Origin of the sequence: Sulfitobacter sp. F26169L, from assembly GCF_026410285.1 — a bacterium.
Classification (GTDB): Bacteria; Pseudomonadota; Alphaproteobacteria; order Rhodobacterales; family Rhodobacteraceae; genus Sulfitobacter.
Genome location: NZ_JAPMLP010000002.1, coordinates 7,501 through 122,843, shown reverse-complemented (window position 1 = coordinate 122,843; position 115,343 = coordinate 7,501). Strand labels below are relative to the sequence as shown.

Sequence of the window (115,343 nt, the reverse complement as noted above, 5' to 3'; positions counted from 1 at the left end):
CATACGGGGCCTTACGCACACCGCGCTGGGTATGATTTTATTATTCAGGGCATTTCCGGTTTGATGTCGATCACCGGTGAACCTGACAGGCAGCCCCAGAAACACGGGATGGCAATTACCGATATCATCACCGGGATTTACTCCACCACCGCAATTCTGGCGGCTGTCCATCAGCGCAACAGCACCGGAAAGGGCCAGCATATTGATATGTCCCTGCTGGATTGCGCAGTGTCGATTACCGGCAATCAGGCGATGAACTATCTGACCACGGGGATCGCACCGACGCGGATGGGCAATGCGCACCCGAACCTTACTCCCTATGAAGTCTTTGAAGCATCTGACGGCCATTTGATCATCGCCACGGGCAATGACGGGCAATACCAACGCCTGTGCAAGCTGTTGGGGCTGGATGATATGGCCGCTGATCCCGACTACATCAAAAACGCCAACCGCGTGGCAAACCGCCCTGCGATGATTGCGCGGCTGAATGGCGCAACGCGGCAGCGCAGCCGCGATGACCTGTTGCAAGCTTGTGAAGACAACAACGTGCCCGCCGGTCCAATCAATACGATGGAAGACACGTTCAATGACCCGCAGGTGAAAGCACGCGGTATGCAGATCGAACTTGATGGTGTGCCGGGTATAAGATCACCGTTCAGGTTTTCAGAGGCAGAGCTGTCACTGGGCCGCCCCTCGCCGAAACTGGGCGAGGATAACTGAGTCGATACCAGCAACGGGCCCCTATTTTTCTGCGTCCGCAATTCGCTTCAGCGCGTCCCAGAGGGCATTATTCTGCGCAAGCGCCAGCCGGACGGGCAATGTGATTACCTTGCTGCGGTACGAGAGCGGCAGGCGGACCGCATCCTTTTCGGTTGTGACCAGCTGCGCGCCTTTGGCCCGCGCATCAGCTTCCAGCCGTCCCAGCAGCGCGGCGGTCAATGGCTGGTGATCGCTCAGCGGTTCGGCATGCACCAGCGTTGCGCCAAGACCGCGCAATGTGGAAAAGAACTTCTCGGGGTGGGCGATGCCCGCGAAGGCCAGAAGCGGGGTATCGGTCCAATCCATCCCTGTTTGCAGCGGGGTCAGCGCGGCGCACACGTGCGGCAGATGCTCGGGCAATGCGGTCTGCGCAAATTGCTTTTGCGCGGCGTCATTCCCGATTGAAAGAAGTATATCAGCCCGTGCAAGGCCCGTCGCGACAGGCTCTCTCAGCGGTCCCGCGGGGAGACACAGGCCATTGCCAAATCCCTTGCTTGCATCGACGACAACAATGCTCAGATCATAGGCGAGTGCAGGGTTCTGGAAACCGTCATCCAGTACGATGGTTTTTGCACCGGCGGCCTGGGCCGCTTGCGCACCTTCGGCGCGATTCTGCGCAACCCAGACTTCGGCAAAGGCGGCCAGCAGAAGCGGTTCATCCCCCACTTGCGCCGCTGTATGGCGGGAGGGATCAACCCGTATCGGTCCTTTCAATGTACCGCCGTAACCGCGCGAGACGACATGCGGTTCAAGATACAGATCACGCAAGCGTTCCACCACGGCTATGACTGTCGGGGTCTTGCCGGTGCCGCCTGCGTTGATGTTGCCGACACAAATCACCGGCACGTCCATCTTTATCCGCGCACCCTGTGACAGGCGGCGCGCCGTAGCGCGCGCGTACAATGCGCCCAGCGGTTGCAACAAACGGGCGCGGAAGCCGGGGCGGGGGCGATGCCAGAAATCAGGCGCACGCATTATTTCGGCCCCTTTCGGCCATCCAGCGTATCCTGCACCAGATCGGTAATCCGGTCCATCAGCGCAGCGCCCTCGCTGACCACATCCCAGCCTGCATGTGCCATGATCGCGGCCTGATCCGGTGCGACCAGCCGGTTAACAGCCATGCCCAACGCGGCGCTGTCATTGATAATGCGCGCAGCCCCTGCGGTGGCCAGACGGGAATAGCTTTGCAAATGCCGCCCCACACGGGGGCCGTACAATACGGCAGACCCCAGCGCGGCTGCCTCCAGTGGATCAATACCACCCCGCCCCGCGACAAGCGATCCGCCCAGAAATGAAACCGGTGCCACACGATAGAACAACCCGATGTCGCGGGGGTCTTCACTGATCAGGATCTGTGTTGTTTCATCGGGATAGTCACCGTTATCCCAGTTTGACACCCGAAACTCTTGGGCGCGGGCCTCGGCGAAGGCATCGGCCGGATCAAGAGTGCCTGCTGGACGCAATATCAATAGCAACCTGTGCGACAGACGCAGGGCCTGCCGGTGCGCCGCCAGCACGGTCTGCAGCTCTTCCTGCTGCACGCCGTTTGCAAACCAGATAGCGCGGCCCACACAAGCGGCGGCAAGATCAGCGAGGTCGGTTTCATTGCATGGTAACGCCTGCCCCCCAGCGAGCAGAGCGCTAGTGACTTCAACGAGTTCCTTATCAAGACCCAACTGGGTCAGCCGTCTTGCGGCGGCGGGTGTTCGTGCCATGGCTTCGGAAAACAGCGGCAGAATGTTGCGCGCGACATCAGGCAGCCAACGATCGCGCCGACCGTCAAAACCCGAGGTGTCAGCGTTGATCAGAAACATCGGTATGTGTCGCGCATCGGCTTCGATAATCAGGTTGGGCCGCAAGCCGCCCCACGTCCATACGCAACAATCGGGTGACCAGTAATCGAGAAAGGCAGTTACGCTCGCCGGATGGTCATCACGGATTTCGCCCAGATAGATTCCGTCAGGCTGTATTGTATCCATCGCGCTGCTGGCACGGGGAAATGCGGTCATGGTGATCAAGACGCTCAGGCTAGGGCGACTGGCAATCTGGCGCAATGCCAGATCCTGAACCGCCAGAAACCCGTCGATTTCGGCGCAGTGTATCCACAATAATTCTCCTGTGGGACGCGCGACATCAAAGGTCGGCAGCCGCGCTTCGCCGCGCCGTGCCAGCGCACGGTAGGCAGTCAGGCCCAGTGAGCGGGCCATCCCGCGATCAGCCCAGCTCTTCGGTTGACGAAGCTGCCGCTTCTTCATCGCGCAGGCGGTGCAGATGGGCGATGAAATACCGCATGTGTGCGTTGTCTACTGTTCGCTGTGCTTCGTTCTTCCACGCGTCATAGGCGGCGTCATAGTTGGGGAAAATCCCGACGATATGAAGGTCGTCGACGTTTTTGAAGATGTTTTCACTGGGGGTTACCAGCTCACCACCGAAAACAAGGTGCAGGCGTTGGGTCATCGTGTTTGATCCTTCAAGGTTGCTTGTGGATGTGTTTGCACGGCGCAGGCCTGTGCCGTCAAGCACGCAGGGGTGTTAGGCCAGCGCATCAATCACCGCAGCATGAATGGCGCGGCCACCGGCAACCACCCCGTCAAGACGCGGGTCGGCAGAGTTGAACCGCAACGGTGCGCCGCGCTGGTTGGTGATTGCACCGCCTGCTTCCGATACAATCAGCGCGCCTGCGGCGATGTCCCACTCCCAACTGGGGCGCAACGTCAGCATGGCGTCAAACCGTGATTGCGCAACCAGCCCCAGACGATACGCCAGCGACGGGCGATAGGCGGGTTTGAACGGGGGGCAGATACCATCGCGCCACAGCGGCCCCGCCATGGCGGGGCGAGCCGCGAGAATGGTTGAAAGGGAAAAGTCCGCTTGCCCCGACGCGTTGATCCGCGCCCCGTTCAGATAGGCACCCGCACCGCGCGCCGCCGTGTAAAGAAGGTTGCGCAGCGGCAGATAGATAACAGCGGCAGTGACCTCACCATGCTCTGCAACGGCGAGAGCGTGAGCCCAGGTGGTGGCCCCTTCGGTAAAACTGCGGGTGCCGTCGATTGGATCGACAATAAAAACACGGTCATGGCCAAGGCGGATGATACCGTCTTCCGTCTCCTCCGACAGCCAGCCGTAATCGGGCCGCGCCAGTAGCAGCGTTTGCTGCAACATATCGTTCACGGCCAGATCGGCCTCGGTCACGGGGCCAGCGCCATCCGGCTTGTCCCAACGTTTTGTCGAAGTTCCGACAAAGCTGGTGGCAATACGGCCCGCCATGCGCGCCGCGTCTATCAACAGGGGTAAATCAGCTGCCGGCAATGGTCATCCCCGTCACCAGCAAGGACGGAACAACGCGGCTGAGATGGGAGCGCGCATCATTAGCCGGTACTATGGCGCGCAGCATATCGCGCAGATTCCCCGCAATAGTACATTCGTTGACCGCATAGGTAATCTCGCCGTTTTCGACCCATAGGCCAGCAGCACCGCGAGAATAATCGCCTGTGTTGGGGTTGATCGTAGACCCGATCATGGAGGTGACCAGCAGACCCGTTCCCATGTCACGGATCAGATTCTCGCGGCTGGCGCTGCCTTGGGTCAGGGCGATGTTCCATGAACTGGGCGAAGGGCCGGAGCCTGTGCCGCGCGCCGCGTTGGCGGTGGAGGGCAGGCCCAGCTGACGACCTGTCGCCAGATCAAGCGTCCAGCCTTGCAGCACACCGTCCTTGACTACTGCGCGCTTCTCGGTGGCCAAAAACTCCGCATCGAAAGGGCGGCTTCCGGTGATGCGGGGGCGGTGGGGGTCTTCAATCAGCGATATCCCTTCGGGCAGCACTTGGGTGCCCATCGCATCGCGCAGGAACGATGCGCCACGCGTGATTGCGCTGCCGTTGATCGCACCCAGCAAATGCCCGATCAGCGAACTTGCAATGCGTTCGTCAAACAACACTGGAAAAGCGCCCGTGGGGGGCTTGCGTGCATCCATCCGTTGCAGTGCGCGCTCTGCCGCGGTGCGGCCGATTTCGCTTGCGCCGCGCAGGTCGGATTGGAAAATCCGGCTGTCGCCATCATAATCACGCTCCATTCCTGCGCCTGTGCCCGCAATGGCCACACAGCTCAGGCCGCGATCTGTCCGGCGGTAACCGCCGGAAAAGCCGTTGCTGCCTGCAAGGCGAATTTCACGCGCACCATACCCTGCACTGGCCGACTGCACCTGACTGATGCCTTCTACTTCAAGCGCGGCGGCTTCCGCCTGCGCTGCATCTTCTTGCAACGCTGCAGGCGCAGGCTCGGGGGTGGGGTCATAAAGCTCCAACGCGTCGGCGTCCCAGTTTGTGACAAGCTGGCTGGCATCCGCCAAGCCCGCACAGGGGTTTTCAGGGGCTTCGCGCGCCATGGCCACAGCCCGCTCCGCCATTTCGGCCAGCGTCCGCGAGGAAGTGTCCGAGGCTGACACAATGGCGCTGCGATGGCCGACGAACACCCGCAGCCCGATTTCCGTGCCTTCTTCGCGCTGCGCTTCTTCCAGCGCACCTGCGCGCACATCAACTGAAACAGACGTGCCGCGAAGGGCCATTGCATCCGCATCATCCGCGCCTGCTGCTTTTGCTGCATCCAGCATTTGCGCCGTCAGCGCATCAAGTGCTTGGGTCATCATACTCTCCTGATCAGGGGATAGAGGTAGCGGCGGGGGCCATTCCCCGCAAGAGCGGGCGCCGAAAGAAAAAAGCGGCCCGTGGGGGCCGCCTTGCGGTCTGGTCAGGAACGTCCACCTATTTTATGCGCTGCCCGTTGGCGAGGATCTGACCCTCTTCGTTAAACTCAATTGTTGATTTCAACGTATCCGGTGCATCGCCGGGAACAGCGAAAAGACCCATCATCATACGCACACCCATGATCTGCTCCGCGGGCACAACGCCCATTGCAACAAGCTTGTCGAGCAAAGCATTTGTGCCAGCTAGATCAACGTTGATTGCGCCGACAGGCTTGGGAACGCCGGGCAGGGTGGTTTTATCGGTGTTGTCAAAGGTCAGGTCGCCAGTTGCCTGAGCTTTGGCACCAACGGCATCTATCGTCAGATTGTTAATCTTGAGCGCTTCAATCTCACCGGCGCTTTTCCCGCTCTCGGCAAGACCTTGCACTGTTTCGGCGTTGAATGCATCGACCAGTATCTTGGCTTTACCGCTCAGGTCCAGTTGTACGGTGGCAGGATCGCGGGGCAACTGCGCGGACGGATCGAACAACGCCCAGATAATATCAGACATCGTCAGGCCGGACACATTGAAGGCCAGCCCGAAATCCTGAGCTTCGTCAGACTTCAGCATCGGCGCGCGCAGTTTGAAGCCGGTGTTTTCCATCTCGACAAACAACGGGAAGGGGAGGCCAGCCAACTGCGCACCTACCTGCACCTGTTTGGAGTTTACGTCATAGTTAAGACCATCCTCACCCATGGCGAAAGACAGCGTTGACCCGCCTGCGCCTGTCTTGATCTTCGATGCGCCTTCGTCAGACACGATTTCCATCTGCGTTTCAGTGGAATTCGTGGTGAATTTACCGTCAAAAGCAAAGCCAGCGGCCAGAAGGGGTGCCATTTCCTGCGTTTGGGCAATATCTGCCAGTGGCAGCGCGCTGGTGCCTGTGAATGCCGGATTGTTGATGGAGCTGTTTACGCTTACCGCTTCGACACTATCGGGGGACTTGAAGAATAAATCGTAGGCAACGCTGCCCCATTTGATGCTCTGGTCGTATTCGCGCAGGTCGCCGGTGTTCACGGTGGTCAGCGATTCTACCGCTTCTCCGGTCAGCGAAAAACGCGCGGCGTTCTGGTCAAAATCATCGCCGTCAACCCGCAGGGAGGCCAGTTCCAGCGCGAAATTGTCTGCACTGTAGTCATAGCGCATCGCCGACGAATCTCCGCTGGCGACCATGCTTTGGCCGATTTGCGAATAAACCATTTCAATACGTGTCGGACGTTCCGTGCTGTTGGGGGTAATCTCCAGCACGATAGGCATAGAGGGGGGCGTGACCACATCCACACTGCCGTTGTCGTTTTGTTCGAACTGGATCGGGCCCATTTGCATGGTCATCGATTTTATGTCGGGTCCACCGTTGATCTGGACAGCGATATCGCTGACAGCCAGGGTCTCCCCCGTGACCGTTTCGGTGGCTGTTACAGTGTATCCCATGCCTTCAAAATATCCCCGCCAGTCCTGCCATACCTCGGCAGACGTGAGATCGGCCGCGGCATTTGATGACACAAAAGACAGGCAAATGGCGGTGGATGCCATGTAGGTGCGGGCAATCGACATAGTTAAGTTCCTCGTCATTCAAAAGTTGTCATAAGGGTCTGGCAAACCATCCTGAGGGTCAAGAGGGCATGCGCGGGCCATCTATAGGCTGGTCGTTGCGCCGCGGGAGCGCTACCTAATGGTGGCGAGAATGCGAAAACCTGCCATGAATGGGAGAATTCAGATGGATATGACCTCAAAAACCGTAATGATCACCGGTGCCAGCCGCGGGATCGGGGCCGAAGCTGCGCGGGTTTTTGCCAATGCGGGAGCCAATGTGGTGCTGCTGGCGCGATCGCAAGACGATATTGCGGCGCTGGCAGGCGAAATCGGTGAAAAAGCTATCGCAATACCCTGTAACGTGGCGCGCTACAGCGAGATGTATTCGGCGGTGGCCACTACAGTGAAAGTGTTCGGCGGCATTGATGTTTTAATCAACAATGCGGGCGTGGTTGATCCGATCAGTCAAATGAGCGCGGCTGACCCCGATGAGTGGGGCCAGTTGATTGATATCAACGTAAAAGGTGTTTTCAACGGCATTCATGCGGCATTACCGGTGATCAAGTCGGGCGGCGGTGGATCTGTGCTGACGATCAGTTCGGGTGCCGCCCACAACGCGATTGAGGGGTGGAGCGCATATTGTGCCTCCAAAGCTGCCGTAAATATGCTTGGCCGCTCGCTGCATCTGGAAGAATCGGCAAATGGTATTCGTGCGATTGGCCTTTCCCCCGGAACGGTGGCAACGCAGATGCAACGCAAGATCAAGGATTCCGGCATCAATCCGGTGAGCCAGCTTGACTGGGATGTTCACGTTCCAGCCGACTGGCCTGCGCGCTGCCTGCTGTGGATGTGCAGCCCCGAGGCTGATAAATACTGCGGTGAGGAAATTTCGCTGCGCGAAGACGAGATCCGCCGTGCGGTCGGTCTGATATGATTGAACTTGCGAAAGATAGCGGCGTTTGGACGGTTACAATTAACCGGCCCGACAAGGCCAATGCCTTGACCGAGGACATGCTGCGCACCCTGTGCGAGATTATGGAAAGCGCAGATGAAGCGCGCGCTGTGATTCTTACTGGGCGCGGAAAGGTTTTCAGCGCGGGTGCCGATCTGGATGCAGCCCGCACAGGGTTGGCAGTTTCCGGTTTGTGGGAGCGGCTGTCGGGTGCAATTGCACGCTTGCCCGGTCTGACGATCGCAGCGCTGAACGGAACGCTTGCAGGGGGCGCCACGGGTATGGCGCTTGCCTGTGATATCCGCATCGTAGTGCCGGATGCCAAATTTTTCTATCCGGTGATGAAGCTGGGCTATTTGCCACAACCCAGCGACCCTGCGCGCATGACGGCGCTGATCGGCCCTGCGCGCACCAAGTTGATCCTTATGGGCGGTCAGAAAATCCGCGCTGACGAAGCCTTGGCATTCGGTCTGGTGGACCGTGTGGTGGCGCCTGACACCCTGATGGAAACGGCACATTCAATCTGCGCAGATACCATCGCCGCACCGATAGAAATTGCCCGTGGTATCAAGGAAATGTGCGGCTAGCAGCGGCTCAGATTAGAGGCACAAACGGAACATCACAGGCGGCGAGAATCAGAAGGGATGTGAGAACAAGTGCGATACGCATAGGGTTTTCCTGTAATTTCTGCTTTTTGGGCGTTTTTCGGGTTATTATCACAGCAGGGGCGCTGTCGGATAGTGCTTGTCATAAACAGGTGTGCGTTCAAGGTGGGTATTTGCCATCGCGGCTGTGCAACTAACCGGCAAAATCAACATTCCTGACGGCGCAGGGACGCGCGCGCCACTTGATCCTGATGATGCACTGCGCCAAGAGAGTGCATGGCCGACCGGAATTAGAAGGCGCTGAAATGAACTTCGACCTTACAGAATATCCCCCTATTGTTCAGCAGATCGCCGGATATGCCGAGCAAGGGTACGAATTGGCCCTTGGATGGTTGTTGAGCCCTGCGGCTTGGTCGCAGTTTGCTATTCTGGTGGGTGCCTATCTGCTGGCACTGTTGATCACACGCCGCCTGCGACCCGCGCTACACAATCTGATTGATCCGGCAGACAAGCAGAACATGTTTACGGCGATACGTCTGTTTGTACTGCAATTCCTGCCCCTGATATTACCGCTGTTGGCTTATGCTTTGACCGGTATAGGAGAGCAGGTTGTCCGATCGGTTTTTGACAGTGGTGCGGTGATCGCCTTTGGCAAGCGGGTATTCATGTTTCTCGCTGTGCGGATATTCGTGCGCGACATTCTTGCTGATCCGTTTCTCAAGCTGCTGGGCCGCTTTATGCTTTTGCCGATTGCGGCGCTGTACGCGGTAGGTCTGCTTGATGTGGTAACGCTACAGCTTACCGAAACGGTGGTTGGCGTCGGCAACATCCGCTTTTCACTGATCGCGATCGTGCGGGGTTTGATTGCGGGGTCGCTGCTGTTCTGGCTTGGCCAATGGTCCAACAACCAGACATCGGCGTTGATTGAAAAACAGGAAATGCGCCCCTCTATCCGCCAACTGCTGATCAAAACGGTTGAGTTTATGATCTTTGGCATTGCGTTTTTGGTGCTGATGAACGTGATGGGCATCAATCTGGGCGCGCTTGCCGTGCTGGGCGGTGCGATTGGTGTGGGCCTCGGGTTTGGCCTGCAAAAGATCGCGTCGAACTTTATTTCCGGTGTCATCCTGTTGATCGAAGGACAGGCAACTGTTGGCGATTATGTCGAACTGGACGGGGGAGAAACGGGCAAGATCGTTAAAATGACAGCCCGCGCCGCCATTCTGGAAACGTTTGACGGCCGCTGGATCGTTGTTCCGAACGAAGATTTCATCACAACGCGCGTGGTGAATTATTCCGATCAAGGGTCGGCAAACCGCTACGAGGCCCCTTTCTCTGTCAGCTATGACACCGACATCAATCTGGTGCCGCCAATCATCGAAGCTGCGGTATCGACCCACCCCGAGATTCTGGACCTGCCATACCCGCCTGATTGCGAACTGCGCGGATTTGGCGACAGTGGCATCGATTTTGCGGTCGAGTTCTGGGTCAACGGGATTGATGATGGCCCCAATAAATACACATCTGACGTGCTGTTCCTGATCTGGAACGCGCTTAAGGAAAACGGCATCGAAATCCCCTATCCCCAGCGCGTGGTCGAGATTAAAGGCGGCCTGCCTGCTGCTGTGCCGGAATGAAAACGGCAGTCGTCATCGGGGCGGGGCCTGCGGGATTGATGGCGGCGCAGGTCTTGGCGCAAGCCGGTGTTGCGGTAACCATCTGCGATGCAAAACCATCGGTCGGGCGCAAATTTCTGATGGCGGGAAAATCCGGCCTAAACATCACCAAAGCCGAAGATGCCGAGAAATTTCGCGACGCTTTTGCCGAGGCTACGCCATGGCTCGCGCCCATGTTGAACGCATTTGGCCCCGACGAAGTGCAGGAATGGGCGCGTGATCTGGGGGAAGAATTGTTCACCGGCTCCACGGGGCGCGTGTTTCCCAAGGCGATGAAAGCATCACCGCTGCTGCGCGCATGGCTGGCCCGTCTGCGCAGGCTGGGCGTGACGGTCAACACCCGCTGGCGCTGGACAGGATTTTCGGCGCAGGCACTGCACTTTGATACCCCTTCCGGGGACCAGACGCTGACCCCCGACGCGACGATTCTTGCGCTGGGCGGAGCCAGCTGGGCGCGCCTTGGCTCGGACGGGGCGTGGGCTGCGATCCTGTCGGAACATGGTGTGACTGTTACACCGTTTGCGCCTGCAAACACTGGGTTGGCCGTAGATTGGACGCCCTACATGGAAAAACATCTTGGCGCGGCGATCAAGGGTGTCGCGCTGCACGCCGGGCCTTATCTCTCACGCGGTGAAGCTGTACTGTCGCGCGAAGGGCTGGAAGGGGGCGGTGTCTATACTGTCTCGCGCGGCGTGCGTGAAGGCCATGATCTGACACTTGATCTGATGCCTGATCTGGATGTCGCGGCGATTGCACAGAAGTTACGTAAACCGCAAGGCAAGGCCACGCAGACAAGTCATATTCGTAAAACGCTGGGGCTGGATGCAGCGAAAATTGCACTGTTGCAGGAAATGGCAATGCCGCTGCCCAAAGAACCCGATGCGCTGGCGTCCGTTATAAAATCGCTGCCAGTGAAACACACAGGTTTGCGCCCGCTAGACGAAGCGATCTCGACCGCCGGAGGAATCGCACATGCGGGACTGGACGAGGCCCTGATGTTACGCGCACTGTCAAACGTCTATGCCGTTGGCGAAATGCTGGACTGGGAGGCACCGACGGGCGGCTATCTGATCACGGGCTGTCTGGCGACAGGTGCGTGGGCGGGCCACCATGCAGCGGCCCGCCTGGCCTCTGGCTAGGCGGGATCACGCGCTTGCACGGCCTTGAACGCATCGCGTTTGCGCAGGTCAGCGGCCCATGTGCCAAGACGGTCATCGACCCTTGGGAAACCGGCACCAATTGACCAGTTGATGCAATGCACGGCCAGCAGATCCGGCACGGTAATTTCATCGCCCATCAAAAACGGCCCTTCCAGACGCTCGGCCAGTGTGGTGGCGCTGCGGGTGAATTCAGCTTTCAGGCTGTCCTTGATTTCCGGCATGCGCATTTCTTTTGGCCAGACAAAGCTGTGCTTGGCCGCAGCCCAAAGAATCGCGTCAAATTCATCAATTAGCCAGAACAGCATAGCGTCCTGCCGTGCGCGGGCAGGGGTGCCGGCAGGGGCCGTCAGCGCGCCGTGTTTGTCTGCAAGGTATTGCATGATGGCAACCGAATCCGTCAGCACATCATCGCCGTCCAGAAGCGCGGGGATTTTGCCCGACGGATTGTATTTGCGCGCCTCATCCGAGCGCGGCGCGGCGGCGATCAGGTCATAGCTTTGGCCCAATTCCTCCAGCATCCAAGCGACGCGAAATGCGCGCGATTTTATGCTTCCGATTACTGTGTACATTGTCGTTCCTCCCCAAAGGTTAGCTGGCGCCAAACATTGCCAGCCTGATGAATGTCCGTTCGATGATTGCCATCGCTGGCGCCGTTTGGCCCGCCGAGCGCAGTTGCAAATCAGTGTCTGTCAGGATGCCAAGGGCCGTATCAAGCTTGGCCGCGCCCCAATCACGCGACTGTCGCACGACGCGGTCGCGATCACGCACCCCCCAAACCGGCGCGCCGGGGTTGCAGGCTGTACGATGCAAGGTGCGGAAATGGCGCATCGCCATAATGCTGAGGGTCACGGCATTCACGCCCTGACTTTGCAGGCGGCGCATCAGCGGCCCGATCAGCGCGGACTGCTTTTCTGCAACGATATTCAGGATGTCATCCACAGCAGCCTCGATCGATGCAGGCGCACAGGCGGCGATATCGTCAAGCGAAACAGGCGTATAGGGCGCACTCAGCATATAGAGCGACAGTTTTTCCAGTGTCTGACGGAAATCACCGGGATCAAGGCTGCGCGCAAGATCCTCAAGCGCTGCCATAGCGGGACCATCCGCGCGTAATTTCGCATCCCGAAGCAAGCGCTCTATCTCGGCGCGATCGGACGGATCATCATAGATTCCCCAAGCATAGGCGTCACGGTGCCCTTCGAATGCCTTCAGCAGCTTTGACGTTTTTTTCAGATCACCCGCACTGACAACAATCTGGGCATCGCCTGGCTGCCAATCGCCCATGGTCTGGACAATGGTCTGTGCCACAACTTCTGATGCGCCTTCGACAAAGGCAGCGCGGGGGCCGGGAAAGAAACCGACAGCCTTGATCGCATCCATCAACAGCGCGGGTTCGCGCCGCAGATCGCCGGCAGCAATACGGGTCAGGCGCATTTCCTCTTCGGCAGCGGGGCCCAGAAGCGCCTTTAGGTATTCCTGCCGCTTTAACGCCACCCGCATGGCATCGCCGCCATATAGCAGCATCCCGAGCTTGTCCCGAGGGGGTTTTGCAACAATGCCTGCCCCATCGCGCCGCCCCAGTTTCATGCCGGAATGTCCGCCGCATAAAGCCGTGCGGTGATCTGATCTGCGAGAATGATCATCAACCGCTCGACCGCATCACGCTCTGCGGCGAGGGTGGCAACAGTTGTGCCTGTCGCGGAATAGGCAGTGAAGTTGCGCACTTTGCCAGAGGTAACAACGCTGCCTGCGACCGTGTCGCGCAAGGCGAAATCCACAATCCCCGTAAGGTTGAAACGGATAATGTCACCTGCCGCGTTGATGGCAAGCCCGTCTTCCTCAAGCGTGATTGTGATATCGAGTGCATAGCGCGCAGCACTACCGCTGCGGCCAAGCCGCGTTTCCAGACGCTGCGTCAGCAGATACCCCGCCTGACTTGAGGGTTCCTGCACCAACACCTGACCGCGCAATTGCGAACCTGATCCATCCGGCCCGTACACCGGCGTAAAACCGCACGCGGCCAGGACCAGAGGCAGGGCAATTAGGGTCCGGCGGTTATACAACGACATTTACAATCCGTCCCGGGACAACGATCACCTTCTTGGGTGTTCCGCCGTCAAGGATACGGATCACAGCTTCGTGGGCAAGAGCCAGCTTTTCCACCTCGTCTTTGGGCATGTCCGCTGGCACATCAATTTCGCCGCGCCGCTTGCCGTTGACCTGAATGGGCAGCGTGACCGTATCGTCTTTCATCATTGCTTCATCTGCCACAGGCCACGGGGCCGTTGCGATCAGGCCCTCACCGCCCTGCATGGCCCAAATATCCTCTGCCAGATGCGGGGTCATCGGGGACATCAGCTGCGCCAAGGTCATCACGGCCTTCCGCTGCGCGGCTTTTGACGCTTTGGATTTTTGCAAAATCGCAGTGAAAGCATAGAGCTTTGCGATGGCCGCGTTAAAGCCGAACGATTCGATTGCCATTGTGACATCGTGAATAGCTTTGTGCATCTGGCGCAGCAGGTCGTCATCACCAGTTCCTGCGGCATTTTCATCCATCGCAGCAATTCTGTCGCTGATGTTCCATACCCGCCCAAGGTGTTTGTAGCCCGCCTCGGCACCGGATGCTGTCCACTCAACATCCCGCTCGGGGGGGGAATCGCTCAGCACAAACCAGCGCGCAGTATCCGCGCCGAAATCGGAAATGATGTTCAGCGGATCAACAACGTTATTCTTGGATTTGGACATCTTGGCTGACGGGATGATTTCAACTTCTTCGCCGCCTTCCTTCAGGAACGCCTTGTCACCTTTGAGGATTACTTCTTCAGGGTAATGGAAGATTGGTCGATTTGTCATTTCGAACGTGACGTCGGTGTTACCAAAAGTTAACTCTGTATCGCCCATCGTTACAGGTTTTGTAGATTTGTAGATCGCGTGCGTCACCATTCCTTGCGTAAACAATGCGTCAAACGGCTCAATTGCTGATTCTGGCAAGTGGCCTGTGATGTGCATCGCACGGGCAAAGAAGCGCGCGTAAAGGAGGTGGAGAATCGCGTGTTCGACGCCGCCGATGTATTGATCGACGTTCATCCAGTATTCCGCGTCTTCCATCACTGTGGGCGTATCGGCATGCGGCGCGGTAAAGCGCGCATAATACCATGACGAATCGACAAACGTGTCCATCGTGTCTGTTTCACGCAATGCGGATTTCCCACAAGACGGGCAAGGCGTGGTGCGCCATTCGGTGTGGCGGTCCAGCGGATTTCCCGGAATGTCGAATGTCACGTCCTCCGGCAGTTTGACGGGCAGGTTCTCTTTCTTTTCAGGCACCACGCCGCAGTCATCGCAATGCACCACGGGAATCGGGCAGCCCCAGTAGCGTTGCCGCGACAGGCCCCAGTCGCGCAGGCGGAACTTTGTCACCCCTTGGCCAACGCCTTGCGCCTCGCAAAACTCGATTGCTGTATCGATTCCTTCCAGCCCTGTCTGCCACTGTTCTCCGGCAAAACCGCGGTTGTAGAAAACTTTTTCGGTTTTTGGCGGCACATAGGCCTCGGTCAGCTCGTCCGATGCATCCTCGGATGGCAGATAGGTGGCGATGATGGGCAGGCCGTATTTGGTAGCAAATTCAAAATCGCGTTGATCATGGGCAGGGCAACCGAAGATTGCGCCGGTGCCGTAATCCATCAGAATAAAGTTGGCGATATAGACTGGCAATTCCTGTGAGGTATCAAACGGATGGCGCACGCGGATGCCCGTATCGAATCCCAGCTTTTCCGCAGTTTCAATCGCTTCTTCGGTTGTGCCGCCTTTGCGACATTCAGCCGTAAACGCGGCAATCTCGGCGTTGTCGCGTTCCAGCAGTTTGGCAATCGGGTGGTCTGGTGAAATGCCAACAAAGCTGGCCCCCAGCAGGGTATCGGGGCGTGTAGTGTAAACTTCGATCCGGTCATGGCCATCGGGTGCATTGACGGTCGAGAATGCAAATTGCAAACCGCGTGACTTGCCGATCCAGTTTTCCTGCATCAGCCGCACCTTGGCTGGCCAGTTTTCCAAAGTATCCAGCGCGCTCAGCAGTTCATCGGAGTAATCCGAGATTTTGAAGAACCACTGCGTCAGTTCACGCCGTTCTACCAGCGCGCCGGAGCGCCAGCCGCGCCCTTGCTCGACCTGTTCGTTCGCCAGAACGGTCATGTCCACAGGATCCCAGTTTACAATAGCGTTCTTACGGTAAATCAGCCCCGCTTCGATCATATCGATGAACATGGCCTGTTGGTGCTGGTAGTAATCGGGATGGCAAGTGGCAATTTCGCGCGACCAATCCAGCGAGAACCCCAGCGGCTTCATCTGGGCTTTCATGTCTTCGATGTTCTGGTAGGTCCACTCGCCGGGATGGATACCTTTTTGCATGGCAGCGTTTTCAGCGGCCAAACCAAACGAATCCCACCCCATCGGGTGCAAAACATTAAAACCCTTTGCCAGCTTATAGCGCGCAATCACGTCACCCATCGTGTAGTTGCGAACGTGACCCATATGAATGCGGCCCGACGGATAGGGAAACATCTCCAGCACGTAGTACTTCGGTTTGGACGCAGAGCGGACAGCTTTGAAAATCTGTGACTGCTCCCACGCAGTTTGCCAGCGGGCTTCGATCTCGGAGGGGGTGTAGCGGGTCATGTGCAGGCCTTTTTACGCAGCAACGCCGGACGTGTGGTAATCACAAAGCCCGGCGCTGCACTATATTGATAACGAATGAGGGGCGTTCAGAGTTTGTTGTCGGTGATCCGTAGCTCGCGGGCGCGCGATAGAATCGCGTCTTCTACCGCACGGCTGGTGGCCTTGCTTACGGCGGCGCCGCCGCGTGATTGTAGCGCTACGTTAAGTGAGCGTGCATCAAGGGCCGGATCATCAATAAGAACAGTTGCACGGTACGCACGGCCACCACCGGGAGGCGTGCCGTATCCGGTGACGATAACACCTGTGAACGGATCAACCGATTGGATCGGCAGGAAATTCAAAACTTCCAGTGACGCGCTCCAAAGGTATTTGTTCACCAGAACGGTGCTCTCGGAGCTTTTTTTGTTGAAGATGGACCAGATCGTGTTGCTCGCATCGGTCTCTACGTTCGAGGGAACGTTGGGATTCGAGTAGTAGTCGGGACGATCGGTGGCTGCTGAACCCAGGCGCCCAGCAGAACCACAGGCTGTCAGAGCTCCCAGCGCAATCGCCAGTATAACTATATTCCGAGTCCTCATACGCCCCACCTTCACCACGCTATATGCTATTTTGATATGCAATACCCAAGCCGCGCCTTCTGGGCAAGGTGAATGTAGAGAGGCGTGATGCAGCCAAGTGCGCTATTTCGGGGGCTCTGGCAGAGGAGTGCGGCCAAACTGTGGTAAAGCTGCATCATCGCTGGGTCCTTTGCTTTCTAGCCTGCCGGTTTGCTTGCCAAAAGCCGGATAGCAGCGCAAAAGATCCTCATACCCAGATCGGAATTCCCCGTTCGGGTCCTATGAATTTCAAATCGAGGGAAAACTCATGAAAAAAGTTCTCTTCGCTACAACAGCTTTGGTTGCCACAGCCGGCGTTGCAGCAGCAGACGTAACATTCTCTGGCTACGGTCGTTTTGGTGTTCGCTACGTTGACAACGGCGTAACAGACTCCACAGACGTAACAAGCCGCTTCCGCCTGCAGATCGACGCGACAGCAGAGTCCGACGCTGGCGTAACAATCGGTGCACGTGTTCGCCTCGAAGGCGAAGAGCGTGACGCAGCAGTAGGCTCGCGCCCACAGTTCAACGGCGTACGTTACTTCGCACGTTCCGGTGGTCTTGAAGTTGGTGTTGGTAACATCTTCGGCGCGCTTGAGTTCATGCCTGGCATGTACCCGATCGACCTGGGTCTGACCGGTCACTCATATGACTACACAGCCTACAACTTCCGCGGCGACGCGTACCAGTCCGGTTCCTTGGGTTCCGCAGGCGCAAACGGTGTTGAAGTTCTTTACTCCGCAGGCGACTTCTCCGCACACTTGTCCGCTTCCGAGCGCGGCGGTGTTGACCGTATCGCAGCACACGTTGCATACTCATGGAACGGCTGGACATTCGCTCTGGCGGGTCAGGACTCCGATGTTGCATCTGACACCGAGTTCGCAGCATCTGTTGGCGGTTCCTTCGGTATCGCAGACGTTACATTGGCGTATGCTGATAACGGCACCGCCGGTGACCACGTTGTTCTGACAGGCCGCTTTGACGTTGGCGCAGCCACAGATATCGAAGTGTATGTTGCTGATGCGGACTACTGGGAAGACACAGGCTTCGGTATCGACTTCAACCACGACATGGGTGGCGGCACGTCACTTCGTGGTGGTATCTCCACCGGTGGTTCCATGAGCTCCGTTGCAGACAGCGGTACTCAGGTTGACCTGGGTGTTCGCTTCAACTTCTAAGTTGAACGAAGATACTTTACTGATTTGGGGCAGACTTCGGTCTGCCCCTTTTCTTTTGTGCGCAGCTGTTATCTTTAGGCGCCAAAACAGGAGCCTTTCTATGACATTGCGCGACATCACAGACAGAATTTCAAAAGCCGCACCTGCGGCAAACAGTGCCGCAGGTGCGGTATCCCTGATCGCGGTCAGCAAAACCCAACCGAACGAGCGTGTTCAGGGGGTGCTGGAAGAGGGTCATCGTATCTTTGGTGAAAACAAGGTGCAGGAAGCAGCAGGAAAATGGCCAGCTTTTCGGGAACAATTCGACGGGGTAAAGCTGCATCTGATCGGCCCGCTGCAAACAAACAAGGCACGTCAGGCGATGGAGCTAGCAGATGCCATTCATACGCTGGACCGCCCCAAGCTGGCCAATACGCTGGCGCGCCTCGCCCAGGAGCTGGGCCGCTGCCCTGATCTGTTTGTTCAGGTGAATACCGGTGAAGAGGATCAGAAGGCAGGTGTCATGCCCGACAAAGCCGACGCGTTTATTGCAGAGTGTCTCGCGCTCGATCTGCCGGTCAAAGGTTTGATGTGTATTCCGCCCGTAAACGAAGAAGCCTCGTTGCACTTTGCGCTGCTGGCCAAAATAGCCGCGCGCAACGGGCTAAGGGATTTATCAATGGGGATGAGCAGCGATTTCGAAAAAGCCATTGCATTGGGAGCGACCCATGTGCGCGTCGGCTCGGCTATTTTCGGAGAACGTGACGCGGTCTAGGGCACAATCAGCCGTGTGTGTCGCGCGATGCGCTGCGCGATTTCATGCAGGTGCGGACGTGAGAACGCAACACAGCCTTCGGTAGGATAGCCCGCCCGTCTGAATTGATGGATGAATATCGCCGATCCGCGTCCCGCCTCAGCATCAGGCCAGTTCCAGTTAGTAAGAATCACCAGATCATACAGAGGATCGGCGCGGCGCAGTTTTTCATGGCTGTGCGCGTAAGGTGCGCGCACAAGTGTGTTATATTGACTGTCATGCACTTCGTCCGACCACAGGTCGCGCGGTCCGATGGGGGACGCCCAGCTTGTCGGCCTTGCAATCCGGTCAGGGCGGTAAAGCATGCCAACGATCCGGTGAACTCCACGTGGCGTCGCACCATCCCCTTCTCGCTTCCTGCCACTGATACCGCCTTTACCGATTGTGCAGGGCCACATCCGCCCCTGAAACCTGACGCCCATCGGCGTCAGCACCATATCATCCGGTGTCACAACAGGTGCCCCGATTTGGCAGCCTTCGTGGCCAGATAGTCCGTGTTGTGACGGTTTTCGCCTACAGCCAGCGGGACACGCTCGGTAACATGCACATCACATTGCTCCATCATCTCAACCTTGCGGGGATTGTTGGTTAGCAAACGCACGGCGGAAAACCCCATGGTTTTCAAGATATCTGCGCCCAGCCGGAAATCACGCTCGTCATCTTCAAACCCGAGGCGGTGATTCGCTTCGACGGTATCAAATCCCTGATCCTGCAAGGAATAGGCGCGCATCTTGTTAGCCAGCCCGATACCGCGCCCCTCCTGATTGAGATAAAGCAGAACGCCGTGTCCCTCTTGCCCCATTCGCGCAAGTGCGGCGCGCAGTTGCGGCCCGCAGTCGCATTTCAGACTGCCCATCAAATCGCCCGTGAAACAGGCAGAGTGCAGACGGCACAGCACCGGTGCACTGCGGTCAGGGCGCCCGATTTCGATGGCGTAATGTTCCTCGCCCCCGTCTTCCGGGCGGAACACATGCAGGCGGCCAGCCTCTGACACTTCCATCGGAAGACGTGCGTGGATTACAGAATGCAGGGGGCTGCGCACCAAAAGATGGGCTGCTGCCTCTGCTCCGTCGATATGTGTCAGGGTGTGCGTGTTTGCAAAACCGGCGCCATCGTCCAGCAACACAATTACCGCAGCGGGAAGCAGCCGTGCAGACTTTACCAAATTAAGAGCAGTACTATGAAGCGTGGCATCGCCGGTGCGTTGCGCCGAAAGCGGCCCTTTTAGAGGCGCGCGAAGATCATCGGCGGGGTCGGCAATGCTCTGCACCCACGCAATCGTTGCATCCAGCGGCAAAATTATGCGCGCTAGATCACCGTCATAAGCGCGCGCCTTCAGGGTCTGTGCGCGCCGGGCAGTGATGGCAAGAACCGCTTCGCCATCCAGCGCCAACGCTTCGGCCAGCCGTGCAGGCGTCAGAGTCTCTGCTGCAAGCACCAGAATGTTACCAATAACAACAGGCACGCCCATGCGCAGATCGCTGCGCGCACGCGCAAGAGTTTCGGTCACGTCGGGGGTAAATGGCATGGTGATTGTTACAACTCGTCAGGTCTGTTGAAGGATATCTAGGCCATGATACTAAGAATTGAAACAATTGACCGCAATGCGACACGCCGACGTGATGGAACCTGCGGCCCCCTTGTTGATCGGCGCGTGGACCGTATCCTTGGGTCTAATAAAGAGGAGACACACAATGGCTCAACTGAAAAAAATCCTGTTGGTAGACGATGATGACGATCTGCGTGATGCTCTGAGCGAGCAGTTGATCATGACCGAGGACTTTGATGTTTTCGAAGCGGCCAACGGCGCAGAAGCGATGAGCCGCGCCAAGGAAATGATCTACGATCTGTTGATCCTTGATGTGGGTCTGCCGGACACCGACGGGCGTGAGTTATGCCGCCTCTTGCGCAAGCAAGGGATCAAAAGCCCGATTATGATGCTGACAGGCCATGACGGTGATGCAGACACCATTCTGGGGTTGGACGCCGGTGCAAATGACTATGTGTCGAAACCGTTCAAATTTCCCGTTCTGCTGGCGCGCATTCGCAGCCAGCTGCGCACCCATGAGCAATCGGAAGACGCCATTTTTCAACTGGGGCCGTACACGTTTAAACCGTCGATGAAGATGCTGATCACCGAAGACGACAAAAAAGTGCGCTTGACGGAAAAGGAAACCAATATTCTTAAATTCCTGCATCGCTCTTCCGATGGTGTTGTGGCGCGTGACGTGCTGCTGCACGAGGTCTGGGGGTATAATGCAGGTGTAACGACCCACACTCTTGAAACGCATATCTATCGCCTGCGTCAAAAGATCGAGCCAGACCCATCAAATGCACGCCTGCTGGTTACGGAATCGGGTGGCTACCGTCTTATGATCTAAGTGCGGGAACTTTGTTAAGGTTCCGGTGTTATTCTCATGAACGACAGGGTGTTTCATGAGTTCCTGTCGGTTTGACACTGTCTTCGTGTGGCGAACTTTTCCGCCACCGAGATTCCCTCAAAGACTTGGCCGGGCCGTGTGCCCGGTCTTTTTTTGTTCTGTTTGTGGTGGTTGCTATCGGTTACCCGCGTTAGAGTGTGGCGACCTAATTCAGGAGCCGTGCGATGTCATTCACCCTTGCCACTTGGAACATAAACTCAGTCCGGTTGCGCGAACCGATTGTGTGCAAACTGTTGGCAGAAGAAGCGCCCGATGTGTTGTGCCTGCAAGAGTGTAAAAGCCCTGTGGACAAAATTCCGCTGGAAGCGTTTGCGGCTCTTGGTTACCGGCACATCGTTGCGGAGGGTCAGAAGGGATATAACGGCGTTGCGATCCTGTCCAAGCTGCCGCTGGAGCCAGCGGGTACACAGGATTTTGCGCAATTGGGCCACGCGCGCCACGTCGCCGCAAGGCTGTCGAACGGTGTACTTGTCCACAATTTTTACGTCCCTGCGGGGGGCGATGTTGCCGACCGCGAAGTGAACGTGAAGTTTGGCCAGAAGCTTGATTATCTGACTGAAATGCGGGACTTTTTCCACGCAGAATCGCCGCAGAAATCTATACTTGTAGGCGATTTGAATATTGCACCACGCGAAGACGATGTTTGGGACCACAAAAAGCTGTTGAAAGTTGTTAGCCACACCCCCGTAGAAGTGGAGGCGTTGGCCCAAACCCAAGACGCCGGAAAATGGGTAGATATCACCCGTCAGGACATCCCCGACGGGCAGTTGTTCAGCTGGTGGAGCTATCGCGCAAGGGAATGGGACACCGCCGATAAAGGCCGCAGGCTGGATCACGTCTGGGCCACGCCCGACATTTCATCTGCCGCTCACGGCAGTCGCGTGTTGCGTGCTGCGCGAGGATGGGAAAAGCCTTCTGACCATGCGCCCGTTTTTGCAACTTTTGATCTTTGACGCTATGCCTCTTTGAATTCACGGGCTGAGGGCACATATACACCTCAACCTTTAGAAAAAGCACATTAGGACCGATGATATGATGGATCTCAACCTTACCGCCAGCGCACCAGCCGCCGATCTGATCAAAGACACGACCGAAGGCACTTTTATGGCTGACGTCGTCGAGGCGTCGCAGAGTACTCCGGTTATCGTAGATTTTTGGGCGCCGTGGTGTGGGCCATGTAAAACACTGGGACCGCAGCTGGAAGCGGCGGTAACCGCAGCCAAAGGTGCGGTGAAGATGGTGAAGATTAACGTTGACGAAGCGCAAAGCATTGCGGGTCAGTTGCAAATCCAGTCGATCCCTACGGTCTATGCATTCTGGCAGGGCCAGCCGATTGACGGATTTCAGGGCGCTGTACCCCAATCCGAAATTACCGCATTTGTTGACCGCGTTATAAAAGCTGCCGGTGGTGAATCGCCCACAGACTCGCTGAACGATGCTGTCGAGGCCGCCGAAGAAATGTTGAGCGATGGACAGGCCGAAGATGCCGCGCAGACATTTGCTGCCATTCTGGGCGAAGACCCGCTGCACGCCGGCGCATATGGCGGCATGGTACGTGCGCACATTGCTATCGGTGATCTGGATCAGGCCGAAGGCCTGCTGAACGGTGCACCGATCGAGATATCCAAGGCTCCCGAATTGGAGGCAGCGCATGCCCAGTTGGAGCTTGCCCGACAGGCCGCAGATGCGGGGCCCGTAACGGAGCTAACTGCCGCAGTAGAGGCAAATCCGGATGATCATCAGGCCCGTTTTGATCTTGCCCAGGCGCTTTACGCAAACGGAGATTCAGAGGGTGCGGTTGATCAGTTGCTGGAGCTTTTCAAGCGTGACCGCGAGTGGAATGATGGTGCGGCAAAAACGCAGATGTTTACTATTTTCGACGCACTCAAGCCCAATGATCCGGTGGTGCTGAACGGTCGCCGTAAATTGAGCTCGATGATATTTGCCTGAAGCACTGTGCGCCCTATCTTAAGAGCATGATAAAACAAGTAGACCTGCCAGACACGATCCCGATTTTTCCGCTGGGCGGGGCGCTACTGCTTCCGCGCTCGCGGTTGCCGCTGCACATATTCGAACCGCGGTTTTTGCAGATGATCGAAGATGCGTTGAAAACGTCGAACCGCTTGATCGGGATGATCCAGCCGAACATCGTACCGGGGCGGGAGGGGACGGGGTTGCATACAATCGGGTGTGCAGGCCGGATCAGCCAGTTTTCCGAAACCGAAGACGGGCGGTATATGATCACCCTGGCCGGTGTCTCACGGTATCGCATCGTGAACGAGGTCGAAGGGTTTACGCCCTATCGCCGCTGCAAAGTGTCGTGGGAAGGGTTTGAACAGGATTTGCGGAGCGAGGAAACCGATCTGGGATTCAAGCGCAAAGCGTTTCTGGATGCTTTGGGCCGCTATTTCGATGTGCGGGGCCTTTCGGCAGACTGGGAAACCCTGAAGGAAGCGGATGACGAGCTGTTGATCAATTCGCTGTCGATGATGCTGGATTTCGATGCCGAGGATAAACAGGCACTGCTAGAGGCGCCGTCTCTCAGCACGCGCCGCGAGACACTGGTAACGCTGATCGAATACGCCCTTCGTGGCGGCAACGAAGGGGAGATGATGCAGTGAGTGATACAGTTGTGACATTTGATCGCCGGATGCTGGAAGCGCTGATTTGTCCGCGTAGCCAGCAAACCCTCAGCTATGATGCGGAGCGTCAGGAACTGGTGTCGAAATCGGCGGGCCTTGCATACCCCATCCGCAACGGCATCCCCGTCATGTTGGTTGATGAGGCAAGAACGCTGTAAACGCTACAGCGGCAGGCCGCGCATCAGCCTTGGCAGATCACCGTTCAGGCCTGCAGCTTCGCGGATGAAGGTTCTGCGCAAACCGGGCAGGGCGCTGATAACACCCATGCCGATATCCCGCGCAATTCTGATCAGAGGGTTATCGTTTGAAAACATGCGGTTAAATGTGTCGGTCGCCAAGGCGAGTGACGCGTTGTCAAACCTGCGCCACTCCTGATAGCGCGCCAGCGCGACACCTGCGCCAAAATCTTCGCCCCGCCGCTGTGCATCTATGATTACCTCACACAATGCGGCAATATCACGAAAACCCGCGTTCAGGCCTTGTCCTGCGATCGGGTGCAGCCCGTGCGCGCTGTCGCCCACCAACGCCACCCGTTCGGCAATCATATCATGTGCAAGCGACAGCCCGAGCGGATAGGTAAATCGCGCACCGGCAAGAGAAATCCCGCCCAGAAAATCGCCAAAGCGGGGCCGCAATACATCCAGATATGCATCATCCGGCAATGCGTTGATGCGCGCAGCATCCGCAGTGGTTTCCGACCAGACGATAGAGCTTCGGTTGCCCGTCAGTGGCAGGATAGCAAGCGGCCCGGGGGGCATGAAAAACTGGTGCGCGATCCCGTTGTGAGGCAGTTCATGCTCCAGTGCGCAGACCAGCGCAGTCTGGCCATATGACCATGCTGTCCGTTTGATCCCTGCACGGGTTGCGGTGCCGGATGCACGCCCGTCCGCCCCCACACACAACCGCGCGCGCAGCTTTTTGCCTGATGCCAAATTCAGTGTGATGCCCGTGTTATCTGTGGTCTGTGCGATTACTTTTTCACCGTTCATCACCGCGATATTCATGTGGGCGTCAATCGCCTCCATCAGGGCGCGGCGCAGATGGCGGTCTTCAATCATGTGACCCATCGGGCCTTCTTCGATTTCGGCGTGATCGAAGTGCATAAAAAACGGCGAAGGGCCTTCGCCCGCGCGTCCGTCTGTTACTTTGATTTCCAACATGGGTTGGGCATGCTCTGCTACCGCTTCCCACAGCCCGATCCCCTGTAAAAAGCGTACGGATGTCAGGGCTAAAGCATAGGCGCGCCCGTCAAAATCATCCTGTTTGCGCGGCGCTGCGGGCATGGCATCAATCACCGTGACCCTCAGGCCACCAGCAGCAAGCCCGAGGGCAAGGGCGGGGCCATTCAACCCTCCGCCGACGATCACGATATCTGTATCAAAACTCATACCGCTCAATATGGCGGGTAGCGGGGGATTGTCCATGCGCCCAAGCGCCGCTACCGTCAGAAGAAATCAGAAAGTGGGGGCAGTAAAATGCAGGAGTGGCTTGGCATGAGCGCAGCGGATCTAGGCCGCGCGATCGCAGCGGGGGATATTGATGCGGTCTCGCTGTGCGAGACCTATCTGAAGGCGATTGACGGGCATCCGCTAAGAGATCGCATCTATGCCCGCGTCACAGCACCCCGCGCCCGTGCCGAAGCGAAAGCGGCGGCGGTGCGCGCGCAATCAGGACAGCGTCTATCGTTGCTGGATGGTGTGCCGATCAGCTGGAAAGATCTGTTTGATTCCGCCGGAACAGGGACGGAAGCAGGCTCTAAACTGCTGGAGGGGCGTGTACCGGACCACGATGCGGTTGTTTTGCAAAACGCCACTGCTGCCGGTCTGGTCTGTCTTGGAAAAGTCCACATGAGCGAGCTTGCGTTTTCCGGTCTGGGGTACAACCCGTCAACGGCGACGCCACCGTGTGTTAATGATGCAGATGCCGTGCCGGGGGGGTCGTCGTCCGGCTCTGCGGCGTCGGTTGCGTTCGGGCTTGCGGCGGCCAGTATCGGCTCTGACACAGGGGGGTCGGTGCGTGTTCCCGCTGCGTGGAATGATCTGGTGGGGCTGAAAACCACACATGGGCGGTTAAGTCTTGAAGGGGCTGTGCCACTCGCGCTCAAGTTCGACACAGTCGGGCCATTGTGCCGCACGGTTGAGGATGCCGCCCTGCTGACCGCAGCGCTGGAGGGGAGCAAGGCACCGGATTTGAAGGGTGCATCGCTGAAAGGCCGCCGGTTTGCGATTTTGAACACCGTGATGATGGACAATCTGCGTGAGGTACCAAAAGCAGCATTTACCCGCGCCGTGGCGCTGATGGAGGCAGCGGGGGCGATTGTCGAGATAATAGATGTCCCAGCCGCACAGAACGCGCTGGATGTTTCGGGCCAGCTGATGACGGCAGAGGCGTATGGCCTGTGGCGTGATGTCATCGAGGCCGCGCCAGAAAAGATGTATTCGGAAATTCTGCGGCGGTTTCGTTTGGGTATTGAATGTTCCGGCCCTGATTATATCGCGGCATGTGCAAAACTGGACGGTGCGCGCATGGCTTACGATCAGGCGACAGCGGGATATGATGCAATACTGGCCCCCACGGCCGCCATCATGCCGCCCGATCTGGCGCGACTGGTTTCCGACCCCGGGTATTACGTTACGGAGAACCTGATGGCGCTGCGCAATACGCGGCTTGGCAATCTGTTGGGGCTGTGCAGCCTGACCTTGCCGACAGGTGTGCCAAGTTGTGGTTTGATGCTGCTCGCAGCACCTGATCAGGACAGCGCCTTGTTGCGTCTGGGTGCCGCAGCAGAAGCGGCGCTGGCATAAGGGGCGAAAATACCACAAGCGCCACATATCCATCGGGTTTTTCCTAGACGACAGGCGGCGGTTTGAGCTACCTTGGAAAAAACGGGGCGATAACGATCCCGATCCGAGGCAGTTTTGATGAATATTCCTGAGCGGTTTTCGAACCTTCCAGCTCATGCGTGGCCCCGTCTGCGTGCGCTTCTTGATGTGCACGAGGGAGGCGGCCCGCTGATCCAGATGACCATAGGCGAGCCGAAACACGCGTTTCCGGCGTGGATCACCGATGTGATCACGGAAAATGCCGCAGGTTTTAACAGCTACCCGCCGAACGATGGTGCGCCAGCACTGCGCGGCGCAATCGCAAGCTGGATTGATCGCCGCTACGGTGTGCCGGTGGATGCCGATACCCAAGTGATGGCGTTAAACGGCACCCGCGAGGGGCTTTACAACGCGGTGATCGCGCTGTGCCCTGAAACCAAGAACGGGCAGAAGCCCGCAATCCTGATGCCGAACCCGTTTTATCAGGTTTATATGATCGGCGCGATTTCGGGTGCTTGCGATCCGGTGATGGTGAATGCAACCGAAGCGACAGGGCATCTGCCGGATTTTCGCGCGGTCGATCAGGCAACGCTGGAGCGCACGGTCGCCGTCTATATCTGCTCACCCGCGAACCCGCAGGGTGCCGTGGCGTCGCGGGAATACTGGCAAGACCTGATCCGCCTTGCGCAAAAACATGATTTCCTGATCTTTGCAGACGAGTGTTACTCGGAGATCTACCGCGACACGCCGCCTGTGGGTGCACTACAGGTTGCGCATGAGATGGGCGCCGATCTGAACCGTGTGGTGATTTTCCACTCGCTTAGCAAACGTTCAAACCTGCCGGGATTACGCTCCGGCTTTTGCGCATCGGGTGCGGATACCATGCGCGAGATCAAGCAATTGCGAAACTATGCAGGCGCACCGCTGCCCCTGCCGCTGCAAATCGCAGCGGCAGCCGCATGGGAGGACGAATCGCATGTCATCGAGAACCGCGGGCTTTATGCGGAAAAGTTCGAGATCGCCGATCGCATTTTCGGCAATGTCGCGGGATATAAAAGCCCCGACGCCGGATTTTTTCTGTGGCTTCCCGTCGAGGATGACGAAGAAGCGGCGGTTAAGCTTTGGCGGGAAACAGGTGTAAAGGTTTTGCCCGGTGGCTATCTGGCGCAGGATGTGTCCGGCGCTGAAAATCCAGGTAAAAAATATATAAGAGTGGCCCTTGTGGCTCCGAAAGACGAGACAGAGCGCGGCCTTCAGGCCATCCGTGACTGTCTCTATCCGGTATAAGAGGGACGGGTTATGGCATATCAGACGCGGCAGCGCGAACCACTTCTAGACAGCAACATGACAGAGGCGCTGGAAAAGCGGGGCAAGGAATTGCTGGGCGTTGTGCTGATTGTGCTGGGCGTGATGGCTGCGCTGATGATCGGCAGCTATACGCCTGATGATCCCAACTGGATGCTGGCCACCGAGGCGCCTGCGCAAAACATGCTGGGCCGGATGGGGGCGTCCCTCGCGGCACCGCTGTTTATGATTGTTGGCTGGGGCGCATGGGGTCTGGCGATTGTGCTGCTTGTCTGGGGGGGGCGTTTTGCGCTGCACCGTGGACAGGAGCGCGCGATGGGCCGTCTGATTTTTGCACCGATTGCGATGGCGCTTGGCGCAATTTATGCCGCAACCCTGACGCCTGATGCGCAGTGGCTGGAAACGCACAGCTTTGGCTTGGGTGGTTTGTTCGGGGATACAGTGATGGGGTTGATCCTGACAATTCTGCCGATCGGGTCGACCTTTGCTGTGAAACTAATGTCGCTGTTGATGGGGCTGGGTATTCTTGCGCTTGGCGCTTTTGTACTGGGCTGCACATACGACGAGCTTTCCCGCTTTGGCCGCTTTTTGCTGGTTGGAACCATCATGGCCTATGCCACACTGATGAATTTGTTGGGTCGTGGCGCGTCGGGCGCAGTTGGTGCAGCCCAAGGACTGCAAGCCAAACAGGCAGAGCGCCGCGAACAACGCCGCGCCGAGGCTGCCGAAGCGGCGGCCTATGTGGCCGAGCAAGCGCGCGCCGAAGCACAGGTTGCACCCGCGGCGGCCCGTGCCCCCAGAATTATCGCCAGCCGCGCGGCCCCCGCACCTGCGCCGGAAACCGTGCAGGATTACGCACCCGAACCGGAACAGACCGCCGAAGCAAAAGCAGGGCTGCTTGCGCGGATGCCAGGGCTGATCAAACGCCCTGATGTCATGCCGGAACCGGAACTGGTTGATCAGTATCAGGATGTTGTGCTGGAGGATGCGCCTGATGCCGACAGGATCAAAACGAAAATCTCGGACGTGATCAAAAACCGTGTGCGGAGCGCCAACGCAATCCACGTTCCCGCAACAGCGCCGCTGACGCGTGGACGCGGGCGCGGGCCTGATCCGCTGCTGCTGAACACAACCCGCGCGGAGCCGCCCCTGACCGCAAAGGCAAAAAGCCAGAGCCTGCCGCCGGAACCGCCGCTCAGCGCACCGGCGCGCGCAATTCCGACAGCGCCCCCCGCGCCAGAGTTTGCGCAGCCTGCACCGATGGAAAGTTATGATGCGCTGACAGAGCCTTACGCGCCCGACGAAGTGAATATCTTTGTCGAGCCGGAAGTTGTTGAGGAAGCCTTGCCAGAACCACCAGCGCCAAAACCCGTGGCCGCTGCTGCACCGCAAATTCCGGTGGCCGAGCCAAAGCGCGTTGTGATGCCGATGATGCGCAAGCCCGTACCGCAAAGCAAACAGGCCCAAGCCGAGGCACAGCCGGTTTTGTCATTCGAAGACAGCCACCCGGGGTTCGAGCTTCCGCCGCTGAGCTTGCTGGAATCTGCGGATGATGTGCCGCGCCTGCATCTGAGCGATGAAGCGCTGGAAGAAAATGCACGGATGCTTGAGACAGTTCTGGATGACTACGGCGTCAAGGGCGAGATCGTCGCCGTGCGCCCCGGTCCAGTTGTGACCATGTACGAGCTTGAGCCTGCTCCCGGTTTGAAAGCCAGCCGTGTGATCGGTTTGGCCGATGATATCGCGCGCTCTATGGCGGCTTTGTCTGCCCGTGTTTCCACAGTACCTGGCCGAAGCGTGATCGGGATCGAACTGCCCAATGAAAACCGCGAAAAGGTTGTCTTGCGCGAAATCCTCAGCAGTCGCGATTTCGGCGATGGCAACCAGAACCTGCCGCTTGCACTGGGTAAGGATATCGGCGGCGAACCTGTGGTCGCCAACCTTGCCAAGATGCCCCACCTTTTGATTGCGGGTACAACCGGCTCGGGTAAATCTGTGGCGATCAACACGATGATCCTGTCGCTCTTGTACAAGCTGTCACCGGAAGAATGCCGGATGATCATGATTGACCCCAAGATGCTGGAGCTCAGCGTCTATGACGGCATCCCGCACCTGCTTTCGCCTGTTGTGACCGACCCGAAGAAGGCGCTTGTCGCGCTCAAATGGACCGTGGGCGAGATGGAAGACCGTTATCGCAAGATGTCCAAGATGGGTGTGCGCAACATCGAAGGCTATAACGGCCGCGTTCGTGAAGCGCTGGAAAAAGGCGAGATGTTCAGCCGGACTGTACAGACCGGCTTTGATGACGATACCGGCGAACCGATCTTCGAGACGGAAGAAAACACACCTGAAAAGCTGCCCTACATCGTCGTGATTGTAGACGAGATGGCTGATCTGATGATGGTTGCCGGCAAGGAAATCGAAGCCTGCATCCAGCGTCTGGCGCAGATGGCACGCGCATCGGGAATTCACCTGATTATGGCGACACAGCGCCCCTCGGTGGATGTTATCACTGGTACGATCAAGGCCAACTTCCCAACGCGGATATCCTTTCAGGTAACCAGCAAGATCGACAGCCGCACTATTCTTGGCGAGATGGGCGCCGAGCAGTTGCTGGGCATGGGCGACATGTTGTATATGGCGGGCGGTTCCAAAATTGTCCGCTGTCACGGCCCGTTCGTCAGCGACGAGGAGGTCGAAGAGATTGTTAACCACCTCAAGCAATTCGGCGAGCCTGACTATGTCTCCGGCGTGGTCGAAGGGCCGCCAGAGGGCAAGGAAGCCGATATTGACACGGTGCTGGGTCTGAATACGGGCGGCAACACAGACGGCGAGGACGCCCTGTATGACACGGCCGTGGCGATTGTGACGAAAGATCGCAAATGCTCCACCTCTTATATCCAGCGCAAACTGGCGATCGGCTATAACAAAGCTGCCCGTCTGGTTGAGCAAATGGAGGATGAAGGCCTTGTTTCTCCGGCCAACCATGTTGGTAAACGCGAAATACTTGTGCCGGAACAGGGTTAACCTCACCTCTTCCCGCACCCTCGTGAAGCGGTTCTCCTTCTCAGAGGGGAGCCGTTTTTTATTGGAAAAGCCGGCATTTTATCGCTGGTCGGCGGGGAATTTTGCGAACATCCCGCCAATGCGCGCAGTTGATATCGCATATCAACACAGGCAAGCCTATGTTGAGAGCAATGCAGTATCTAAGAATACAGGAACAACATATGCGAATTCTGAAAATCATCACGCTTGGCGTTGCCTTTGCTGTTGCCGCGACCGTTGCAAGCGCAGAGAAACTGCCACTGGGTAGCATCAGCAATTATCTGAACGGGATGACGACCGCAAAAGGGGAGTTCACCCAAATCAACAGCGATGGAACAATTTCTACTGGAACGATTTACATAAAACGCCCGGGTCGTGTGCGGTTTGAATACAATGCGCCGGATACGGGGCTGGTAGTGGCGGGATCAAATACAGTTGTTATTTATGATACCAAATCAAATCAGCCACCGGAAACCTATCCTCTGTCGCGAACCCCTCTTTCGATCATTCTGGCGCGTAACGTGAACCTTAATCAGGCAAAGATGGTGACGGGCCATTCCTATGACGGCACGGCAACCACGGTTACGGCCCAAGATCCCGAAAACCCGCAATACGGCAATATCCAGATGAAATTTACAGGCCCCAGCCCCGAATTGCGCCAGTGGATCATCAATGATGGCAATGGCAGTCAGACCACCGTGGTTTTGGGGGAATTGAAGAAAGGCGGAAGCCTTCCGAACAGGCTTTTCGACGTGGGCAGTCCCGGGTCGATGAACCGCTAAACGTTATTCGATGTGGGTGAGTATATTCAAAACTTTTCCTTCAGGATCGACGACATAAAACCGTCGCACCCCCCACGGCTCGTCCGTGAGGGGATATTCGATTTTCAGGCCTAGATCTTGGGCGCGCTGATGAGTTGCATTTACATCGTCCACCTCAATTGACAGATCAGGCACAGGCGTACCGGACCCGCCTTCGCTGGCAATGCTGATTTGCGTGGCGGATTCGCCTTGTGATGCCAGTGTAGCGATCCAGCCGAGATCCATCACCACATCCAAATTTAGCAGATCGCGATAAAACGTGACGACCTCGGGCAGCGACTGGGTTGCAACGTTGAAAACGATTCGCCTGACTGTCACCGCAGCCGGCAGCCGGCAATCTGGTCGCGATACATGGCCGAGCGCGCGTCAACTTTGCTTGCCACACCCACTAGCCATGGTTTGCTGTTATAGCTGGCACGGCGGAACCCTGTGTGCCCTTCGTGATAGGCCAGATACTGGTTGCGCGCATCTGTCAGCGCAATGCCGTTACGGTCGCGGCTGATGTTCATGTACCAACCCATGAAATCGGTCGCATCCTTGATCTTGTTGCGCTTGGCGCCGCTGCGTCGTTCGGCCGCGCGGTATTCATCCCATGTGGCATCCAGCGCCTGACTGTAGCCATACGCGCTGGACTGACGGCCCATGGGGATCACACCCAGAACGTAGCGGAAGGGCGTACGCGCATCCGATACAAATTTGCTTTCTTGATGTATCGTGGCCATTTGTACGTGAATGGGAATTCCCCATTTCCGCTCTACAGCTTTGAACGCTTTATGATAATCGGGGCGCTGCTGAAGAATTGTACAAGCGTTATCCAGATCACGCGGAGGTGTACTGGAGGAGCCGCCACAGCTTGCCAGCAAAAGCGCGGCGATCAATGCGCGAAGGGGTGTTTTCATCTGATCTGCTCAATTTTGGTATTTTATATTTTCGTAAACCATACCTCAGGAAGCGGAGCTTTTACAGTAAAAACCTACAGCAACACTGCCAAAAGTAGCGGCAATGCGCCGATTGATATCAGCGTTGAAACCACAACCAGCCCTGCAACCGCTTGGGCATCCGCGCCATATTTTTCAGCCAGCAAATACGAGGTGACGGCAACAGGGGTGGCAATCTGCAACACCAGAACGCCGGACGCGATCCGGTCCAGATCAAAGGCAAGCGCGGCAAGCCATGCGATGGCGGTACATAACACCAGTTTGACCACCGACAGAATCACCGCACGCCCGATGCCGCGTGGCGTCAGCCGTGCCACGGCAACGCCCAGCGTGATCAACATCAGCGGAATGGCCATCTGTCCGACCAACTCCAGCGTATTGGTCAGGAATGTCGGGGTTTGCCAATCCCGCCAGAGAAAAACACCCCCCAAAAGCGTGGCCCAGACCAGCGGTTCACGCAGCACCTTGCCAAAACTTCCCGCGCCGGCAACCAGCCAAATGCCAAAGGTAAAAGTCCAGATTGCCATGATGGCAAAAACCACTACCGCATAGCTCAGCCCTTCCTGACCAAAGGCGAAAAGCGCCAGCGGCAGACCCAGATTGCCTGTGTTGCCAAAAATCATCGGCGCCAGATATGTCCGGCGGTGAAGGCCCATGACGTAAACCAGAACAGCAGCGGCCACAGTAACCCCGAGATAGGCCGCTACCGACGCCAGCGACAATGCAGTAAGGGCGGTAGGGTCGATCTGCGTCTGCATTAGCGCGGTAAAGATCAGACAGGGCACTGCCAGCGTGGTTGCCAGTTGCGTCACAAAGTTGATGCGGTATTCAAAACCCAGCTTTACCCATGCAAAGCCTAAGGAAGCCAGCAGAAACACCGGGGCGACAATTTCCAGAACCGTTAGTGTCAAGTTCACAAACTGTTTCCTCTAAATTAGCGGCATTGATTCGACAAAATGCCCTTGTTTCGGGTAGTAACCAAGAGTAGGGAGCGCATTGCTATGATACGAACACGCGCAAAATATCATTTGGGGCAGGTTGTCCGTCACAAGAAACATCCGTTTCGTGGTGTCATTTTTGATGTCGATCCCGAATTTGCCAACACTGAAGAGTGGTACGAGTCGATTCCCGAGGAAAGCCGCCCGATCAAAGGACAGCCATTCTATCATTTGCTGGCCGAAAACGATCAGAGCTATTACGTTGCCTATGTTTCGGAGCAAAACCTTGTCGCGGACTATTCAGGTGAACCGGTGGACCATCCCGACATTCCCGATCTGTTCGGTCCGTTTGAGAACGGTACCTATCCGCTTCACTTCCAATTGAACTAAGCGGGGGATGCGGCAAGCACCCCCCGTCTCGATCTATTAGCACCCTAGCGCGCAGCCGTCTTTGCGTGGGTCCGATGCACCTTCCAGAACGCCGTGCTCATGAATTTTGATGGTTTGCGCCCCACCGATTGGCGTATCAGGCACAGAAACTGCATGACCCATATCTGACAATTGTGCGCGAACCGCATCGCTGTATCCACGTTCGACCTTCAGTGTGCCACTGTCTGAAAACGCGCGGGGCGCATCAATTGCCCTTTGCGGGTCCATCCCGAAATCACGCAGGTTCGAAACAAAACGGGCATGACCGCAAGATTGATATGCGCCACCCATTACCCCGAACGGCATGACAATGCGCCCACCCTTGCGGATCATTCCGGGAATGATTGTGTGCATGGGCCGTTTACCACCCTTCAATTCGTTCGGGTGACCTTCTTTGAGGGTGAAACCTGCGCCACGGTTTTGCAAAAGCAGGCCAAATTTTTCAGACGCGATGCCAGAGCCGAAGCCGTGGAAGATCGAATAGATCAATGAAACAGACATCCCGTCGCCGTCGACCACGGTGATATAGATCGTGTCTTTGTGAACGGCCTCTGAAAGGGCCGCGGGGCTTTGCATTGCTTTGGCCGGATCAATCAGAGCGGCAAGCCGTTTTGCGGTATCCATTTCCAGCATGTAATCAGCTCGGGTCGCGTAATCTGCATCGGCAAGGAAGCGGTTGCGCGCGTCATAGGCCAGTTTGGTCGCTTCCGCCTCAATATGCACGCGCTGCGCGCCCAGTGGGTCCATGCCCGCGATGTCGAACTGGGATAGGATATTCAATATCAAAAGCGCGGTTGCGCCTTGGCCGTTTGGCGGGTGTTCGACAACTTCGATATCCTTGTAGGCGCCGGCAATCGGCGTGGTTGGCGTGCAGGCAACATTGGCAAAATCATCCGCTGTATGTGTGCCACCCGCCGCTTGAAGTGCGGCCAGCATATCGTCTGCCACTTCGCCGGTGTAAAATGCATCCCGTCCGTCTTTTGCAATGCGCCGCAGGACCTCTGCCTGTCCAGGGGCGCGGAAAATATCACCGACTCTGGGCGCTTTACCACCCATCAAGTAGTGATCACGCGCGGCCCCTTGGAGTGTCGGCGCGTCAAGTTTCCAATCGAATGCAACCCGTGGCGCAACTGGCACGCCTGTCTCCGCGTAGCGGATCGCGGGGGCCAAAATGGCATCAAGACCCAGCTTGCCCGCGGATTCTGACAGATGGCAGAACGCGTCAATCGCGCAGGGAATTGTTACAGCATGTGCTGACGTCAAAGGGACGGTCTTTTCACCCGCGTCGCGAAGCTGCGCCGCATCCAGTGCAGCAGGCGCGCGACCTGATCCGTTAAGGGCCTTAACCTCACCGCTGCCGCCCTCAGACCAGAGAACAAAGCAGTCACCGCCGATTCCCGTCATTTGTGGCTCACAAATGCCCAGCAACACAGCGCCTGCAATTGCGGCATCCATCGCATTGCCGCCGCGTGCCAGAATGTCGATTGCAGCTTTGGCCCCCAGCGGATGTGATGTGGCGCACATCCCGCCAGTTGCCAACACGGCAGATCGACCGGGGAAATGAAAATCGCGCATGATAAACCTCACTCAATCATATGTTCGGGCGAAGCCTAGAGCGTTGGCCAGCCGATGCCAACGTAATTGAAGCGGAAATATCGGGGAGAGTTAGTGCTCCGGTGTCGCGTACTGGGTGGGGGCAATTAAACGCAACACCGGAGGGAGCTATATGCAGCTACAGGTAACTGTATGCTCCCTAAGGATGGCAACAATGTGGGCAGGATCGGGCATGTGTAAGGTAATCGCGCGGCCTAACGGTGCTGGCAAACGGCAATTTATGAATCAAGCGCAAGCAGCAGGCTCAGGCGGTTTTGACCATCGGCGCGGACATAACTTATGTCTTGCGCCAACGTGTGTATCATAAACCAACCAAACCCGCCTTCGGGCATATCAAGCACAGCAACGTCAACATCCGGCGGAAGGGCCGCTGGCATCCTTCCCGCTGGCATCGAGGCACCGTGATCCAGAACGGTTAGATGCAACCCCCTGTCGCTGTAGTGGCCTTGAATTTCAATATCGCTCCGCTTGTGTGTTTTTGTAAGCGCATGCTCGACGATATTGTTCAAAATTTCAGCCAGTACCAATTCGATCGCACTGATCCGCTCCGAAGACAAGTTTAGGTTCCGGATATGGCCGAGAACCTGCAACAGTCCGTCCCTGACTGCGCATTCGCTGCCAGAGATTCTCACGGTAAAGGGAGGCGCTCGATCATCATCTGCCATAGGGCATTCCCCACAGTGAGATGCTCATCTCTGTAGCTCTGCCAGTGCGTCCTCGACTGTCGAAAAGACCCCAAAGACCGAATCCATCCGCGTGAGACGAAACACTTTATCTACTGCAGGTGTTAATCCGGCCAGTACCAGCCGCCGGTCGGGGCTGAGGTTTTTCATTGCGGCGACGATTGCGCCCAGCCCGCTGGAATCGATGAACTGCACATGGTTCAGGTTCAGCAATACCGTATCTATGCCACCTTCAGTCACATCACGCATCCGGTCTTTGAACAACAGCGCAACGGATGCATCAATCCGTTGATCCTGCACTGTAACGATCTGTAGCGCCGGTTCTTTAGAGCTGGTAAGGTCCATGATACATTCCTGCAAAGATTGCGTGCGACCCCTTGCTAAAGCCAAATGGCTAAGAAGTTGTAAGCACCCGAAACAAGGAGAATAAAAAAATGCACAAAGTAGTAATCGCAGGCGCCTCAAGAACCCCGATGGGCGGTTTTCAGGGGGCTTTCTCCGATATGACAGCTGCGCAACTGGGCGGCGCCGCAATCCGCGCAGCCCTGGATGGCATCAATCCGGCACTGGTTCAGGAAGTGCTGATGGGGTGTGTTTTGCCTGCGGGCCAAGGGCAGGCACCTGCACGGCAGGCAGGCTTTGCCGCCGGGCTGGATGACAGCGTACCGGCAACAACCCTGAACAAGATGTGCGGGTCTGGTATGAAAACCGCGATGGTCGGGTTTGACCAGATCGCCCTCGGCCAGACGGACGTAATGGTCGCTGGCGGCATGGAAAGCATGACCAACGCCCCGTATGTGCTGCCAAAAATGCGCGGTGGCGCGCGGTTGGGCCACGCGGCGGTAGTAGATCATATGTTTCTGGACGGTCTGGAAGACGCCTATGACAAAGGCCGTCTGATGGGCACATTCGCGGAAGATTGCGCCGAAACATTCCAGTTCACCCGTGAACGGCAGGACGAATATGCGCTTGCCTCGCTCAGTCGCGCGCTGGAGGCCCAGAAAAACGGTGCGTTTGCAGATGAGATTGCACCCGTAGATGTTAAATCCCGCAAAGGATCAGTTTCCGTTGCAGCAGATGAACAACCGGCAACCGCCCGTCCAGAAAAAATCCCCCAGCTAAAGCCTGCTTTCCGTGATGGCGGTACTGTCACGGCTGCAAACTCCTCTTCAATCTCCGATGGCGCGGCTGCATTGGTGCTGGCCTCGCAAGAGGCTGCCGAGGCGAATGGCATGACTATCCGCGCGCACATCATGGGCCATGCCAGCCATGCCCAGGCACCGGGGTTGTTCACAACCGCCCCTGTCCCTGCGGCCCGGAAACTACTGGACCGTTTGGGGTGGAGCAAAGAAGATGTCGATCTGTGGGAGGTGAACGAGGCATTTGCCGTTGTTCCGCTGGCTTTCATGCACGAAATGGGCCTGTCCCATGACATCGTGAATGTTAATGGCGGGGCGTGCGCATTGGGTCACCCCATCGGCGCATCCGGTACGCGGATCATGGTAACTTTGCTTAACGCGCTGGAAAAGCGCGGCCTCAAGCGTGGCATTGCCGCGATCTGTATCGGGGGTGGTGAAGGCACTGCAATCGCAATCGAGCGGGTTTAATACACGCGCAGCGCCGGACCTCATTTTTTCTATAAACTCCTCGTGGCCCTTCGGGGCCACTTTCCACATCAGCAAAGAACGCCATGCCTGTCGATTATCCCACCCTCTCGAAAACAATTGCATCCCTGACAGAAGGGGAAGACGATGTTATCTCTCTCATGGCAACCATCGCGTGCGAAGTACATCACAGTGATGAACGCTTTGACTGGACCGGCTTCTACCGTGTCACCGCGCCCGAAGTGTTAAAGATCGGCCCCTATCAAGGGGGGCACGGTTGCCTTGTGATTCCCTTCACGAGGGGTGTTTGTGGTGCCGCGGCACGCACGGGGAAGGCGCAACTGGTTGCCGATGTCGATGCGTTTCCCGGTCATATCGCCTGCGCCAGTTCAACCCGATCCGAGCTGGTGATCCCGGTCTATGGTGCGGGGCAAAGGCTGCTTGGTGTGTTTGATATCGACAGCGACCAGCCAGATGCATTCACAGCCGCAGATGCAGACGCATTATCCGGAATATTGGAAAGAACTTTCAGTACCGTGAAATAATACTGGATTTTTTCACGAACCTCTGCCACCAATTTTGCAGCACTTCCCAAAATCGCAGGTTTTGCGGCTGTCGGGTGGGCCAGGATACAGGGGTTTTATGCGTCACGATCTGCCTCAAACATCTCATACGCTGGGCGTAGATTTGCGCGCCCTGCGGCGGGCGCGGGGATTGACGCTTGCGCAAACAGCGCAGGCTTTGGGGCGCTCGGTCGGGTGGCTTAGTCAGGTAGAGCGCGATAAATCCGATCCTTCCATCACCGATCTGCGCCAGATCGCGGCGTATTTCGATGTGCCTGTCTCGATTCTCTTCCGGCACGAGGCCGCACCGGCAACAGAGGCGGGATATATCGTACGGGCCAGCGCACGCCGCGCGATCGGCTCTTCGGTGGCGGGGCTGGTCGAAGAGCTTCTCTCCCCGGATCTGAGTGACGATTTCGAGATGGTCCACTCTACCTTCTTGCCGCACAGCCGGATCAAGGACGCAGTCAAACGGCCCACCCAGGAGGTCGGCTATGTCATCACCGGCACCTTAGAGATCGAAATCGAAGGAGAGGTGTACGAGCTTAACGCGGGCGACAGTTTTCGCATTCGCGGCGAAGCGTTCCGTTGGGCCAACCGGACACCCGAACCTGCGGTTGCGATCTGGGTCATCGCCCCGCCGGTGTATTGAGGTGGGTTTTACATGGGAGGTCAAAAACATGATGTCGTACAGTTTCCCCATATTTTGCAGGATAACGTTATGCTGAAAGGATCATGTCTTTGCGGTGCCATTACATTTACGGCCGATGGCACGGCGCGTGACCCTGTCGCGTGTCACTGTACACAGTGCCGCAAGCAATCGGGTCATTATTGGGCGGCGGTTCAGGTCATGGACCATGCGCTAAACGTCACCGGCGCCCCGACTTGGTACGCCGCAAGTGACAAAGCAAAGCGCGGCTTTTGCCCCGCCTGCGGGTCGTTCCTGTTTTGGAAAGGCGTCGGCGACCCAAGCACCGGCATAGCACTCGGCGCACTCGATGGCCCTACGGGCTTGCATCTGGAGCGCCATATCTTCACCGCCGACAAAGGCGACTATTACGACATCACAGACACCGTCCCCCAACAGGAGCAACAAACATGAGTGATTTTCCAACAACTGCCCGTGTGGTCATTATCGGCGGTGGTGTCGTGGGGACATCCACACTCTACCATCTTGCAAAAGGCGGCTGGGAAGACTGTGTTTTGCTGGAAAAGAACGAACTGACAGCAGGCTCCACATGGCACGCCGCTGGCAACTGCCCGAACTTCTCCAACTCTTGGGCGGTGATGAACATGCAGCGTTTCGGGCTGGAGATGTATCGCACATTGGGGACCGATGTCGATTACCCGATGAACTATCACGTCACCGGTTCGCTGCGCCTTGCCCACAGCAAGGAGCGGATGCAGGAATTCGAGCGTGTAGCATCCATGGGGGCGTATCAGGGCCTGGAAATGGGCATGCTGACCCCTGCCGAACTAAAAGAATACCACCCCTTTCTGGAACTGCACGACCTGAAAGGTGGCATGTGGGATCCGCTGGATGGTGACATCGATCCCGCCCAGTTAACGCAAGCGCTGGCCAAAGGCGCGCGTGATGCGGGCGGGCGGATCGAACGCTTTTGTCCGATGATCGGGCTGGACCGTGACGGCGACGAATGGATTGTGAAAACCGACAAGGGCGATATCCGCGCGCAGTATGTGGTGAACTGTGCAGGCTATTACGCGCAGAGGGTGGGCGAGATGTTCAAGCCCTTCGGTGGGCGTACCGTGCCGATGGTTGTCATGTCTCACCAGTATTTCCTGACAGAACCGATTGCAGAGCTAGAAGCATGGACAAAAGAGGTGGGTCACAAAGTACCATTGGTGCGGGATGTTGATATTTCGTACTACCTGCGGCAGGATAAAAACGGCCTGAACCTTGGCCCGTACGAGCGGAACTGTAAGGCTCATTGGGTCACGCCGGATGATCCTATGCCGGAGGATTTCAGCTTCCAGCTTTACCCAGATGATCTTGAGCGTTTGGAGTTTTACATCGAAGATGCCATGGCACGGGTGCCGATCCTTGGATCTGCTGGCGTGGGGCGCAATATCAACGGGCCGATACCCTATGCGCCAGATGGTCTGCCCATGATCGGGCCAATGCCCGGCGTGAAAAACGCGTTTGAAGGCCACAGCTTTACGTTCGGAATTGCGCAGGGCGGTGGTGCAGGCAAGGTGCTGTCCGAATGGATCATGCACGGCGAAACCGAACTGGATATGTGGGCCGTCGATCCGCGCCGCTATACCGGATACGCCGATCACGATTACACACTGGCCAAGGCGCTTGAGACTTATGGCCACGAATATGCCATGCATTTCCCACACCACGAATGGCCTGCAGGGCGTGACAAAAAACTGTCGCCAGTAGATGCAAAGGTGCGCGCGCTGGGCGGGCAGATGGGCGCCTACAACGGATGGGAGCGGGCGAACTGGTTTGCAAAAGACGGCGATGACACATCAGAGGAAGCAACCCAGACCTGGGACCGCGCCGGCCCGTGGGCCGCGCGCATCGGCGAAGAGGTTGAGGCCGTGCGCGACAATGTCGGTGTGCTGGACCTGCCCGGATTTTCGCGCTTCAACCTTTCGGGACAAGGCGCTGCGGAATATCTGCGGGGTCTGATCGCAGGTGGCTTGCCAAAGGTGGGCCGCATGAACCTTGCCTATTTTGCGGACAGTCGCGGCCGTATCCTCACCGAGATGTCGATCATGCGCCATGACGAAGATTTCTTTACCCTCATCACCGCCGCATCGGCGCAATGGCATGATTTCGACGTTCTGAACAATGACCTGCCAGAGGGGCTGACCCTCACGGATCATACCGACAAATATTCGACCCTGATTGTGACAGGCCCGAAATCCCGCGCCCTGTTTGAGACGTTGGAAACGCAGGCCGATCTGTCTGCTTCATGGCTGTCCATCCAGCCCGCAACTGTGGCGGGGATCAACTGTGCGCTGGCACGGGTATCGTTTGCAGGCGAACTGGGCTGGGAAATTCATGCCGATATGAACGATATTCCGGCGCTGTATGATGCCGTGCTCGGCGCGGGCGCAACCCCCTTCGGGATGTACGCGCTGAACTCCATGCGGATGGAAAAAGGGTATCGCGCGTGGAAGGGCGATTTGTCGACGGATTATTCCTTGCTTGAGGCAGGGCTTGATCGCTGGGTCAAGCTGGACAAACCGCAGGACTTCAGAGGCAAGGCCGCGCTTGCAGCGCAGCAGGCTGAAGGCATCAAGAAACGCTTTGTCACGATGATTGTGGACGCAGGCGATCAGGATGCGCCCTATATGTCGACGGTTTATCACGGCGATGAGGTGGTTGGGGAAACCACCAGCGGTGACTGGGGCTACCGGATCGACAAGTCCATCGCGCTGGGTACCATCCGCGCCGATTTGGCCGTGGCGGGAACCGAGCTGCAGATCAACATTTTCGGCCGCATGTGCAAAGCAGTGGTTCAGCCGGACGAGCCGCTTTGGGATCCAAAGAACGAAAGACTTCGCGCATGAGCCGTATCACACTTCTGGACGGTTCTATCGGACAGGAACTGGTCAAGAGGAGTAACACTCCCGCGACCAATCTGTGGTCCACAAAAGCGATGATGGACGATTATCCAAGTTTGGGTGCACTGCATCACGATTACTTCGGTGCAGGAGCAAGTGTCGCCACGACAAATACCTATGCCATGCACCGCAGCCGCCTTGAGCGTGCTGGGCTGGGTGACCAGATACAGGAGTTGGTAGAGTTGGCCGTCGAAGTGGCAGGCGCTGCGTGCGACAGGCGTGATGACGGGCTGGTCGCAGGCTCGCTCGGCCCATTTCTGGCATCGTTCCGGCCTGACCTTGCGCCCGATGTCGGCGAAGCCGCCCGGGGGTTTGCGGAGCTTATCCGGTTTATGGGGGAGCGCGTGGATGTCCTGCTGGCCGAGACAGTTTCTTCGTTGCAGGAGGCAGAGGGCGTCTTCCAAGGCTACGCCGCCTCTGGCACGGAAAAGCCGCTTTGGATCGCGTTCTCGGTCGACGATACCGACGGGACCAAGCTGCGCTCGGGAGAGCCGCTGTTTATCGTGACGCAAATGATGGATCATTACAAACCGGCCGCAGTGCTTCTCAACTGCTCCACCCCGGAGGCGATCGCCCAAGGATTGCCGATTCTGACAGATTGCGGCTTGCCGTTCGGGGCCTACGCCAATGGGTTCACCATGATCACCGAGGGCTTCAAGCAAGACGCACCAACCGTCGACGCGTTGAGCGCGCGCACAGACCTGACGCCGCAAGTCTACGCCGACCACGTAATGAACTGGGTCAGCGCCGGTGCCACGATTGTGGGCGGCTGTTGCGAAGTGGGTCCGGCCCATATTTCCGAAATCGCCCGCCGTCTGCATGACGCGGGCCATGAGATTGTCTAGAAAGGCAAAGCCATGGCTGATGTTCCCTCCCACGCGCGCGTTGTCATCATCGGTGGCGGCGTTATCGGTTGCTCTGTGGCTTATCACCTGACCAAATTGGGTTGGAAAGACGTGGTGCTTCTGGAGCGTAAGCAGCTCACCTCCGGTACCACATGGCACGCGGCTGGCCTGATTGCGCAACTGCGTGCAACCAAGAACATGACCAAGCTCGCGAAGTATTCCCAAGAACTTTATGGCAATCTGGAAGCGGAAACAGGTGTTGCAACTGGTTTCAAACGCTGTGGTTCAATTACTGTCGCACTAACGGATGAACGGCGCGAAGAGATCTTCCGCCAAGCTGCCATGGCACGTGCTTTCGGTGTCGATGTCGAGGAAATATCACCTACCGAGGTGCTGAGACGGTATGAGCATCTGAACATCGAAGGTGTGACAGGCGCCGTCTATCTGGACAAGGACGGGCAGGGCGACCCCGCAAATATTGCGTTGGCGTTGGCCAAAGGCGCGCGGCAACGCGGCGCAAAAGTGATCGAGCGTACGGCGGTGACCGCCATCGCAAAAGAAGGCCGCCGCGTGACGGGTGTTGAGTGGCAACAGGGCGAGGTCACAGGCCAGATCAAGGCTGACATGATTGTAAACTGCGCGGGCATGTGGGGGCACGAAGTGGGGCGCATGGCTGGCACAAATGTTCCGCTGCATGCCTGTGAACACTTCTACATCGTGACCGAAGCAATCCCTGGTTTGACGCAATTGCCTGTGCTGCGGGTGCCTGATGAATGTGCGTACTACAAAGAAGACGCTGGCAAGATGTTGCTTGGTGCGTTTGAACCGAACGCAAAACCGTGGGCGATGGATGGCATCCCCGCAGATTTTGAATTTGACCAACTTCCCGAAGACTTTGATCATTTCGAACCGATCCTGGAAGCCGCAGTTACGCGTCTGCCGATGTTGGCCGATGCCGGTATTCATACGTTCTTTAACGGTCCTGAATCGTTCACGCCCGATGATGCTTACCACCTAGGTCTGGCTCCCGAGATGGACAATGTATGGGTTGCGGCGGGGTTCAACTCTATCGGAATCCAGTCTGCTGGCGGCGCTGGTATGGCGCTGGCACAGTGGATGGACGAGGGGCAAAAGCCGTTTGACTTGGGTGACGTGGACATTAGCCGTATGCAGCCGTTCCAAGGCAATAAAACCTACCTGTTCGAGCGGTCCAAAGAAACGCTGGGCCTGCTCTATGCGGATCACTATCCGTTCCGCCAGAAGGCAACCGCACGTGGAATACGCCGAACACCTTTCCATCACCATTTGCAAGAGCGTGGTGCAGTGATGGGAGAGCTTGCCGGCTGGGAGCGGGCAAACTGGTTTGCCCGTGAGGGGCAAGAGCGTGAATACCGCTATAGCTGGCAGCGGCAGAATTTTTTCGGCAACGTCGCTGAAGAGCATCTGGCCGTTCGAACAAACGTGGGGATGTACGATATGTCCTCATTCGGTAAAATTCGCGTAGAGGGCCGCGATGCCGAAGCGTATCTGAACTACCTTGGCAGCGGAGATTATTCGGTTCCAGTAGGAAAAATCGTTTATACCCAGTTCCTGAACCATCGCGGCGGGATAGAGGCGGATGTGACGGTGACCCGCCTGTCGGAGACCGCCTATCTGGTGGTTACCCCTGCCGCGACCCGCCTGGCAGATGAAACATGGATGCGCCGCAATCAGGGTGATTTCAATGTGGTCATCACCGATGTAACAGCAGGCGAAGGTGTGTTGGCCGTCATGGGCCCGCGTGCGCGCGATCTGTTGCAGGCGGTGTCACCCAACGATTTCACCAATGCAGTAAACCCGTTTGGTACAGCGCAGCTAATCGACATCGGCATGGGGCAGGCCCGTGTTCATCGCGTTACCTACGTGGGTGAACTGGGTTGGGAAGTTTACGTCGGTGCCGATCAGGCAGCGCATGTGTTCGAGACGCTGGCAGAAGCAGGACAGGATTTTGACCTGAAATTATGTGGTATGCACATGATGGACAGTTGCCGGATCGAAAAAGGGTTCCGCCACTTTGGCCATGATATCACCTCCGAAGATCATGTGCTGGAGGCGGGGCTGGGCTTTGCCGTGAAAACATCCAAACCAGCGTTCATCGGGCGCGACGCGGTGCTGGACAAGAAAGAGGCAGGGCTGGACATGCGGATGGTTCAATTCAAGCTCACCGACCCCGAGCCGTTGCTATACCATAATGAGCCCGTGTTGCGGGATGGCGAGATTGTGGGTTTCCTCACCTCCGGGGCATACGGCCACCATCTGGGGGCGGCCATGGGCATGGGATATGTACCTTGCGCGGGTGAAAAGCCTGCGGAGGTGCTGGCCTCCACCTACGAGATTGATGTGATGGGGGCACGGGTAAAGGCCGAAGCCTCGCTTAAGCCGATGTATGATCCGGCGTCAGAGCGAGTGAAGGTGTAACGGGTACAATCTTAGCTCTTTAAGGAGCGTGCAACTTGTCCTACCCCTGCGCGGGTAGGAGAATTTTCATGCGAAATCCGGACGCTGGCACACCAACAACAAATCAGGACACCCCGCAGGGCTTGTTTTTTGCAGGCAGCGCATATTTTCTGTGGGGCTTCCTGCCACTTTACATGAAAATGCTCAGCCATATGCCAACGGCAGAGGTTATTGCACATCGCGTCATCTGGTCAGTTCCGGTCGCGGCCGTGGTGCTGATCTGGCTCGGTCGTACAGCAACCCTGCGCGAGGCATTTCGCAATCCGCGTATGCTGGCCATGGGCTGCGTAACGGCTACGCTGATCTCGCTGAACTGGGGAATATACGTGTATGCAATCACCTCGGGCCACGCTTTGGATGCCGCTATCGGATACTACATCAACCCGCTGTTCAGCATTTTTCTCGCCGCTTTGTTGCTGGGCGAAAGGCTGAACCGCGCGCAATGGGTTGCGGTCGCCGTGGCTGGTGTGGCGGTGCTGGTGCTGGTGCTGGATGCCGAGCGTACACCGTGGCTGGCCTTCGGCATGATGCTGACATGGGGCTTTTACGCGCTCGCGAAAAAGAGCCTGCCCATCGGTCCCAATCAGGGCTTTCTGATGGAGGTGCTGATCCTGCTGCCTCCTGCGTTGGCCTATGCAGTTTACATGGGCAATATAGGCGGGGCGCATTTCATGGCGGGTAATGCGCGTGATACTTGGTTACTTCTGGGGTGCGGCGTTGCGACTGCCGTGCCGCTGTTGTTTTACGCAAACGGTGCAAAGCTGTTGCGCCTGTCCACGATTGGTATCATGCAATACATCGCCCCAACGATGATACTGCTGAATGCCGTGTTCATTTTTGGAGAGCCTTTCGGTCGCGCGCGCGCGATTGCATTGCCACTGATCTGGTTGGCCCTGATAATTTATACCGTCTCAATGGTGCGCCAGATGCGGACAAAACGAGTGTTAGCTTAGCGCGGATTTGTGCTTTAGAAACGCTGGATCCTTTGAAACACGCTCGTTCATAGCGGCGCGCAAAGCGCCAATCGTTTTATACGGGCGCATCACGACCTCGAAATTTTGCATCAACCCGTCGTCGTTAAGGGTGATCAGATCAACGCCGACACAATCAAGACCGTCAACCTTGCATTGAAACTCCAATGCCCAGTCGCTGTCCGAGCCCATCACGCGACGGTACTCAAAATCGGTAAACACTTCGTTCACGTGCGCTAGAACGGCAGCAACAGCATCGCGGCCATTCCATGTCGCCCAATATGTGGGTGGCCGGAATTTGACGTCATCGGCCATAAGCGCAGGTACGCCGCTGTGATCATTGGCTAGAACGAGGTCGTGAAATTTTTGAATTGTAGGATGCATTTTGGTTCTCCGTTTGTGAAAGCTTGCCACGGCATGGGTTGAAAACCCACCCCACACATGGGACTGAAGCGTTTATGGACGCAACGTATTCTCCACCGACAGACCCGTTGAAGGTGCTGCACCTCGATCACGAAGTGATCTTGGTAGATAAACCCGCAGGCTTGCTCTCAGTGCCCGGGAAAGGGTCAGAACTGGGCGATTGTCTTCTGGCCCGCGTGCAGGCTGCTTTTCCCGATGCTCTGCTGGTTCATCGTCTGGACCGCGACACATCAGGTGTGATGATCTTTGCGATGACACGTCACGCACAAAGACATCTGGGCCTGCAATTCGAAAAACGCATGACAAAGAAAACATATGTGGCCCGTGTTTGGGGTATCCCAGCGCAGAAGACAGGAACGGTAGATCTGCCGCTGATCGTGGATTGGCCAAACCGTCCGCGTCAGATGGTGTGTCTTGAAACCGGCAAGCCCGCTCAAACAGATTGGCGTGTCATCAAAGCCGAAGTAAACACAGCCCGCGTGAGGTTAACGCCACACACTGGGAGAAGCCATCAGCTACGCGTTCACATGCTCAGCCTAGGCCACCCAATTCTTGGGGACCCGTTTTATGCCCATGAACTTGCACGTGATTACCCACGCATGATGCTACATTCCGAAGAACTCCGCTTCAAACATCCCGACGGGGGCCAGTCCACCAAGATCCGCAGCAAAGCGCCATTTTGATACGTCAGGCGCGCTGCGGTGACAGTGGTAAAGCGTTTCTGGGAAATAGCGAAAACCCAGAATATTACGACCACTTAGCTCTCATCGCTCAATTGACGAGATGTGGAAAATTGGTGAGCGGCCCCATGAAATATAAGAAGACTCCGCCCCGCGCGACGGTTGAATTCTTCCGCAAATCAAATTTCTGAGATCACCCATCCCTTTTTGTCAAAATCACCATGCAGCGTGTTTTCACACTGCAGGATCTCGGCGACGGTGTAACGGCCGCAATCGCCGAGGATCACTCTGAGAATGTGTGTTCATTCTAGTTGGTTGCCTACAACTTTCTTTGGGTGGCGGTGAAACAGTAACATTTGATCCTTCGAATGTAGCGGCTAGGATGGTGTGTCATTGCGCCGCGATACCTGAGAGATGGTATGGAATTCAGGGCGCGAATAGTTAAGTAGGTCTTGGCAAACATAACAATGGAGTAAATAAAATGAGCTTGCGCATCAATGAAACGATCCCAGATCTGAAGGTCGAAACCGATCAGGGAACATTCACTCTTCATGAATTTGTTGGCGACAGCTGGGCTATCCTGTTTTCCCACCCCAAAGATTTTACCCCTGTTTGCACAACAGAGTTTGGCGCAGTCGCTCAACTGGCTGAAGAATGGGAAAAACGTGGCACCAAGGTGATTGGCGTGTCTGTCGATGGTGTTGAAGACCATAAAAAGTGGAAAGGCGATATTGAAGCGGTTGCGGAGGCGAAGGCCGGATTCCCGATCATCGCGGATGAAGATCTCGAGCTGTCCAAAGCGTTCAATATGCTGCCAGCAGAAGCTTATCTGCCCGACGGCCGCACGCCAGCGGATAGCGCGACGGTGCGCTCCGTATTTATTATCGGGCCGGACAAGCAGCTTAAACTGTCAATGACTTACCCAATGACCGTCGGGCGTAACTTTGCCGAGGTGCTGCGTGCGCTGGACGGATTGCAGACGTCAACCAAGCAGGGGGTAGCAACGCCGGCAAACTGGAATGTTGGCGATGATGTCATCATCCCGACCAGCGTATCCGATGAGGATGCCACAGCGAAATTCGGCGAGTTCAAGACTGTTCTTCCATACCTGCGGACAACCAAGCTTCCTGCTTAAGTTATCGCTCCCCTTAAAAGCAAAATGCCCCGCTGTTATGGCGGGGCATTTTTTACATAAGTACCGGGACTTAGTGCAAAACCACGCGGGTACCATTTGGTACGCGGTCATACAAATCAATCACATGCGCGTTGATCATGCGCACGCAACCGTTGGACACGCGGGCTGCTACTGTCTGCGGTTTAGGCGTGCCGTGGATACGCAGATAGGTGTCGCGATCGCCGCGATAGAGATACAGCGCTCTGGCACCCAGAGGGTTCATGCCGCCGCCTTTCATGCCAGAAGCATGTTTGGCGTAGATATGAGGCTCCCGCCGTATCATCGCCTTAGTTGGTGTCCAACTTGGCCATTCAGCTTTGCGGCGAATACGGAATGTTCCGGACTTATAGCGTCCGGCAGTACCAATGCCGACGGAATAGCGGATCGCTTTTCCATCAGGCAGGGTCCAGTACAAAGCAAATTGTCCTGGATCTACGTGGATCTCATTCGGGCGAAACCGATCGCGGATGTCGACAATCCGCGGCTGCAGGTGGTTTGGAACCTGATAGGTACTTGTTGCTGAAAATGCAGGGCCAGCCATGGTTGCGGCGGCACCAGTCAGTAAAAGGGTCCGGCGATCTATTAGTGACATGGCAGTGTCTCCAATTAAATGTGATTCTACAAAACAATGTTTATGGTAATGGAAAGGTTCCGAAATAGTGAGTCCGGTTAACCTTACCCGACTGTTTATTCCGTAGCGCTCTAGTAGGTTCAGGTCGGCAATAAATTGAAGGGTGATTGCAAAATTACAAGAAGCTTCAAAAGCTTCGTACCCCTACAGTGGGGGCGTTACAGCCGATTTTTCTGACCTATTATCAGAAAACGAAAAAAGGGCCCCTATGTTTCCATAGGAGCCCCGCAGTGTTCAGATATTAAACAGAGTTATTCTTCTGCTTTTTCTTCCTTAATTTCTTCACCAGTTTCCTGATCGACCACTTTCATGGACAGACGGACCTTGCCGCGATCGTCAAAGCCCAAAAGCTTCACTTTCACTTCCTGACCTTCTTTCAGAACATCGGAAGGATGGTTCAGGCGGCGGTTTTCGATCTGGGATACATGCACCAGACCGTCGCGCTTGCCAAAGAAGTTCACGAAGGCACCGAAGTCGACGATTTTGACAACCGTTCCGGTGTAAACCATGCCTTCTTCCGGCTCGGCTACGATGGAGTGGATCATGTCGTAGGCTTTTTTGATCGAGTCGCCGTTGGGCGATGCGATCTTGATGATGCCTTCGTCGTTGATATCTACCTTAGCGCCGGATACTTCGACGATTTCGCGGATGACCTTACCACCGGAACCGATGACTTCGCGGATCTTATCCGTTGGGATCTGCATGGTTTCGATGCGTGGCGCGTGAACAGAGAACTCCTGCGCGCCGGTGATGGCCTTCGCCATTTCGCCCAAAATATGCAAACGGCCAGCCTTGGCCTGAGCCAGTGCTTTTTCCATGATTTCGGGCGTGATGCCAGCGACTTTGATGTCCATCTGCAAGGAGGTGATACCCGCTTCGGTACCCGCAACCTTGAAGTCCATATCGCCGAGGTGATCTTCGTCACCCAGAATATCGGACAGGATCGCGTAGGAGCCGTCCTCTTCGAGGATCAGACCCATGGCAACACCTGCAACGGCGGATTTAAGCGGTACGCCCGCATCCATCATCGACAGGGAGCCACCACAAACGGACGCCATGGAGGAGGAGCCGTTGGATTCAGTGATCTCCGACACCAGACGAATGGTGTAAGGGAAGTCTGTCGCGGCAGGCAGAACGGCCTGAAGGGCGCGCCATGCAAGTTTGCCGTGACCGATTTCGCGGCGACCTGGAGGGCCCACACGACCGACTTCACCAACCGAGTAGGGGGGGAAGTTGTAGTGCAGCAGGAAGTTCGATTTGAAGTTTCCGTGCAGCGCGTCGATGAACTGCTCGTCGTCGCCGGTGCCCAGCGTGGTCACAACCAGACCTTGCGTTTCGCCGCGTGTGAACAGGGCAGAGCCGTGCGTGCGGGGCAGGATGCCGGTTTCGGACACGATGTCGCGAATTTCGTCGGTTTTGCGACCATCGATACGCTTGCCGGTCTTCACCACGTCACCGCGCAGGATCGACGCTTCAAGGCCTTTGATCGCGGAGCCGAGGTTTGCATCTTCTAGCTGTTCTTCGTTCAGCGCTGCCATGATGGTTTCACGGGCGGCAGCCACAGCGGCGGTACGCTCTTGCTTGTCACCGATGGCAAATGCCTTGCGCATTTCTTCTTCGCCCGCTTTCTTTACGGCGGCGGACAATTCGGAATAATCGACTGGCTGGAAATCAAACGGCTCTTTCGCGGCGGTTTCTGCAAGATCGATGATCAGGTCGATGACCGGCTGGATCTGCTCATGCGCAAATTTCACCGCACCCAGCATTTCTTCTTCCGAAAGTTCGTATGCTTCGGATTCAACCATCATCACGGCATCTTTTGTACCGGCAACAACCAGATCAAGACGCTGATCGGGGTTCAGGCGCAGGTCCTGCATATCGTCGATTTCGGGGTTCAGGATGTATTCGCCACCCTCAAAGCCCACGCGGCAGGCGGCAATCGGGCCCATAAACGGCGCGCCGGAAATGGTCAGCGCAGCAGAGGCAGCGATCATCGCAACCATGTCGGGATCGTTCACCAGATCGTGGCTCAGAACAGTACACATCACCAGAACTTCGTTCTTGAAGCCGGGAACGAACAGCGGACGGATCGGACGGTCAATCAGACGGCTTGTCAGTGTTTCTTTTTCGGTGGGGCGTGCTTCGCGCTTGAAAAAACCACCGGGGATTTTACCCGCAGCGTAATATTTCTCGTTGTAGTGGACAGTCAGCGGGAAAAAGTCCTGACCGGGCTTTTGCTTGCGTGCGAACGTTACGTTCGCCATCACGGATGTCTCGCCGTATGTGGCGATGACGGAACCGTCGGCTTGGCGCGCAACTTTCCCTGTTTCCAGTGTCAGCGTTTCTTCGCCCCACTGCATGGATTTCTTAACTTCGTTAAACATCATCGTTTCCTTGTTGGCTCATTAGCCATTGCATAGAGGGCGTATTCCCTCTGACCCCTGTTTTGTAACGCTTGCATCAGGGTCCGAATGCAGGCGCATCGATGATCGGCGTGTACAGGAAGTGAGCGGAGATGGGAAGGGAATGCACAAGACATAGGCAATCGCGGAACCAATCACTGTTTTGACGGGTTGGTTCCAAAATTTTACAAGGAATCCCGATGGAAGAAGTCGACGCAAACCCCGGGCTTATATTCGACAAAATTGACACGTGGTTAGACGGTTTGTTCAAACTGTTACCCAACTTCGCGGTGGCAGTCGTCGTCGTTATAATCTTCTGGTTTTTGGCCAAAGGCATCGGAGCATTGATCCGGCGCAGCGCCAAATCACGGGGCCGTGGCAGTTTGGGTGATGTCGGCGGATCGCTGGTACGTTGGACAGTTACAATCATCGGTATCATGCTGGCAGTTACGATTGTAGCCCCGACGATTTCGCCCGGTGATTTGATATCCGGCCTGGGCATCAGTTCCGTTGCAATAGGTTTTGCCTTCAAGGATATTCTGCAAAACATGCTTGCCGGTGTTCTGATTCTTTTGCGCCAGCCATTTGAAGTGGGTGATCAGATCGTGTCTGGCGGGCACGAGGGAACGGTGGAAAAGATTGAAACCCGTGCAACGCTAATAAAAACATACGATGGGCGCCGTGTCGTCATACCCAACTCGGATATCTACACAGACAGCGTCGTTGTGAACACAGCGTTTGATGTGCGTCGTTCGCAATACGATATCGGCATCGGCTGTAACGATGACTGGGACGCAGCACGCAAGATTATGGAGGAGGCCTGTGCGGGCGTCGAGGGGGTGATAGGTGATCCAGCCCCGGAGACCATTCCTGTCGAACTCGGTGATTTTGCGAATGTCGTCCGCTTGCGCTGGTGGACCAAATCGGATCGTGCAAGCCAGATCCATACATTCGGGCGCGTGCTGCAAGAGGTGTACAAAGCCTTGGATCAAGAAGGCATCGATATGCCGTATCCAACGCAGGTTCACCTGTTCCATGACCAGACCGAAGAAGTCGACGGTGATCGTGCGAAACAACGCGAAGGTTGGCCTGCAGGCCAGGGCGAAGTGCCAAGGCCGGCCCGCGAAAAAGACCGCGAGAGCGCTAGGGAAAAGAAATCGGTATCTGACTGAAAGAAGAGCTAGAGCGCGACTTCTTCGGTTAGCTGTTCACGACATATTCAGAGCTTCGTGCGCATCGCTCAGCACTTCGACCAGCCCACCCAAGAACTTATCTGCTGTTACATCAACCAACGCCTTGCCCTCTTCATCCTGTAATGTGAACGGGGCGGGCTCGATCTTTTCCAGCTCTCGCAGGCTCTTGCCGCCGCCGTGTTTCAGCACATTCGCCGCGAGGTAGTAGTGGTAGACAGTCTGGGCGAGGTCGGTACGCCCGTCCGCCGCCAGTTTGTTGCGAAGTTTCACAAAAAACGGGCCGCGGGCAAAGTGGTGTTGCAGGCGCGCCTCGAAGGCCGAAACGGTCTCGACCACCATCGTCTCGATTTCCGCTACATCGGCGTCCGGGTTATCAGCCACGGCTTGGGCATTGGCGAGAAGTTGGGCGACGTCGGGGGTGTCAGTCATGGCATGGTCCTTTGGGATAAGAGTTCACGCCATCACTGCGCTTCAGATTTTCTTACTTGCTCAGGCTCGGGAAGTAATCCTCGCATTTGCCCTCTCGGTACACATCCGCCGTGCAGCAGTGCAATCCGCCGCCAAAGGCGTAGGCATCACGGAGCTCGACTTCGACCACCTCCATGCCCAGCTTGTCCATCTGCTCGGCCTGATTAACCTCGGACTTCTCGACGCAGACGGTTTTGGGGTCCAGCACCAGCACATTCATGCTCAGCCATGTTGAGGAATAGCACAATGGCGGTGGTGTGTTGTGGGCCGGGCTTGCGGCATCGACAATTTCCCAATCGTTATCGTTATACATCTTGCGCTGCTCTTCAGGCAGGCGGCGGTGCGGATTGTTCAGGATCAATCCCGGGCGCAACGGCGTGAAGGTCGCGTCGATGTGGATGGGGTAGGGATCACCGGGAAAGTTGACTGTGTGTACGCGGTGGTCGGGGAAGTGACGGCGCAGCCACTCGATACCTTTGAGATTTGTTGTAAAGCCGTGCTGCACAACAAGATCCTTGCCAAAGCGCAAAACATCGGCGGCATCAAACAGAGGCTCTTCTTCGGTGGTGACAAAGAATTTTTTGGCTGCCCATTCAAGGCGCTTGGCGTCACCGATTTTGTCGCTCAGATAGTCGGGGTGATAATCTGCATCCGTCAGGCGCGGCTTGGGCGCGCTCTCATGGCGAAAGTTGGGGTCTTCGTCAAAATACTTCTGCATCAAGGGGCGGTAATTTAGATATTCGAACCAGCGACAGCGATAAGACATCGTTGCTTCCAGCATCTCGCTGCCAACGGTCAACAGAACATCACGCGGGGGCATGCAGCCGAACTGCGATTCCGTGTGGAAATCCGGTGTCGTGACAGGCTTGGAGTGATCAATGCTGGTGGGGCGATCCACGCGGACGCCACGTTTTTCCAGCATGGAAGCAAAATTATCGAGCAACTCGTTCGCGCGATCAATTGTTTCCTGTGGGCGGCGGCCCCATTGGCCACGCATATCGCTGTCTTCGGGCACCTTCGCATCCAGCGCGGGTTCTTCTGGCGGAATATGGCAATCATCGGCGCGGCCAACGATAACATGCTTGAGCGGATCCCACTCGTTCCAGCTGTTGACGATTGTTTTGGACATGGGGTCGCCTCCGTAAAATAATTCAGGCAAGGCTTAGGCGGAAAAGTCAGGCGGCGCAAAGAAAAAGAGCAGGCGTTGCAGTCTGCTCCGGTGTGGATAGCTTAACAGGTGTCAGGCTTTGGCCAAAACCTTCGCTTGGTTCTGCCATTTGTCACGCGCCCCAGCGTGCATTCCGCTCAAAGGATATCCGGCGGCTTTGCGCGCGCCCTGCGGCGGTTGAGTTGTCACCAACAGGTTGCGCTTCGCCAAATCCGACAGGATTAAGCGCTGATTTCGGCACGCCCCGCTCCTCCATGAAATCGGCAACGGCCAGGGCGCGGCCTTCGCTGAGCATCTGGTTGTCTTCGTCAGAACCCTGGCTGGCCGTATGCCCGCCAATCGCTACTGCAAGACCGCTATCGGCGCAGGCCAGCGCAATGCCTGTCAGATGTTCCATCGTCTCGACAGAGCCGCGTTTGATCCGCGCTGTACCACTTGAAAAGTTGATCTGCGCATTTTCCGGAATCTTGCCAGCCTGCGCGCCACAGCTTTCAGCGACTTGCGCGGATGTAACCGGCTCACCTGTGCGCGGTGATGCGGTCGCGGTTTTTTGCAGATTGGTAAGGGTTGCGTCACGCTCACCAATTCTTGTTGTCAGGTTCTTGATCCGACCGGAGAAGGTCTGCGTTTGGCAGCGTTCATCGACATTGCCGGTTGCCGCACCCGATAACGTAAAGCTGTCGGGTGTTTCCTTCATCGCGTCGACAACCTCGCCTTCTGCCCTGTTTTCCGTAGCGGCAAGCCATGCCTCGTGCTGTGCTTCTGACAGAACAGCGCCCGACAGTGTAATGCGGGAAACGGATTTAACGGCGTTAAAAAATGGAATTGCCCGACAGCAACGTCAGCCCGTCAATTGGCTGCAGTGCGCCATATGTTGTATCTGCAACGTCAAGATACTCGGTTTCAGTTGCTTAAACACCGACAACACCGCTTAGCGGTATTTGGCGAGCATCCACACCGATGTTAACACTTTCGGCGATTGCTTTTTCCGGGTCATTAGTGAATCGCTCAGTTATATCGGCTTCAATGTCTTCTGATTTGTATCAAAGCGCGGAATAGACTGTGAGCACCGTCGCGAATAGTGCGCCGACAATAAATAGTGGCCTCATTGGTTCCCTCCAGTTTGTTGGAGTTCCCTGTGCTATGAATTGTTTTGGTGAAAAGGTGAAGATTTAGCCTAAGGTGCCAACATTTTGAATAAAAACCCCTTGTGAAGCCAAATGTCGTGAAAATGAAAAAAACCGCGCCGTTCTATAAAAACGGCGCGGTTTCATTGGAGAACGCAGCAGGCTATTGCAGCTAGCCGGACTTTCCTGAAAACTTTCTTGACAGAACTTGCGCTTAGCGGCGCAGGCCCAGACGTTTGATCAAGTCCTGATAGCGTGCTTCGTCTTTGGACTTAACGTAGTCCAGAAGCTTCCGGCGTGTTGCGACCATTTTCAACAGACCACGACGGCCATGGTTGTCTTTTTTGTGTGTTTTGAAGTGCTCTGTCAGCGTCGCAATCCGCGAGCTGAGCACAGCAACCTGTACTTCAGGGGAACCGGTATCGCCTTCTTTGGCGCCGAATTCTTTCATTACACGTGTTTTTTCTTCTTTGGTAATCGACATCGGGGTCTCCTTGTAAAAAGGTTAAAGGGATGGCACAGGCCGGGATGTCGTCCAGCACAGGCCCATGGAGGAATCGCAAGCGATGTCGGCGTATAGGCGGGATCGCAGCGATTAGCAAAGGGTTATTGCGTAATGCTGTTTCCACCTGCGTTTAAGGAGGGTTATGCTGTCGCCAGACCAAACAGTGCGGCGGTGCTTAGCGGTATCAAGGCGACGTCGTCAGGTTCCAGATTCGTGCCGTTTACGACTGCAATGATTTCACCGTTCATCCTTACCAGTGTTTGGTTTTCCATGTCCGGATCAGCGGATAGGGTTATCAAAGGTTCTGCGCCATTTTCGGCGGTGTCGTCCCAGACCAGAACAATGCTGTCCTCGGCGACTGCGTAATCCATGATTTGAACCGCTTCTCCTCCTGACAGCCAGTCGCCGAGAGCGATTTCGTCAGATCCTTCGCCTGACGTGACCACATCACCGGCACCGGCAAGGATACTATCATCACCGCCACCGCCATTGAGAAAATCGGCGCTGTCGTCATCACCGCCTGCGGCGTTGCGCATCAGACCGTTCAACACATCGTTCCCCCAGCCGCCAAACAATACGTCAGCGCCCGCGCCGCCGGTCAGGGTGTCGTTATCCAGACCGCCGTGCAGGGTATCATCGTCGGCCCCGCCATCCAGAACATCATTCCCTGCCGAGCCTTGAAGTGCATCCGCGCCTGCATCACCAAAAAGCGTATCATCGGCGTTGTGACCAAACAGGATGTCGTCATCCGCGCCGCCGTGCATAAGGTCGCCGCCATCGTGGCCATGCAATGTATCGCGTCCCTCGTCCCCGGCGAGGGTGTCTTCACCGGCATCGCCGCGCAGTTCATCATTGCCCGCACCGCCGTTCAGGGCGTCGGCCCCGCCGTTTCCGCGCAACCGATCGTTTCCGTCATCCCCGGTAATGTTATCATCCCCGTCCGAACCCTCGGCTAGCGTGACCGCGTCATCACCGGATGGATCGAGAGGCGGGAGTAGGGCAGCGTCATCACCGCCGCGCGGGTCATATTCAGTATCGAAATTGTCTTCGGGGGGCGGTGATGCGCTTGCAACGATATTGCTTTCGGCTGGGTCGGGGGTGGGTGGCGGCGCCGCCGGATCAATATAATCCTCATCGTCATTCGCGACGGTTTGCGGATCGACGAAAGCCACCGCACCCACGGCCATAAGTCCCATTAATCCTGCCAGCCATAACATCTTGATTGTTCCACTATTACTTTGGCGCCCGTCTATACGTCATAAACACAGATTTTCCCCGAATCGTCAAAACTGTACGTGACACAAGGTTAACGCGCCGTAAGTGCCATCCGGTCTATGACCAAAGTACAGGTTGCGCGCTATAGGGCAGGTAGAGCGGATGGCGCGGATGCCCTGCTTTTGTCAGTCCCAGATGGAACAGCGGGTACCCTGCGGCGCGCAAACGGGCCGCCACCTCTGGCCCCTGATTGCGATGGGCGCCGTGTACACCCCACGCCGCAATAACGGTGTTCGCCCATTTCGTGGCTTCTTCAAGAGCTTGCATATTATCAGCGCCTTCGGGGTCCTCTGCGGCGCGCATATCGCGCGGATCGGTCGCGCGCAGGCCAAAGATGTTGACCGCCCGAAACCCGCCAAACCCCAACCGCCGCGCGCGTTGTTCGCATCGCTCGATCGTCGGATCATTCTGGATTTCCGTTGCTGTTGACGGGTTCAGCATGACAAAAGCGACCCGCGGCGCGTCTTCGTCCCAGACGCGAGTCAGACTATAACGGTACCGCTCGCAATCGGAATAAACAGCCGTGGAGGGCGCGTCGCCTTTAATATGTGTGCGGGTAATCATGTGCGTGATCCGCGCGCTATTCCGGCTTGTTAAAGACGCGGGAGGGATGCAATTCGCCTGCCTTGAAAATGCCCACGGCGATGGCCGATCCCTCGTGCGAGGCCCAGCATTCATCGCCGTATTCCACATCGTTTGCAAAAACCATTCCGGGGTTGCCGTTGCGCAGCCGGACAGCCCCTTCACCGCTGGCGGTAACCTCGGGTAATTCTTGCAGGCCCATTTCCAGCGGACCAAGATAAGCGTCAAGTTCCGGCGTTTTTGCCATTTCCTCAATCTGCGCCAGCGTGATGGCGTTATCTACGTCAAACGGGCCTGACCATGTGCGGCGCAATTCACGCACGTGGCCTTTGCAGCCCAGGGTTTCGCCCAGATCCCGCGCGATAGAGCGCACGTAGCCCCCTTTGCCGCAGACCATCTCCAGCGTGACGTGATCTGCATCGGGCCGCTCAAGCATAATAAGGCTATCTACATAAAGCGGCCGCGCTGCGATTTCCATCGTTTCCCCGTCACGGGCGCGCTTGTATGCGCGCTCCCCGTCTATCTTTACGGCAGAGAATTGCGGCGGCACCTGTTCGATATCCCCCACAAATGCATTCAGCGCTTCCTTGATTGTGGCATCGTCGGGGCGCAGATCGGTTGTGGCAATAACCTGGCCCTCTGCATCGTCGGTGTTGGTGGCAACGCCAAGCCGGACGGTGAAGACATATGCTTTCAGTGCGTCGGTAATAAATGGCACGGTTTTGGTCGCTTCGCCCAAGGCAATAGCCAGAACGCCTGTTGCATCAGGGTCCAACGTGCCTGCATGCCCAGCCTTGCGCGCATCGAACGCCCAACGCACTTTGTTGACAACTGCGGTAGAGGTAGGCCCAGCGGGTTTGTCGATCACGACCCAGCCGGAAATATCGCGCCCTTTGCGTTTGCGTGCCATGTGCTGTCCTTAGCGTAATTTTGGAATTGCGGTATGCTTGCGCGCCGTTTTGCAGATTGTGCGCACGGGCGCAACGGGGGTCGCTTATTCGTCGTCGTCCGAAACAGGGGCTGCTTTTGGCGTTGGAACCGTCTCGTCCACAGGTTCCGGCGGCGGGATTTGCCCCTCGACAACACCGACAATAGGGCCGAGCGCGCCAAATCCGATATCATCGCGCCCGAGGTCGGGCGCACGCAGACGGGAGACATTGCCGTCAAAATACAAGGCATTATTCAGACCAAGATGATCCCGAAAAAAGCTGGCGAAGGTGTGAAAGGTCACCGGATTGTTGGAAATCACAAATGACGCGACCCGCCCGTCATCGCTAGTGCCGACACCGTTGCGAATGTAGCGCGAAGTGGAATCGCGAAGAAACCGGGGGTGCAACTCGCCGTCAATCACCAGCATCGGGCCGGATTGCGTGGCGCTGTTACAATCGGGCTGCTGTTCGACATATCGCAGTGTTTCAATGACATCGGCGCGCCTGTCACGCAGGCACAATACGCCGTTCGGCAGCAGGCCAAAGTTGCCCGGACCTGCACTGGTAATCACGTCCTGAGACATCTTGCCGTCTTCGATGTACAGCCCCACGGGCGCGCGATCTTCGTGATACATGCCTGCATTCATGGCAAAGCCAAGGGCAAATCCCTGTTCCTCAAGCGCTGTGTTCAACGTAGTAAAATAGCCGTAAGGACGTGTGCCGCTTTGATCATAGAGAAACAGCCGCAGCATGTCCTGCGTCAGGTCGACGTCGCAAATAACGTATTCGACACTCTCGTAATTCTCTTCACGGCAGGCAGCCGCCTGCGCGCTTTGCGCCCAAACCAGCGCAATCGCTGCAAAAGCAGCGCAGCGCATCACGTTTCAACTGTCCCGTCGTCCGCCGCGTCTGGCGCATCGGCGTCACGGCGCACTACATCTTGCGCCAGCATACGCCGTGTTTCATCCATCTGGTCAAACGTGCGGTCCAGCTGAAAGCGTAGCTCGGGTGAAAATTTCAACGTCAGCTTTTTTGCGACCAGCTTGCGCAACTCGTATTTGTTTCGCTCAAGCAATTCCAGAACATCGTCCTGACCGATACCACCCAAAGGCAGGACATACGCTGTCGCCACTTTCAAATCGTTGGATGTGCGAACCTCTCCGACCGTGATGGACATGCGGTTAAGTTCAGGGTCATGCACATCGCCGCGCGCCAGAACATCGCTAAGCGCGCGACGGATGGTTTCCGCGACGCGCAGTTGCCGTTGTGTTGGGCCTCTGCCCTCGGATGATTTATTCTTTGCCATACGCATCATCTAAGGTGTCTGATCTTCTTTGCCAAGGCGGCAACCGCGCGTTACACCGCAGGTTAACAGATCAAGCGGAGAACAGCACATGACACAGACAACGGGTATTGCCATTACGGGAATTTCGGGCCGGATGGGTCAGATGCTGGCGCGCGAGGTCGCGGCAAATCCGAAAATGCAGCTTGTCGGCGCTGTCGAGCGCTCCGGCCATGACTGGATCGGTCAGGATCTGGGGGGGGCCATGGGCGGTACGGCTAACGGTGTCATCGTGACAGACGATGTTGCCACTGCAATTGCCGATGCCCAGGCGATCATAGATTTCACAACACCCGCTTCGACACTGGCCTTTGCGGCAGCGGCAGCAAAAGCCGGTATCGTACACGTCATTGGCACAACAGGGATGAGCACGGCCGAGATTGCGCAGCTAAAAGAGCCGGCCCGCAATGCGGTGATCGTGCGCGCGGGCAATATGAGCCTTGGAGTTAACCTACTTACTCTGCTGACGCGCAAGGTGGCTGCGGCATTGGATGAAGATTTTGATATCGAAATTATCGAATCCCACCACAATCAAAAAGTAGATGCCCCGTCAGGCACTGCGTTGATGCTGGGCGAGGCCGCAGCCGAGGGGCGCGGCGTGAACCTTGCCGATGTCAGTGATTCGGGCCGCGATGGCATTACAGGCGCGCGCAAGCGCGGAGATATCGGATTTTCAGCGATCCGCGGTGGTGACATTGTCGGTGAACATGATGTGATGTTTGCTGGCGCCGGAGAGCGGATCATTTTGCGTCACGTTGCATCGGATCGTGCATTGTTCGCGCGCGGCGCGCTCAAGGCTGCGCTGTGGGGGCAGGGCCGGGAAGCCGGAGAGTATGATATGCTGGATGTGCTGGGGCTTGGGGAATAGACAGTACGGCAAACCGGCGAGACTTGGAAAAACCCGCTTTTATGAAACTATCGGCGTGAACGCGACGTATCTATAGCAATCGACCTCGAAGGAGAGATCAAATGCTACGGATCATATCTGTTGTTGCCAGCCTTGCGATACTGTCCGGTACGACCGCACTAGCCGAGTTTTCAAAGGTGGAGACCGCATCGCAATTTAAAAGCATCATTCAGGGCAAAACCCTGACCCGCCCACTGGTAAGATTGAACGTCGGCCTTGACGGCGCGATTTCCGGTAAAGGCGCTGCGTGGGATGTCACAGGGAACTGGACTTGGAAAAACGGCTATTTCTGCCGGTCATTAAACTGGGGCGGTGACGATTTGGGATATAATTGTCAGGAAGTGAGAGCGTGGGGCGGAAAACTCCGCTTTACCTCTGATCGGGGTACAGGCGACAGCGCAGATTTCTCTCTGCGCTAGGTGTGTCTGGTTAATATGTAATTGCGCCCCAGGCTCCGGCAATCGATGCTAGAAATCGATTGCAATGCCCTTTTTTTCCCAATCGCCGTAGCGTACCGGCTCTGGTCCGTTTCGCCCGCCCAATTCCGGCGGCAGATCAAGGTCTTGCGCTGCGGCGCGGCGCGCAGCGGCCTCGGCCAGTGCGCGCTGGGCAGGAGGAGGCAGATCAGGCTCCGGTTCCGGTGTGGGTGGAATAGGGGCGTCCGGTACGGGTGGTTCTTTGGGGGATGGATCCTTGGCCATGGGGCGTTCCTTTCTCAACTCTCTCTTGATATAACGTGCGCCTTGCCCCAGACAACCACCAGACCGCCAAGAGAAAGCCAAGTACATGTCAGACACCGGCGTATCCGCCCGTAAATCCGCTGTTTTCCTGCTCGACCAGATTCTGGGCGAAGGGAAGCTGATGTCAGAGCTTTTGGGCGCAGGTGTGCTGGACAGGCTGCCACCCGATGATCGTGCACGCGCCCAGCGTCTTGCACAGGATACCTTGCGCGGGATGGAACGTGCTGACCGCATTTTGCAAAAACACCTGAATAAGTATCCGCCCCTCACAGTTCGGAACGCGCTGCGTGTCGGCACGGTGGAATTATGTACAGGCGGTGCAGCGCACGGTGTGGTGAACGCCATGGTGTCCGTGGTGGCGGGTGACAAACACCTTGGCCACCTCAAGGGGCTGGTCAACGCAGTGCTGCGCAAGGTCGCGGCCGAAGGGCCGGAGGCATGGAGTGCACGGCGCGCCCCGCGTTTGCCCAAATGGCTGCGCGGTCCGTTGGTTGATGCATGGGGCGCAGATGCAATCGCGGCAATAGAAAGCGCCCATTTCAAAGGCGCGCCGTTCGATCTGACCGCAAAGGATGACCCTGCCGCATTGGCTGAACGTCTTGAAGCTACGTTACTTCCTACAGGCACCGTGCGTTTGCATGGCGGGGGGCAGGTTTCAGCTATGGAAGGTTTTGCGGAGGGCGATTGGTGGGTTCAGGATGCTGCCGCTGCCCTGCCAGCAAAAATTCTGAATGCCCAAGCGGGTGAACTGGTGCTTGATCTTTGTGCCGCACCGGGGGGGAAGACGATGCAGTTGGCTGCCACAGGAGCCGAGGTGCGCGCGGTGGACGACAGCCATTCGCGGATGCAGCGGGTGAAAGAAAACCTTGCGCGTACGGGGTTGAACGCCCGAACCTTTATCAAGGATGCGCGCCAGTTTCAGGGCGAGTTCGATGCCATTTTGCTGGACGCCCCCTGTTCCGCCACAGGAACAATCCGGCGTCACCCCGATCTGCCACATGCCAAAGACGGCTCCGATTTCGGTGCGCTGATCGAATTGCAGGAAGAACTGCTGGACCATGCATGGTCGCTGTTGAAACCCGGTGGCCGGATGGTGTTTTGCACCTGCAGCCTGCTGCCCGACGAAGGCGAGGTCCAGATTGACGATGCGCTAGAGCGGCATCCGGATATGTCTGTGGACAGCGCAGCGCTCGACCTGCCCGGTATCGATCCGGCGTGGGTATCCTCTGAAGGTGGTCTGCGGCTGCGCCCCGATTTCTGGGCGGAGCAGGGCGGTATGGATGGTTTTTATATCGCTTGCTTGCGCAAACAGGCCTGATTGCCTGCGCCCGGGAAGGGTGTTCGTGCTGCTGATCTACAGCTTTGGGCGGTAATGTGCCGGAAAAACGGTGACACCCCCCCACAGTGCGGGTTAAGCTATCCGAAACGCCATCAGAGCGTATAGGCAGAGCACATGATCCAGTTTCCTCAATTACGCGCGCATCGCACGCGTTTGTTAAACCAATGGCACGCCCGGGCGGCGGCGCGGATGCGTGGCCATGCGCGGGGCTTTGTTTCATCCCCCGAACCGCGAACAATCGGATCATTTGCGCGAGGCCGGCAACTCGCCGCAGGAAACTTTCTGTTCGCGGGCAGTCTCATTACCGCACCCGACAAATCCCCGTGGGAGCTTGAAGCACCCGACACTGCCTTTTCGCAAGCGCTTCATGGATTTGCGTGGCTAGACGATCTTGCCGCTGTCGGAGATTTGCCATCGCGGCGCGCCGCGCAGCGCTGGTTGTGGCAATGGATAGAGCTTTTTGGGAGTGGCCGTGGTGAAGGCTGGACGCCGGACCTGACAGGCCGCCGATTGATCCGCTGGATCAACCATGCGCTGTTCGTGTTGCACGGCGGAGGTGAAAACGCGCCCGACAGCGAAGCTTTTTTCCGCTCGTTGATGCAGCAGACCCGGTTCTTGTCAAAGCGGTGGCATGCTGCGGCCCCCGGACTGGCGCGTTTTGAGGCGTTGACGGGATTGATCTATGCCGGTTTGTCGCTGGAGGGGTTGGAGAGCCTTGCCGATCCGGCAATTAAAGCGCTGGCGCATGAATGTGAAACGCAGATTGACGCCCAGGGCGGCCTGCCGACGCGAAACCCGGAAGAATTGCTGGACGTTTTCACGCTGCTGACGTGGGCCGCAGCAGCCCTGTCAGATGCGGGGCGTGGTACGCCGCAACCCCATCTTGCCGCGATCGAGCGGATTGCACCAACGTTACGCACCTTGCGTCACACGGACGGTGGCCTTGCCCGTTTTCATGGCGGCGGGCGCGGTGCGGAGGGGTGGCTGGATCACGCGCTTGCAGCATCCGGTGTGCGCACCACGCAGCCAGAGGGGTTGTCGATGGGATATGCACGCCTTTCGGCGGGGCGCACCAGCGTAATTATTGATGCTAGCCCGCCACCACAGGGGGCCGCTTCTGCAAATGCCCATGCGTCAACACTCGCGTTTGAGCTTACCTCGGGGCGACGGCCCTTGATTGTGAATTGCGGCTCCGGGGCATCATTCGGATTGGACTGGCGGCGCGCGGGTCGGGCCACACCGTCACATTCAGCGCTCAGCCTTGGCGGATATTCCAGCGCACGTCTGGACACCGCAGACCGCCGCACAGGTGTCGAGGCGCTGATTGATGCGCCGACACATGTGCCTGTTGAAATTACACCGGTAAGTGACGGGATGAAATTTCAGGGCGGGCATGACGGCTACGTTCTGACCCATGGTTTGACCCATGCACGTACAATCGAGCTGACCCATGATGGCCGCGCTGTCGCGGGCGAGGATATGCTGCTGGCGTTAGAGGATGCGGAAAAGCGCCGGTTTGACCGTGCCCTGGACAAAACAAAGCTAAAAGGCCTGCGATTTGAAATCCGCTTTCATTTGCACCCCGAAGTTGACGCAACGCTTGATCTGGGCGGCGCTGCTGTTTCCATGGCTCTGAAGTCGGGTGAAATCTGGGTGTTTCGCCATGACGGCACAACCGAACTTACGCTGGAACCCGGCGCATATCTGGAAACAACACGCCTGAAGCCGCGCGCGGCACAGCAGATTATTTTGACGGGCCGCGCGATAAATCCCGCGACACGGGTGCGCTGGTCCTTGTCGAAGGCGCAGGAAACTGCGATTGGCGTGCGTGATTTAGAACGGGATGATCCGTATCTCGACCAAGACTGACCAAAGGAGCCCTGCCATGGCTGATCTCTACCCTGTTAAACGCGCCCTTCTTTCTGTTTCCGACAAAACCGGATTGGTTGATTTTGGTCGGGCGCTTGCTGACCGGGGGGTTGAACTGCTTTCGACGGGGGGTACAGCAAAGGCACTGCGCGAGGCGGGGCTCGAGGTGAAAGACGTATCCGACGTTACAGGCTTTCCCGAGATGATGGATGGCCGCGTGAAAACGCTGCATCCCGTGGTGCATGGCGGCTTGCTGGCGCTGCGTGACGACGCGGGGCATGTGGCCTCAATGGAGGAGCACGGGATCGGCGCAATCGATCTGGTTGTAGTCAACCTCTACCCGTTTGAAGAAACAGTTGCCAAAGGTGCGGGATATGCCGAAGTGATCGAAAATATCGACATCGGTGGCCCCGCGATGATCCGTTCTGCCGCGAAGAACCATGGTTTCGTCAGTGTTATCGTGGATGTAGAGGACTACGCGCCGTTTCTGGACGAGTTAAAAGCAAACGATGGCCAAACAACATATGCCCTGCGCCAGCGGCTAGCCCAAACGGCCTATGCGCGCACAGCGGCCTATGACACGGCGGTCAGCACGTGGATGGCGGACGCCGTGGGGGGCACCCCGCGCCGCCGCACCTTTGGCGGAACGCTGACGCAAACTTTGCGGTATGGTGAAAACCCCCACCAGCAGGCGGCCTTTTACACGGATGGATCATCGCGCGCTGGTGTGGCCACGGCCAAACAGCACCAAGGTAAAGAGCTTAGCTATAACAACATCAATGACACGGATGCCGCATTCGAACTGGTGTCGGAGTTTGATCCCGCGAACGGACCGGCTGTAGCGATCATCAAACATGCGAACCCTTGCGGCGTGGCAACCGGTGCAACAATGGCCGAGGCCTACGCCCGTGCGTTTAATTGTGACCGCACCAGCGCTTTTGGCGGCATCATTGCGTTGAACCAAACGCTGGATGCCGAAACCGCCGAAGCAATTACAGGCATTTTCACCGAAGTGGTCATTGCGCCGGATGCCGACGCTGATGCGATCAAGATTTTTGCCGCCAAGAAGAACCTCCGCTTGCTGACCACAGGTGGATTGGCCGACCCGACCGCCGCGCGCCTTGCGCCGCGCCAAGTGTCCGGTGGCTGGCTGGTGCAGGACCGTGACGTGGGGCGGATTGAATTGGGTGATCTGAAAGTCGTCACCAAGCGCCAGCCGACAGACCGTGAACTGGCCGATATGCTGTTTGCTTGGACGGTGGCGAAACACGTCAAATCAAACGCGATCATCTACGTCAAAGACGGTGCAACCGTCGGCGTGGGCGCCGGCCAGATGAGCCGCGTTGACAGCACGCGCATCGCTGCGCGTAAAGCGGTTGATATGGCCGAGGCGATGGGCCTTCCCAACCCTCTCACGCATGGTTCTGTTGTCGCGTCTGATGCGTTTTTCCCCTTTGCGGATGGTCTGGTGACCGCCGCCGAAGCCGGTGCAACCGCACTCATCCAGCCGGGCGGCTCCATGCGCGATGACGAGGTCATCGCGGCCGCGGACGAGGCCGGTCTGGCGATGGTGTTCACCGGCATGCGCCATTTCCGCCACTAAAACAGGAGCGGTTTTCCGATGCGGATGATCTTTTGGGCTGGTTTCTGTGCTTTCACGCTCGACCAGATCAGCAAATACATTGTGATCCACATGATGGAACTGGCGCGCATCCGCAGCATCGACGTTTTGCCGCCGCTGATAAATTTCCGCTACGGTGAAAATCGCGGCATCAACTTCGGCCTGTTTGGTGGCGGATCAGAGGCAAGCCGCTGGTTTCTGATCACCCTTGCGATTGTAATTTGCGTGGCAGTCCTGTTCTGGGCGCGCAAAAACGCAACCACAGCCATCGCGCAGGTGAGTGCGGGCCTGTTGATCGGCGGCGCACTTGCAAATGTCGTTGACCGTCTGATCTACGGCTATGTGCTTGATTTTCTTAATATGTCCTGCTGTGGCCTCAATAATCCCTTTGTTTTCAACATCGCCGATATCTTCATATTCGTAGGGGCGCTGGGCTTGATCTTTTTCGCGGACGGGAACGATAAGGCCCCCAAAGGAGACGGCAGGAAAAAGCCGCGCAAACCTCGCGCGAAAAAAGCTGGGTGACATTGCGGTACAGGTTGCGATATTGAAGGGGCAACGACGGTCTGGAGGCCTTTGATGCGGAAATTTGCTTTGTTGTTTGTACTGCCTGTGCTGGTCGCGGGATGTGCCAACGTGGGCCTGCGGGATTTGCAGAGCACATCCAAAGGACCGGATGAATTTGGCATCCAGCCTGTTGGCGAGTTGCAAAGGCCCGACAGCTACCGGGATCTGCCCACGCCGACCCCCGGCGGTAGCAACCGCGTTGACCGCTCGGCGCTTGCCGAAGGGGCGCAGGCCTTTGGCGGCCAGTTGGGTGATCCGAATGCGCCGGTCCCTGCGACTGACGGTGCATTGGTGCGCCATACCAGCCGTCTGGGCGTCAGCCCTGACATACGCGAGAACCTTGCCCAGACGGATGCCAAATTCCGCAAACGCAAGGCGCGGTTTACCCAGTTCCGTATCGTCCCTGTAGACCGCTATAATCAGGCCTACCGCCGTGAAGCGCTGAACGCGCAGGCCGAACAGAACCGCTGGCGCAACGCTGGTGCGCGCACGCCATCCGCTCCGCCTGCACCCTGATACTTCATTACATATCTGTGATAATGCGCCGCGCTGCTTGAACCTGCGCGCGGTGGGCGTACCTATGTCACATGCGCCCCTTGACCGACCGAAAAGGAACCTCTTGATGTTGCGATACGCCCGAACCGCGTTGCTGTCCGTAATGCTTCTGCCGACTGCCTTGCTGGCGGAAACGAGTGGTAAAGTCACCGATTTCAACCTTGATAACGGCATGCAGGTCGTTGTGGTGGAAGATCACCGCGCGCCGGTTGTACAGCATATGCTTTGGTATCGGGCAGGCTCGGCGGACGAGCCGAAAGGCTCCTCAGGTGTGGCGCATTTTCTTGAACATCTGCTGTTCAAGGCGACTGATGAACTGGAAGCGGGTGAACTATCGGCTACCGTGGCCGCGAATGGCGGGCGCGATAACGCCTTCACCAGCTATGATTATACCGCATATTACCAGCGCATCGCCGCGGATCGTCTGGACCTGATGATGAAGATGGAAGCGGACCGGATGAAGAATATCCGCCTCACGCCGGAAAACATCGCAACCGAACGGAACGTGATTATCGAAGAGCGTAACCAGCGCACGGAAAACAATCCGCAAGCCCTGTTCGCAGAGCAGGTAAGTGCGGCCCAGTACCTCAACCACCGCTACGGCACGCCCGTGATCGGATGGATGCACGAGATGGAGCAGCTTGATCTGGAAGACGCGCTCGGCTTTTATGAATTGTATTATTCGCCTAACAATACCGTGCTGGTTGTATCGGGGGACGTGACACCGGAAGAGGTGCGCACACTGGCCGAAAAACATTACGGCCCGATCCCTGCGAATCCGGATTTGCCAGAGCGGTTGCGCACAGAAGAACCGCGCCAGAACGCAGAACGCCGCGTGATATTCCGCGATGCGCGCGTGGCCCAGCCCTATGTCTCGCGCAGTTATCTGGTCCCCGAACGCGACAGCGGCGCGCAGGAAACCGCAGCGGCCCTTACCATCCTTGCTGAAATTCTCGGCGGTGGATCAACCTCCTATTTCGCGGAAAAGCTTCAGTTCGACACACAGACGGTAACATATTCTACTGCGTGGTATTCCGGCGTATCGCTGGATGACACCACATTCAGGATGATCATTGTTCCGTCAGACGGCGTAACCCTCTCCGAGGGGGAGGCCGCACTGGATCAGGCGATAGCCGATTTCCTTGAAAAGGGTGTAGATGCAGAGCAGCTGGAGCGGATCAAGCTACAGATCCGCGCCGCCGAGATTTATGCGCAAGACAATGTGGATGGCATTGCCAACAGATATGGCCGCGCCCTGACATCCGGCCTGACGATCGAGGATGTTCAGGCTTGGCCGGAAATTCTGGATGCTGTCACAGCCGAAGATATCATGAAAGCCGCATCTTTGCTGCGCCGCGAGGCTTCGGTGACCGGCTGGTTGATGCGCCCCGAAGGAGAAACACAATGATCCGTTTTGCAACTGCCCTGTTTCTGGGCGCCGCCGTGGCAATGCCGGCCTATGCCGAGGTTGATATACAGACGGTCACGTCTGACGGCGGTGTTACAGCGTGGCTGGTGGAAGAACATTCGCTGCCGTTTGTAGCGCTCGAAATCGCGTTTCTGGGCGGCACGTCGCTAGACGTTGAGGGAAAACGAGGTGCGGTAAACCTCATGACCGGTTTGCTGGAAGAGGGATCGGGTGGGCTGGATGCACGCGAATTTGCCCGCGCCACGGAAACGCTTGCAACCAGCTTCGGGTTCGGCTCCGACCCCGAAGCAGTTACAGTATCGGCACGGTTTCTGACCGAAAACTTTAATGAATCCGTAGCGCTGCTGCGCGATGCGCTGCAGAAGCCGCGTTTTGACGACGCCGATATCGAGCGGGTGCGTGCGCAGGTTCTGTCCGGTCTGGCATTTGATGCCAAAGACCCAAATGAAATTGCGGCTAAAACATTTGCAAAGATGGCCTATGGTAACCATCCTTATGGCACGGTTGAGTCAGGCACGACCGAAAGCGTTGCGTCCCTGACCCGTGACGATTTGGTCGAGGCACACCGCAACACGTTGGTCCGTGACCGTGTGCTGGTAGGGGCGGTCGGTGATATCACGCCCGAGCAGCTCGGCACGTTGCTCGACACGTTGCTTGGCGGGTTGCCGCAAAGCGGCGCGCCCATGCCGCCCAAAGTGGAACCGCAGATCGAGGGCGGAATTACGGTGGTTGATTTTGATACACCGCAATCGGTTGCCCTGTTCGGCCAGCGTGGTATCGCGGTCGATGATGACGACTATTTCGCCGCTGTTCTGCTGAACCAGATTCTGGGCGGTGGATCATTCGAAAGCCGTCTGATGCAGGAAGTGCGCGAAAAGCGGGGCCTTACCTACGGCGTCTATTCCTACCTTTTCCCGCGTGATCTGGCTAATGCCTACATGGGGTCTGTTAGTTCTGCCAATGACCGGATCGGCGAAGCGATCAGTGTGATCAAGGATCAATGGCGGCTTGCAGCAGAAGAAAGCGTCAGCGCAAAAGAATTGGAGGACGCCAAGACTTATCTGACAGGTGCCTACCCGCTGCGCTTTGACGGAAATGGTACAATTGCCGGTATTCTGGTCGGAATGCAGACGATTGGCCTAAGCCCTGAATACGTCAAAACCCGCAATGAACGGGTAGAACGCGTGACGCTGGAGGATGTGCAACGTGTGGCGGGTGAACTGCTGGACCCTGACGGATTGCATTTTGTTGTTGTCGGTAAACCCGAAGGTGTGGTTGCCGATTAACCGTCTGAGTTGTCGCCCCTTTCCGGGGGCGACAAGAATGAATTTACTGGAAAACTGAAGAAGGGTTACTCTCCGTAGGGTACCCAGATGTTCTTGATTTCGGTTGAATGTGCCAAAAAGGGTTTGGCATCGGTGCTGTTCCAGTTCACCGCATTACCGTTTTGCACCCAAGTCCGCTTTAGATTGCTCGCCGAGGCGCTTTCGACGGTTTTGTCATGGGCGGGGTCGCTGAAACTCCATACCGCATCGACATCCATATGGCGCGCCAGAGTGTCGGCTGTATCGCTGTGCGGTCCTGTCAGAATGTTCACCACGCCTGCCGGAACATCGGATGTTTCAAGCACCTGACTAAAGTCGGTGGCCGCCAGCGGGAAGGGCTCTGATGCACACAGGATCACTCGGTTACCCATTGCAATCGCGGGGGCCATAACGCCGACCAGACCTGCCAGAGGCGCAGTTGACGCGCACATCGCGCCAATCACGCCAACAGGCTCTTTCATCGCCAAAGCAACGCCGCGAATGGGTACATTATGAATTTGCCCATCATATTTGTCAGCCCAAGCGGCATATGTGAACAAGCTCTGGATCGCGGCGTCGACTTCTGTGGCGCCCGATTTGCCGCCCTGCATGTGATTAAGGCGCTGTGCAAACTCTTCTGCGCGGGCGTTCAGATTTTCCGCGATGAAATAGAGAATCTGTGCGCGCAGGTGGCCGGGTGTTTTACTCCACCCCTTTGCAGCATGGGCAGCCTCGACTGCGTTGCGCACATCTTTTCGACTGGCCTGCGGGGCGTGGCCAAGCAGTGCGCCGTTTTTGCCCCAGACAGGGGCGGAGTATCCGCTGTCAGGGCGGGCCTGTTTGCCGCCGATGTAGAGTTTCGCCGTGCGGTCTATGCCATCTTCCGGGGCGCCACTGCCTTCCATCGGTGCGACATCTTTCACGGGCTTGGGCTTCGCTTTGGGCTTGGTATAAGCCGACAGCCCTTCCCAGCCGCCCTCGCGGCCAAAGCCGCTTTCGCGCACGCCGCCAAAGCCGGCAGCGGCGTCCATCATGTTGGTGCCGTTGATCCACACGATCCCGGCGGATAGCTTGGGCGCGATATCGAGTGCGAGGTTTACGTTCTCGCTCCAGACAGTCGCGGCAAGGCCATAGCGGGTGTTGTTGGCGATGCTGACAGCTTCGGCAGGGGTGCGGAAGGTGGTGGACACCAGAACAGGACCAAAGATTTCTTCCTGCATCAGTGTATCTGCAGGATGCAGGCCCGTTATCAGAGTTGGCGGGTAAAAGCAGCCTTCGGGTGGAATAGTGCAGGCGGCAACATGGGTGTCACCTGCGGTATTGGCGCTCACCATCGATCGGATCGCATCCAGTTGCTTGGGGTCGACAATCGCACCGACATCGATGCTTTTGTCCAATGGGGAGCCAAGGCGCAGCTTGTCCATCCGCTCGCGCAGCTTAGCGTAGAACAAATCGGCTACGGGCTCATGAACCAGCAGGCGCGAGCCTGCGCAGCAGACCTGCCCCTGGTTAAACCAGATCGCATCGACCAGCCCTTCAACGGCCGAGTCCAGATCGGCATCATCAAACACGATGTAGGGAGACTTGCCGCCCAACTCCAGTGTAAGCGCCTTGCCGCTTCCGGCGGTTGCTTCGCGGATACGACGGCCAACAGCAGTGGAGCCCGTGAAGGCCACTTTGTCCACATCGGCATTCACGATCATTTCACCGACGGCACCGTCACCGGTAACGATGTTCACAACACCTTTCGGCACACCGGCCTGCGTGCAGATGTCGGCGAATAGCATTGCCGTCAGGGAGGTATATTCGGCGGGCTTCAAAACCACGGTGTTGCCAATGGCCAGCGCTGGGGCAACTTTCCATGCCAGCATCAGCAACGGGAAATTCCACGGGATCACCTGACCACATACACCAATGGCTGCCGCATCGGGCAGTTCGGACTGCATAAGCTGCGCCATGCCCGCGTGGTAGTAAAAGTGCCGCTGGGCGAGCGGTACGTCGATGTCGCGTGTTTCACGGATGGGTTTGCCGTTGTCGAGGGTTTCCAGAACAGCGAACAGACGGCTGTGTTTCTGCAACAAGCGCGCCAGCGCATAGAGAACCTTTGCGCGCGTGTGACCGCCGGCAGATTCCCATTTGGGCTGTGCGCGGCGCGCAGCCTTCACAGCGGCATCTACATCAGCTTGTGTGCCTTGGGTAAGATGGGCCAGCACCTCGCCCGTGGCGGGGTTGCGACTCTCGAAAATTTCACCGGTGGCGGTCATCGCACCATCAATGAAATGGCCAAACCTGCCCCCTTGGTCCACAATCCATGCCAATGCCTCGGCAGCGGCTTCAGGGGCGGTGCCATAGTCCATAGTTTCGAATATTTCGGAAACGGTCATTTGTGTCGCCTCTTGGCTTTAGGATGTGGGGTGGCGGTAGCTGGCGGAATAGGCACCGCTGACGTGATGCTCTAGTTGGCGTTCGATATCATTGAGAAGCGATGACGCACCAAAGCGGAACAGATCGGGCTGCAACCAGCGATCGCCAAGCTCTTCCTTGATCAGCGCAAGATATGTGATTGCATCTTTGGCCTTGGATATGCCGCCGGCAGGTTTGTACCCCACGCGGTACCCGGTGCGGTCATAGTAATCGCGGATTGCGCGGATCATCACCAGCGATACAGGCAGGGTAGCGTTTACGCTTTCCTTACCCGTCGAGGTCTTGATGAAGTCTGCGCCGGCCATCATGCACACAAGGCTGGCGCGCGCGACATTGCGCAAGCTGCCCAACTCGCCCGTGGCGAGGATCGCCTTTACGTGGGCGTCACCACATGCGGCGCGAAAGGCACGCATTTCATCATAAAGGGCTTGCCAGTTCCCCTCCAGCACATGGCGGCGGGAAATGACGATGTCGATCTCTGCTGCGCCTGCTGCCACGCTTTGTTCTATCTCTGCGATGCGCAAGGGCAGAGGGGACAGGCCCGCCGGAAATCCGGTGGAAACAGCAGCGACCGGAATGCCGCTGCCCTGCAGTGCATGCACTGCGGGGGCGATCATTTCGTGATAGACGCATACAGCGCCGGTGGTGATCGGTGGCATGCCCAGCGCGTCGAGTGTCGATGCTGCAATCGGCTGGCGCGCTTTGGCGCTTAGTCTGCCAACGCGGCGCGCGGTGTCATCGCCGGAGAGTGTAGTCAGGTCGATGCACGTCACGGCCTTGAGTAGCCAAGCAGCCTGATAGATTTTCTTAACCGACCTGCGGGCGGGCAGGGATGCTGCACGCCTTTCGATAGCGGATGTGTTGGCTTGTGCGCTCAGCACCCAGTTCAGATCAAGTGGCATGCCGGTGTTTCGCGGCTCTGTCACCTGCGGCAGGTGTTCAGTGTTGGTTGATGTAGTGGGTAAGGTATCGACGGACATCGGGCAGCACCTTTCGGAAATGACATGCGTAAACTCGCACGCAGGCATCCCGCTTTGCAAGGTGTCGTGCATTGTATTGCGGTTGCGTTGCGCAAACGGAAAGATGCGATGTACGCCTGCAAGCCCGCCCCGGCTTCTACAAGCTTTCAGACGCAAGAAACGCATTTGGAGTCAGGTGTTCAACTATAGCGTGTTGATCGCGGAATGGATTTTGAAGAAATAGGCGAAGAAGTAATATTTTTTTCCAAAGTGATTCGTTTTGCTTTGACGACTGATTCGCTCTCCGCCTATATCTGGTGCGGAATTCTTCGAAGCACTACTTGGTAGCCGAAAATGCTACACTTGGTGCCCAGCGCTGGGGGGCGGGATGAAGATACGAACAGCGATATCCAATGTTCTGCTAGTGTTTTGCGCCGCAGCGGTTCAGGCCGAAGAACAAAAGATTGATGGCAAAGCGCTGATGTTTGCAGCGATTGTTCTGGTTGCATTTGTACTGGGTCTTTCAACCGCCCATCTGATGCTGGGGGACGAGACGACCAGATCACAGGCCGCATATTCTGGTTCTGCCACGCTATCGGAAGGAACACCTGCAACCCGATTGATAGTGCAGGACAAGATAGTAAATGTGCAGACAGCAGATGTTGCCACCCGTGCGGCGTCACCTGATCTGACCGATGTAAGCGGCTCTATGGCCGTTTTCGAGGGCGTGAACCCTGTGGTAAATAAACTGACTGCTGCGGTGATAGCCGGTTTGAAGCCGTCCCCGAAAAACGCGGTAACAGACGCTAACGACCTGGAAGCTAAAGCGGTTCAGGCGTTGGACGTTTTGGCGGTGAACAAGCTTCGGATGTTGCGTGAAGGTGTGATGGCGGAGGTCTATGAAGTTATTAGGACCGACGTTAACGATGTGCAGCGGGTTGATTTACGCAACATTAATGCTGATGCCACCAGTTCCTATTTCGTGCAGGCGTTGATAAAAGCCGCCCATGAAGGGCGTATCGATATGACTGCGGCCTTGCCTACACCTGAGGGCAGTTTTGATACCGACATGCTGGCTTTCAGTCTGGTGCAAGCGTCCTTAATGCGGGACAAGACCGAGCGCAGCACGAATGCTGCGCGTAAGATGTCAAGAAAGGTCTTCGCAGCGTCCACTGCACGTAGCTTCGATGTTGGCGGCGTGCGATTTAGCACCGTTCAACCCGGCGACAGCATCGCCTTTATTTCTTTGCAATTTTACGGAATGCCCAGCGCGTATCAGCGCATTGTAACGGCGAACCGTGACACACTACAATCGCCCGACATGATCCAGGTAGGCCAGCGGTTAATAATACCCAGCTGATATAAAATAATAAAAAATTGACGTCTCAACGGCGTCGGGTGAGCGGCGGGCCGGACAGAAATGTCCGGCCTGACTGTGTTTGGAGGGGTTGCTTGGATATGTTTTGCGATACTGATATGGGCTAGAACACCAATCTGGATGACACACACGACACCGGATATTTCAACATCGCACGCGTATCGCGTCCTTCTTTCGGAGAAATCTTATGACTTATGCGTTCCCCCCCGGTGGTCTGCCGGATCAATCCGTTTCACCCGAAGGAACGGCCGTATTCACAGAAGCATACGCCGTGGTTCCGGCAGTGACCCAACGCGATATCGTCACCAGTCTGCTGCCCGGCTGGAAAGGAATGCGCATGTGGGTTCTGGCGCGCCCCCTGTCCGGATTCGCCGAAACCTTCAGCCAGTACGCGGTCGAACTTCAGCCGGCAGGCGGATCCGACGCGCCGGAGACAGATGAAGAGGCGCAATCTGTCGTTTTTGTCGCAGCCGGACAGGTTACGCTGAACATTGATGGCTCGCGCCATGTGTTGGATGCCGGTGGTTACGCCTATATCCCACCGGATGCGGTTTGGACCGTATGGAACGATAGTGATGCCGTCAGCCAGTTTCACTGGATTCGCAAACGTTATGTGGGCGCAGAGGGCGTCGACCTACCCGAAGCGTTTGTAACCTCTGATCAGGCGGTTGCCCCGACTGAAATGCCCGATTGTGACGGGGTTTGGGCAACAACCCGCTTTGTCGACCCTGATGACCTGCGCCATGATATGCACGTCAACATTGTCACTTTCCAGCCAGGGGGGCGGATTCCTTTTGCCGAAACCCATGTGATGGAGCACGGCCTGTATGTGTTGCAAGGCTCCGCCGATTATCTGCTCAACAAAGACTGGGTGCCAGTTGTCGAAGGTGACTTTATGTGGCTGCGCGCGTTCTGCCCGCAGGCCTGTATCACTACAGGCGACCAGCCGTTCCGCTATCTGCTGTACAAGGACGTGAACCGGCACATGCCACTGTAAATGATTTGGCCGGCGGCGTGACGCAGCGCCGCCTGCCTTCTCGATCTGCGCATAAATTAGCGGTGGATAACCCTGCGCTGCGGGTTTCAGAATCGCGGGTGATCATGCTAGGTTTTGCGCTATGCTTCAAACAAACCCCAACATAAGCGCGCAGCAACCCGTTATTCGCCAACTTGACGATAACGCGGTCAACCGTATCGCCGCAGGCGAAGTGGTTGAGCGGCCTGCCTCTGCCGTAAAAGAACTGGTGGAAAACGCAATAGATGCGGGCGCGCGCCGTATCACAATTGAATTTGCAGATGGCGGCAAAACCCTGATCCGCGTGACGGATGACGGTTGTGGAATTGCCGGAGCCGACCTGCCGCTGGCATTGTCGCGCCATGCGACGTCCAAAATCGACGGTAGTGATCTTTTGAATATCCACTCCTTCGGATTTCGCGGCGAGGCGCTGCCATCGCTGGGCGCTGTGGGCCGTCTGACCATCACGAGCCGCGCCGAAGGATTCGAGGGGGCAGAGATTAGTGTGACGGGAGGCAAGCACGCGGCAGTCAAACCCGCGGGGCTTAGCAGTGGTACGGTCGTCACCCTGCGAGATCTGTTTTATGCGACGCCCGCACGGCTGAAATTTCTGCGTACGGACCGGGCAGAGGCGCAGGCGATCGGGGATGTGATCAAACGGCTGGCCATGGCGGAACCGTTTGTGCGTTTTGTGCTGCGCGATGTGTCGGGTGATGGCGCAGGCCGCGATGTATTTCGCGCCGAGGCGGAGCAAGGCGAGTTGTTTGAGGCGCTGCATGGCCGTTTGCGTCAGGTTCTTGGCCGCGAGTTCGCTGAAAACGCGCTGCCGATAGACGCCGAGCGTGAGGGTTTTCACCTGACGGGCTTTGCCGCTTTGCCAACTTATTCGCGCGGCAGCGCGGTGGCGCAATATCTTTTCGTTAACGGGCGGCCCGTGAAAGACAAAATGCTGATCGGTGCGTTGCGTGGTGCTTATTTCGACTTTCTTAGCCGTGATCGCCATCCGGCGGCAGCGTTGTTTGTGGATTGCGACCCCAAGCTGGTGGATGTGAACGTACACCCCGCCAAATCCGAAGTCCGCTTTCGTGACCCCGGTGTTGTGCGCGGCTTGATCGTGTCTGCACTGCGTCATGCCCTGGCAAACGCAGGCCATCGCGCATCAACCACCGTGGCGGATGCCACCTTAGGCGCGATGCGTCCTGAAGGGCAGAACGAGGCGCGGGTGTATCAGATGGACCGCCCGTCAAGCGGTGCACGGCAGGCATCGTATCAGGTTCAAGCCCCTGAAGGGTTTGCAGAAATGAAAGGCGTTTGGGGCAGGGTAGAAACACCGGATGAACCGCCGCAGACAAACGCCGAGCCTGCGGATTTCCCGCTTGGAACCGCACGCGGACAGGTCCACGAGAATTACATCATTGCGCAAACCGCCACGGGAATGGTTATCGTGGACCAGCACGCAGCGCACGAGCGGCTGGTGTATGAAAAGCTGAAAAACCAGATGGCACAAAACGGCGTGCCTGCCCAAGCGTTGCTGATTCCCGAAATTATCGAATTATCGGCAAATGATCGCGCCTCAATCCTAAGCGTGGCCGACGATCTTGCACAATTCGGCCTTGGGATCGAACCGTTTGGCGGTGATGCAATCGCCGTGCGTGAAACCCCGGCCATTCTGGGCGAAGTAAATGCCGAAGCGATGATCCGCGATATTCTGGATGAGCTTGAGGGCGAGGGCGAGAGCCTGTTGGTGCAGGCCCGTGTCGAGGCGATCCTGAGCCGTGTTGCCTGCCATGGCTCGATCCGCTCGGGCCGTTGGATGCGCGCCGAAGAAATGAACGCCCTGCTGCGCGAGATGGAGGCAACGCCGCATTCCGGCCAGTGCAACCACGGCCGCCCGACATACGTCGAGCTGAAGCTGAGCGATATCGAACGGCTGTTCGGGCGTACATGATCCGGTTTGGCAAGGTACAGCTTGATTTGAATGATCCGGTCATTCTGACCGCGTTGGCCGGGCTGGCCGTGCTTTCGCTGATCCTCATCCTGTTGGTTGTAGTGGTTTTGCGTCCCACACGTATTCCCGTGCAACTATCGCAACAGTTGCGCGCGCTCGGCAGTGGTCAGGAACAGCTGCGCGGCAATCTGCAAACTGTCTCTGACACGCAGGCGCACGCGCAAACCCAACTGATCCAGAGCCTTGAAGCGCGGCTGGCCACCGTACAGCTGCAAATGCAGCAACAGCTGGCGCAGATGCAAGAGCGCACCAACCAGAGCCTGCACGGCTCTGCCCAGCGTACCACCACCAGCCTGACACAGTTGCAAGAACGCCTGGCCTCTATCGACAAGGCGCAAGACAACATCACCAAGCTTTCGGGTGATGTTCTGTCTTTGCAGGATATCCTGAGCAACAAGCAGACCCGCGGCGCGTTTGGTGAAATCCAGCTGAATGATATCGTGTCCAAGGCGCTGCCCAAAGACAGCTATACAATGCAGAAAACTCTATCGAACGGACGTCGTGCGGATTGTCTGATCCATCTGCCAAATCCCCCCGGACCGATTGTCATTGATGCAAAGTTCCCGCTGGAAGCCTATGAGGCGCTGCACCGTGCGCAGACGGATTGGGAGTTGAAATCTGCCGTTGCAAATATGCGCACAAGCGTGCGCAAACACATTCGCGATATCTCGGAGAAATATATTCTGGACGGAGAAACGGCGGATGGTGCCCTGATGTTTCTGCCCTCCGAGGCAGTTTACGCCGAATTGCACGCGAACTTTCCCGAGCTGGTGCGCGCGGGATTTGAAGCACGCGTCTGGATCGTTTCACCCACCACCTGCATGGCGACGCTGAACACCATGCGCGCAATTTTGAAAGATGCGCGGATGCGCGAACAGGCAGGCGAAATTCGCAAAACCCTGCGGCTTCTGCACCGCGATGTTGAACTGGTGGTCGATCGGGTGGGCAAGCTTGATACCCATTTCCGCCAGGCGCGCAATGATCTGGAAGGGATCGGGACAGCCGCCGAACGCGCGGGGAAACGTGCCGCACGTTTGGACAACTTCGATTTTGAAGAAGTTGAAGGCGCAGATGGGCCGCTGCCGCTTGCCCCCGTAAAGGGTGCGCCAAAGGGCTGAGGCCTAGATGCGGAAAAACTTCTGTAAGATGCTTGGCAGAATACCGGTAAAGCGCAGCGGCGCATCGGTGACAGCCAGACAGATGCAGTCTTCATGCACATCGGCAATCGGGATATGCTGCACATCAATGTCAGCAATCTCGATGTCGCCGCGCGCGAAGTAGTCGTTCCCATCCAGAAACGCGCCCTTTAGCACCAATGTCATTTCAGTGCCGTTGTGACCGTGGTCAGGCATTGCCGCCCCTGCGGGAATTAGAAATAATCGCGCAGTCGCTGCTTTTGAGGTAGGTAGAATGGCCTGTTTGACCCCCATCCCCAAGGGTCGCCAGCGCACGGCATCCAGATCGCCGCCAACATAGTCTTGTAGCGGCGCAGGAAAATCACCGGTTGCGGTTTTTTTCCGCCCGGCAGGCTTTGGATCAGCATCCAGCCGCGCAAGGGTTTGGGCGAGGCTTTCATCCGCCAGTGCCGCGCTTTCGTCCTCCAGCAATGCGCCACCAACGGCATCATAGGCCTGAACATCCGCGCGGCATCTGTCGCAAAGTGACAGATGTGTCGCGACAATCAGATTGAAGGCTTCGGGCAGTGTACCTGCTGCATACCCCATTAACGTGGCTTCGTTAAGGTGATGGCGGATCGCGGTGCCGGAGGGTGATGTAATGTCTGGCTGTGTCATATGGCTATTTCATTGCATGGCGCAGGCGGTCCAGCGCGAGACGTAGGCGGGATTTGATGGTGCCCAGCGGAAGGCCGGTTTCCTTGGCGATTTGCGCTTGGGTCAGATCGCCAAAGTAGGCTTGTTCGATCAGGCTGCGCTGGTTGGGTGGTAAGGTTGCAACCGCTTGTGCAAGTCGCGCGGCTTCCTGCTGCATTTCCAGAACGTGGATTTGCTCTGGCTCCGGCTCTGGCCCCCATGGAAGGTCTTCGGGTTCGGGTCTGCGATCACGGCGCAGCATATCAATACGGCGGTTGCGGGCGATGGTAAAAATCCATGTCGCTACAGAGGCGCGGGTCGGGTCGAACTGTTCGGCTTTGCGCCAAAGTGTTGTCATCACGTCTTGCGCACATTCTTCGGCGGTGGTGGCGTCTGCACCCGATTTGATTAAATACCCTTTGATGCGGGGGGCAAAATGGGTGAACAGCGCCGCAAACGCAACCTTGTCGCGGTTATCGCGCACACGCACCATCTCATCGATCCAAAGAGGTGTTCTATTTGTATCTTCTGTCACGCGTGGGCGCCTTGAAAATTTCACTGGCCCCGTCAAAGCAACGGAGGCCTGCGGGTCATATCGGTCGGGCGTTTTGCGCGATGATGTATTAAGCGATACTAACATGTGAAGATTACGGGGCAACGGGCATCTTGGATCAAAAAACATTCTGAAACTTATTTACATCCAGCGCCGTGATTTATCCGTATAGCCTACAATATCTTTCCAGACAGGACACAATCACCTTATGCCCTTTGAAGCGCCGGTAACCTTAGACACAGTGACATCAAACCACACGCGCCGCATTGCGGTTATTGGTGCAGGTATTTCGGGGATGGGGGCGGCGCACAAGCTGTCTAGTGATAATCAGGTCACGCTGTTGGAAAGCGGCGCGCGCATCGGCGGTCATGCGCGCACTGTGATCGCAGGAAAAAACGGTGATCAACCGGTTGATACCGGATTTATCGTTTTCAATTACGCGAATTACCCGCATTTGGCGGCGCTATTTTCAGAACTCGATGTGCCGGTTGTGAAATCCAACATGAGCTTTGGGGCATCTATCGATGGCGGACGGCTGGAATATGCGCTGACCGGATTCAATGCGATGTTTGCGCAGCGCAGCAATCTGGTAAATCCCCGTTTCATCGGGATGCTGCGTGATGTGGTCAAGTTCAACAAATATGCGCTGGATGTTGCGCAGGATAAAACACTCAGCTTGCGTGCGTTTCTGGCAAAATTGGGGACTGGAAACTATTTCAGAGACTACTATCTTTTGCCGCTGTCAGGCGCGATCTGGTCTACGCCTGTTGATCAGGTGATGGATTTTCCTGCCCACGCGATCATCCGGTTTTTCGAAAACCATGCGCTTTTGGGATACTCGGGGCAGCATCAGTGGTACACTGTGCAGGGCGGCTCTATCTCGTATGTAAGCAGGCTGGAGGCAGCGATGCGGCAAGGCGGTGTTGATATTCGTCTTAACGCGTCTGTTCAGGGTGTGCGGCGCAATGCGCACGGTGCAGAGGTGAAAACCTACGGCGGAAATTGGGAGCGGTTTGACGAAGTGATCATGGCCACACACTCCGATGACACACTAGCGATGCTTACCGATGCAACGCCTGCCGAGCAGGCTGCACTTGGGGCCATTGCGTATCAACCCAATGATATTGTGCTACACGCGGATGCGGCAATCATGCCCAAACGCCGCGCAACATGGGCTTCCTGGAATTATACCGAAGATGCAAAGGCGAAATCGGATCGCATCGATCTGACCTACTGGATGAATTCGCTACAGCCGATCCCCCACGATGATCCGCATTTCGTGACATTGAACACAAAGCGCACCATCCGCGAGGAATTGATTTACGATCAGGTCATCCTGCGCCATCCGGTTTACGACCTTGCGGTGCTTGATGCACAAGACGCGGTGCGCGCGATGAACGGGCAGAATAACACCTGGTTCTGCGGCGCGTGGATGCGTCACGGGTTTCATGAGGACGGGCTGTCCAGCGCGGTAGATGTTGTGAATGCGCTGTCAGACCGTGCTGCGGCGGCGTTGGCGGCGCAATGACGGCCACTGTCGATCATATCGTCGGGCAGACCTTCCATGGCCGGAAGGGAAAGATCGAAAACGCCTTTCGGTATTCGATCGACTACGTGCTGCTCGACGCCGAAGCGCCGGTTGCCACGCCAAGCCTGTTTTCGCGCAACGGGCGTGCCCTGACTTCGTTGCATGATACAGATCACGGCGGCGCGCCGGGCCAGGGACGGGGCGCTGTCTGGGTGAGGGAGGTGCTGGATCAATACCAGATCCGCAATATCGCGCGGATCGAGCTTTTGGCGCAACCGCGTGTGTTGGGTTATGTGTTCAATCCGGTCAGTTTCTGGCTGTGTCGCCGCGAAGATGGCGCGCTGGTGGCTGTCATCGCCGAGGTGACCAACACTTACGGCGACCGCCATAGCTATCTGTGCCACCACCCCGATCAGCGTGAGATTACCCGAAGTGATAAACTGCACGCGACCAAGGTCATGCATGTCTCGCCCTTTCAGCCGGTTGAGGGTGACTATACGTTCCGCTTTGATATTACCGACGCGCGTATCGGCATCTGGATTGATTATGGCCGCGCGGCGGGTGGGCTGATCGCAACCCTCACCGGTACGCGCCAGCCGCTGGACAATGCCGGGATCCTGCGCAGCATGCTGCGCCGTCCGCTTGGTGCGCGGCGCGTTCTGGCCCTGATCCACTGGCAAGCACTGAAGCTGTGGATAAAGGGGGCGCTGTTTCGTGCGCGCCCCGAAGCGCCGAAAGACGAAGTGTCAAAAGGGTGAGTTCAACCGCTGCCACACGCCTGCCTGCCTATGCCCTGTTTGCGGCGCTGCTCGCCTGTGCGGGGCTACCTATCTATATTCACGCGCCCAAGTTTTACGTAGATCAATACGGGGTTTCCCTAACGGCGCTGGGCACTGTCCTGTTCGCTTTGCGGCTGCTTGACATGGTACAAGACCCGCTGCTGGGGCGGCTGTCGGAAAAACTGCGTGACAGGCGGGGCGTTGCGGTGGGGATCGGCTGCGTAGTAATCGCCGTGGCGATGCTGGGGCTATTTGCCGTGCCTCCGTTGACACCACCGGTGGTGTGGTTCGCCATCATGCTGACGCTGGTGTTTTCGGCCTACAGTTTTCTGACCATCTGCTTTTATGCGCAAGGTGTGGCAAAGGCAGACCGAATGCCAGGCCAGGGGCATCTGCGCCTTGCAAGGTGGCGCGAAACCGGCGCGCTGCTTGGGGTTTGTGTGGCTTCTGTCGTGCCTGTGGCGCTCGGCTACGTGTTTGATGCGCCATTCGGCGGTTTTTCAATCGGCTTTTCTGTACTGGCACTTGCCGCGGGGCTGGCGATGCGTGGTGAATGGTTGTCGGTGGATGTGCCCGCCGGTACAGGGTTCGCCACCGTGCTGCGCGATCGGCTTGCGCGCCGGCTGCTTGTCATTGCGCTGCTGAATGCCGCGCCCGTGGCGGTCAGTTCAACCTTGTTTCTGTTCTATGTCGAAAGCGCTTTGGAGGCACAGGGTTTCGAGGGGCCGCTTTTGTTGTTGTTCTTTCTCTCTGCCGCAGGGGCCGCCCCTGTCTGGGGTGCACTGGCCGAGCGGCATGGCACCCAACGGGTGCTGCTGAGTGCAATGGTACTGGCGATTTTCGCTTTTGGCGGCGCGCTTTTTCTGGGGGCGGGGGACCAGTGGTGGTTTGCACTGGTCTGTGTCGGTTCGGGTGCGGCCATGGGTGCAGATCTGACACTGCTACCGGCCCTGTTCGCCACCCGCATGGCGCAAATTTCTCCTTCTGCGGCGGAGGGTTTTGGGCTGTGGTCATTTGTATCGAAATTCACCTTGGCATTGTCGGCGGCGGTCCTGCTGCCTATGTTGGAGGCATCAGGATACGTCAGTGGTCTTCAGGCGCGCCCCACAGAGGGATCGATTGAGTTATTGCGCCTACTATACGCTGGTGTTCCCTGTGTTCTGAAACTGGCTGCGATATTTCTGTTGTGGCGCACAAAACTGGATCGTGGTGCGTAATGAGTGATGAATTGTTGTTCTTCCTTTTGGGAATTGCATTGGTGTGCCTTGTGTTAGTGCTGCGCAGGCGGTTTGCGGACTTTATGGGCCAGTCGGCTGATGATTACGCTGACGTCTCACCACTTTTCGACATGCGCGAGCATCTGAATGGCGCGATGATTTGTGACGGTGTTATTTTCGGGCCGTTCGGACGAATAACAAGCACATTCAACGCAGATTTTAATGTCAGCTGGAACGGCAACAACGGCACGATTAAAGAGCGCTTTGTCTATAACGACGGCTCTGTCCAAAATCGCGAGTGGCGGATCACGTTGGACGATAATGGTGGTTTTGATGCCTTTGCTGATGATGTTCCCGGTAAGGGGCGGGGCGAGATAGCAGGACCAGCCGTTTTGTTCAATTATCCCATCAGGTTGCCTGCCGAATCCGGGGGCTTCAAACTCAAGGCGTTTGATTGCATGTACTTGACAAAACAGGGTACGGTTGTGAACCGGAGTCAGTTTCGCAAGTTTGGTTTTAGGGTCGCCGAATTGGTCGCGACAATACGAAAAAAGGAAACAGAATGACGCAGTGGCAAGGCAAACGGTATTGGCTGGTAGGTGCAAGTGACGGATTGGGCGCGGCCCTTGCCGGACAGTTAAGCCGCGCCGGGGCAGAAGTTGTCCTTTCTGCACGATCGGAAGACAAGCTAAAGAAACTTGCCGATAGCCTGCCGGGAAAGGCGCAGGTTGTGACGCTGGATGTATCGGACATGACAAGCGTTGAAGCGGCCGCAAAATCCGTCGGTGAAGTGGACGGTGTTGTTTATCTGGCCGGTGCTTACTGGCCCTTTGGCGCACAGAACTGGAACGCCGAACAGGCCAACACCATGGCCGATGTGAACTTTACCGGTTTGATGCGGGTGTTGGGGCAGGTTGTGCCCGATATGGTAAAGCGGGACGCGGGGCATATTGTGATCACGTCCAGCCTGACAGGGTTCAGGGGTTTGCCGAACTCTATCGGTTATACCGCGTCAAAAGCTGCTGTGATGTCACTGGCCGAATGTATGCATGCCGATTTGCGCAAAACCGGCGTGCAGGTTCAGGTTGTGAACCCCGGATTCATTAGAACCCAGCTTACGGATAAAAACGATTTCAAAATGCCGTTTTTGATGGAGCCTGAGGACGCTGCCCGTGAGGTGTTTGAGCACATGAACACCGACAACTTCAAAAAGAGCTTTCCCTACTTCTTTTCGCTCTTGTTCCGCGGAAGCCAGTTTCTGCCGGACTGGCTCTACTTCCGTCTGTTCCGCTAAATCTCTGGCAGCTGCGTGATCTGGATGTGCCGCCCCAAGGGGCGGCATTTCGTGTTTTTACGCGCGTTCGTGGTGCTGTTTGCGGTCCGCAATCGGAGATGGTGCGCGTAGTTCGTTCATGTCCATTCGGGTCACAGCATCCCTTTGTCGCGAACTGTGCGGACGCTTTCGCGGTTTTCCATACGCGCCATAAACGCTTTGATCTCGGGGAAATCCGCTACGGTGACCCCATCCCCTGCCAGCCATTTGCAAACGACAAACAAATACGGGTCTGCGATGCTAAATTCATCGCCGCAGACATAGGAGCCGCGCAGACATTCTGTTTCGACAAACTGGGCGCAGGCGGTCATGTTTTCTGTTACTTTCGCCTTCATATCCGCGTGGCTGTCTGGGTTGTCTGCCCAACGGCTACCGCGCATTTTGTGAGCATGGGCGACATGCATTGTCGAGGCGAGGTAATACATGACACTGCGCATATGGGCCGCATCTTCGGGTGAGGCCGGAACGAGACGGGCATCAGGGGCCAACGTTGCGATATAATCCAGCAACGCACCGGTTTCCGTAAGGACGGTCCCATCGTGCAAAGCCAGTGCGGGCACCCGCCCCTTTGGATTGATGGCAAGGTATTCAGGCTTGGTCTGCTCTGCTTTCGCAAAATCAAGACGTGTCAGGGTGTGATCAAGCCCCGCTTCGACAAGTGCGATAGCAGGCGCAATCGAGATTGTACCGTTTGTGTAAAATAGATTCATTGTACGGGCTTTCATATGTTGGTTTTCGACAGGCTGCGTGCAGGGGTGTCCAAATGTGGGGTGGCGTTGAACAAAACTGGCGAGAGGTGCCCTCCAATGGGGTGTAGCTGGTGTAGTGAAGTGTGATAAATCGCAATTGCAGTGCGGGCTGTGGCTGACACGCTTAATTCCATCTGCTGGGCGATCACATGGGCAATCAATCCGCCGGATGTGACAACTAGTGCGGGCCCGTTATCGGCGGCGATCTCTGCCAATGCGTCGCGGATGCGCATGCGAAACTGTACGTAGGTTTCCGGCGCGCCTTCTAGCTTGTCGTCTTTCCAGTGCTGGAAAACCTGTGGCAAATGATCGATGAAATCAGGTTGCTCGGTCGGGAACGGTATTGCGTGTTGTTCCGACAGCAGACGTGAAAGTGTGAAGTACTCCAGCTCGTTCAGGCGGGGGTCGCGCTGTGGTGTCAGGCCAGTTGCCATGCCATCGGCTGTTTCGATGTGGCGGCGCAACGTGCCGGTAAAAAGCCGCGTATAGGGCAAGCCGGTGTCGCGCAGATGTTCGCCCAGCCACTGCGCCTGTTCGTGCCCCAGATCGCTGAGGCGGTCATAACTGACCTCGTCTTTCGCGGTAGAGTTTGCCTGACCGTGGCGAATAAGGGTAATAGTGGACATGAATGCTCCTGTTGTTTCGCTATTGTTAGGGGAGCGATGCCGCCAGTGAAAGAGCTGTATCGGCAACTCGACAAGGCGCTGGATGGCGGAAATGCGTGGTGTCGTGTCGGGAACCGCCTTCCTGCAAGAGGCTCGCGGGGCTAGAACGGTTCAAACTATTCCGCAGGAGGTTGTTATGACGGATAAAGTCACATTCACGCTTGACGGTCAGACCGTCGAGGCCGACGCCGGAATGACGATTTGGGAAGTGGCCAATGGCCGCGGTCTGATCATTCCCAATCTCTGCCACAAACCTGCCCCCGGATACCGGCCTGACGGCAATTGCCGCGCCTGCATGGTCGAGATTGAGGGAGAACGGACACTGGCCGCGTCCTGCATCCGCGAACCTTCCGAAGGAATGGTCGTGGTTACCAACAACGAGCGCGCAAAAAGTGCGCGTAAGATGGTGATCGAACTGCTGATGGCGGACCAGCCGGAGCATGCTGTGTCACACGATAAATCCAGTCACATGTGGGATATGGCCACGCTGAACGGCGTGGAGGAAAGCCGCTTTCCCAAGATGGACGAGGGCTGTATCCCGCTGCTCGACAACAGCCATGTAGCGATGAGTGTGAATCTGGATGCCTGCATTTCGTGCGGCTTGTGTGTTCGCGCATGTCGCGAAGTGCAGGTAAACGATGTGATCGGCATGTCCGGTCGCGGGCAAAGCAGCTATCCCACGTTCGATATGGCCGACCCGATGGGAGAGTCGACTTGCGTGGCCTGCGGTGAATGTGTGCAAGCCTGCCCGACAGGTGCCTTGATGCCCGCCACTGTGGTTGATGAAAACCAGATCGGGGACAGCGCCGATTTCGACAGTGAAGTCGAAAGCATTTGCCCGTTCTGTGGCGTCGGGTGCCAGATTTCGCTCAAGGTCAAGAATAACAAGGTAAAATACGTCGAGGGCATCAATGGCCCCGCAAACGAGGGCCGCCTGTGTGTTAAAGGCCGCTTCGGATTCGACTATATCCACCACAACCACCGCCTGATGAAGCCGCTGATCCGTCGTGATGATGCGCCTGCCAAGGGGCTGAACGTTGATCCCGGAAACTATCTTGATGTGTTCCGCGAGGCGACATGGGACGAGGCATTGGATGCTGCCGCAAACGGGTTGAAGAGTATCGGCGGCACGGGTGTGGCCGGTTTCGGCTCTGCGAAATGCACCAATGAGGAAGCCTATCTGTTCCAGAAGTTGATCCGGCAGGGGTTTGGCCATAACAACGTCGATCACTGTACGCGTCTGTGTCATGCATCGTCAGTCGCAGCATTGCTGGAAAACGTAGGGTCCGCAGCTGTGACAGCCACGTTCAACGAGATTGAAAATGCTGATGTTGCAATAGTCATCGGCGCAAATCCGATCGAGAACCACCCTGTTGCGGCGACATACTTCAAGCAGTTCAGCAAGCGTGGCGGGAAGCTGATCGTGATGGACCCGCGCGGTCAGGCGCTCAAGCGGTTTTCGTCACATATGCTGCAATTCCGGCCCGGCACGGATGTATCCATGCTGAACGCAATCATGCACGTGATTGTGGAAGAGGAGTTGTACGACAGGCAATACGTCGAAGCCTACACAGAGAATTTTGAAGCGGAGAAGGCCCATTTGAAGGATTTCACTCCGGAATTGATGGCGGCGACATGCGGCATTGATGCAGAGACGTTGCGCGATGTCGCACGCACCTTTGCCGGTGCCAAAGCGGCGATGATTTTCTGGGGCATGGGGGTGAGCCAGCACACGCACGGCACCGATAACGCGCGGTGCCTGATCAGCCTTGCGCTGATGACAGGTCAAGTGGGCCGTCCGGGGGCGGGGCTGCATCCGCTGCGCGGTCAAAACAATGTGCAGGGTGCATCTGATGCGGGTCTGGTGCCGATGTTTCTGCCCGATTATCAATCTGTAACCGATGACGGCGTCCGCTCGGCCTTTACCGATGTCTGGAAGAGCGGCGATTTCAGCAATGAAAAGGGTCTGACAGTTACTGAAATACTGGACGCGGTACATGCGGGAAATATCAGGGGCATGTATATTCTGGGTGAAAACCCCGCCATGTCCGACCCCGATGTAGAGCATGCGCGGGACGCGCTGGCAAAGCTGGATCATCTGGTCGTGCAGGATATCTTCATCACCGAAACCGCAAATTATGCGGATGTGATCCTGCCGGCGAGTGCATTTGCAGAAAAGTCCGGGACGGTGACCAATACCAACCGTCAGGTCCAGATGGGCCGCGCCGCCGTATCGCCCCCCGGCGAGGCGCGCGAAGACTGGTGGATCGAAGTGGAGCTTGCCAAACGGTTGGGCCTGCCGTGGAACTACACATCCCCCGCCGAAGTTTTTGCCGAGATGAAGCTTAACATGAAATCGCTCGACAATATCACATGGGACCGGCTGGAGGCCCACAACGCAGTGACGTATCCTTCGCTAAGCCCTGAAGACCCCGGACAGGCGATTGTGTTCACCGACGGCTTTCCACGGGTTGACGGGCGTGCACGATTTACCCCCGCCAGCATAGTTGCGCCCGATGATCCGCCGGATGCGGATTATCCGATGATCCTGACCACGGGCCGGCAACTGGAGCATTGGCACACGGGGTCGATGACCCGCCGTGCGACAGTGTTGGATGCGATGGAACCGGAGGCGAACTGCTCGCTGCATCCATCCACCTTGCGCAAGCTGGGCGTGGAACCCGGCGGGATGGTGCGCCTGACAACCAAACGCGGCAGCATCGAGATTATGGCGCGGATGGATCGCGCTGTGTCTCCTGACATGGTGTTTCTGCCGTTCGCGTATGTGGAGGCAGCGGCGAATATTCTGACCAACCCTGCAGTGGATCCCTATGGAAAAATACCCGAGTTCAAATTCTCTGCTGTGAAGGTGGAAGCGGTGAATACGGCGGTAGCTGCCGAGTGATCATTGGCTGCTAACTTTGGGACAAATGAGGGGCTCACTTCTGAAATGCCCCAGAGTTTTGTTGGAAAATAAAGAAGGTGATCTTGTGCGTGTAGATAATAACCGGTTTCTGGCAGACCTTCACAAGCTGCGCTCTTTCGGGGCGTCCGGCATTGGAAAGGGCGTTGTGCGGCCTGCGTACTCGCAAGCGGATATGGAGGCGCGTGAGTGGCTGGCGCAGCAAATGCGAGATGCGGGGCTGCGCGTAGAAGTTGACCCGATGGGCAATCTTTTCGGATTAACAGACGGGCCTTCGGTTTTGCTCGGCTCGCACAGTGACAGCCAGCCGGAAGGAGGGTGGCTCGACGGGGCGCTGGGTGTGATCGCTGCGCTGGAAGTTGCGCGCGCAAGCCGCGAGGCGGGCGGGCCTGCTGTTTCGGTTGTGTCGTTTCAGGATGAAGAAGGCCGGTTCGGTGTGACCACGGGCAGTGCGGTGTGGTCGGGGCATCTGACTATGGATCAGGCGGATGTGCTCTGTGACCATAGTGGCGTGCCACTTGCGCAGGCCCGACAAGTCGTTCCGGTGACGGAAGCCGTTGACCCTGCACAATTCACCGGTTTCATCGAAATGCATATCGAGCAGGGGCCTGTGCTGGACAGTACCGGTGAGCGGATCGGCGTTGTGACAGATATCGTCGGTATCCGTGACATGAAAATCACCTTTGAGGGTCAGCAGAACCATGCCGGAACCACGCCAATGCATATCCGGCGGGATGCGTTTCAGGCGGTGTCGGCGTTCAACCACGCTTTGAACGAGCGGTTCGCCAATGTGGTGACGCCCGCTACAGTCTGGACTGTGGGTCATGTTTCGTTGCACCCTAATGCGTCTTCCATTGTGCCGGGAAAAGCAGTGTTTTCAATGCAGTGGCGGGATGGGGATGCAGACCGTCTGGGCCGCATGGAGCAAATTATTCGCGATCTGGCACAGGAAATTGCCGATGTGCGCGGCATGCAGGTTTCGTTTGGTACATTGCTTGGGCTGGAACCGGTAGCGATGGATGCGCGGCTGCGCACGGCGCTGGAAGCTGGCGCAGAGACGGTCGCGCCCGATAGATGGCGGCAGATGCCGTCAGGTGCTTTGCATGATGCAACCAATGTTTCACGGCTGATGCCTGTTGCAATGCTTTTTGTGCCCTCTATCAACGGGATCAGCCACGCATTCGAGGAAGATACCGCCGAAGACGATCTGGTTGCAGGGTTAGAGGTTTTGGCAGCGGCTATCGATGTTTTGGGAGGCTGAGTTGCCGCTCTGCGTTATGCCCATGACACATCGCCCAGAAAGATATATCCCGCGCCGTAGATTGTTTTGATCAGGCGGGGATTTTTTGGATCTTCGCGCAGTTTTGTACGCAGGCGGGAAATGCGCACATCCATCGCGCGGTCGAAACTTTCCGATGCGGCACCGCCAAGCGTTTCCTGCATCTGTGCGCGGCTGATCAGACGTTTGGGCGCATCGAGGAACATACGTAATACTTCGCCTTCTGCGTGGCTGAACGGTGTCTCTGATCCGGAATCGTCCTGCAAGACGTAGCGGTCGAAATGGGCGGTCCAGCCGTTGAAACTTGCCGTGTTGCCTGCGCGTGCAGAACTGGGGCGGGCGCCGCGCAAGCGTGCCCTTATGCGCGCGACAACCTCGGCAGGATCAAACGGTTTGCTGATATAGTCATCCGCGCCCAGTTCCAGACCCGTTACGCGGTCCTGTACCTGCGCGCGGCCCGAAATAATGATCACAACCGCACCTTGTTCAAGGGCGAGGCGATGTACCAGTGTCAGACCGTCGGTGTCCGGCAAGGACAGATCGACCAGACAGACATCGGGGGTACGCTTTGCAAGCGACGCTTCGAAAGCGGATGCGCGCCCGAAGCTTTGGGTGTCAAAACCCGCTTCCTGCAGTACGTCCGATAAAAGCGTACGAATTTCCGGTTCGTCATCAAGAATGCTGACCAGTGGTCTTGTCATGCGGTAGCTTTCTGCGTAGCGGGCGAAATGAGTGCGGCAAGATCGCCTTGCGTAAAGGGTTTGCGCAACACCGGTGCGTGTTTTTGCGCGTCAAGGAACAGGGGCGCATCCGGTGGCAATGATGTCATCAGGACAATGGGCGGGCTGCTTACCCCCAGCCGGCGCACCAGATCAATTCCTGTTGCTTCTCCTTCCAACTGAAGATCGGAGAGGATCAGCGTAATATCAGGGAGATCGGCAAGCAAGGCTGTTGCTTCATCGGCCGAAGTGGCCTCGATTACAGAGTGGCCGAGTTCCATCAGCATGTCACGCAATACTGCGCGCAGATCGTCGCGGTCCTCGACCAGCAGGACCAGTCCGGTGGTGGCGGGCACAGCCGCACGGTAGGGCAGGCGCAAGGTGACTTGTGCGCCGTCTTTGGAATTGGCAAGGTGCATGTCACCTCCGGCCAGTTTGGTCATATCATAGACCATCGGCAGACCCAGGCCGGACCCTTCGGACCCTTTGGTGGTGAAAAACGGATCAAGCCCTTTTTCCAGTGCAATTGCGGAGAACCCCGGACCGGTATCGCTGACCTGAAATTCGATCCACGTGTCGTGGACACGGCGTACATCCAGGAATATCGAACCGCCTGTGCCCATGGCATCACGGGCGTTCAGTATCAGATTGAGCAGCCCGTCCTGAAGCATACCCCTGTCGAGCAGGACCGGCCCGATTTCTGCGACGTTCAGCATTAAACGGGTGCCTTGTGGAAGTGTCGGTTCTGCCAGCGTGACCAGATCTTGCATCATCGAAGGTAAATCGGTGGCGACCGGCCTCAGACTACGCGGATCGGAGACTTGTGCAATCGAGCTGAGCAATGTGCCACCGCGCCGCGCTGCGGCAAGTGTCCCCTCAATCAGGGGGCGCGCATCAGCCGGAAGGTCGGGCAGCCGGTCAAGTCTGGATTGCATGCCCAGAATGATGGTCAGCAGGTTTGAGAAATCATGGGCGAGGCCCGATGTGATTTGCGCTGCCAGCGCGCGGCGACTGGTTTGCTGTAACGCGGCGCGGGTCTGGGTTTCTTCGGTGATGTCCATCGACAGAATGTAAACGCCACCCATCTTGTCCGGAGTGAGGGCGGTGCGGATACGCCGCGCGCTGGTGGAATCAGTAAACTCCTGAACCACTGCTTTCCCGTTATAGGCAGCCGCCAGCGACCCCAGAATTTTATCGTGGTTGTCGGCGCCCAGCACCTTGCGGATATGATGGCCGAGTATCTCGGAGGGCCGGTTGGGAATCACGATGTTCAGCCGCTGGTTTGAATAGGTGTAGATCCCGTCAGCATCGACATGGGCGATATGGGCGGGCATCATTTCGGTGGTCAGGCGCGCGCGGGCTTCTGCTGCGGTAAGTTGGCGTTTGGTTTCTTCCAGTGCGGTGATCATCGCGGCAAGTTCACGGTTGGTCTGCGATAACTGTTCTGTATGTGCCAAAAGCTGGTCACTCAGCGCGTCGGAACGCGCCCGCAACAATGCTTCCTGCGCCTTTGTCGCGGATATATCGGTATAAACAGTGACCCACCCGCCCTCGGCAAGTGGCGATCCCTCGACAGAGATGGTTCTGCCGTTAGCGCGTGTGCGTTCCATATAATGCGGCTTGAAGGCGCGGGCCTGCTCGACCCGCTCTGAAATGAAGGCCTCCGGGTCCGTGACATCGCCGTATTCGCCACGTTTGACGAGGTGGGTGATTGTATCAAGAAACGTGGCGCCGGGCGTGACCAATTCGGCGGGGAGATCAAAAAGAGCCTGGAATGGCGCGTTTGAAACCACAAGGCGTAAATTTCTGTCATAGATCGACAGTGCCTGCCCGATCAGGTTGAGCCCTGCCATTGTCATGGTTTTGGTTTGATCATCATTGAATGGCATCTTGCAAATGCTGGCACCGCTGGGGGCGGGTGTCAAAGGATCAGTTCGCCTTGTTGCAATTCGTTAGGATTGTGCAAACTTCAGGAAAAAGTTGACGCTGATATTATACCTGCCATTCTCGGCGTGATAATGAATCGCGCAAATGCGGTCTGCCTGTCAAAATGACAGGATTGGGAGGATACAATTTGGCTTTGATAGAATGTCCCGCAGGGCAACCGGCATCTGTTCCGGCGCTTTTGCATCGCAACGCAAAACAGTTCGCGAATGCGCCTGCCTACCGTGAAAAAGAATACGGTATCTGGCAAAGCTGGACGTGGAGCCAGACACGTGGCGAGGTCGAGGCGCTGGCGCTCGGGTTTATGGATCTTGGTCTGAACGAAGGCGATTTCGTAGCGATCATAGGCCGGAACCGACCCTATCTATATTGGGCGATGATGGCCGCAGAAATGTGCGGCGCGATACCGGTGCCGCTGTATCAGGACCAGAACGCGGAAGAAATGGCCTATGTGATGAGCCATTGCGGCGCGCGCTTTGCCGTAGTTGGTGATCAGGAGCAGGTCGACAAAGTGCTGGACGTCGCCGATGACCTGCCCGAATTCGAGCGGATGATCTATCTCGACTCGCGCGGGATGCGGAAATACGATCACAGCGCATTGAACCAGTATCAGGACGTTCAGGAGCTTGGCCGCAAGAACCGTGACAAACACATCAAGGAGCTGGAAGCGCGTCAGGCAAAGCTGAACTACGACAGCATCGGCGTGATGCTGTACACATCCGGTACGACCGGCAAGCCGAAGGGTGTGGTGCTGAGCAATCGCAACATAATCGAGACGGCAAAATCTTCGTCCGAGTTTGACGGCCTGAAGCAGAGCGACGAGATTCTGGCGTACCTCCCGATGGCGTGGGTTGGCGATTTCATCTTTTCCGTAGGACAGGCTCTGTGGACAGGTTTCTGCACCAACTGTCCCGAAAGCGCGGACACGATGCACGTGGATTTGCGCGAAATCGGGCCAACCTACTATTTTGCACCGCCGCGCGTGTTCGAGACACAGCTGACCAACGTGATGATCCGCATGGAAGACGCGAGCCGGTTCAAGAAGAAGTTGTTTGATTACTATATGGCGCATGCGCGCAAGGTGGGACCGGCCATTCTGGATGGTAAGGACGTAAGCTTTGGTGATCGTCTGAAGTACCGTCTGGGCGAGTTGTTTATCTATGGCCCACTTAAAAACACACTCGGATTTAGCCGCGTGAGGGTTGGGTATACGGCTGGTGAAGCGATCGGTCCGGAGATTTTCGACTTCTACCGCTCGCTCGGGATCAACCTGAAGCAGCTTTATGGCCAGACCGAGGCGACTGTTTTCATCACTGCACAACCTGATGGTCAAGTGCGCAGTGACACGGTTGGCGTAACCTGCCCCGGTGTGGAGTTGAAGATCGCCGACAACGGCGAAGTATTCTACCGCTCGCCCGGTGTGTTTGTGGAATACTACAAGAACGCAGAGAGCACCGCCGATACAAAAGACGCTGAGGGTTGGGTTGCGACGGGAGACGCCGGATTTATCGAACCCGATACCGGCCATCTGCGGATCATTGACCGTGCCAAAGATGTAGGAAAAATGGCTGACGGATCGCTTTTTGCGCCGAAATACGTTGAAAACAAGCTGAAATTTTTCCCGAATGTTTTGGAAGTTGTTGTGTTTGGCAACGGCAAGGAAGAATGCACCGCCTTTATCAACATCGATCTCACAGCCGTGGGAAATTGGGCGGAGCGCAACAACATCGGTTACGCCTCCTATCAGGAACTGGCGCGGCATCCGCAGGTGATGGACACGATCCAGAGCCATGTGGAGGAGGTGAACGCCAGTGTCGCACAGGACGAGATGCTGTCGGGCTGTCAGATCCACCGGTTTGTTGTTTTGCACAAGGAACTGGATGCCGATGATGGCGAATTGACGCGCACGCGCAAAGTGCGCCGCCGTATCATCGAGGAAAAATACCACGACATCATCACAGCCCTTTATGATGGCTCCAAGCAGATATCGACCGAAACCGAAGTGACCTATGAAGATGGCCGTAAGGGCAGCATCAAGGCGACTCTGGAAGTGCGGTCTGCAAAGGTATTTCCGGTAGCGCACAAGATGGCTGCGCAATGATGGTTCGGCACGCGTCTGCGACGACGTCCCGCCCACCATCCCGCAAGGATGTTCCGCGTGATGCCGGCGCAGGAATGAGTTTAGTTGGAAAAATGAAGCAGGGGATCCGCGCGTGAAGGATAACGCAGAAAGCTATGTGACCGAAGACGGGCGCACGATTGGCCCTGTTGTCATGGAGATGAAGAACATTACGCTGCGGTTCGGCGGTGTGGAGGCAATTAAGGATATCTCGTTTGATATCCGTGAAGGTGAAATCCGCGCGATTATCGGGCCGAATGGCGCCGGCAAGTCCTCGATGCTGAATGTGATTTCAGGGTTTTACGTGCCCCAGGAGGGCGAGGTCTGGTATCGCGGTGCGCCGCGTCCCGCGATGAAGCCTTTTCAGGTGGCGCAGCAGGGGATTGCACGCACGTTTCAGAACATCGCGCTGTTTGAGGGCATGAGCGTTCTGGATAACGTAATGACAGGCCGATTGACGCATATGAAAACCGGAATGATGGCGCAAACCTTCTGGTACGGTTCAGCCGAGCGGGAAGAAATTGCCAACCGTGAAGTTGCGGAAAAGATCATTGATTTTCTTGAAATCCAGGCAATCCGGAAAACGCCGGTATCACGTCTGCCGTATGGTTTGAAAAAACGTGTCGAACTGGCGCGTGCTTTGGCGGCCGAGCCATCTTTGCTGTTGCTCGACGAGCCGATGGCGGGAATGAACGTCGAGGAAAAAGAGGACATGAGCCGCTTTATCCTGTCAGTGAATGATGAATTCGGGACGACCATTGCACTTATCGAGCATGACATGGGCGTGGTGATGGATTTGAGCGACCGTGTGGTCGTGATGGATTATGGCAAGAAAATCGGCGATGGCACGCCGCATGAGGTGCGTAACAATCAGGAGGTGATTGATGCGTATTTGGGTGTGGCACATGATTGATAACTGGGGGGCTGTGTCATGAACGAGCAACTGGCGTTTACGATTGAGGTGTTCCTCAACGGGCTGATGGCGGGCGTGCTTTATGCACTGGTCGCATTGGGCTTTGTGTTGATTTACAAAGCATCGGGGATTTTCAACTATGCCCAGGGGGTTATGGCGCTGTTTGCGGCGATGACGCTGGTCGGCATACAGAACGGGCAGGTGCCGTTTTCGCATTTGATCAATGCGATATTCGGCACAGACATTCACAAATTCGGGTGGTCCGTGCATTCGTTTCTGGCGATCATCCTGACGGTATTTGTGATGATTGCGCTGGCGTGGGCTGTGCAGAGATTTGTGTTTCGTCATCTTGTCGGACAGGAACCGATCATTCTGTTCATGGCGACAATCGGTCTGGCGTATTTCCTTGAAGGTGTTGCCGATTTGATGTGGGGTTCCGAGCTGAAAGCGTTGGATGTTTGTGTTGCTGAAGGCGCGTGTTTGCCGCAGGGCATGAACACATGGCTGGAGGCGACAACTTATGACGCCCTAGGATACGGTTTCTTCATCGATAACTTGGACATTGTTGCGAGCATCATTGCTGCGCTGCTGGTTGTCGGGCTGGTGATGTTTGCCCAATATACCAAGCAGGGCCGTGCGATGCGTGCGGTTGCCGATGACCATCAGGCTGCGCTGTCTGTTGGTGTTTCGCTGAACTTTATCTGGATACTTGTCTGGTCACTGGCGGGATTTGTCGCACTGGTTGCGGGGATCATGTGGGGGGCGAAATCGGGTGTTCAGTTCTCGCTGTCGCTGATTGCTTTGAAAGCATTGCCAGTGCTGATGTTGGGCGGATTCACATCCATTCCGGGGGCAATCGTCGGAGGTCTGATTATCGGCGTAGGGGAAAAGCTGTTCGAATTCCTGATTGGTGCGCCTTTCCTTGGCGGGGCGACCGAAAACTGGTTCGCTTATATGCTAGCACTGCTGTTCTTGGTGTTCCGTCCGCAGGGTCTGTTCGGGGAGAAGATCATTGAGCGGGTTTGATGAAAGAGTTGACCCGACCGGGGCGCTGCCCCGGACCCCGGGATATTTACAGCCAAAAGAAATAGGGAGCGTTCGGTATGTTCTATCGTGAAGCAGGCGATTTCAGGACGACTTATAAAGAAGACCAGCAGACGTTTCCGATCAAGTTTGACCGGTACCGCTATTATCTGGTGTTGTTTCTGGCAATCTTTGTGGTCCCGTTCATCGTTAACGACTATTGGGTTAATTCCCTGCTGCTGCCGTTCCTGATTTACGCAATTGCGGCATTGGGGCTGAATATTCTTGTCGGGTATTGTGGGCAGGTGTCGCTTGGCACCGGTGGCTTTATGGCTGTGGGGGCGTATAGCTGTTACAAGTTCATGACCGGTGTCGATATCTGGTGGGGCGGTGAATTGTTGTTCCGCCTTCCCGAGTTCAACATCTTTTTCAGCGTGATCATGGGCGGTATTATGACAGCGCTTGTGGGTGTTCTGTTCGGCTTGCCCAGTTTGCGGATCAAGGGCTTTTATCTGGCGGTTGCGACGCTTGCCGCGCAGTTCTTCCTTGTCTGGCTGTTCAACCGTGTTGCGTGGTTCTACAACTATTCGGCGTCAGGCCAAATCAGTGCTCCGGAGCGGGATCTGTTTGGTGTGTTGATCACGGGCCCGTCGACAACGCCTTGGGCCGCTTATATGTTCTGTCTGTTTTTCACGATCGTCAGTGCTTACATTGCGCGCAACCTGACGCGTGGTGCGGCCGGGCGTAAATGGATGGCGATCCGTGATATGGATATTGCCGCCGAGATCATCGGTGTTAATCCGCTGCGTGCCAAGCTGACAGCATTTATGGTATCTTCGTTTTTTATCGGAATTTCAGGTGCGTTGTTCTTTGCCGTCTACCTCGGTGCTGTAGAGGTGGGCGAAGCATTCGGCATCCAGAAATCGTTCCTGGTACTGTTTATGGTTATCATCGGCGGTTTGGGCAGCATATTCGGTTCTTTTGCGGGCGCTGCGTTTCTAGTGCTTTTGCCGGTTGTTCTGAAGGTCGTCGGCGTTGATTTGCTGGGTTGGCCGACGGACATCGTGGCGCATTTGCAGCTGGTTATTGTCGGCGCGCTGATTATCATCTTCTTGATCGCTGAACCCCATGGCATCGCCCAGCTATGGCGTGTGGCGAAGGAAAAACTGAGATTGTGGCCTTTCCCGCACTGACGTGGGGGACGTCATGAAAACGCGAGGCGGGGATAACCCGCCCTTCAAAACCAATCGGATAAAATCCAAGGGAGGAAACACCGATGAAATATAAACTAGGTACAATGGCCATTGCAGGCCTTATGGCGGCGAGCCCAGTGATGGCAGACCTTGTATTCCCGTCGCTCAGCTATCGCACAGGCCCTTATGCGGCAGGCGGTATTCCGTTTGCGGATGGCTATGCAGACTATTTCACCATGTTGAATGCGCGGGATGGCGGAATTGGCGGCGTAATGACATCCGTTCCTGAATGTGAAACAGGCTATAACACCGAAAAGGGTGTTGAGTGCTACGAGAGCCTTAAGGGCGGCGGCGGGCTGGTGTACCAGCCATTGTCCACAGGTATCACATACCAGTTGATCCCGAAAACCACTGCGGATGATATTCCGATGCACACGATGGGCTATGGCCGCACGTCTGCAAAAAATGGTGAAGTGTTCACGCACACGTTCAACTATCCTGCGAACTACTGGGATGGTGCATCGGGTGCGATCAACTATCTTCTGGCCGAAAACGGTGGTGATCTGAAGGGCAAAAAAATTGCACTGGTCTATCACAACTCTGCTTATGGCAAAGAGCCGATCCGCACGCTGACCGAGCTGAGCGAAAAGCATGGCTTTGAGTTTAAGGAAGTGCCGGTGGATCACCCCGGACAGGAGCAGAAATCGCAGTGGCTGCAGATTCGCCGCGATAAGCCTGATTATGTGATCATGTATGGCTGGGGCGTAATGAACCAGGTTGCTGTTCAGGAAGCGGCAAACATCCGGTTCCCGATGGAAAACTTCATCGGCGTCTGGTGGTCCGGTTCCGAGAATGACGTGTTGGCGGCTGGCGAGGCCGCGGACGGATACAAGGCGTTGACCTTCCACGGTGTTGGCAAGGATTTCCCCGTGTTTGACGACATCCAGAAGCATGTCGTGGACGCAGGTAAAGCGGCGGGTGCCGGTGACCAGATCGGTACGGTTTTGTACAACCGTGGTCTGTATGCCGCGATGCTGGCTGCCGAAGCTGCGAAGACAGCGCAAGAGATCCACGGTGTCACCGAAATCAACGCATCCCAGATGCGGGATGGCATGGAAGCGCTGGAAATGACCGAAGAGAAGATGGCCGCACTTGGCCTGCCGAACTTTGGGCCGGCGTTCAAGGTGTCGTGCCAGAACCACGGTGGTGACGGCCTTGTTGGTGTGACCCAGTGGGACGCGAAAGCCAAGACATGGACGCTGGTTTCCGACTTTGCAGCAACCGACAAAGAGCTGATTGACAGTTTGGTTGCGGAAGACTCCTCAGCATACGCGGCGGAAAATAATATCGAGCCTGCTTGCCAGTAAGCTGCTTTTTCTCTGGCCGCGGCAAGGGCGGCGGCCAGAGATGCCGAGAATTTCAAAAAGGGTACAAGGGATATGTTGGACGTAAACGCCGCTGAAGTTCAGGTTGATAACCTGCTTGAGGTGAACAACATCGAAGTGATCTACAATTCAGTTATCCTTGTACTGAAGGGTGTAAGCCTGAATGTGCCAAAGGGTGGTATCACCGCTTTGCTGGGCGGCAATGGTGCTGGTAAGACGACCACACTCAAGGCGATATCTGGGTTGCTGGCATCTGAGCGGGGCGAAGTGACCAAGGGCTCGATCAAGTATCGTGGTGACCCGATCCAGGACCGTGATCCGGCTGAGACGGTCAAGAGTGGCGTCGTGCAGGTGATGGAAGGCCGTCACTGCTTTGAGCACCTGACGATTGAAGAAAACCTTTTGACGGGTGCGTACACGCGCAGCGACGGCAAAGGCGCAATCGCCGATGATCTTGAAATGGTCTATAATTACTTCCCGCGCCTGCGCGAGCGGCGCAAATCACAGGCGGGATATACTTCCGGCGGCGAGCAGCAGATGTGCGCCATGGGCCGCGCGCTGATGAGCCGCCCCGAAACGATCCTGCTGGACGAGCCTTCGATGGGGCTGGCCCCGCAGCTGGTTGAACAGATTTTCGAGATTGTGAAATCGGTCAATGAAAAGGAAGGAGTGACCTTCCTTCTAGCCGAGCAAAATACAAACGTAGCACTGCGGTTTGCGCATTATGGCTACATCCTCGAAAGCGGTCGGGTTGTGATGGATGGCCCTGCAAAAGATTTGCGTGAAAATCAGGATGTGAAAGAGTTCTATCTTGGTATGTCCGATGAGGGCCGCAAATCTTTCCGTGATGTGCGCAGCTATCGCCGGCGCAAACGCTGGCTGTCCTGAATTGGCCCCGTCCGCACATAGCGATGATCCGCACCTGATAGAGCGGGTTTCGTGGCTGCGTGCTGCCGTGATGGGTGCGAATGACGGCATCGTTTCGACAGCTTCAATTATTGTCGGTGTTGCTGCTGCTGATCCTTCTCCACGTGCGGTCCTGATTGCAGGTGGTGCGGGGCTTGCTGCTGGCGCGATGTCGATGGCAGCGGGGGAATACGTGAGCGTTTCATCACAGGCTGATCTGGAAGGGGCTGATATAGCCCGTGAACAACAGGCTTTGCAGGAAGATCCGGAAGGCGAGGAGGCAGAGCTGGGCGCCATATACGAAGAGCGGGGGCTATCCGCCGAGACGGCTGCATTGGTGGCGCGGGAGTTGACGCAGCATGATGCGTTGGGCGCGCACGTACGTGACGAGCTCGGCCTGAGTGAAGGACAAGCGGCACGCCCCCTGTTGGCAGCGGTTACGTCGGCAGTGACGTTCAGCATTTTTGCGTCAATTCCGTTGATTGCGGCGGTGCTGGCACCGCAAACTTCGGTGATTTCGGTCGTGGTGTTGACCACGCTGTTTGCCCTTGCCGCCTTGGGTGCGTTGGGTGCGCAGGCAGGCGGGGCCGCGCTGTTGCCCGCGACGGTGCGCGTTGTCTTCTGGGGTGGTCTGGCGATGGCTGTGACCGCCGCTGTGGGCAGCTTGTTCGGTGTGGCGGTGTAGGTTGGGAAATAACAGTCAAGGCGACGCATTGACGGTAGTGGAAGCAAAAACAAAGTGAGCAACATGACCCATTTCGACGATTTGGAAACCCGCAGCGCGGAACAGCGCGCCCAGCATCTGGCGACGGCATTGCCTGCGCAAATTGCACGTGCAAAAACGCTCGGCGGTTATGCCGGAACACTGGATGATGTGGATGCGCAGAGCATAACAAGTGTTGCTGCGCTTGCGTCCTTGCCGGTTTTACGCAAGTCCGATCTGGGGAAGGCCCAAGCCGCAAACCCGCCATTTGGCGGTTTGACGACCAAGCCGGCGCACGCGTTTTCCCATGTATTCCAGTCGCCTGGCCCGATTTATGAGCCTTCTTCGACTGATCCCGACTGGTGGCGCATGGGGCGTTTTCTGCACGCGATGGGAATTGGCGCCGGTGACATTGTGCAAAACTGCTTTGGCTATCATCTGACCCCTGCCGGGATGATTTTTGAAAGTGGCGCGCGTGCTGTGGGTGCAGCGGTGCTGCCTGCCGGAACAGGCCAGACAGAACTACAGGTCATTGCGGCCCGTGATATGGGAACAACCGCCTATGCAGGGACGCCGGATTACCTGAAAATCATTCTGGAAAAAGCCGACGAAATGGGGATTACTCTTTCGATAACACGCGCGGCAGTGGGTGGTGGCGCGCTGTTTCCGTCCCTGCGTGACTGGTACACTGCGCGGGGCATAACCTGCCTGCAATGTTATGCGACAGCCGATCTTGGAAATATCGCTTACGAATCTCCTGCCGCCGAGGGCATGATCGTGGACGAAAATGTGATTGTAGAGATTGTGACCCCCGGCACGGGCAACCCCGTACCGGATGGAGAAGTGGGCGAGATTGTCGTGACCACGCTGAACCCCGATTACCCGCTGATCCGCTTCGCCACCGGCGACATGAGCGCGGTGATGGAAGGGCAAAGCCCGTGCGGACGCACCAATATGCGCATCAAGGGCTGGATGGGTCGTGCGGACCAGACCACCAAGATCAAGGGTATGTTTGTCCGTCCCGAACAGGTGGCCCAATTGGTTGCGCATCATCCTGAAATCACCCGTGCCCGCATTATCGCGACCCGTGAAGCGGAACAGGACATGATGACAGTCAAGATTGAAACTGCCACGCCGGATGCAGACGCATACGCCCAATCGGTGAGCCAGCTTTTGAAGCTGAAAGGACGGATCGAGGTGGTTGAACCTGACAGCCTGCCGAAAGACGGTTTGGTGATCGAGGATTTGCGCCAGTACGATTAGAGGCGACTTGCGAGGCTGTGGCATCGGGGTACTTCCCTTTCTGACTGAAATAGTCGACATACAGCCATGGCTTATGCATCGATCCCTTCTTCCGGAAAAAAACGTGATGGCGCGCGCGCGCTGTCCGGACTTGCAATCCTTGTTGCGGCTCTGTGCGCGCTGCCGATGGTTGCGGTGTTTCTGGCGGCTGTTTCAGGCGGCACGGATACCGTGCAGCATCTGGCGCAAACCGTCCTCGGCGGGTACGTTCGCACAACTTTTGCACTGGTTGTTCTGGTGGCCTTCGGCACTTTTTCCATCGGTGTAGGTGCTGCGTGGCTTGTCACGATGACCCGCTTTCCGGGTGCCCGCATTTTTGAAATTGCGCTTGTGCTGCCGTTGGCATTTCCCGCCTATGTTTTGGCGTATGCCTATACGCATGTGCTGGACCATCCGGGAATTGTGCAAACCACGCTGCGGGATGTGACAGGATGGGGGCCACGTGATTACTGGTTTCCTGAAATCCGCTCTCTGGGTGGGGCCGCGGCGATGTTGGTGTTGGTGCTGTATCCGTATGTTTATCTGCTGGCCCGCGCGGCCTTTTTACAGCAAAGCGGCACCACGTTTCTGGCTGCGCGTGCGCTTGGATCATCACCGTGGGCGGCGTTTTTCAAGGTAAGCCTGCCCCTTGCGCGACCTGCCATTGCCGCTGGCGTTCTGCTCACTGTGATGGAAACTATCGCCGATTTCGGGACGGTTGCATATTTCGGGGTACAGACCTTTGCCACGGGGATCTATACCAGTTGGTTTTCCTTGTTTGACCGTACAGGTGCCGCGCAACTGGCACTGTGTCTGCTCAGCTTTGCCCTGTTTCTTGCAATGTTGGAAAGATTGCAGCGCGGAGATGCGAAATACCATGATCCCTCCCGCCAGACCAAAGCGGCAGCGCCACTGGTGCTGCGTGGGACAAGTGCTGTGTTGGCGACGATGCTTTGCACCATTCCTGTTGTCTTCGGGGCGGTGCTACCGATTATCGTGCTTTTCTATATGGGGCTGGGATCCGAGCAGAACCTGCTGAGTACGCGATATCTGGGTTTCATACATAACTCTGCGATACTGGCATCTACGGCAGCGGTGGTCACTGTGCTGGCCGCAATTAGCGTCGGGTTTTTCCAGCGTATGCGCAGCGGTCGATTGTCACAATCTGCCGCATATGTTGCAAGATTGGGATACGCAGTGCCGGGCGGCGTGATCGCCGTTGGTTTGCTAGTGCCGTTTGCGGCCTTCGACAATGCGCTGGATGCATGGATGCGCGCAACCTTTGATATCTCGACCGGATTGCTGATCACGGGGTCAATCTGGCTGCTGGTGATCGCGTATATGGTGCGATTCCTGGCAGCGGCGCTGGGAGCGTATGAAGGCGGTCAGGCGATGGTGCATATGAATATGGATGCCGCGTCACGCTCGCTCGGGCAGGGGCCGATGGGGACATTGCGCCGCGTGCATCTGCCAATTCTTGCGCCCAGCTTGCTTACTGCGCTGTTGATCGTGTTTGTGGACGTGATGAAAGAACTGCCTGCGACGCTGATTATGCGGCCCTTCAATTTTGATACACTTGCGGTACAGGCGTACCGGCTTGCGAGTGACGAACGGCTTGAGGGGGCAGCGGTACCGAGCCTTGTGATTGTCGCGATGGGGCTGTTGCCTGTGATCCTGATTTGCAGGCAGGTCGGGCGGCGCTAGACTTCGGGCCGAATGCGCGGCGTGAGGGATGGATTAAGTTTATAGGAAAATTGAAGAAGATGAGGTGCGCGCCGATGTTCCGGCGCGCACCGGACCGTTAGTCCTTTGCAATCTTGTCTTGGGTTTTGGTTTCGAAATCAGATGCATCGTGGCGTTCATGTAGCTGCATGGACAGATCGTCTCCGAAGGCACGGTTTACCATTCGACCACGGGTTACAGCAGGGCGGGCATCAATTTTCTCTGCCCACCGCATGACGTTCTTATAGCTTGCCACATCCAAAAACTTTGCCGCATCATAAAGCCGCCCCAGCACAAGCTGGCCATACCATGCCCAGATCGCGATGTCGGCAATAGAATACTCGCCGGCAAACCACTCATGATCGGCCAGATGGCGATCAAGTACGTCCAGTTGGCGCTTTGCTTCCATAGAGAAGCGGTTGATCGGATATTCGTACTTTTCAGGTGCGTAAGCGTAAAAGTGGCCAAATCCCCCTCCCAGATAGGGGGCCGAACCCATCTGCCAGAAAAGCCAGCTCATCATCTCGGTTCGTTGTGCAGGGTCTTTCGGGATGAAGGCCCCGAATTTTTCCGCGAGATACAGCAGGATTGCACCGCTTTCGAATACACGCTGCGGCGCTTCTGTTGAATGATCCATCAGAGCAGGAATTTTGGAATTCGGGTTCACTTCGACGAAGCCCGAGCTGAACTGGTCACCTTCTCCGATGTTGATCAGCCACGCATCATATTCCGCTCCTGTATGACCTGCGGCCAACAGCTCTTCCAGCAGTATGGTCACTTTGACACCATTAGGGGTCGCTAGGGAGTAGAGTTGCAGAGGATGCTTGCCGATGTTGAGATCTTTGTCGTGTGTGGGGCCAGCGATGGGGCGGTTGATTGACGCGAATTTTCCGCCGCTTTCTGCTTCCCACTCCCAGACTTCCGGTGGTGTATATGTAAGGTCGCTTGCCATCTAAGGCTCCTTTCGAAGTGATGCTGTCGAGGTGCAAGTTAAGCCAGCGTAGCTGCAGCGCAAGGGCCAGCGGTGGATCGATCGGCGAATGCAGGGGCAATGATGGAGGTTGGCGAACAATTTTCGGGATAAAAAGAATGCCGACGCAAAAAAGGCTGCTCCGGAGAGAGCAGCCTTTTTAGAATTATTTCAAATCAGCTTTAGCCTTGGCGGGCTTTGAAGCGTCTCTGGGTCTTGTTGATCACGTAAACGCGGCCTTTGCGACGCACAACACGGCAGTCGCGGTGCCGGTTCTTGAGCGAGCGGAGCGAATTGCGAACTTTCATAGGTCCGATCCTTCCAAGTTGTGGCGCGGGCCAGCGCCGGGTTACGGGCAGCATGTTCACAAAATGAACACGCCAGAGAATACATGGTGGACGATACTGGGATCGAACCAGTGACCCCTTCGATGTCAACGAAGTGCTCTACCGCTGAGCTAATCATCCACTTATATAAACGCCGAGCACCGCCCCCAACCAAAATTGGGCGCAAAAGCACTGCGCTGTCCGGCTGCTATAAAAGGAGTCGTCAGTGTGATCAAGGGCTTTTGGCTTTGTAATAAACTAGGCTATGTCTTTTGTGACGAAGGAGACCATTATGCCATCCGCTGCCTTTGATGTTTCGCTGCCGGGCACGCCCACATCCTGTGTGGTCTTTGCCTCCCCACACTCGGGGCGGGACTATTCTTGGTCGTTCATGCGAAAGACAGTTCTGAACGAGCATGCGATTCGGTCCTCCGAAGATGCGTTTGTTGATCTGCTCTTTGAGTGTGCACCGCATTTCGGTGCGGCCTTTATCAAGGCGGGCGCGCCGCGCGCCTATGTCGATCTTAATCGCGCGCGCGATGAACTGGATCCGGCCCTGATAGAGGGGGTGCGCCGCGCAGGACATAATCCGCGAATAGCATCCGGCCTGGGTGTCATCCCGCGGGTCGTGGCCAACGGGCGTGCAATTTACCGGGGCAAAATGACAGTACACGAAGCGCAAGAGCGTATCGTGCAGTATTGGGAACCCTACCACAAACGTCTGCAATCCCTGCTTGACGCTGCCCATACACGTCACGGTCAAACCGTTCTTATCGATTGTCATTCGATGCCGCACGAAGCGATGAACGGAGTGGCCCGATCCGGAATGCGGCGGCCGGACGTTGTTCTTGGTGATAGATTTGGTGCCGCAGCAAGCGGAGATGTTGTAGACCGGACTGAAGAAGCTTTCGCTGACGCAGGCTTTGTCGTTACACGAAATACACCTTTCGCTGGGGCTTATATCACTCAGGCATACGGTAGGCCGGCCAAAGGCCAGCACGCTGTACAGGTCGAAATAGATCGCTCCCTTTACATGAACGAGCAATTGATTCGCCCAAACGGAGACTTCGAGGCTGTTCAGGCAGCCATACGAGACGTGGTTCAGAAAGTTGCCCGGATAGGAGAAGGGCAAGTACCGCTCGCCGCTGAATAGATCAGATTTCTTTTGGCCAGAAATGTCCCGGGGGTAATTGGCCGCAGGCCAATGGGGGCTGGCCCCCTGATTCTCAGCGAAGGGTACGCCCCTTAATAATGGCATTGGCACCAAACCGGTCGCGGATAACATCTGTCGCTCTTTCTGCGCCGGACCGCCGCGCAGCACCGGGGTCCAGTAGATCGCTTAGTCTATCCGCATCTGTTGCTTCGCTCAGATCCGCTATACCACAGCCAAGCAGCCGATAGGGTCCTTGCCCGTCCACCTGATCGAAAAGGCCGCGTGCGGTGCGGTATATCCTGTCTGCTAGTTGGGTCGGGTCGCTTAACGCCATGCGACGCGACAATAGCGTGTGGTTCGCGCGCTTGAGCTTTAGCGTAACCACACGTCCTGCCAGTCCTTTGGCCTTGGCGCGGTCCGAGACTTTTTCAGCCATACGCCAGATATGACCATCCAGAAGATCAGGGTCAGACGTATCTTCGCTAAATGTCGTCTCATTGGTGATGGATTTCATTGGAGAGTGCGCAGAAACACGGCGTTGATCCTTCCCGCGCGCCAAGTGGTAGAGGCGATCTCCCATGCCGCCGAACCTTGCAATCAGGTCTGCCTGCTCCCACCGTAGTAAATCGGAAAACGAGCGTATGCCTACTTTCTCCAATGAGGCCTGCGCCGCAGCACCTACGCCCCATATCATGCGCACCGGCTTATCACTCAGAAACGCCATGGTCTCGGCTTTGCCAATTACGGAAAATCCGTGTGGCTTATCCAGGTCGGATGCGACTTTCGCCAGAAACTTATTATGGCTCAGACCAATTGACCCGGTCAGTCCCAAATCGGTTTTCATCCGTCGTACCAATCGTGCAAGCATAACTGCCGGGGGCGCACCATGTAATCTTGTGGTGCCACTCATGTCTAAAAACGCCTCGTCCAACGACAGCGGTTCTATGGCAGGCGTGAGTTCTTCCATCATCTCACGGATCGCGCGGGAAGCTTTGACGTATTCTTCCATGCGCGGGCGGATCACGACAGCTTCCGGGCAAAGCTTGAGCGCCTGAAACATCGGCATCGCGGACCGCACGCCACGAATGCGCGCAACATAGCAGGCAGTAGAAACGACACCGCGCCGCCCACCCCCGATGATTACCGGCTTGCCTTCAAGGGCCGGATTGTCACGTTTCTCGACCGATGCATAGAAAGCATCGCAATCCATATGGGCGATGTTCAGATCCCATAGCTCGTCATGTCTTGTCACGCGCGGACTGGCGCAGGCGGGGCACCGGCGCTCTGTGTCAAATTGGGTCAGGCAATCGCGGCAGAGTGCGGGCATGGCGGGGATTGTGATCTGTTGCTGGATGTCCAATCATAAACCCCACGAGCGGAGAATCCCATGCAATTCGACATTACTCCTTACGACGGTGAGCCGTTTGGCGGCGCAAAACTGGCATTGTACCTCGGCACCAGTTTGGCAGTCATTCTGCGCGACGCAACACCAGGCCTGATATTTGCCGACCATTGGGACCTTCCGGGGGGTGGACGCGAAGGAAATGAAACACCACTTACCTGTGCCTTGCGTGAGTGTCGCGAAGAACTGGGGCTGGAGGTGCCGGAGCAATCTGTTCAATGGGGCCGCAAATTTTACGAAGGTGATATCGCAAAGTGGTTTTTTGTGGCGCAGATGCCGCAGAGGGAAATGGGAAACATAGAATTCGGTAATGAGGGGCAAGAATGGAAATTAATGCGTGAACAGACATTTTTGAATCACAATAAAGCGGTGCCTGCCTTTCAGGCTCGACTGGCTGTCTGGATTGCTGAAAGGGATGCAACGATATGAAATTTACATATTTCACGAAAAGACCCCCCGCTGCGTCTAGCGGGGGGGAAGGTGACGAACATAAGGAAGAACCAGTTCGTCGGGGAGTATCACCGTATTTACGTTAGCATGAATTAGCTTTTTGACATAGTCGGTGATTCCTGACCGATAGGTCAAAAGCTGTTAATGTGATGGATTTGGCACACGGCTAGGTTGTTCTGGACACACCCGACATTTCTGTCACAATATCGCGCGCCGCCTGCGCGGGGTCATCAGCGCGATGGATTGGGCGGCCAACCACGACGTGATCTGCACCGTTTTCAATTGCAAATGCCGGTGTTGTAACGCGTTTCTGATCCCCCAGTACCGCACCCGCAGGGCGCACACCGGGAGTCACGATCAGCTTTCCGTCTGCTTCGGGTTGCGCGCGGATCATCGCGGCTTCCTGTGGGGAGGCGATGACTCCATCCGCGCCCGCTTCGAAGGCGCGAAGCGCCCGCGTAACAACCAGTTCGGGAAGTTCGCCATCACGGATCAGGCAGGCATTCAGATCATCGCGGTCCAGTGACGTGAGAATAGTCACACCCAGAATCTTCAGATTGCTTCCGGCAGCGCCCTCTTTTGCGGCGCGCACCACATGGGGATCGCCATGCACGGTTAAAAAATCCATATCAAACTGCGCCAGACCGCGCACTGCTGCCTCGACTGTAGCACCGATATCAAACAGTTTCATATCAAGGAATATCCGCTTCCCGTGCTCCTGCTTTAGCTCGTTGGCGAGTGCCAGACCGCCCCCGGTGAGCATGCCCAAACCGATTTTGTAAAAATTCGCGGCATCTCCGATCCGCTTGGCCATCTCAAGACCGGCAAGAGCATTGGGAACATCAAGGGCAACAATCAGGCGGTCATCAGACATGGGCAGGCTCCATCAGGGCAAAAAATTCGGCAAACGTCTTGCGGCATATGGCATGAAGCAGGGGCTGTACAGAAAAAAGGCCCGATCACGCATTGCGGATCGGGCCCAAGTCTCAGAGACAGTGCAGGCAGGCAAGCGTCTCTGGTATTGCATAGCGGCCATATGTGCAGGGACAGTGCTTCAACATGACCAGTCGCTATGCAAATACGAATTCAATTCCGATCAGGCAGCCTGATCGGATGAAGAAAAGCCAAGTTGCGCTAACCACACACGCGGATCAAATCGTGGGCGCACTGCACGTAAGTGCGGCGCACGGTTGCGAATTTGCGAATAAAGGCTGTTTTTCGATTTGTTGCGGCGCAGTGCCTGTTTGGAAAGGCCTTTTGCGGCATCTTCAAAGCTCATGGTTATTGGTGCTTCGATGGCACAAGGGTATTTAACGGCGCTCTGGCCCTTATTAACAGTTACCAACGCTTCAAAACATTGAGTACTGGCGTTATAGATAACATCGCTCATCTGAATTGTTGTCTGTGTCATTCTCAAAACCTCGTATGCTCCTGAATTTATGGTGGAGCTTTGTTTGCCTCTGATAAGTATTTGGGCACTTCTGATAATAAAATAACTATTAACATCGATAAAAGTTTCCCCCTCCGCCTGCTAAAACCTTAAAGTGTTTTAATTCAACTTGAGAACAATAGCTTAAGATAGGTGGAAATTCGCCTATCACATGCCTGCATGCCTTTCGCCCGCAAGTGTTGACCGGGTCGCATAAAAAAAATTGGTTTGTTCATGGGCTTGATAAGGGGCGGAAAATTCCCAGATAATAACCGTGAGGTTCACACATCGGTATGCCGCTAAGCGGGTGCCGGAAAGTGGACGCTTTTTTATATAGGAGATACCCATGGACCTGAGCAAGTTCACGGAGCGGTCGCGCGGTTTTGTGCAAGCGGCCCAAACAATTGCAACACGCGACAGCCATCAGCGGCTGGCACCCGAGCATCTGCTGAAAGCGCTTATGGATGATGAAGAGGGGCTTGCGAGCAATCTCATTAATGCATCTGGCGGCAATGCGTCGTCAGTAAAGGAAGCGGTTGATCTGGCGCTGGGCAAAATGCCCAAGGTCATGGGCGATGCTGCGCAAACATATCTGGATGGTGCGACCACGCGCGTACTAGCTGAAGCCGAAGCGTTGGCGAAGAAAGCTGGCGACAGCTTTGTGCCCGTCGAGCGTATGCTGATGGCGCTTTGCATGGTGAAATCCGGTGCCAAGACTGCGCTTGAGGCTGGAAACGTCTCTGCGCAGGCCCTGAACAGTGCAATCAACGATCTTCGCAAGGGGCGCACCGCTGACAGTGCCAGCGCCGAAGACGGCTATGATGCGTTGAAGAAATACGCTCAGGATCTGACTGCGCGTGCCGAAGAGGGAAAGATTGACCCGATCATCGGTCGTGACGAGGAAATCCGCCGTGCAATGCAGGTGCTGAGCCGCCGGACCAAGAACAACCCCGTTCTGATAGGTGAACCCGGTGTCGGTAAGACGGCGATTGCGGAAGGTCTTGCCTTGCGTATCATTAACGGTGACGTGCCTGAAAGCCTGCGCAACAAGCGATTGCTTGCGCTGGACATGGGCGCGTTAATCGCCGGCGCCAAATATCGCGGTGAGTTCGAAGAACGCCTGAAGGCTGTGTTGACAGAGGTGACCGAAGCCGCTGGCGAAGTGATCCTGTTCATTGACGAGATGCATACGCTGGTCGGTGCCGGTAAGGCAGATGGCGCTATGGATGCGGCCAACCTGATTAAACCTGCCCTTGCGCGCGGCGAATTGCATTGTATCGGTGCGACCACGCTGGACGAGTATCGCAAGTACGTGGAAAAAGACGCCGCACTTGCGCGCCGGTTCCAGCCGGTGATGGTTCTGGAGCCGACGGTAGAAGACACCATAAGCATTCTGCGCGGTATTAAAGAGAAGTACGAGTTGCATCACGGTGTTCGTATTAGCGACAGTGCATTGGTTGCGGCGGCTACGCTAAGCCACCGTTATATCACTGACCGCTTTCTGCCCGACAAGGCAATCGACCTGATGGACGAAGCCAGCAGCCGTTTGCGGATGGAGGTAGACAGCAAGCCCGAAGAACTGGACGCTCTGGACCGTCAGGTGTTGCAGTTGCAGATCGAGGAAGAAGCGTTGAAGCTAGAGGACGATCAGGCCTCTAAGGATCGACTTGAAACGCTGCAAAAGGATCTGGCAGAACTGCAAGAGCGCAGTGCCGAAATGACAGCCGCTTGGCAGGCAGAGCGTGACAAGCTGGAAGGTGCACGCGAGATCAAGGAAAAGCTGGACCGTGCGCGTGCCGATCTCGATATCGCAAAGCGGGACGGTAATCTGGCGAAGGCGGGTGAGCTGTCCTACGGCGTTATTCCGCAGCTTGAGCGGGATCTGCTTGAGGCCGAAAGCCGTGAAGACGGTGTGATGGTCGAGGAAGCAGTGCGCCCCGACCAGATTGCATCTGTCGTGGAGCGCTGGACAGGCATCCCTGCCGGCAAAATGCTGGAGGGCGAGCGTGACAAGTTGTTGCGTATGGAAGAGCAGTTGCACGCCCGTGTGATTGGTCAGGATCAGGCCGTAAAGGCGGTCGCCAACGCTGTACGCCGTTCGCGCGCAGGTCTGAACGACGAAGACCGTCCCTTGGGCAGCTTCCTGTTCCTCGGGCCAACAGGTGTGGGTAAAACAGAGCTGACCAAAGCTGTGGCCGAGTTCATGTTTGACGACGACAACGCCATGGTGCGGATCGACATGTCGGAGTACATGGAGAAACACGCCGTTGCCCGCCTGATTGGTGCGCCTCCGGGGTATGTCGGATATGATGAGGGGGGTGTTTTGACTGAAGCCGTTCGCCGCCGTCCGTATCAGGTGGTATTGTTCGACGAGGTCGAAAAAGCCCACCCCGATGTGTTCAACGTGCTGTTGCAGGTGCTCGACGATGGTGTGCTGACAGACGGACAGGGCCGGACCGTGGATTTCAAGCAGACGCTTATTATCCTTACGTCCAACCTTGGTGCCCAAGCGCTCAGCTTGGCGCCCGAAGGCAGCGACATGGTGCAGGCAAAGAAGGACGTGATGGAGGCTGTGCGCGCACACTTCCGCCCCGAATTCCTGAACCGTCTGGACGAGACGATCATCTTCGACCGCCTCAACCGTGAAAACATGGACGGGATTGTCACAATCCAGATGGCACGTCTGCTCAAACGTCTTGCCGCGCGCAAGATCGAGCTGGCGCTAGACGATGACGCGCGCAAATGGCTGGCGGACGAAGGCTATGACCCTGTGTTCGGCGCAAGGCCGCTAAAGCGTGTGATCCAGTCGGCGCTGCAGAACCCGTTGGCAGAGATGCTGTTGGCAGGTGATGTAAATGACGGCGATGTCGTTCCGGTGACTGTCGGTCCGGACGGGTTGATCATCGGGGATAGAATATCCTCCAGCAACCGGCCAAAGCCTGACGAGGCAACGGTTCACTAACCGGATATAGAAACCAAAAAGGCCCACAGTGATGTGGGCCTTTTCATTATGAATTGTCTTTCATATGCATCGCGCAGGGCAAACAGAAACGATCCCGCAATTGCGAGACGTTTTACGAATCCGGCATAATCACTTTGTCGATCACATGGATCACGCCGTTTGTCGCCTCGATATCTGCGGTGGTGACAGTCGCATCATCCACCATCACACCATTGTCGAGATCGATCATCACTGTGTCACCGTTTACAGTGGCCGCTTCCATATCGTCCGTCAGGTCTGTTGACATCACCTTCCCGGCGATAACGTGATAGGTCAGGATGCTTGTCAGCATTTCCTTGTTTTCGGGTTTCAACAGGTCTTCGACAGTCCCTTCGGGCAATGCTGCAAAAGCAGCGTCCGTCGGCGCGAATACGGTGAACGGCCCTTCGCTTTTCAGGGTTTCAACCAGACCGGCAGCTTCGGCTGCGGCGAGCAGCGTGCCAAAGTCACCCGCGGCGTTGGCTGTATCTACGATGTCTTTTGCATGCCCTGCGGCGAATGCGGCAGTCGCCAGTGCAGCAGCGGCTGTGAGGGACAGAACAGTTGTACGAAACATGGTATTCTCCTTGAAAGAATGTGCGATGCTTGTTGTTGCATCGAAAGAGATACGCAGGGCGGGGCTGGACAGTTTAGTCTGAACAGCAGTTATTCCGCTGACAGGTGCGATCGGCCGACAAACCTGCCTTTTTCGGGCAAGATTCTGCCGGAGTTCCGACTGCCACGCACAGTCCCGCTAAATCGGGCGAAAAAGATACGCCACATCGGCCGCAGAGCTGGACGCGTCGCAATTGCGATTTAGAGGCGCTGCAATTGCTGACAATAGAGTGTGCCGGATGAAATGTGGCGCAAAACCAATTGGTCCCGCGCATCAGTCGCCTTAGGTGTAGTTCAACAGTAAGGAGACAACCAATGGCGATGCGCTGGAAAAACACGCTTAAAGAATCCGATGTCACCGAGGAGACTGCATTTCTGAACCGCAGGCAACTGATGGGCAGCGCTGCGGCGGGATTGGGGCTGGCCGCGATTGGCGCAACAGGTACACGTGCGGCAGCACAAGATCTGCAACCCAACGCTTACGAAGACATCACACTATATAACAACTACTATGAGTTCGGCACGGGAAAGGATGACCCCGCCCGCTACGCAGGCCAGCTGACCACACAGCCGTGGAGCGTTAAGATCGACGGTCTGGTCGACAATCCCGGCGATTACGCCTTTGAAGACATTATAAAGGCCATGACCATCGAAGAACGAATCTACCGTTTCCGCTGTGTCGAGGCGTGGTCAATGGTGATCCCGTGGAACGGTTTTGAACTGGCCGATCTGCTGGGCATGGCTGGTGTACAGTCGGGTGCGAAATACGTCGCATTTGAAACTGCCCTGCGCCCTGACGAGATGCCGGGCGTGAAATACCCAGTGCTGGAATGGC

108 protein-coding genes and 1 tRNA gene (2 of these 109 only partly in view) are annotated in these 115,343 nt (G+C 56.7%); 61 read left to right on the top strand and 48 right to left on the bottom strand.

Annotated elements, in window-relative coordinates:
• Positions 1-720: the 3' portion of a CaiB/BaiF CoA transferase family protein gene (locus OS189_RS04920; RefSeq protein ID WP_267166178.1), read on the top strand. It extends 393 nt beyond the left edge of the window; 720 of the gene's 1,113 nt are visible here — the last part of the coding sequence; its start codon lies beyond the left edge, outside the window; its stop codon occupies positions 718-720.
• Between the two features lie 21 nt (positions 721-741).
• Here the strand turns inward: OS189_RS04920 and lpxK are convergent, their stop codons facing one another.
• From lpxK to OS189_RS04890, 6 genes are all read right to left on the bottom strand, one after another.
• Positions 742-1,734 (bottom strand): tetraacyldisaccharide 4'-kinase, encoded by a 993-nt coding sequence (gene lpxK, locus OS189_RS04915; RefSeq protein ID WP_267166177.1) that lies wholly within the window; start codon positions 1,732-1,734, stop codon positions 742-744.
• A complete protein-coding gene (locus OS189_RS04910; protein ID WP_267166176.1) occupies positions 1,734-2,966 on the bottom strand; it encodes a 3-deoxy-D-manno-octulosonic acid transferase in 1,233 nt (410 codons plus the stop codon). Before OS189_RS04910 ends, lpxK begins: the two co-directional genes overlap by 1 nt.
• A 7-nt stretch (positions 2,967-2,973) precedes the next feature.
• On the bottom strand, positions 2,974-3,216 hold the full coding sequence (locus OS189_RS04905) for a DUF4170 domain-containing protein (RefSeq protein ID WP_267166175.1): 243 nt from the start codon (positions 3,214-3,216) through the stop codon (positions 2,974-2,976).
• A gap of 75 nt (positions 3,217-3,291) precedes the next feature.
• Positions 3,292-4,068 carry a 3'(2'),5'-bisphosphate nucleotidase CysQ gene (locus OS189_RS04900; protein ID WP_267166174.1) on the bottom strand — a complete coding sequence of 259 codons (777 nt, stop codon included), beginning with the start codon at positions 4,066-4,068 and terminating at the stop codon, positions 3,292-3,294.
• Positions 4,055-5,401 (bottom strand): TldD/PmbA family protein, encoded by a 1,347-nt coding sequence (locus OS189_RS04895; RefSeq protein ID WP_267166173.1) that lies wholly within the window; start codon positions 5,399-5,401, stop codon positions 4,055-4,057. The genes OS189_RS04900 and OS189_RS04895 overlap by 14 nt, the downstream gene beginning before the upstream one ends.
• A gap of 118 nt (positions 5,402-5,519) precedes the next feature.
• Positions 5,520-7,055 carry a DUF2125 domain-containing protein gene (locus tag OS189_RS04890; protein WP_267166172.1) on the bottom strand — a complete coding sequence of 512 codons (1,536 nt, stop codon included), beginning with the start codon at positions 7,053-7,055 and terminating at the stop codon, positions 5,520-5,522.
• A gap of 163 nt (positions 7,056-7,218) precedes the next feature.
• On the opposite strand from OS189_RS04890, the gene OS189_RS04885 reads away from it, so the two are divergent.
• The 4 genes from OS189_RS04885 (at position 7,219) to OS189_RS04870 (ending at position 11,406) form a co-directional block, all read left to right on the top strand.
• Positions 7,219-7,968 (top strand): SDR family oxidoreductase, encoded by a 750-nt coding sequence (locus OS189_RS04885; RefSeq protein ID WP_267166171.1) that lies wholly within the window; start codon positions 7,219-7,221, stop codon positions 7,966-7,968.
• Positions 7,965-8,573, top strand: coding sequence for an enoyl-CoA hydratase/isomerase family protein (locus OS189_RS04880; RefSeq protein WP_267166170.1), 609 nt, complete (start codon positions 7,965-7,967; stop codon positions 8,571-8,573). The genes OS189_RS04885 and OS189_RS04880 overlap by 4 nt, the downstream gene beginning before the upstream one ends.
• 323 nt (positions 8,574-8,896) lie before the next feature.
• A complete protein-coding gene (locus OS189_RS04875) occupies positions 8,897-10,228 on the top strand; it encodes a mechanosensitive ion channel family protein (RefSeq protein WP_267166169.1) in 1,332 nt (443 codons plus the stop codon).
• Positions 10,225-11,406 carry a TIGR03862 family flavoprotein gene (locus OS189_RS04870; protein ID WP_267166168.1) on the top strand — a complete coding sequence of 394 codons (1,182 nt, stop codon included), beginning with the start codon at positions 10,225-10,227 and terminating at the stop codon, positions 11,404-11,406. Before OS189_RS04875 ends, OS189_RS04870 begins: the two co-directional genes overlap by 4 nt.
• Here the strand turns inward: OS189_RS04870 and OS189_RS04865 are convergent.
• The 5 genes from OS189_RS04865 to OS189_RS04845 form a co-directional block, all read right to left on the bottom strand.
• Positions 11,403-11,996: a glutathione S-transferase family protein gene (locus OS189_RS04865; protein ID WP_267166167.1), complete on the bottom strand. Its 594-nt coding sequence runs from the start codon at positions 11,994-11,996 to the stop codon at positions 11,403-11,405. The genes OS189_RS04870 and OS189_RS04865 overlap by 4 nt on opposite strands.
• 19 nt (positions 11,997-12,015) lie before the next feature.
• Positions 12,016-13,014: a DNA polymerase III subunit delta gene (locus OS189_RS04860; protein WP_267166166.1), complete on the bottom strand. Its 999-nt coding sequence runs from the start codon at positions 13,012-13,014 to the stop codon at positions 12,016-12,018.
• Positions 13,011-13,496, bottom strand: coding sequence for an LPS assembly lipoprotein LptE (gene lptE, locus OS189_RS04855; protein ID WP_267166165.1), 486 nt, complete (start codon positions 13,494-13,496; stop codon positions 13,011-13,013). Before lptE ends, OS189_RS04860 begins: the two co-directional genes overlap by 4 nt.
• Complete coding sequence (gene leuS / locus OS189_RS04850) at positions 13,483-16,101, bottom strand: leucine--tRNA ligase (protein WP_267166164.1); 2,619 nt, start codon at positions 16,099-16,101, stop codon at positions 13,483-13,485. Before leuS ends, lptE begins: the two co-directional genes overlap by 14 nt.
• A gap of 86 nt (positions 16,102-16,187) precedes the next feature.
• A complete protein-coding gene (locus OS189_RS04845; protein WP_267166163.1) occupies positions 16,188-16,679 on the bottom strand; it encodes a DUF3576 domain-containing protein in 492 nt (163 codons plus the stop codon).
• A gap of 286 nt (positions 16,680-16,965) precedes the next feature.
• Here OS189_RS04845 and OS189_RS04840 point away from each other — a divergent pair, with 286 nt between their 5' ends.
• Both OS189_RS04840 and OS189_RS04835 read left to right on the top strand, forming a co-directional pair.
• The gene (locus OS189_RS04840; protein WP_267166162.1) at positions 16,966-17,874 is read left to right on the top strand and encodes a porin; all 909 of its coding nucleotides are present in this window, start codon (positions 16,966-16,968) and stop codon (positions 17,872-17,874) included.
• A gap of 100 nt (positions 17,875-17,974) precedes the next feature.
• Positions 17,975-18,628 (top strand): YggS family pyridoxal phosphate-dependent enzyme, encoded by a 654-nt coding sequence (locus tag OS189_RS04835; protein ID WP_267166161.1) that lies wholly within the window; start codon positions 17,975-17,977, stop codon positions 18,626-18,628.
• Here the strand turns inward: OS189_RS04835 and OS189_RS04830 are convergent.
• Together OS189_RS04830 and ribA are read right to left on the bottom strand one after the other, a co-directional pair.
• On the bottom strand, positions 18,625-19,119 hold the full coding sequence (locus tag OS189_RS04830) for a L,D-transpeptidase family protein (RefSeq protein ID WP_267166160.1): 495 nt from the start codon (positions 19,117-19,119) through the stop codon (positions 18,625-18,627). The genes OS189_RS04835 and OS189_RS04830 overlap by 4 nt on opposite strands.
• On the bottom strand, positions 19,116-20,195 hold the full coding sequence (gene ribA / locus OS189_RS04825) for a GTP cyclohydrolase II (RefSeq protein ID WP_267166159.1): 1,080 nt from the start codon (positions 20,193-20,195) through the stop codon (positions 19,116-19,118). The genes OS189_RS04830 and ribA overlap by 4 nt, the downstream gene beginning before the upstream one ends.
• A 166-nt stretch (positions 20,196-20,361) precedes the next feature.
• On the opposite strand from ribA, the gene OS189_RS04820 reads away from it, so the two are divergent.
• From OS189_RS04820 to OS189_RS04800, 5 genes are all read left to right on the top strand, one after another.
• A complete protein-coding gene (locus tag OS189_RS04820; RefSeq protein ID WP_267166158.1) occupies positions 20,362-21,048 on the top strand; it encodes a response regulator transcription factor in 687 nt (228 codons plus the stop codon).
• Positions 21,049-21,272: 224 nt separating this feature from the next.
• Complete coding sequence (locus OS189_RS04815; RefSeq protein ID WP_267166157.1) at positions 21,273-22,061, top strand: exodeoxyribonuclease III; 789 nt, start codon at positions 21,273-21,275, stop codon at positions 22,059-22,061.
• Between the two features lie 79 nt (positions 22,062-22,140).
• Entirely contained in the window at positions 22,141-23,058 is a 918-nt protein-coding gene (locus OS189_RS04810; RefSeq protein WP_267166156.1) for a thioredoxin family protein, read from the top strand.
• 26 nt (positions 23,059-23,084) lie between these two features.
• On the top strand, positions 23,085-23,729 hold the full coding sequence (locus OS189_RS04805) for an LON peptidase substrate-binding domain-containing protein (protein WP_267166155.1): 645 nt from the start codon (positions 23,085-23,087) through the stop codon (positions 23,727-23,729).
• 29 nt (positions 23,730-23,758) lie between these two features.
• Positions 23,759-23,908, top strand: a complete 150-nt coding sequence (locus OS189_RS04800) for a Trm112 family protein (protein ID WP_416237460.1) — start codon at positions 23,759-23,761, stop codon at positions 23,906-23,908.
• A 3-nt stretch (positions 23,909-23,911) separates the two neighbouring features.
• On the opposite strand, the gene OS189_RS04795 is transcribed toward OS189_RS04800, so the two are convergent.
• The gene (locus tag OS189_RS04795; RefSeq protein WP_267166153.1) at positions 23,912-25,138 is read right to left on the bottom strand and encodes an FAD-dependent monooxygenase; all 1,227 of its coding nucleotides are present in this window, start codon (positions 25,136-25,138) and stop codon (positions 23,912-23,914) included.
• Between the two features lie 87 nt (positions 25,139-25,225).
• Here OS189_RS04795 and OS189_RS04790 point away from each other — a divergent pair, with 87 nt between their 5' ends.
• The 4 genes from OS189_RS04790 (at position 25,226) to OS189_RS04775 (ending at position 31,704) form a co-directional block, all read left to right on the top strand.
• Positions 25,226-26,554 (top strand): amidase, encoded by a 1,329-nt coding sequence (locus tag OS189_RS04790; protein WP_267166152.1) that lies wholly within the window; start codon positions 25,226-25,228, stop codon positions 26,552-26,554.
• 117 nt (positions 26,555-26,671) lie between these two features.
• A complete protein-coding gene (locus OS189_RS04785) occupies positions 26,672-27,859 on the top strand; it encodes an aminotransferase class I/II-fold pyridoxal phosphate-dependent enzyme (RefSeq protein ID WP_267166151.1) in 1,188 nt (395 codons plus the stop codon).
• A gap of 12 nt (positions 27,860-27,871) precedes the next feature.
• Positions 27,872-30,904, top strand: coding sequence for a DNA translocase FtsK (locus tag OS189_RS04780; protein WP_267166150.1), 3,033 nt, complete (start codon positions 27,872-27,874; stop codon positions 30,902-30,904).
• Between the two features lie 200 nt (positions 30,905-31,104).
• Positions 31,105-31,704, top strand: coding sequence for a LolA family protein (locus OS189_RS04775; RefSeq protein ID WP_267166149.1), 600 nt, complete (start codon positions 31,105-31,107; stop codon positions 31,702-31,704).
• A 3-nt stretch (positions 31,705-31,707) separates the two neighbouring features.
• On the opposite strand, the gene OS189_RS04770 is transcribed toward OS189_RS04775, so the two are convergent.
• The 3 genes from OS189_RS04770 to OS189_RS04760 form a co-directional block, all read right to left on the bottom strand.
• Entirely contained in the window at positions 31,708-32,061 is a 354-nt protein-coding gene (locus tag OS189_RS04770; RefSeq protein WP_267166148.1) for a VOC family protein, read from the bottom strand.
• Positions 32,058-32,642 (bottom strand): transglycosylase SLT domain-containing protein, encoded by a 585-nt coding sequence (locus OS189_RS04765; protein WP_267166147.1) that lies wholly within the window; start codon positions 32,640-32,642, stop codon positions 32,058-32,060. The genes OS189_RS04770 and OS189_RS04765 overlap by 4 nt, the downstream gene beginning before the upstream one ends.
• Before the next feature lie 74 nt (positions 32,643-32,716).
• Positions 32,717-33,598 carry an AEC family transporter gene (locus OS189_RS04760; RefSeq protein ID WP_267166146.1) on the bottom strand — a complete coding sequence of 294 codons (882 nt, stop codon included), beginning with the start codon at positions 33,596-33,598 and terminating at the stop codon, positions 32,717-32,719.
• 84 nt (positions 33,599-33,682) lie between these two features.
• Between OS189_RS04760 and hspQ the strand changes: the two genes are divergently transcribed.
• On the top strand, positions 33,683-34,009 hold the full coding sequence (hspQ, locus tag OS189_RS04755) for a heat shock protein HspQ (protein ID WP_025064227.1): 327 nt from the start codon (positions 33,683-33,685) through the stop codon (positions 34,007-34,009).
• A gap of 36 nt (positions 34,010-34,045) precedes the next feature.
• Here the strand turns inward: hspQ and OS189_RS04750 are convergent, their stop codons facing one another.
• The 3 genes from OS189_RS04750 to OS189_RS04740 form a co-directional block, all read right to left on the bottom strand.
• Positions 34,046-35,623 (bottom strand): gamma-glutamyltransferase family protein, encoded by a 1,578-nt coding sequence (locus tag OS189_RS04750; protein WP_267166145.1) that lies wholly within the window; start codon positions 35,621-35,623, stop codon positions 34,046-34,048.
• Between the two features lie 257 nt (positions 35,624-35,880).
• A complete protein-coding gene (locus OS189_RS04745; protein WP_267166144.1) occupies positions 35,881-36,327 on the bottom strand; it encodes an ATP-binding protein in 447 nt (148 codons plus the stop codon).
• Between the two features lie 24 nt (positions 36,328-36,351).
• Positions 36,352-36,690 carry an STAS domain-containing protein gene (locus tag OS189_RS04740; RefSeq protein WP_267166143.1) on the bottom strand — a complete coding sequence of 113 codons (339 nt, stop codon included), beginning with the start codon at positions 36,688-36,690 and terminating at the stop codon, positions 36,352-36,354.
• Positions 36,691-36,779: 89 nt separating this feature from the next.
• Here OS189_RS04740 and OS189_RS04735 point away from each other — a divergent pair, with 89 nt between their 5' ends.
• From OS189_RS04735 to rarD, 8 genes are all read left to right on the top strand, one after another.
• Positions 36,780-37,952 carry a thiolase family protein gene (locus OS189_RS04735; protein WP_267166142.1) on the top strand — a complete coding sequence of 391 codons (1,173 nt, stop codon included), beginning with the start codon at positions 36,780-36,782 and terminating at the stop codon, positions 37,950-37,952.
• Positions 37,953-38,035: 83 nt separating this feature from the next.
• Positions 38,036-38,494, top strand: coding sequence for a free L-methionine (R)-S-oxide reductase MsrC (gene msrC, locus OS189_RS04730; protein WP_267166141.1), 459 nt, complete (start codon positions 38,036-38,038; stop codon positions 38,492-38,494).
• A gap of 97 nt (positions 38,495-38,591) precedes the next feature.
• Complete coding sequence (locus tag OS189_RS04725; protein ID WP_267166140.1) at positions 38,592-39,164, top strand: helix-turn-helix domain-containing protein; 573 nt, start codon at positions 38,592-38,594, stop codon at positions 39,162-39,164.
• Between the two features lie 69 nt (positions 39,165-39,233).
• The gene (locus OS189_RS04720) at positions 39,234-39,614 is read left to right on the top strand and encodes a GFA family protein (protein ID WP_267166530.1); all 381 of its coding nucleotides are present in this window, start codon (positions 39,234-39,236) and stop codon (positions 39,612-39,614) included.
• Entirely contained in the window at positions 39,611-42,058 is a 2,448-nt protein-coding gene (locus OS189_RS04715) for a GcvT family protein (protein WP_267166139.1), read from the top strand. Before OS189_RS04720 ends, OS189_RS04715 begins: the two co-directional genes overlap by 4 nt.
• Complete coding sequence (locus OS189_RS04710; protein ID WP_267166138.1) at positions 42,055-42,957, top strand: homocysteine S-methyltransferase family protein; 903 nt, start codon at positions 42,055-42,057, stop codon at positions 42,955-42,957. The genes OS189_RS04715 and OS189_RS04710 overlap by 4 nt, the downstream gene beginning before the upstream one ends.
• Before the next feature lie 12 nt (positions 42,958-42,969).
• Positions 42,970-45,414, top strand: coding sequence for a GcvT family protein (locus tag OS189_RS04705; protein WP_267166137.1), 2,445 nt, complete (start codon positions 42,970-42,972; stop codon positions 45,412-45,414).
• 68 nt (positions 45,415-45,482) lie between these two features.
• On the top strand, positions 45,483-46,406 hold the full coding sequence (gene rarD / locus OS189_RS04700) for an EamA family transporter RarD (protein WP_267166136.1): 924 nt from the start codon (positions 45,483-45,485) through the stop codon (positions 46,404-46,406).
• On the opposite strand, the gene OS189_RS04695 is transcribed toward rarD, so the two are convergent.
• Entirely contained in the window at positions 46,398-46,808 is a 411-nt protein-coding gene (locus tag OS189_RS04695; RefSeq protein WP_267166135.1) for a nuclear transport factor 2 family protein, read from the bottom strand. The genes rarD and OS189_RS04695 overlap by 9 nt on opposite strands.
• A 74-nt stretch (positions 46,809-46,882) precedes the next feature.
• On the opposite strand from OS189_RS04695, the gene OS189_RS04690 reads away from it, so the two are divergent.
• Both OS189_RS04690 and OS189_RS04685 read left to right on the top strand, forming a co-directional pair.
• Positions 46,883-47,530 (top strand): pseudouridine synthase, encoded by a 648-nt coding sequence (locus OS189_RS04690; protein WP_267166134.1) that lies wholly within the window; start codon positions 46,883-46,885, stop codon positions 47,528-47,530.
• A 478-nt stretch (positions 47,531-48,008) separates the two neighbouring features.
• A complete protein-coding gene (locus OS189_RS04685) occupies positions 48,009-48,662 on the top strand; it encodes a peroxiredoxin (protein WP_267166133.1) in 654 nt (217 codons plus the stop codon).
• A 70-nt stretch (positions 48,663-48,732) separates the two neighbouring features.
• Here OS189_RS04685 and OS189_RS04680 read toward each other — a convergent pair whose 3' ends face one another.
• Both OS189_RS04680 and pnp read right to left on the bottom strand, forming a co-directional pair.
• A complete protein-coding gene (locus tag OS189_RS04680) occupies positions 48,733-49,242 on the bottom strand; it encodes a L,D-transpeptidase (protein ID WP_267166132.1) in 510 nt (169 codons plus the stop codon).
• Positions 49,243-49,583: 341 nt separating this feature from the next.
• The gene (gene pnp / locus OS189_RS04675; protein WP_267166131.1) at positions 49,584-51,716 is read right to left on the bottom strand and encodes a polyribonucleotide nucleotidyltransferase; all 2,133 of its coding nucleotides are present in this window, start codon (positions 51,714-51,716) and stop codon (positions 49,584-49,586) included.
• 218 nt (positions 51,717-51,934) lie between these two features.
• Here pnp and OS189_RS04670 point away from each other — a divergent pair, with 218 nt between their 5' ends.
• Positions 51,935-52,906, top strand: a complete 972-nt coding sequence (locus OS189_RS04670) for a mechanosensitive ion channel family protein (protein WP_267166130.1) — start codon at positions 51,935-51,937, stop codon at positions 52,904-52,906.
• A 36-nt stretch (positions 52,907-52,942) separates the two neighbouring features.
• On the opposite strand, the gene OS189_RS04665 is transcribed toward OS189_RS04670, so the two are convergent.
• From OS189_RS04665 to rbfA, 9 genes are all read right to left on the bottom strand, one after another.
• A complete protein-coding gene (locus OS189_RS04665) occupies positions 52,943-53,356 on the bottom strand; it encodes a hypothetical protein (protein ID WP_267166129.1) in 414 nt (137 codons plus the stop codon).
• Between the two features lie 52 nt (positions 53,357-53,408).
• A complete protein-coding gene (locus OS189_RS04660; protein ID WP_267166128.1) occupies positions 53,409-54,524 on the bottom strand; it encodes a serine/threonine protein kinase in 1,116 nt (371 codons plus the stop codon).
• 151 nt (positions 54,525-54,675) lie between these two features.
• The gene (locus OS189_RS04655; protein WP_267166127.1) at positions 54,676-55,260 is read right to left on the bottom strand and encodes an OmpA family protein; all 585 of its coding nucleotides are present in this window, start codon (positions 55,258-55,260) and stop codon (positions 54,676-54,678) included.
• A 644-nt stretch (positions 55,261-55,904) separates the two neighbouring features.
• Positions 55,905-56,174, bottom strand: a complete 270-nt coding sequence (gene rpsO / locus OS189_RS04650; protein WP_267166126.1) for a 30S ribosomal protein S15 — start codon at positions 56,172-56,174, stop codon at positions 55,905-55,907.
• Between the two features lie 161 nt (positions 56,175-56,335).
• Positions 56,336-57,412, bottom strand: coding sequence for a calcium-binding protein (locus OS189_RS04645; RefSeq protein ID WP_267166125.1), 1,077 nt, complete (start codon positions 57,410-57,412; stop codon positions 56,336-56,338).
• Between the two features lie 115 nt (positions 57,413-57,527).
• A complete protein-coding gene (locus OS189_RS04640; protein ID WP_267166124.1) occupies positions 57,528-58,034 on the bottom strand; it encodes a DUF1643 domain-containing protein in 507 nt (168 codons plus the stop codon).
• A 16-nt stretch (positions 58,035-58,050) separates the two neighbouring features.
• Complete coding sequence (gene truB, locus OS189_RS04635) at positions 58,051-58,962, bottom strand: tRNA pseudouridine(55) synthase TruB (protein ID WP_267166123.1); 912 nt, start codon at positions 58,960-58,962, stop codon at positions 58,051-58,053.
• A gap of 84 nt (positions 58,963-59,046) precedes the next feature.
• Positions 59,047-59,859 carry a phosphodiester glycosidase family protein gene (locus OS189_RS04630; RefSeq protein ID WP_267166122.1) on the bottom strand — a complete coding sequence of 271 codons (813 nt, stop codon included), beginning with the start codon at positions 59,857-59,859 and terminating at the stop codon, positions 59,047-59,049.
• Positions 59,859-60,287, bottom strand: coding sequence for a 30S ribosome-binding factor RbfA (gene rbfA / locus OS189_RS04625; RefSeq protein ID WP_267166121.1), 429 nt, complete (start codon positions 60,285-60,287; stop codon positions 59,859-59,861). The genes OS189_RS04630 and rbfA overlap by 1 nt, the downstream gene beginning before the upstream one ends.
• A gap of 88 nt (positions 60,288-60,375) precedes the next feature.
• Between rbfA and dapB the strand changes: the two genes are divergently transcribed.
• Positions 60,376-61,191: a 4-hydroxy-tetrahydrodipicolinate reductase gene (gene dapB / locus OS189_RS04620; protein WP_267166120.1), complete on the top strand. Its 816-nt coding sequence runs from the start codon at positions 60,376-60,378 to the stop codon at positions 61,189-61,191.
• A 101-nt stretch (positions 61,192-61,292) separates the two neighbouring features.
• A complete protein-coding gene (locus OS189_RS04615; RefSeq protein ID WP_267166119.1) occupies positions 61,293-61,649 on the top strand; it encodes a dihydrodipicolinate reductase in 357 nt (118 codons plus the stop codon).
• 48 nt (positions 61,650-61,697) lie between these two features.
• Here OS189_RS04615 and OS189_RS04610 read toward each other — a convergent pair whose 3' ends face one another.
• Entirely contained in the window at positions 61,698-61,883 is a 186-nt protein-coding gene (locus OS189_RS04610; RefSeq protein WP_323380222.1) for a DUF1674 domain-containing protein, read from the bottom strand.
• Positions 61,884-62,016: 133 nt separating this feature from the next.
• On the opposite strand from OS189_RS04610, the gene OS189_RS04605 reads away from it, so the two are divergent.
• From OS189_RS04605 to OS189_RS04575, 7 genes are all read left to right on the top strand, one after another.
• Positions 62,017-63,288 (top strand): RsmB/NOP family class I SAM-dependent RNA methyltransferase, encoded by a 1,272-nt coding sequence (locus OS189_RS04605; protein ID WP_267166117.1) that lies wholly within the window; start codon positions 62,017-62,019, stop codon positions 63,286-63,288.
• A 135-nt stretch (positions 63,289-63,423) separates the two neighbouring features.
• On the top strand, positions 63,424-65,178 hold the full coding sequence (locus OS189_RS04600) for a heparinase II/III family protein (protein WP_267166116.1): 1,755 nt from the start codon (positions 63,424-63,426) through the stop codon (positions 65,176-65,178).
• Between the two features lie 16 nt (positions 65,179-65,194).
• Entirely contained in the window at positions 65,195-66,781 is a 1,587-nt protein-coding gene (gene purH, locus OS189_RS04595) for a bifunctional phosphoribosylaminoimidazolecarboxamide formyltransferase/IMP cyclohydrolase (RefSeq protein ID WP_267166115.1), read from the top strand.
• 18 nt (positions 66,782-66,799) lie between these two features.
• Positions 66,800-67,324 (top strand): signal peptidase II, encoded by a 525-nt coding sequence (gene lspA, locus OS189_RS04590; RefSeq protein WP_267166114.1) that lies wholly within the window; start codon positions 66,800-66,802, stop codon positions 67,322-67,324.
• 54 nt (positions 67,325-67,378) lie between these two features.
• Positions 67,379-67,882 (top strand): DUF3035 domain-containing protein, encoded by a 504-nt coding sequence (locus tag OS189_RS04585; RefSeq protein ID WP_267166113.1) that lies wholly within the window; start codon positions 67,379-67,381, stop codon positions 67,880-67,882.
• Positions 67,883-67,988: 106 nt separating this feature from the next.
• Positions 67,989-69,329, top strand: coding sequence for a M16 family metallopeptidase (locus tag OS189_RS04580; RefSeq protein ID WP_416237452.1), 1,341 nt, complete (start codon positions 67,989-67,991; stop codon positions 69,327-69,329).
• Positions 69,326-70,636 (top strand): M16 family metallopeptidase, encoded by a 1,311-nt coding sequence (locus tag OS189_RS04575; RefSeq protein WP_267166112.1) that lies wholly within the window; start codon positions 69,326-69,328, stop codon positions 70,634-70,636. The genes OS189_RS04580 and OS189_RS04575 overlap by 4 nt, the downstream gene beginning before the upstream one ends.
• Before the next feature lie 65 nt (positions 70,637-70,701).
• Here OS189_RS04575 and OS189_RS04570 read toward each other — a convergent pair whose 3' ends face one another.
• Positions 70,702-73,038, bottom strand: coding sequence for an aldehyde dehydrogenase family protein (locus OS189_RS04570; protein WP_267166111.1), 2,337 nt, complete (start codon positions 73,036-73,038; stop codon positions 70,702-70,704).
• Between the two features lie 18 nt (positions 73,039-73,056).
• Complete coding sequence (gene deoC / locus OS189_RS04565; RefSeq protein ID WP_267166110.1) at positions 73,057-74,058, bottom strand: deoxyribose-phosphate aldolase; 1,002 nt, start codon at positions 74,056-74,058, stop codon at positions 73,057-73,059.
• A 367-nt stretch (positions 74,059-74,425) separates the two neighbouring features.
• Between deoC and OS189_RS04560 the strand changes: the two genes are divergently transcribed.
• From OS189_RS04560 to OS189_RS04545, 4 genes are all read left to right on the top strand, one after another.
• Positions 74,426-75,397: a LysM peptidoglycan-binding domain-containing protein gene (locus tag OS189_RS04560; protein WP_267166109.1), complete on the top strand. Its 972-nt coding sequence runs from the start codon at positions 74,426-74,428 to the stop codon at positions 75,395-75,397.
• A gap of 205 nt (positions 75,398-75,602) precedes the next feature.
• Positions 75,603-76,412, top strand: coding sequence for a bifunctional allantoicase/(S)-ureidoglycine aminohydrolase (locus OS189_RS04555; RefSeq protein WP_267166108.1), 810 nt, complete (start codon positions 75,603-75,605; stop codon positions 76,410-76,412).
• Between the two features lie 121 nt (positions 76,413-76,533).
• Positions 76,534-78,378, top strand: a complete 1,845-nt coding sequence (mutL, locus tag OS189_RS04550; RefSeq protein ID WP_267166107.1) for a DNA mismatch repair endonuclease MutL — start codon at positions 76,534-76,536, stop codon at positions 78,376-78,378.
• A complete protein-coding gene (locus tag OS189_RS04545; RefSeq protein WP_267166106.1) occupies positions 78,375-79,556 on the top strand; it encodes a DNA recombination protein RmuC in 1,182 nt (393 codons plus the stop codon). Before mutL ends, OS189_RS04545 begins: the two co-directional genes overlap by 4 nt.
• Before the next feature lie 3 nt (positions 79,557-79,559).
• Here the strand turns inward: OS189_RS04545 and OS189_RS04540 are convergent, their stop codons facing one another.
• Complete coding sequence (locus tag OS189_RS04540) at positions 79,560-80,231, bottom strand: ChrR family anti-sigma-E factor (protein ID WP_267166105.1); 672 nt, start codon at positions 80,229-80,231, stop codon at positions 79,560-79,562.
• A gap of 4 nt (positions 80,232-80,235) precedes the next feature.
• Positions 80,236-80,742: a sigma-70 family RNA polymerase sigma factor gene (locus OS189_RS04535; protein WP_323380221.1), complete on the bottom strand. Its 507-nt coding sequence runs from the start codon at positions 80,740-80,742 to the stop codon at positions 80,236-80,238.
• A 268-nt stretch (positions 80,743-81,010) separates the two neighbouring features.
• Between OS189_RS04535 and OS189_RS04530 the strand changes: the two genes are divergently transcribed.
• From OS189_RS04530 to OS189_RS04510, 5 genes are read left to right on the top strand one after another with little or no spacing between them, the layout of a single operon-like run.
• Positions 81,011-82,330, top strand: coding sequence for an NAD(P)/FAD-dependent oxidoreductase (locus OS189_RS04530; protein WP_267166103.1), 1,320 nt, complete (start codon positions 81,011-81,013; stop codon positions 82,328-82,330).
• Positions 82,327-83,088, top strand: a complete 762-nt coding sequence (locus tag OS189_RS04525) for a DUF1365 domain-containing protein (RefSeq protein ID WP_267166102.1) — start codon at positions 82,327-82,329, stop codon at positions 83,086-83,088. The genes OS189_RS04530 and OS189_RS04525 overlap by 4 nt, the downstream gene beginning before the upstream one ends.
• Entirely contained in the window at positions 83,085-84,326 is a 1,242-nt protein-coding gene (locus tag OS189_RS04520) for an MFS transporter (protein ID WP_267166101.1), read from the top strand. The genes OS189_RS04525 and OS189_RS04520 overlap by 4 nt, the downstream gene beginning before the upstream one ends.
• Positions 84,326-84,892 carry a DUF3833 family protein gene (locus OS189_RS04515; protein WP_267166100.1) on the top strand — a complete coding sequence of 189 codons (567 nt, stop codon included), beginning with the start codon at positions 84,326-84,328 and terminating at the stop codon, positions 84,890-84,892. Before OS189_RS04520 ends, OS189_RS04515 begins: the two co-directional genes overlap by 1 nt.
• Entirely contained in the window at positions 84,889-85,620 is a 732-nt protein-coding gene (locus OS189_RS04510) for an SDR family NAD(P)-dependent oxidoreductase (protein WP_267166099.1), read from the top strand. The genes OS189_RS04515 and OS189_RS04510 overlap by 4 nt, the downstream gene beginning before the upstream one ends.
• 131 nt (positions 85,621-85,751) lie before the next feature.
• On the opposite strand, the gene OS189_RS04505 is transcribed toward OS189_RS04510, so the two are convergent.
• On the bottom strand, positions 85,752-86,369 hold the full coding sequence (locus OS189_RS04505) for a glutathione S-transferase family protein (protein WP_267166098.1): 618 nt from the start codon (positions 86,367-86,369) through the stop codon (positions 85,752-85,754).
• An 11-nt stretch (positions 86,370-86,380) separates the two neighbouring features.
• Positions 86,381-87,034 carry a histidine phosphatase family protein gene (locus tag OS189_RS04500; protein WP_267166097.1) on the bottom strand — a complete coding sequence of 218 codons (654 nt, stop codon included), beginning with the start codon at positions 87,032-87,034 and terminating at the stop codon, positions 86,381-86,383.
• A 175-nt stretch (positions 87,035-87,209) separates the two neighbouring features.
• Here OS189_RS04500 and fdhF point away from each other — a divergent pair, with 175 nt between their 5' ends.
• Together fdhF and OS189_RS04490 are read left to right on the top strand one after the other, a co-directional pair.
• Positions 87,210-89,978, top strand: coding sequence for a formate dehydrogenase subunit alpha (fdhF, locus tag OS189_RS04495; RefSeq protein WP_267166096.1), 2,769 nt, complete (start codon positions 87,210-87,212; stop codon positions 89,976-89,978).
• Positions 89,979-90,039: 61 nt separating this feature from the next.
• The gene (locus OS189_RS04490) at positions 90,040-91,257 is read left to right on the top strand and encodes a Zn-dependent hydrolase (RefSeq protein ID WP_416237451.1); all 1,218 of its coding nucleotides are present in this window, start codon (positions 90,040-90,042) and stop codon (positions 91,255-91,257) included.
• Between the two features lie 14 nt (positions 91,258-91,271).
• On the opposite strand, the gene OS189_RS04485 is transcribed toward OS189_RS04490, so the two are convergent.
• Both OS189_RS04485 and OS189_RS04480 read right to left on the bottom strand, forming a co-directional pair.
• Positions 91,272-91,976 (bottom strand): response regulator transcription factor, encoded by a 705-nt coding sequence (locus OS189_RS04485; protein ID WP_267166095.1) that lies wholly within the window; start codon positions 91,974-91,976, stop codon positions 91,272-91,274.
• Positions 91,973-93,883, bottom strand: a complete 1,911-nt coding sequence (locus OS189_RS04480) for a hybrid sensor histidine kinase/response regulator (RefSeq protein ID WP_267166094.1) — start codon at positions 93,881-93,883, stop codon at positions 91,973-91,975. Before OS189_RS04480 ends, OS189_RS04485 begins: the two co-directional genes overlap by 4 nt.
• A gap of 185 nt (positions 93,884-94,068) precedes the next feature.
• On the opposite strand from OS189_RS04480, the gene OS189_RS04475 reads away from it, so the two are divergent.
• From OS189_RS04475 to OS189_RS04435, 9 genes are all read left to right on the top strand, one after another.
• Positions 94,069-96,039 (top strand): AMP-binding protein, encoded by a 1,971-nt coding sequence (locus OS189_RS04475; protein ID WP_267166093.1) that lies wholly within the window; start codon positions 94,069-94,071, stop codon positions 96,037-96,039.
• Between the two features lie 112 nt (positions 96,040-96,151).
• On the top strand, positions 96,152-96,970 hold the full coding sequence (locus OS189_RS04470) for an ABC transporter ATP-binding protein (protein ID WP_267166092.1): 819 nt from the start codon (positions 96,152-96,154) through the stop codon (positions 96,968-96,970).
• Positions 96,971-96,988: 18 nt separating this feature from the next.
• Complete coding sequence (locus OS189_RS04465) at positions 96,989-97,996, top strand: branched-chain amino acid ABC transporter permease (RefSeq protein WP_267166091.1); 1,008 nt, start codon at positions 96,989-96,991, stop codon at positions 97,994-97,996.
• 77 nt (positions 97,997-98,073) lie between these two features.
• Positions 98,074-99,186, top strand: a complete 1,113-nt coding sequence (locus OS189_RS04460) for a branched-chain amino acid ABC transporter permease (protein WP_267166090.1) — start codon at positions 98,074-98,076, stop codon at positions 99,184-99,186.
• Positions 99,187-99,269: 83 nt separating this feature from the next.
• Positions 99,270-100,553 carry an ABC transporter substrate-binding protein gene (locus OS189_RS04455; RefSeq protein ID WP_267166089.1) on the top strand — a complete coding sequence of 428 codons (1,284 nt, stop codon included), beginning with the start codon at positions 99,270-99,272 and terminating at the stop codon, positions 100,551-100,553.
• Between the two features lie 72 nt (positions 100,554-100,625).
• Positions 100,626-101,459 carry an ABC transporter ATP-binding protein gene (locus OS189_RS04450; RefSeq protein WP_267166088.1) on the top strand — a complete coding sequence of 278 codons (834 nt, stop codon included), beginning with the start codon at positions 100,626-100,628 and terminating at the stop codon, positions 101,457-101,459.
• Complete coding sequence (locus tag OS189_RS04445) at positions 101,419-102,162, top strand: VIT1/CCC1 transporter family protein (protein ID WP_267166087.1); 744 nt, start codon at positions 101,419-101,421, stop codon at positions 102,160-102,162. The genes OS189_RS04450 and OS189_RS04445 overlap by 41 nt, the downstream gene beginning before the upstream one ends.
• 63 nt (positions 102,163-102,225) lie before the next feature.
• Complete coding sequence (locus tag OS189_RS04440; protein WP_267166086.1) at positions 102,226-103,443, top strand: phenylacetate--CoA ligase family protein; 1,218 nt, start codon at positions 102,226-102,228, stop codon at positions 103,441-103,443.
• Between the two features lie 66 nt (positions 103,444-103,509).
• The gene (locus tag OS189_RS04435) at positions 103,510-105,165 is read left to right on the top strand and encodes an ABC transporter permease (RefSeq protein WP_267166085.1); all 1,656 of its coding nucleotides are present in this window, start codon (positions 103,510-103,512) and stop codon (positions 105,163-105,165) included.
• A gap of 97 nt (positions 105,166-105,262) precedes the next feature.
• Here the strand turns inward: OS189_RS04435 and yghU are convergent, their stop codons facing one another.
• The 3 genes from yghU to OS189_RS04420 form a co-directional block, all read right to left on the bottom strand.
• Positions 105,263-106,135 (bottom strand): glutathione-dependent disulfide-bond oxidoreductase, encoded by an 873-nt coding sequence (yghU, locus tag OS189_RS04430; protein ID WP_267166084.1) that lies wholly within the window; start codon positions 106,133-106,135, stop codon positions 105,263-105,265.
• Positions 106,136-106,335: 200 nt separating this feature from the next.
• On the bottom strand, positions 106,336-106,461 hold the full coding sequence (gene ykgO / locus OS189_RS04425; RefSeq protein ID WP_005850168.1) for a type B 50S ribosomal protein L36: 126 nt from the start codon (positions 106,459-106,461) through the stop codon (positions 106,336-106,338).
• Positions 106,462-106,545: 84 nt separating this feature from the next.
• A tRNA-Val gene (locus tag OS189_RS04420) sits at positions 106,546-106,620 on the bottom strand.
• A gap of 151 nt (positions 106,621-106,771) precedes the next feature.
• Here OS189_RS04420 and OS189_RS04415 point away from each other — a divergent pair.
• Positions 106,772-107,632, top strand: a complete 861-nt coding sequence (locus tag OS189_RS04415; RefSeq protein ID WP_267166083.1) for an N-formylglutamate amidohydrolase — start codon at positions 106,772-106,774, stop codon at positions 107,630-107,632.
• Between the two features lie 73 nt (positions 107,633-107,705).
• Here the strand turns inward: OS189_RS04415 and OS189_RS04410 are convergent, their stop codons facing one another.
• Positions 107,706-108,959 carry a DNA polymerase IV gene (locus OS189_RS04410; RefSeq protein ID WP_267166527.1) on the bottom strand — a complete coding sequence of 418 codons (1,254 nt, stop codon included), beginning with the start codon at positions 108,957-108,959 and terminating at the stop codon, positions 107,706-107,708.
• Between the two features lie 60 nt (positions 108,960-109,019).
• Between OS189_RS04410 and OS189_RS04405 the strand changes: the two genes are divergently transcribed.
• Positions 109,020-109,463, top strand: a complete 444-nt coding sequence (locus OS189_RS04405) for an NUDIX hydrolase (protein WP_267166082.1) — start codon at positions 109,020-109,022, stop codon at positions 109,461-109,463.
• 187 nt (positions 109,464-109,650) lie between these two features.
• Here the strand turns inward: OS189_RS04405 and pyrF are convergent, their stop codons facing one another.
• Both pyrF and OS189_RS04395 read right to left on the bottom strand, forming a co-directional pair.
• The gene (pyrF, locus tag OS189_RS04400; RefSeq protein WP_267166081.1) at positions 109,651-110,358 is read right to left on the bottom strand and encodes an orotidine-5'-phosphate decarboxylase; all 708 of its coding nucleotides are present in this window, start codon (positions 110,356-110,358) and stop codon (positions 109,651-109,653) included.
• A gap of 222 nt (positions 110,359-110,580) precedes the next feature.
• Positions 110,581-110,895 carry an orotidine 5-phosphate decarboxylase gene (locus OS189_RS04395; RefSeq protein WP_267166080.1) on the bottom strand — a complete coding sequence of 105 codons (315 nt, stop codon included), beginning with the start codon at positions 110,893-110,895 and terminating at the stop codon, positions 110,581-110,583.
• A gap of 364 nt (positions 110,896-111,259) precedes the next feature.
• On the opposite strand from OS189_RS04395, the gene clpB reads away from it, so the two are divergent.
• The gene (gene clpB / locus OS189_RS04390) at positions 111,260-113,875 is read left to right on the top strand and encodes an ATP-dependent chaperone ClpB (protein ID WP_267166079.1); all 2,616 of its coding nucleotides are present in this window, start codon (positions 111,260-111,262) and stop codon (positions 113,873-113,875) included.
• 112 nt (positions 113,876-113,987) lie between these two features.
• On the opposite strand, the gene OS189_RS04385 is transcribed toward clpB, so the two are convergent.
• Positions 113,988-114,470 carry a fasciclin domain-containing protein gene (locus tag OS189_RS04385; RefSeq protein WP_267166078.1) on the bottom strand — a complete coding sequence of 161 codons (483 nt, stop codon included), beginning with the start codon at positions 114,468-114,470 and terminating at the stop codon, positions 113,988-113,990.
• Positions 114,471-114,823: 353 nt separating this feature from the next.
• On the opposite strand from OS189_RS04385, the gene msrP reads away from it, so the two are divergent.
• On the top strand, positions 114,824-115,343 hold the 5' portion of the coding sequence (gene msrP / locus OS189_RS04380) for a protein-methionine-sulfoxide reductase catalytic subunit MsrP (protein WP_267166077.1). 392 nt of this gene lie beyond the right edge of the window; 520 of the gene's 912 nt are visible here — the first part of the coding sequence; its start codon is at positions 114,824-114,826; its stop codon lies off the right edge, out of view.

Bases quoted from the DNA above. Each gene is read 5' to 3' on its own strand.
- OS189_RS04835 (WP_267166161.1), top strand. From the start codon at position 17,975: ATGACATTGCGCGACATCACAGACAGAATTTCAAAAGCCGCACCTGCG.
- OS189_RS04530 (WP_267166103.1), top strand. From the start codon at position 81,011: ATGCCCTTTGAAGCGCCGGTAACCTTAGACACAGTGACATCAAACCAC.
- ribA (WP_267166159.1), bottom strand. From the start codon at position 20,195: ATGCCATTTACCCCCGACGTGACCGAAACTCTTGCGCGTGCGCGCAGC.
- purH (WP_267166115.1), top strand. From the start codon at position 65,195: ATGGCTGATCTCTACCCTGTTAAACGCGCCCTTCTTTCTGTTTCCGAC.
- OS189_RS04405 (WP_267166082.1), top strand. From the start codon at position 109,020: ATGCAATTCGACATTACTCCTTACGACGGTGAGCCGTTTGGCGGCGCA.
- OS189_RS04880 (WP_267166170.1), top strand. From the start codon at position 7,965: ATGATTGAACTTGCGAAAGATAGCGGCGTTTGGACGGTTACAATTAAC.
- OS189_RS04585 (WP_267166113.1), top strand. From the start codon at position 67,379: ATGCGGAAATTTGCTTTGTTGTTTGTACTGCCTGTGCTGGTCGCGGGA.
- OS189_RS04440 (WP_267166086.1), top strand. From the start codon at position 102,226: ATGACCCATTTCGACGATTTGGAAACCCGCAGCGCGGAACAGCGCGCC.
- pnp (WP_267166131.1), bottom strand. From the start codon at position 51,716: ATGTTTAACGAAGTTAAGAAATCCATGCAGTGGGGCGAAGAAACGCTG.
- lpxK (WP_267166177.1), bottom strand. From the start codon at position 1,734: ATGCGTGCGCCTGATTTCTGGCATCGCCCCCGCCCCGGCTTCCGCGCC.
- OS189_RS04910 (WP_267166176.1), bottom strand. From the start codon at position 2,966: ATGGCCCGCTCACTGGGCCTGACTGCCTACCGTGCGCTGGCACGGCGC.
- OS189_RS04765 (WP_267166147.1), bottom strand. From the start codon at position 32,642: ATGAAAACACCCCTTCGCGCATTGATCGCCGCGCTTTTGCTGGCAAGC.
- OS189_RS04455 (WP_267166089.1), top strand. From the start codon at position 99,270: ATGAAATATAAACTAGGTACAATGGCCATTGCAGGCCTTATGGCGGCG.
- ykgO (WP_005850168.1), bottom strand. From the start codon at position 106,461: ATGAAAGTTCGCAATTCGCTCCGCTCGCTCAAGAACCGGCACCGCGAC.
- yghU (WP_267166084.1), bottom strand. From the start codon at position 106,135: ATGGCAAGCGACCTTACATATACACCACCGGAAGTCTGGGAGTGGGAA.
- OS189_RS04865 (WP_267166167.1), bottom strand. From the start codon at position 11,996: ATGTACACAGTAATCGGAAGCATAAAATCGCGCGCATTTCGCGTCGCT.
- lptE (WP_267166165.1), bottom strand. From the start codon at position 13,496: ATGTCGTTGTATAACCGCCGGACCCTAATTGCCCTGCCTCTGGTCCTG.
- OS189_RS04570 (WP_267166111.1), bottom strand. From the start codon at position 73,038: ATGACCGTTTCCGAAATATTCGAAACTATGGACTATGGCACCGCCCCT.
- OS189_RS04870 (WP_267166168.1), top strand. From the start codon at position 10,225: ATGAAAACGGCAGTCGTCATCGGGGCGGGGCCTGCGGGATTGATGGCG.
- OS189_RS04885 (WP_267166171.1), top strand. From the start codon at position 7,219: ATGGATATGACCTCAAAAACCGTAATGATCACCGGTGCCAGCCGCGGG.
- leuS (WP_267166164.1), bottom strand. From the start codon at position 16,101: ATGACCCGCTACACCCCCTCCGAGATCGAAGCCCGCTGGCAAACTGCG.
- OS189_RS04630 (WP_267166122.1), bottom strand. From the start codon at position 59,859: ATGCGCTGCGCTGCTTTTGCAGCGATTGCGCTGGTTTGGGCGCAAAGC.
- OS189_RS04895 (WP_267166173.1), bottom strand. From the start codon at position 5,401: ATGACCCAAGCACTTGATGCGCTGACGGCGCAAATGCTGGATGCAGCA.
- OS189_RS04710 (WP_267166138.1), top strand. From the start codon at position 42,055: ATGAGCCGTATCACACTTCTGGACGGTTCTATCGGACAGGAACTGGTC.
- pyrF (WP_267166081.1), bottom strand. From the start codon at position 110,358: ATGTCTGATGACCGCCTGATTGTTGCCCTTGATGTTCCCAATGCTCTT.
- OS189_RS04640 (WP_267166124.1), bottom strand. From the start codon at position 58,034: ATGATTACCCGCACACATATTAAAGGCGACGCGCCCTCCACGGCTGTT.
- OS189_RS04505 (WP_267166098.1), bottom strand. From the start codon at position 86,369: ATGAATCTATTTTACACAAACGGTACAATCTCGATTGCGCCTGCTATC.
- OS189_RS04715 (WP_267166139.1), top strand. From the start codon at position 39,611: ATGAGTGATTTTCCAACAACTGCCCGTGTGGTCATTATCGGCGGTGGT.
- OS189_RS04450 (WP_267166088.1), top strand. From the start codon at position 100,626: ATGTTGGACGTAAACGCCGCTGAAGTTCAGGTTGATAACCTGCTTGAG.
- OS189_RS04735 (WP_267166142.1), top strand. From the start codon at position 36,780: ATGCACAAAGTAGTAATCGCAGGCGCCTCAAGAACCCCGATGGGCGGT.
- OS189_RS04875 (WP_267166169.1), top strand. From the start codon at position 8,897: ATGAACTTCGACCTTACAGAATATCCCCCTATTGTTCAGCAGATCGCC.
- OS189_RS04800 (WP_416237460.1), top strand. From the start codon at position 23,759: ATGCTGGAAGCGCTGATTTGTCCGCGTAGCCAGCAAACCCTCAGCTAT.
- OS189_RS04395 (WP_267166080.1), bottom strand. From the start codon at position 110,895: ATGACACAGACAACAATTCAGATGAGCGATGTTATCTATAACGCCAGT.
- clpB (WP_267166079.1), top strand. From the start codon at position 111,260: ATGGACCTGAGCAAGTTCACGGAGCGGTCGCGCGGTTTTGTGCAAGCG.
- truB (WP_267166123.1), bottom strand. From the start codon at position 58,962: ATGGCACGCAAACGCAAAGGGCGCGATATTTCCGGCTGGGTCGTGATC.
- OS189_RS04600 (WP_267166116.1), top strand. From the start codon at position 63,424: ATGATCCAGTTTCCTCAATTACGCGCGCATCGCACGCGTTTGTTAAAC.
- hspQ (WP_025064227.1), top strand. From the start codon at position 33,683: ATGATACGAACACGCGCAAAATATCATTTGGGGCAGGTTGTCCGTCAC.
- OS189_RS04890 (WP_267166172.1), bottom strand. From the start codon at position 7,055: ATGTCGATTGCCCGCACCTACATGGCATCCACCGCCATTTGCCTGTCT.
- OS189_RS04525 (WP_267166102.1), top strand. From the start codon at position 82,327: ATGACGGCCACTGTCGATCATATCGTCGGGCAGACCTTCCATGGCCGG.
- OS189_RS04720 (WP_267166530.1), top strand. From the start codon at position 39,234: ATGCTGAAAGGATCATGTCTTTGCGGTGCCATTACATTTACGGCCGAT.
- OS189_RS04655 (WP_267166127.1), bottom strand. From the start codon at position 55,260: ATGAAGGAAACACCCGACAGCTTTACGTTATCGGGTGCGGCAACCGGC.
- OS189_RS04580 (WP_416237452.1), top strand. From the start codon at position 67,989: ATGTTGCGATACGCCCGAACCGCGTTGCTGTCCGTAATGCTTCTGCCG.
- OS189_RS04795 (WP_267166153.1), bottom strand. From the start codon at position 25,138: ATGAGTTTTGATACAGATATCGTGATCGTCGGCGGAGGGTTGAATGGC.
- mutL (WP_267166107.1), top strand. From the start codon at position 76,534: ATGCTTCAAACAAACCCCAACATAAGCGCGCAGCAACCCGTTATTCGC.
- fdhF (WP_267166096.1), top strand. From the start codon at position 87,210: ATGACGGATAAAGTCACATTCACGCTTGACGGTCAGACCGTCGAGGCC.
- OS189_RS04410 (WP_267166527.1), bottom strand. From the start codon at position 108,959: ATGCCCGCACTCTGCCGCGATTGCCTGACCCAATTTGACACAGAGCGC.
- OS189_RS04535 (WP_323380221.1), bottom strand. From the start codon at position 80,742: ATGGTGCGTGTGCGCGATAACCGCGACAAGGTTGCGTTTGCGGCGCTG.
- OS189_RS04460 (WP_267166090.1), top strand. From the start codon at position 98,074: ATGTTCTATCGTGAAGCAGGCGATTTCAGGACGACTTATAAAGAAGAC.
- OS189_RS04385 (WP_267166078.1), bottom strand. From the start codon at position 114,470: ATGTTTCGTACAACTGTTCTGTCCCTCACAGCCGCTGCTGCACTGGCG.
- OS189_RS04785 (WP_267166151.1), top strand. From the start codon at position 26,672: ATGAATATTCCTGAGCGGTTTTCGAACCTTCCAGCTCATGCGTGGCCC.
- OS189_RS04695 (WP_267166135.1), bottom strand. From the start codon at position 46,808: ATGCATCCTACAATTCAAAAATTTCACGACCTCGTTCTAGCCAATGAT.
- rpsO (WP_267166126.1), bottom strand. From the start codon at position 56,174: ATGTCGATTACCAAAGAAGAAAAAACACGTGTAATGAAAGAATTCGGC.
- OS189_RS04740 (WP_267166143.1), bottom strand. From the start codon at position 36,690: ATGGACCTTACCAGCTCTAAAGAACCGGCGCTACAGATCGTTACAGTG.
- OS189_RS04810 (WP_267166156.1), top strand. From the start codon at position 22,141: ATGATGGATCTCAACCTTACCGCCAGCGCACCAGCCGCCGATCTGATC.
- OS189_RS04665 (WP_267166129.1), bottom strand. From the start codon at position 53,356: ATGACTGACACCCCCGACGTCGCCCAACTTCTCGCCAATGCCCAAGCC.
- OS189_RS04465 (WP_267166091.1), top strand. From the start codon at position 96,989: ATGAACGAGCAACTGGCGTTTACGATTGAGGTGTTCCTCAACGGGCTG.
- OS189_RS04510 (WP_267166099.1), top strand. From the start codon at position 84,889: ATGACGCAGTGGCAAGGCAAACGGTATTGGCTGGTAGGTGCAAGTGAC.
- OS189_RS04575 (WP_267166112.1), top strand. From the start codon at position 69,326: ATGATCCGTTTTGCAACTGCCCTGTTTCTGGGCGCCGCCGTGGCAATG.
- OS189_RS04725 (WP_267166140.1), top strand. From the start codon at position 38,592: ATGCGTCACGATCTGCCTCAAACATCTCATACGCTGGGCGTAGATTTG.
- OS189_RS04820 (WP_267166158.1), top strand. From the start codon at position 20,362: ATGGCTCAACTGAAAAAAATCCTGTTGGTAGACGATGATGACGATCTG.
- OS189_RS04480 (WP_267166094.1), bottom strand. From the start codon at position 93,883: ATGCCATTCAATGATGATCAAACCAAAACCATGACAATGGCAGGGCTC.
- rbfA (WP_267166121.1), bottom strand. From the start codon at position 60,287: ATGGCAAAGAATAAATCATCCGAGGGCAGAGGCCCAACACAACGGCAA.
- OS189_RS04750 (WP_267166145.1), bottom strand. From the start codon at position 35,623: ATGCGCGATTTTCATTTCCCCGGTCGATCTGCCGTGTTGGCAACTGGC.
- OS189_RS04685 (WP_267166133.1), top strand. From the start codon at position 48,009: ATGAGCTTGCGCATCAATGAAACGATCCCAGATCTGAAGGTCGAAACC.
- OS189_RS04775 (WP_267166149.1), top strand. From the start codon at position 31,105: ATGCGAATTCTGAAAATCATCACGCTTGGCGTTGCCTTTGCTGTTGCC.
- OS189_RS04680 (WP_267166132.1), bottom strand. From the start codon at position 49,242: ATGGCTGGCCCTGCATTTTCAGCAACAAGTACCTATCAGGTTCCAAAC.
- OS189_RS04805 (WP_267166155.1), top strand. From the start codon at position 23,085: ATGATAAAACAAGTAGACCTGCCAGACACGATCCCGATTTTTCCGCTG.
- OS189_RS04615 (WP_267166119.1), top strand. From the start codon at position 61,293: ATGCTACGGATCATATCTGTTGTTGCCAGCCTTGCGATACTGTCCGGT.
- OS189_RS04555 (WP_267166108.1), top strand. From the start codon at position 75,603: ATGACTTATGCGTTCCCCCCCGGTGGTCTGCCGGATCAATCCGTTTCA.
- OS189_RS04485 (WP_267166095.1), bottom strand. From the start codon at position 91,976: ATGACAAGACCACTGGTCAGCATTCTTGATGACGAACCGGAAATTCGT.
- dapB (WP_267166120.1), top strand. From the start codon at position 60,376: ATGACACAGACAACGGGTATTGCCATTACGGGAATTTCGGGCCGGATG.
- OS189_RS04540 (WP_267166105.1), bottom strand. From the start codon at position 80,231: ATGACACAGCCAGACATTACATCACCCTCCGGCACCGCGATCCGCCAT.
- OS189_RS04845 (WP_267166163.1), bottom strand. From the start codon at position 16,679: ATGAGGACTCGGAATATAGTTATACTGGCGATTGCGCTGGGAGCTCTG.
- OS189_RS04690 (WP_267166134.1), top strand. From the start codon at position 46,883: ATGGACGCAACGTATTCTCCACCGACAGACCCGTTGAAGGTGCTGCAC.
- OS189_RS04415 (WP_267166083.1), top strand. From the start codon at position 106,772: ATGCCATCCGCTGCCTTTGATGTTTCGCTGCCGGGCACGCCCACATCC.
- OS189_RS04815 (WP_267166157.1), top strand. From the start codon at position 21,273: ATGTCATTCACCCTTGCCACTTGGAACATAAACTCAGTCCGGTTGCGC.
- OS189_RS04705 (WP_267166137.1), top strand. From the start codon at position 42,970: ATGGCTGATGTTCCCTCCCACGCGCGCGTTGTCATCATCGGTGGCGGC.
- OS189_RS04545 (WP_267166106.1), top strand. From the start codon at position 78,375: ATGATCCGGTTTGGCAAGGTACAGCTTGATTTGAATGATCCGGTCATT.
- rarD (WP_267166136.1), top strand. From the start codon at position 45,483: ATGCGAAATCCGGACGCTGGCACACCAACAACAAATCAGGACACCCCG.
- OS189_RS04660 (WP_267166128.1), bottom strand. From the start codon at position 54,524: ATGTCCAAAACAATCGTCAACAGCTGGAACGAGTGGGATCCGCTCAAG.
- OS189_RS04515 (WP_267166100.1), top strand. From the start codon at position 84,326: ATGAGTGATGAATTGTTGTTCTTCCTTTTGGGAATTGCATTGGTGTGC.
- OS189_RS04840 (WP_267166162.1), top strand. From the start codon at position 16,966: ATGAAAAAAGTTCTCTTCGCTACAACAGCTTTGGTTGCCACAGCCGGC.
- OS189_RS04435 (WP_267166085.1), top strand. From the start codon at position 103,510: ATGGCTTATGCATCGATCCCTTCTTCCGGAAAAAAACGTGATGGCGCG.
- OS189_RS04445 (WP_267166087.1), top strand. From the start codon at position 101,419: ATGTGCGCAGCTATCGCCGGCGCAAACGCTGGCTGTCCTGAATTGGCC.
- OS189_RS04560 (WP_267166109.1), top strand. From the start codon at position 74,426: ATGAAGATACGAACAGCGATATCCAATGTTCTGCTAGTGTTTTGCGCC.
- OS189_RS04790 (WP_267166152.1), top strand. From the start codon at position 25,226: ATGCAGGAGTGGCTTGGCATGAGCGCAGCGGATCTAGGCCGCGCGATC.
- msrC (WP_267166141.1), top strand. From the start codon at position 38,036: ATGCCTGTCGATTATCCCACCCTCTCGAAAACAATTGCATCCCTGACA.
- lspA (WP_267166114.1), top strand. From the start codon at position 66,800: ATGCGGATGATCTTTTGGGCTGGTTTCTGTGCTTTCACGCTCGACCAG.
- OS189_RS04645 (WP_267166125.1), bottom strand. From the start codon at position 57,412: ATGTTATGGCTGGCAGGATTAATGGGACTTATGGCCGTGGGTGCGGTG.
- OS189_RS04670 (WP_267166130.1), top strand. From the start codon at position 51,935: ATGGAAGAAGTCGACGCAAACCCCGGGCTTATATTCGACAAAATTGAC.
- OS189_RS04780 (WP_267166150.1), top strand. From the start codon at position 27,872: ATGGCATATCAGACGCGGCAGCGCGAACCACTTCTAGACAGCAACATG.
- OS189_RS04745 (WP_267166144.1), bottom strand. From the start codon at position 36,327: ATGGCAGATGATGATCGAGCGCCTCCCTTTACCGTGAGAATCTCTGGC.
- OS189_RS04605 (WP_267166117.1), top strand. From the start codon at position 62,017: ATGTCAGACACCGGCGTATCCGCCCGTAAATCCGCTGTTTTCCTGCTC.
- OS189_RS04500 (WP_267166097.1), bottom strand. From the start codon at position 87,034: ATGTCCACTATTACCCTTATTCGCCACGGTCAGGCAAACTCTACCGCG.
- deoC (WP_267166110.1), bottom strand. From the start codon at position 74,058: ATGTCCGTCGATACCTTACCCACTACATCAACCAACACTGAACACCTG.
- OS189_RS04860 (WP_267166166.1), bottom strand. From the start codon at position 13,014: ATGAAACTGGGGCGGCGCGATGGGGCAGGCATTGTTGCAAAACCCCCT.
- OS189_RS04905 (WP_267166175.1), bottom strand. From the start codon at position 3,216: ATGACCCAACGCCTGCACCTTGTTTTCGGTGGTGAGCTGGTAACCCCC.